We start from the raw sequence: 113,860 nt of genomic DNA on the forward strand, positions 1-113,860 counted from the left end.
GCTATTTCATAACATTCAGGAGATTTATTCATGGGTCGTAGTAAAGATGAAGCGAAAGGAGTTGCAATAGGATGTAACTACTCCCTAAAGCTTATGAAAGAAGCTGGGTTAATACCAGAAGCAATTACACGCTTAGAAGATGCGATAGATTATATTCACAGTAATCCAGTATCAGAGTATACATTTCAGCAAGTTGAAGCATTAATGAATGTTTCGTTTTATTTAGGCGCAGAAAGTGGAATGTTACGTGTTTTCGATAGAATCCGTGATCGTACATTTGTTGTAAGTAATAAATCATCAACTCCTAAAGTACTTAGAAATGACGCCACAACTACCACTCAATTTTCATTTACAGAAGATTATTCGGGTGTGAAGTTAAATTGCAGAATTCATATTCCTGATAACTGCTTTGACGACATAACAACTGACTACAGGCAGTGGAATAAATAGCTAACAAGTCGTTTAAAAAGGACAAAAAACAGTTGGCTTTTGCTCCTTCGTCGCTAATTTTAGCCAACTATTTTGTTGCCTCTTAACGAGGCGTTACATGTTCAATCAAACTATGGAGTAAATATGGCAACACAAGACAAAAGGACAGCTAGTAGCATCCAATTAGCTGGAGCACTGGTGATTGGATTACTGCTTGGCATGATATCTTTCTATCTACTTAAAGGCGTAGGTGATTACTCTAATTTATTAGCTGCTGTGATAGGTGCATCAATCGCTTTACTTGTTCCTATTTGGCAGACGTATGTTATTCAAAGGTCAAAGCTTGCGATTGAAGTGAATGGTATAAGCCGAAAGGTCTCGGATAAAGCAAAAGTTTCGTTAGATGAACATTCTGAACTTTCATATTTGCGAAAAATGAAGGAGGAGGATAACCCAAGGTTTATTATCATGGGTGGCGAACCAAAGAGAGCTTCGCAAGATAGATCTGTAACACTTGATGAGTTAGAGGAATTGCTTCAAAGGGCTAAACAAGAGCTAAAAGATTTTCCTGAGAAAATAGCCGATAGGAAAAATGATCTTGAAAAGGTTAATGCCTTTACAGCTGATACATTTTCAAAGCATGAATGTAATAAGCTTAATAGGCTTTTACGGCCAGAAATTGATTTCAATTCTGAAGATGTATCAGCAACCTTAGTTGAATTTAAAAGACACTTTGAAGACAAACTTTCAAATATCAAGGAAAAATATGATGAGCTTCAGTCATCTATTCCTGAAATAGACCGAAAAGTGACTCAGATAAAAGAAGACCTTATTGCAAATAAATCATATTTTGAAATTTCAGTTACGCTAATTAATTCAGGTCGCTTAAACACTTCAATCAAAAGGCCTGCTTTATTTCGAGTTTATATCGGAAGAGAAAACTATATAGATTTGAAGCTGACTCTTAGTGATTTTGAAACAAAATCCGAGATTGCACCAAACTCTACAGTAGTTGGAACCTTTTCATCCACCGATATTTCCCAGCTCCCTGAAGAGGATAGGAAACTCATAAATACTTACTGGGGGCAAAGTGTTCAATGTAAGTTATTCGTTGAAGATGTTCATGGTGAAGCAACTGCATCTAATTCGATAGCATTTTCAGAAGGCCTATATCAAAAGATAATATTTGATCGCTTAGCCGTTATTGCTACCAATCAAAACATGTAACAAGCGCGTCAATTGGGACTGGCTTTCCGCTGTCGCTGCAAACCAGCCCATTACGCGAACGTTAACTTTATAGAGCAATATGGATACTAGCCTCATAATTCAGAATGAAATATCTACGGACTCATCAAGCGTTCCGGTTGAGTGCTTCGTGCCGAAAGGTAATATGTCAGAAGAGGCATATGGGAATATTCGGTTTACAGCGAACAACCGAAGCCTTGAATATACCGATTGTATATTTGTGTTCTGGGAGATGCTTCTATCTCAAATTGATGATCTTGAAACAAATGGTTGTATTGAACTGTCAGGCTGGGAAGGCCCATCTTGCTTTCAACTTGAGTACAAGAAAAACCGACAATACATAGCTATTACTATTAACAAACAAGAGAGCCTTACAGTAACAAGAGAAGCATTTTATTCGGCTGTTATAACGGCTGGTTCAAGTTTTGTACAATCTACCCATCGTATTTGTCCAAGCTTCTCATATTCTGCTGTAAGCTTGGAACAATTAACCAAACAAAGTTAACAAGGCGCTCAAACGGACTTCGTAATCTTGTCACCTTTTGCGCAAAGAAACGCACAAAAGTCGCCAACATTATTACTCCTCCGTTTAGCTTAGCGTTATGTGTAATTAAAGTAGTAATTAATGGAAGATATTCATTCATATATGTTCACTGGTAGTATTGTTTACTACTTCGTAGCTTGTTTTTACGTTTATGCCATGCTGGTACGTATAGCTGTGCCTGTAAATATATTCTTAATTACTACTCCAGGTTACCTGTATTCTATTTCTAAAAACACGCTGCCAATTCTTAGGTTGGTTTCACTAAGCTCAATATTCGCGTTTGCACTAATCCTAATATCCATTGTGCTAGTAATCGGGAAGCTTAGTTAACGTGAAAATTAAAACACATAACCAGGCGTTCAATGCTCGGCCAACAAGTTGGCCTGGACAGTCACTGTTCCGGCCTTTTTGGTGTATGTCGCTACGCGCCAATTTACACCAAAAAGTCCTCCGCAGTGCCTGCCCATTAACGCGGCGTTATGTTCTCTAAATAAGCAAGAATGTAGGGGTAAAATGGACTACGTATGAGTTATTGTCAAATCTGGTGTTCGGGCAGTTTCAATTAAGCAGCTTCTTGATCGTTTTCCGCTACTTCAATCCCATCCCTGAACTTTACTCCCGTTATTACTTTCGCTAAGTAATTAAAGCCTCGGAGCTTTCTCCATTTCTTCTCTGCACACATGCCTAACTTATACATCATGTGCAGCATGCCATCTCGCGTCAGACAGCCTTTTGAACGCTTCGTTCGATGACGAATTGTGCCGAACGCCGACTCGATTGGGTTACTCGTGCGTAAACTTTGCCAATGCTGAGCCGGAAACCCGTAAAAGGCCAGCAATTCGTTATGGTCTTTCAGCAGGCATTCCACGACTTTCGGATACTTCGCTTCAAAAACAACAGACACCCAACGTAAGACGATTGGCCGATAGTATTTGGGTCTGTGTTTATATACAGTTGTGATGTTTCCCGCTCCCCAAGGCCAATCTCATGCCCAAGCCACGTAAAGCTCAAATCTCATTAGATGCAACGCCTTACTATCACTGTGTTTCACGCTGTGTTCGACGAGCTTTTCTATGCGGGCTGGATGAGCTAACAGGCAATAGTTACGAGCATCGACGGGGTTGGCTAGAGAACAAGCTACTCTCGCTTCCATCCATCTTTGCTATTGATATTGCGGCTTATGCCATCATGTCAAACCATTATCATGTGGTTCTCTATGTTGATGCAGAGCAAGCCAGAAACTGGTCAGATTATGAAGTGGCAGAGCGTTGGCACAAGCTGTTTCGCGGTTCGCCAGTTTCAGCAAAGTTTTTGCAATTTAAGGAATTAAATGAAGGTGAGAAGATTGTCCTTGATTTGTTGATTTCGCAATGGCGTGAGCGTTTGCAGGATATCAGCTGGTTTATGCGAGTTTTGAATGAGGCGGTTGCCAGAGAAGCGAATCGGGAGGATCAGTGCACGGGAAGGTTTTGGGAAGGGCGCTTTAAATCTCAAGCATTACTTGATGAAAAAGCACTATTGGCTTGTATGGCCTATGTCGATCTCAACCCGGTTCGAGCAAAATTGGCTCGAACACCGGAACATTCCGATCATACATCCGTGAAGAAACGCTATCAGAAAGCAGTAAAAACTGCAGACCCCTACCCTCCAGAGAAACAAGTCAAAAGCTTGTTATCTTTTACTGGCTACCCGAACAATGACCTAAAGAAAGGATTGCCTGTACCGCTCACTCATTATCTTGAATTAGTAGATTGGACGGGGCGTATAATCAGAGAAGATAAACGAGGTGCTGTTCCCAATACGCTACCGTCCATTCTGGATCGTTTGAATCTGGATCAACAGGAATGGATTAGCCTGTCCAAAGGCTTTGAAAAATCCTACAAAACCTTTGCAGGCACTGTCGATAAAATGAAGGCGGTTAGTCAGTTGCTCGGTTATCACCGACTGCGAACCTCCTGACTAATTTTTGAAGAAGTTTTTATACTCCGCACTCGCTGAGTCTTTGTGGTGTCTGTAATCTGCGTTTTTACGGAATTTTCTGGTTATTGGTTGTTTGTATTGCGATCTGTTACAAAGGGTTGATAGTTGTGTGGCGATAGACTGAGTCTTTTCTTAAAGTGGCTGTCTGGCTTCTGTGGTGGGAAGGTCGCTTTAAATCTCAAGCATTACTTGATGAAAAAGCACTATTGGCTTGTATGGCCTACGTAGATCTCAACCCGGTTCGAGCAAAAATGGCTCGAACACCGGAGCACTCCGATCATACCTCCGTGAAGAAACGCTATCAGAAAGCAATAAAAACAGCAGACTCAAACTCACCAGAACAACAAATCAAAGGCTTGTTAGTTTTTACCGGCTACCCAAACAATGAACAAAAGAAGGGGTTGCCTGTTCCGCTTACGCATTATCTTGAATTAGTAGATTGGACGGGGCGCATAATCAGAGAAGATAAACGAGGAGCTGTTTCCAATACACTACCGCCCATTCTGGGTCGCTTGAATCTGGATCAACAGGAATGGATTAGCATGTCCAAAGGCTTTGAGAAATCCTACAAAACCTTTGCTGGCACTGTCGAAAAAATGAAGGAAGCCAGTCAGTTGCTCGGTTATCACAGACTGCGAACCTCCTGATTAATTTTTGAAGAAGTTTTTATGCTTGGCACTTGCTGAGGTTTTTTTGTGTCTGTGATTTGCGTTTTTAAGGGACTTTCTGGTTATTGGTAGTTGGTATTGAGATTTGTTGCAAAGGGTTGATAGTTGTGAGGTGATAGACTGGGTGTTTTCTTAAAGTGGCTGTCTGATTATGCTTATTAGAAACAGCAGACTCAAACTCACCAGAACAACAAGTCAAAGGCTTGTTAGTTTTTACCGGCTACCCAAACAATGAACAAAAGAAGGGGCTGCCTGTTCCGCTTACGCATTATCTTGAATTAGTAGATTGGACGGGGCGCATAATGAGGGAAGATAAACGAGGTACTGTTTCCAATACGCTACCGCTCATTCTGGCGGCGTTGGTGAAGAGGGTGGCCATTGCAGAATTGATAACATATAATTCCACATATATTGTTTAAGGGTGGTGTATATGGGACAAGTCACAATATATTTAGAGGACTCAATTGAGCAAAAAATGACTGAAGCTGCTAAGTCAGCGCATTTATCTAAAAGTAAATGGATAGCTCAGGTTATTAGCGAGAAGGTAGCAACTGAATGGCCCCAATCTGTAGCTGATATGGCTGGCTCCTGGAATGACTTTCCAAATATTAATGAGCTTCGTCAAACAGAGGTTAATGACGTTGAACGAGAACAGTTTTAATGTATGTTCTCGATACCAATACTCTCATATACTTTTTTAAAGGTATGGGCAATGTGAATCAAAGGTTGTTATCTGTTTCACCAAAGGATATTGGCATTCCTTCAGTTGTCGTTTATGAGCTTGAATATGGAATAGCCAAATCAACCTCACCAAAAAAGCGACAAAAACAACTAGAGGAACTGATTTCTCTCGTCAATGTTTTACCGTTCAATGAGTTAGAGGCAAAGAAATCTGCGGACATTCGTGCAAAACTTGAAAAGCAGGGCACTCCTATTGGGCCTTATGACACTTTAATTGCCGGTACAGCTTTAGCTGTAAACGGTATACTTGTTACCAATAACACAAAAGAGTTTGAGAGAGTTAAACATCTTAAATTGGAAAATTGGTATAAATAACAAACACCTAACATCTATATGACCGGGGGTTGTCAAGGCGAAGAAACCTGAAAGTCCCTCCAAGGTTAGAGCTCGATTCTCAATAATCACTTCTTGCTCTCTTATTGGCACCACTACCGATTCTTTCATTACTGTTGTCAGTTCGTAAAAACTGCATACAAACATCTATCGAGGTTCTACTGAGAATGGTTTCTCAGCATGTGTCTATCCTCAAAAAGCCGTAAGGGGACAGCCTAGAAATCAATCGGTTACCCTTGCATCCGGCGCTTCAAGAGACGGGTTCGCTTTCCTTCATACTTTCAGTTATAAGTCACTCGTACGAGGGGCAGCTTCAAAGCGAAACAGGCGAACAACTTATTGTCTATTCAAGGCGGAGGTGGTTGGCGTATTGTCTATTAAGAGGCATCAAGTTCACGGCTTAGGTCAGAAACCTCATGTGGTATGGCTCACGCACTGCACCGACAGTTATACATAATAGCTCAATAAGTTGTCCTGAAATCATCCGTTAAAAAATACTTATCATCGAAGGCAGTATAATATCAACATGTTCCATATGTTGTACATTTGGTTGAACTTAGATATAGTTGATCAATTAATTATACATGTGGAGGGGTTATGAGAATCGTATCTTTTACTGAAGCGAGAAATGGTTTAAAAGGTGTTCTAGACTCTGTAGTTAACGACGCAGACACGACAGTTATAACACGTCGGGATTCAGAAGATGCGGTTGTTATGTCTTTGGATTATTACAATAGTTTGATGGAAACTGTTCACTTGTTAAGGTCTCCAGCAAATGCAGAGCATCTAAGTAAATCAATAGCTCAGTTCAAAAATGGCAATACTACTCAGAGAGATATAATTGATGAGTAGTAGATTACTTTGCTGGACTGATGAAGCTTGGAGTGATTATGTTTTTTGGCAGGGTCAAGATAAAAAAACATTAAAACGTATCAACAAACTTATTACAGATACAAAGCGTTCTCCATTCGAGGGGATAGGTAAGCCCGAGTCCCTTAAGGAAAACTTATCAGGTTTTTGGTCACGAAGAATTGATGATACAAATAGATTGGTTTATGCCGTCGAAGACAAAGCATTAACCATAATATCTTGCAGGTATCATTATTAAGTATGTATACCAAACCAGACTGTTAACCAATACAAATAGGTTACACGCAGCCGCGACTTAATCTGATTGAGCATGCCTTAGCATGGGTCTGAACTAATTCAGAGAACTCATGAGCGGAGGCCGCTCTGATGAAAGCCTTCTGTAGAATGATTGCCATCCTTAATGATTTAAATCTTTTTTAGGTACTGACTACTGGTGTAAGGAAAGGTCTTCAATGGTTAAAGAACGTTTCGATGATGCACACTCAAAAGATGACTCTGTGGATTTAAAGCAAATAACAGGTTGATAACGGATCACTAAATGTTAAAACGTATTTTTACTTTTCCCTTGTATTTTATGGCTTTCTTTACTGCTTTATTTGCGCTAGCTGCGTGTGACGATCTCAGTCAATCCGATCAAGATACCAAGGCTGAGTCACATAGTGATCCAAGCAGTGGCACTTCAGCATCTGAAAGCAATGAGTCCGTACCTCAACAAGAAGCCCCAACCTACCCTAAAGAGGCAACTTCAGCCTCTGCTTCAGAGCAGGCTGCCCCAAAACAAGCTACCCCAAAACGGACCATAGACTTAACACTTCCAGACGATTGGGATGCTGGCAACGAAACCATTGTTGAAATTCCTGATGACAACCTTTTGCCCAATTTATTTACCGACAAAAAGAAATCTAAAAAGGCGAGCCTTAACGGCAAAGTGTTAAACGATGAAGATAACAAAGATTACGTTGACTCCATTGAGGGCGCGGAAATCTCTGTTGAGATTGAATTGTAGTCGCTTAATCTCATGCCGAAACTACGAGTTATGACTATTCTCCAGCGTGCAGGGAGCCAAGAATATGAACGTTCCAACTAGCGATAAAGTAAATGAGTTCCTTTCTGATATACAGTCCATATCCTCTGAACAATTTGATAGGGTGATGTTGATAAGAGATATCTTCTTAAGAGCAAATGAAGAATTAGTTGAAGGCATTAAATATGGCGGTTTGGTCTTTAATGCATCAAATGCATTAGTTGGTGGCATTTATGTATACAAAGGGCATATCTCAGTTGAATTCAGTCATGGTGCCGACTTTATAGATCATGATTCTGTTTTGGAAGGTGGTGGCAAAAAGAGGCGGCACTTGAAGGTCTACGGTAACGAGGATATCGTTCAAAAAAATATCGAATATTTTGTGCATCAAGCGGCATCCGTCGCCTGAATACATCACGCGTTGAGCGCATGTGTTTTGGGTAATGCTAGATCAATGTAAGCTGATGGCCGTTTTATTTCCGCTCCTGCCGGATCAAGTTATCTAATGCGGGCACGAGTGTTTATCAACTCAGTCTTCTACACTTAAGCAATCAATCTCAGCGTTTAAACTTAAGAATATGGCCTTTAAAATTCTGATCTAAATAGTCGGTATGGTTTGGTTGTAGATAGCTGGAAGTGAAGCCGAATTCTGTCATTTTGGTGTTGAGTTTATTCTTTCTGCCTCGGCCTGGGTCCACAATGATGACTTCACATGTCGGTTTCGCATGTCTTTCGATGAATTGTGCCAGAAGATCAATATGGTTGTCTTCATACAAAAGGTCGCTGCCAATAATCAGATCAAAAAGCCCCAGTTTGTCGGTTAGATTCGCCCAGTCCACTTGCTCGAAGGCAATGGCGTTATCTCCGTTAAGCAGCGTATTTCGTTCCAGAAACGTTTCTACTTCAGGGTGATAATCAGTGGCGGTGATGTCCTGATGTTGCTTGTTTAAAAGTAAGCTGGAGAGCGCCATACCACAACCCACTTCCAAAATGCGCTTGGACTCTGTGTTGTAATCCGACATGTAGTGAGCAAGGACCATACTTGAGGGCCAGACTATGCCAAAAATTGGCCAGGAAGCAGAAGATATCCCTAATTTTTCAGCCACGCCTTTGGGGTCATGAAACTCTTGTCGATCACGTAAAGTACAAAGATGGATGTCTGTTTTTCCAAACTCAACGGTTTGATAGCAGAGGCGAAGATCAGTCATTTAGCTTTCCTATAGTTAGGCGCTGAGCCAGCTATCGAAGACAAATGACAAAACGAGAATGTCTGACCAGAGTATAGTACTGGGCTGTAAAGGCAAAGCATTAACGTGTTATTTATTCAATTAGCGCGAAATGAGTGGTTTTGGGGCTGTTTTTTGATTTGAATTAGCAATTGTTTTCGTCTTTGAAAAGGTGGTTCGTTCAGTTTGGCGTATTGCAGACGGTTTAGTTTATCGTGGGGGAAATACAAAGGCTGACATTTAAAGGTCGAAACCTAAATGATGAAATACAAAAATTAAAAGGTTCAGCGTTATATGTAACACCGCTTGCTGAACCATACTCTCAGTAATCTAATGCCCTGATGTGGGCTAGTACATCACGGCTGTGACACATCAGCTCCTACCTGTTCTCGAATACATCAAATTTTACATACGGTATCTAACGTCTTAATTTTTAAATGATAATCACTTGCGGTACTGCTGTTGATTTTATCAGTCGTTTGGCTGGTTGGGTCGTACCATACAGAAGATCGCTCCTTTTTAAGGGCTATATTTCAGTTTCAGTCCTTAACCGCAGTTGTTTCCGGCGTTATCTCTGGCGTTTTGGTTTCAAAACAACCGGAGTTCACTGGAAGAAAAGTCTCTGATCAAAAGTTAAGGCAAGTGCAACATTGAATCATTACTCAAGGATGTTTTTATGGCCTTTAACTCATTACAGACGAAGATAAGCTTTACGCTTCTTGCGCTTTTGGCGGTGATGTTGATCGTGGTTTCTGTCGTTGTTTCCTGGATGGAAAGTCGCACAATCATGGACCAAACCAAAGCTGAAATTGAGACTAAAGTTTCTGCATCCTTAAAGCTGTTAACCATCACGGACTCGATCATGAAGGAGCGTGTGGTTTCTTCCATGGCCTTGCTCAAACAACGAGGCATTTCATTTGGGGAGGCGCGCGTAGGGGATTCGGTACTGGTGAATGGTCGCCAAACCAAAGATTTGATTTTAGGCGGTCAGTCGCAAGCAAACCGATTTGATTTGGTGGATGGTGTTACCGATCTGATGGGGGGCACTGCAACTCTGTTTGTACGGGATGGCAGTAATTTCGTTCGTGTTTCGACCAACGTTATGAAGAAGGGAAAGCGTGCGATTGGCACTTTGCTGGCGCCGAATGGCAAAGTCATTAAGTTAATTCGACAAAAGAAACCCTACTACGGTCAGGTGGATATATTAGGCACGCCTTATGTAACGGGTTATGAGCCAATTTTGGCTGACAATGGGGAAGTTGTGGGGATTTGGTACGTAGGATATAAAGCAGACTTACAGGAACTGAAAGCCGCAGTAACGAACAGTAAGATTCTGGAGACCGGCTTTGTTGGCTTGGTTGATGACATGCAACGAGTTCGTTTTCATTCATCACAGAATGATGAACTTGTGAAAGCAGTTTTGGATGGCTCTAATGTTGGTTCTGATGCTGACTGGCAAATAACTCGGGTGGATTTCCCCGCTTGGGATTATCAAATCATTGCTGCCTATCCAAACAGTGATATTTCTGAGCTGATCACCCAAAAAGTCTCCATGATAATCATTGGCGCTGTGGTTATTTCTGCGTTGGTTATGTTTGCCTTGGGGTGGGCGATAAATAGCTTAGTGGTGGTTCCGATTCAATTGGCCATGAGTACCGCAGAACGTATCGCGCAAGGTAAATTAGATAATGAAATCAATTACTCGAATAATGACGAGGTTGGTCGGCTATTGCATTCTTTGAAGTCGATGCAGACTGCGTTACGCAGTTTCATTAGTCAGGTGACGACCGCTGGCGAACAACTCAGTTTTACTTCCGAAGAGCTTTCGACGGTGTCACAGCAGACTTTGGCGGGCGTTGCTGATCAGCGAACCAGAACCGACTCAGTAGCAACGGCCATGGATGAAATGACGGCAACCGTAAGTGAAGTTGCTCGTAACGCAAGTGAGGCCGCCGAAATTACGCAACAAACGGACGAACAAACAAAAGATGGCCTGAAAGTCGTTAATCAAACCATGCAAACGATCAATGCCTTAGCGGACGAAGTGAATCGTGCTACAGAAACGATTAATCAATTAGAGCAGTCCACTGAACATATTGGCACTGTGGTGGATGTGATACGGGGTATTGCAGAGCAAACTAATTTGCTTGCACTGAATGCCGCTATTGAAGCCGCCCGCGCAGGCGAACAAGGGAGAGGGTTTGCCGTGGTGGCCGACGAAGTAAGAACGTTGGCAACCCGAACGCATGAATCTACTCAGGAAATATCGACCATGATTGATTCGCTGTGCACAGGTGCCAGAGCCTCTGTGTCCATCATGCAGGCCAGCAGTGATCAGGCCGGGGAAAGTGTGACCAAAGCCAATGAAGCCCTGTCTGCTCTCAACCGAATTGCCGAAGCGGTATCTCATATGAAGGATATGAACAATCAAATCGCATCCGCAGCAGAAGAACAAAGCTCGGTGGCAGAAGAGGTCAGCAAGAATGTCTGGGAAATTAGAAGAGTGGCTGAAGAAACCAGCGATGGGGCTGGCTTGGCTTCGGGTGCGATGAACCGGCTGTCTGATCTTGCGGGTAACCTGGATGGCTTGCTCAGACAGTATCAAGGGCACAAGCAGCAAAGTGTATTTACTTTCAGTCATCTAGACGAACCCATAGGCCATGTTACTTCAAACGATGTTAGCCCGGTGAAAGCGGTTCAGAAGACGGAGGAGCCTGAGTTCGTTTAATGGGTTTATTGTCTGAGAGCTAAAATCTGGCAGAAACAGGGTTTGCGGATCATGCGTTATTGTCTAAATTCATATTGGGTTTTACAAAGTGATGAAGGTTAAAACGCAGCCGTTAAAAACGGCTGTTGTTTTTATGAATGCTGATGGGGATTTTTCACAGTCAAACAGTGTTGGCCGACGGTAATATGACAGCAAAATTTGAACCTTTGCCGGGTTCGCTGTTTACCCTGATTTCGCCATGATGGTCTTTGATGATGCTATAACATACTGAGAGTCCCAGTCCGGTGCCTTTCCCTACATCTTTCGTGGTATAAAACGGGTCGAATATTCGGCCTTTGAGCTCGTGAGGAATGCCTTCACCGTTGTCACAGACGGAGATAATGATCTGGCCATTCTCGTAAGAACAAGCGACATCAATGCGCTTGTCGGAGGTTTGTTCCAGTGCGTCCCTGGCGTTGCTCAGTAAGTTTGTCAGTACTTGCTCAATTTGAATCTCGTTACAAAGTACCGGAGGCAGCTCGGTCTCATAATGGACTTGAAGTGTAATGTTCCTGAGTCGTAGCGGCTCTCGAAACAAAGTTAAAACAGCGTCGATTAATTGGTTGACCTGGCAAGGTGTTTTTGGCAAATCTTCGGCATCGCGACCAAATAATTTGAGGTGATCTATGATGGCGGTTGCCCGTTGAACTTGCTTCATAATTTGTTGGAGAGCAGCCTCATGGTTTTCATGAGGGTTGACCTTATACTTTTCAATGGCTAATTCGGCCTGAAGGGAAATCACGCCTAACGGTTGATTTAGCTCGTGAGCAATTCCTGCCGCTAAACCGCCGATGGAGGCCAACTTTTCAGACTGAATAAGTTGGGCTTGTGTTTGCTCTAATGATTTGTTCAGTTCAATTAGCTGTTGGTTTCGCAAGTCGGCCATGGTTCGTGCTTCGGCCAACTCTTCATTTTTATTCAGTAGTTGTTGGTTGCTTTCGACCAGGTGATCCCGACTTTCCTGTAAACGCTTGGCGAGACTTTGAATGTCTTTGAGGTACAGTTCTTTTGGCTCTATGACCATGAGAAAATCGGGCAAGACATCGTGTGGCGAAAAATGAGACAGCTTGAGCCCGTATTTTTCAAATTCCCCCACGCTGTTGACGATAGGAGAGCCAACAAAAAACAAAAAGGCATCCTCATTCCCCAGAACCTGATAACGAAAACTCAGGCTTGTATGTTTGTGGCGCAGCAGGAAGGTTGTTTTGATAGAAAGGTGTATGTCTTGGATGGTTGGGTTCCGCTTAGGTCGCTCAATATCAAAGTGCTCTCTCAGAAAATCTCCTGCTTTGATGTCTGGATACAGGTCGTGAAGTGACCCGCCGACCTGCTTGATGAGCATGTGTTGGTCGTTACTAATGACGATATGGAAGGGAAAGGTTTTGGCGAAATCCAGAGGGTTCGGAGACAGCACTTGTCATCGTCCTATTGGTTGCTTGTGGAGTACTCGACCAAAAAAGTATCGTGATCGGTCAAGTCTTTTCTGTTTCTCAGAAGAGTCACCCTGCAATCTTCATTACACATTTTGGCAATGCCGCTGACCAGACCAATGACAAAATTGCTTAACCCTTCTCTTTGTGAAAAGTAATGAAGTTCAAGTGCTTCCAGATACTCTGAGTCGGGTTGGCGTGTATTGGGATGACGTGTATCAGAACACCAGAATGAAGGTGGTGTTAATTCAGGGAAGGCACTCACCAGCCGAGAGTGAAGGTTATCAAGGTTTTCCAACACTTCGCGAATGGTGTTCCCTGTTGCGCGAAGTAGAGCGCCATAATTACTGTTTAAGGCGAATTCAACCCAAAACTCACCTACATCCTGAAGCGTTTTTTCTATGTCTTGGTCAGTGGCCTTAGCCGCTTCTACCAGCAGCGAAACGGTGAGTTCGTCCGGGTATTGGCTCATGCTCAGGAAACTTTCTTCGGTTGCCTGTGAGTGTTGTAACACGGTTTCCCAAAGTGTGTTGCCGTAACGGGTGATTAGGTAGTCTTTGATCGCTCGGTTTACCATTCCATACATGGGGTTTGTTCCCTAAAAGCTTGCTATCAGGCCGCGTTACCTAAGAGGCTCTTGATGGTGTTGTCCAGTTCAATAAGAGATAAGGGTTTGGCAATGATGGCATCGACACCAATGGCATCAGCGCAGTCGAGGTAGTTATCACCGGCAAAACGCCCGCCACCGGAAATGGCGATCACTTTGCATGGAAAAGCATAATCATTGGTTTCGGTTTTAGTGGCGAGTTTCAAGATCAACTCCAAACCGTCTATTTCAGGCATGATGATGTCTGTAATGAGGACATCCGGTTGCTCTTGCTGAAAAAGCTCCAGCCCTTGTTTGCCGTCAAAAGCCGTGATTACATCGTGGCCTGAAAACTCCAGGCACTGCTTTAATGAACTGTTGAATTCGGGGTCGTCGTCCACTAAGAGGATTTTAGCCATGCCATTCTTTCCGTTTAAACTGACTTGCCGATTTAGAAGTGTTTTTGACGTATAAGATTAGTTCTAGACCAAAAGAGAAGTGCGATCAAGTAGTAAAGGATGAGTGGATTATGTGTGGTTGTTTAGTCTTGATCGAATGGGGTGGTTTTGTCGTTGCTGCTTTCTTCCAAAAACGCGATGAGTTTGTCTTCCTGTATCGGTCTGGAGATAAAATAACCTTGGCCGAGTTCGCAGGCCATTTCTCCCAGCAGGTTCATGGTTGCTTCGTCTTCAATGCCCTCAGCAACGACTCTCATTCCCAGGTTATGAGCGATAACTAGGGTTGTGCTGACAATCAATCGGTCGTCCCGGTCGTGGACCATATCCCGCACAAATGAGCGATCGATTTTCAGTTCATGTACGGGTAATTTTTTCAGGTATTCGAGTGATGAATAACCGGTGCCGAAGTCATCAATGGCCAGCTGAATTCCGAGTGCATGTAATTGATTGAGGGTGGCCAGGGTGAGTTCAATGTCTTCAATCATTGCAGATTCGACCATTTCCATCACTAATTTTTCTGGGGCGAGCTGATATCGGTCGAGTAAGGTTTTGACGTTATCGACAAAGTCATCTTCCAAGAGGTTTCGGACAGAAACATTCACTGCAATACTCAGTTGAAACCCCTTGTTTTCGAGTCGTTTTGTAAAAGCAATGCTGTGTTCAAGTACCCAATGGGTCAGGGCATGTATGACCATTGTTCGCTCGGCAAAGCTGATGAATTTATCAGGTCCCAAGAGACCATGCTTCGGGTGATTCCAGCGAATCAGAGCTTCCAGGCTGACCACTTTCCTATTGTGGAGTGAAATCTTTGGCTGATAAAAAAGCTCCAGCTGATCTTCTAATATGGCTGTGCCGAGTTCGGCCATCAGTGATAAACGTTGTGCGCTGTATTTATCAATGCTGTCTTCGTAAATCTGATATGCCCGGCCTGCCGCTTTGGCTGTTCTCATTGCTATCATACCTTTACGAAGCAAGGTTTCTGGGGTGTTGCCATGTTCTGGCCACTTTACCATGCCAATCTGACCACCCAATACCACAGCCATGTTATTGAATTCCACGGGTCGGTTTAAAAAGGCCTGGAGTTTTTGAAGCTGCGGTTCAATCATGGTTTCAGGCTCTAATTGAAACACCAGCCCAAAACAAACGCCTTCAATCAAAGCGACATGAAATCGTGTGTTGTGAGTTTGTTCAATACAGGATAGATTTTCCCAGTGAGAGACGAAAGCCTCAAGACCTCTGATGAAGTGGCATAATAATTCATCACCGGTATCGTGGCCTAGGGTGTGGTTGATCTCACTAAAATTGTTTAATTGAATGCAGGCCAAGGATAGGTGATGTTGAGAGGATTCTGCCTCTTTGATTTTGGCTTGAAGGTGAGTCGATAATAAAAAACGGTTTGGATAGCCTGTGAGTGGGTCATGCCATCCTTGATAAACCAGTTTGTCTTGGGTTGCCCGTGTTTCTTCCAATGCATCTATAGCGGTTTCACTGGCCTTTAGCGCACTTTCAATGGCTTCCAGTTTTGCTTTACGGTCCTGATTCATGCGGTCAGCCAACGCCACCGACAGCAAGATGGCTTCCAGTACGATACCAAACTGAGCGGCATAAATGGTTGTCCAAACCACAGGTAAGACACCAATGGTCATTAAGGATTTCAGAACCCCTCCAATACAAAGTAACAGCCAGGCGGAAAGAAAAAAGTAGGCGCGACGTTGTTTTCGATAACAGCCATAGAGGCCAAGTACGACAAACAGTAAGCACATCCCGAAGATGGTTGACATGGTGAGCTTGAGGCCCAGACCATATGCTCCCGAAAGGGTGGGAATGTTCGCCAGAACACTTACGCCAATCAGAACTAAGAGCAATTTGTTCCAGGGGGGAGAAAAGCTTTTAAGGTTTAAAAATTCCCGGGCAAACAAAATGGCGAGTAACGCGGTCGTATTCAGAAACAAAGAAACACTGACGTTGCTGAATGTCGGGGAGTCTGGCCAAAGTAATTTAAAGCCCAGTCCATCAATGGAAATCCACGCCAGAATAATAAAAAGCACATAACCTGAATAGTATAAATAACTGGTGTCTCTTACCCAGGTATAAATCAGGAAGTTGTAAAAGAGCATCACTAATAACGTGCCGTAGAAGATGCCTTGAAGAATGCGCTCCTGGCCTGTTGCCAGAGCAAAAGGCTCCGGTTGCCATAAGGTTAAGGGCATATGCAGGGAAGTGGATGTCTCGATGCGAAAGTATAGGGTGTGATTTTCTCCGGGGGTTAGGGTCACGGGAAATAAATACGAGGGATGCTCCATCGGTCGCTGAGCGAAGGGGTAGTTATCGCCGGTGATTATGGCTTGAGCCTGAGCGGAAGGGTAAAACTCGATGTGATCCAAGTAATAATGTTTTAGCTCAAGTAACCAAACGGTGCTTTCTGAGCCTTGATAATTCAACGGGATTTTAAACCAATACACTTGATTAACGACGCCGAAGTTTGTGTCTGGTGTTGGCATCAATTGAAAGCGACTATGGATGGCTGGTCGTTTTATTTCTTCAATGGAGAGCGGGCCATCGGTTTCAATGAGATATTGCACCGAGCCTCGTACATCAACATAAGGCTCTTTAGGATCAATGATCAGGTCGGCGGTTGTGTGACAGGGCAGTATCAACCAAACCATTAATGTTAAAAATGACCCAAAAGAAACCCGTGACATTCACCTGTCCAATGCTCGTTAAATTCTTTTAATGATAGGAGAAGTTTTGATTTCATCTACTGGTTTTGGGATGAAATCACAGGCTATTGAAATTTTTGGATCTAAGAGGTTTTGTTCGCTTGATCTAAATCGTGTGCAACTTCAAAGCGATTTCTTCCGTTGTGCTTGGCCTGGTATAGCGCTGAATCGGCTTGGTGGATCAGTGTTTCAATCGAATTTTTGTCAGAAGGAATCACCGATGCGATACCAATGCTGATGGTGAGGCTCTTAGCTACTTTGCTGGTACGGTGTTCAATTTTCGCTAACTCGATATTCTTTTGGATATTCTCAGCCACTTTTTGTGCTCCGTAGATATCTGCATCCGGTAAAATCAAAATAAACTCTTCTCCGCCGTATCGGGCAGCTATGTCCTTGGGGCGCCTTGTGTTGCCACTCAAAATATTTGCTACTTGTTTTAGGCAGTGATCACCCGCCGGATGACCATAGTGATCGTTGTATGCTTTAAAGTAATCAATATCGATCATAACAATGGAAAGGTACTGACCAGAGCGTTTTAGGTGGCTCCATTCGAGGCTGAGTTTGTTTTCAAAACATCGGCGATTTGCAATCCCGGTCAGTGGGTCGGTGACGGTCAGTTGTTCTAGCTTAATATTAGCTGCGTGTAACTCGGCGTCTGCTTTTAACAGTTTTTCATGATCGGATTTGATCCGAGAGTAGGCCTCTTTTAACTCTGAATTCCCACTTTCTATGATAGACAGCATGTGATTGAACTCTTTGGCAAGTAAGCCCACTTCATCTTGGCTGTTTATATCGGATCTTAGGGCATAGTCTTTATTTTTTGATATTTTAAGCATTTGCTTCGTTAAATCAGAAATAGGCCGCAAGACACTGGCTTTGATCACGAACCAAAAAATCACAAAGCTGAAAATTCCAATAATAAACAGCGTTGTTAACGCATAACGAATGCTGGTCAAGCCATTGAGAGTAATGTCTCTGGGGACTTGTGTACTGATGGTTAAGATCGGGCGATTGTTTGAGTAATAGTTTTTGGAGATCTCCAGTGATGTATCACTGATTTCATTGATCAGGTAACTATGTCGTTCGCTGGGCGCACCGGATATATCGCTGGTCTCAAGCGTTTTCAGTTTGAATTTTAGTTTGATTTGATTTTGAAATTTCTCAATCATGGCTTCGTCAATCAACATGCCCTGAACTATATAACCTCTGTAGGGGCCATTACCTTCGCTGTCTAAAATCGGTCTGATGGAGAATGCGATTGGGGTATTGTCATGAATAAAAATCCCTTTAGAAAACTGATCGTCCGAATGTGAGTTTAAGTCAATGCTGTCAATGTATGGTTTAAGGCTTTCGAGTGAGTCCGTGATGTACTCGTCTGAGCTGATTAACGGTTCTTCTTGAGTGAAGTCATAAACTTCACCCCATATCAATTCCCCTTCCTTGTTTAGAAAATAAACCAGGTTGATTTGGAGGTTTTCAAAGGTGCTGTACATTAAATTATTTTCAATATAACCGTCGTCTCTGCTCTCCACAAATTCATACGTATCGTCCCAGGCAGACCAGTCATAGTTGATTCGGTTGAGCTGGTTGATGGTTTCATTCAATAATTCTTCAACGCGATCTATGTTTGCTTTTGCGTGTTGTTCCTCGATGTTCGAAAAAGTAGGGAAGATAATTTCTTTTTGAATGTAATAATTTGCGCCGACGAACACGAATGCCAACAGCAGCATGATCAACAAGACTTTTTTCGTGATCGACATAAATTCCACTCTTTGAGCAAAATAGCCATTCTTTCTTGATGGTGTCCGGCGCACTTTCACAAGCGTTTTGTATTGAGTAAAACGCTTCTCATAGAGCACAGAGGCTATCTTTACAGTAGTTCAGCTTGTTTACTTTTCAAACGCAGGCTGTGGTTGAAGTGCTTAAGTGGTGTTTATCTGGCAGTAAGTTGCTGGTTTTAATTCGGATGGGTCTTGGATGAGCTTCCGGGAAAGACTTTTGCCTGATCATGTTGGGTGTTCGATCTGAAAGATTCGATCTGAAAGATTCGATCTGAAAGGCGCGGTCTGAAAGGCTCGGCTCGAAATGGTTGGCTCAATGAGTTTAGCGCGGCAACCATAAAACCATTGCAGCACAGAAGAACGTTAATAAAATCACAAACAACTTAAAATCAATGCCCATCCATTTACGTTGGTTGTCACGCTCTGGCTGGCAAGGTATACCGCACTGAGGGCACAGTTTGGCTGTCTTAACTAACTCGTTTTGGCAGTTTTGGCAGCGTCTTGTTTCACTCATACTGTGTCTCTCTCATATAGTCGCAGTACCCTTATCAAGAATGCTTAAATGGGTAGGGTTACTTCTTACGCTTTGTATTGAGAATATCCGAACTACCGTTCCATATACTGATACGAATCAATAGAAATAAAGTTGAGTGCATTAGTATGGCTTTAAATTAAGTTTTAAGACGGAGCCTCATTATGAGCGTAGAGATTGCGGTCAATAATTCAGAAGATGCACTCTATTATGAACCTCAGAACAACGAGGTTGAGCTATTTTCACATGCTTATAAACATCAGTTACCTGTGCTCATTAAAGGGCCGACCGGCTGTGGTAAAACACGTTTCATTGCCGCGATGGCAGAGAAGTTAAACAGACCTCTGTATACGGTGTCTTGTCATGATGACTTGACTGCTGCTGACTTAGTGGGGCGTCACTTGATTGGTCCTGAGGGGACATACTGGCAGGATGGCCCGCTCACCCGAGCGGTACGTGAAGGTGGCATTTGTTATCTGGACGAAGTGGTTGAAGCCCGTAAAGACACCACTGTGGTGCTTCACCCGTTGGCGGATGACCGACGTGTTCTACCTATTGAACGAACGGGTGAATACCTGGAAGCCGCACCCGGTTTCATGCTGGTGGTATCTTATAACCCTGGTTATCAAAGCCTGATTAAAGGGATGAAGCCCAGTACTCGTCAGCGTTTTGTCGCAATGAAGTTTGATTATCCGACACCGGAAGTGGAAACCCGAATTGTCATGAAGGAAAGTGGGGCGGATAAGTCGTTGGCAGAACAGCTCGTTCGTTTGGGCGGAGCACTGAGAAACTTAAAAGATCACGACTTAGAGGAAGCGGCGTCCACCCGGTTGCTTATCTATGCAGCGAAATTGGTCGTGGGTGGCATTGATGTAAGACAAGCCTGTTACGCCGCGATGGCGGAACCCCTTTCGGATGATGATGCTACTGTGGCCGCTTTGAAAAATGTGATTGATGCTTGTGTGATAACGGCTTGATTTGAAATCAAACCCTCGCTGCACATGGGGAAAGAAGAGAAACCGGAGAAAAGATCATACCGCCTGAGGTGGAGGGCAGTACTGGTCTTTCAACGTTTATTCTATTGTGCATCTTGATTGTATTGTCGTGAAAATCAGGCAAGATAAACAAGTCATTAACTTAAGTGAAACCTGTAAACCTCAATATGTCCAATCATCTTTCCATCCGTTTCTACAGTCGTAAACGCAGAGGTCATTCTCACGACTATCATCAGTTAGTGTTGCCGTTACGTGGTGTTATCAATATCGAAGTCGAAGGTTATGTTGGTAAGGTTGCACCAGGGGAGTGTGTGGTTATTAAAACGGGTGAGATCCATCATTTCACCGCTAATGAAGAAGCACGATTTGTGGTGGCGGATTTGGTGGAATTACCAAGTAATCTGGCACAGTCTGAGAGCTTGGTGTTTTCAATTACGCCGCCTTTGATCAGTTATCTTAATTTTATCGAGAAGCAGTTAGAGCATCAGGTTAATCCTGAGCTTGAACAGTCAATGTTTGAAACTTTTGTGCTTTTGCTGGCAGAGCAGGGGATGTTCAAACAGTTGGATCATCGAATTCGTGCTGTGTTGGAGTATGTGCTTGAACATCTTTCTGAGCGTTTGACGATTGATGATCTAGCCAAAATAGCCTGTTTAAGCCCGACTCAATTTAAAAAATTATTTAAAGTGCAGGTGGGCTTAAGCCCTATGCAGTTCATCACCGGGGAACGCATGGAGAAAGCCAAGGCCTTGTTGATGCATACCGATTACCCGATTCAGCTGGTAGCAGAGCAGGTGGGCTATTCTGATCTTTCTTCGTTTGGTCGACGTTTCACAGAGCACTTTGGTTTATCGCCCAGAGCGTTTTCCCGTTAGTAGGCTGCTTAGCTAATTGCGCCTTTTTAATCTATAAAAGCGTCCTATCTGCATAATATCAGATTGTACTGAGTATACACTTTTTCTTAGTCTTGATTCGATTAGAGGAAGTGCAATGTCATCTCGTTATGTGTCTCACAGTCATTTTGGGTGGCAAGGGATTGTCGCCATTATTATTGCGTGTTTCTTTTGGGGGACAACAGGCACAGCGGCGAGTTTTACACCCGATGTTAGCCCGTTAGCCACCGGCGCTTTCGCCATGGGTGGCGGTGGCGTTCTGCTTGTGGTGTATGCTATGAATAACTTAATTAATGACAAGGGACGGTTGCTGATTAATTATAAGCTGATGATGAGCGGTGGCTTTTCGGTGGCTTTGTACCCGCTGGCGTTTTACAGCTCCATGCGTTTATCAGGGGTTGCTGTTGGAACCGTGGTTTCTATTGCCAGTGCTCCTTTCTTTACGGTGTTATTGGAGTGTCTTATCAGCAAGAAGAGCCTTTCGAGACAGTGGGTGGTAAGTTTTACCTTAGGTGCTATTGGTATTGTTCTTCTTGCTCTGTCGAAAGACACTCATGATGCTTCAGATTCTCAGCATTGGGATCATTACTTTGGGATTGTACTCGGGCTGGTGGCCGGAGTGTCTTATGCCGTGTACTCCTGGTCTGCACGAGGAATGATTGAGCAGGGTATTGATTCGAAATCTGCTATGGCCTGTATGTTTGGATTAGCAGCTCTGGTTTTGTTGCCTTCGTTATTTATTACAGGGGAGAATCTGTTTGCCTCAAATATCAATTCAGTAGTGGCTGTGTATATGGCGGTGATTCCTATGTTTTTGGGCTACGTTCTGTTTGGGTATGGTTTAAAGTTTGTCGAAGCCAGCCAAGCAACACTTATTACTTTGTTGGAACCTGTAGTGGCAACCATAATGGCAGTCGTGATTGTGAGGGAAAGCATCAGCACTATGGGCTGGATTGGTATTGGGTTGATTTTGTGGTGCTTATGGATGCAGGTGCCGAAAGCTCGGTCTAAGAATAAGATCAGCCTAAGTGCTCAGCTCGAATCTCAAGCCATGAGCTAACCCGTTTTATAGTTAACCCGTTTTATAGCTAATCCGTTTTATAGTTTCCAATGGGTAGGATGGCGTGAGTATGGCTTTATCGAGTAACGTCCTGCCTGCAATGATTCCAGCACAGCTGACGTACTGCTCTATGCCTTGCTGGGCGATCACAAAACGCTATACGTCTGAATTCCTGCCGGGAAAAGACAATTGTGTAGGTATTGATAACAGACTAATATTATAGTGCTTAACATTGAATCCGCCCTTCTTGGTACACGACAATTCAAATGATCGATGCAGAGATATTGCAATTACCGAAGCAAAGTAATCGACATAACCACCAATTCCATCAGTTAATTGTGGGGGTCAGCGGCTCCACCGAGTTTGAAGTTGAAGGGAAAGGAAATACGGTCGACTCCTGGCGAGCCTGTGTCGTTCCCTCTACCTATAATCATTACTATTGCGGTGTTGAAGACAATCGAATATTGGTACTCAACCTGCCAATGGAAGACAATGGCTTCATCTCTTCTGAAATCGTAGAAACCTTGTTTAATCATGCGGGTTATCTCAAGCTGGATAGTCGGTTACAGCAGTTAATTTAGTACGCTGCAAGAGAGATTGAAGCTTATCCTGAAGACACTCAGCTTGCCGGGCATATTGCCGCCAGCTTTCTGCACGGCATTCACGGCCGCCTCAAAGAGCCTTCTCAAAATCACGCAACCCGGAAGTTGGACCTGGCTTGTTTAGATGCATTTATTGAGCAGCAACTCAGTTCCCGTATTAGCATTCACCAGCTTGCTCAACTTTCACACCTCAGCCCAAGCCATTTTCAGCGCGTATTCAGGGAGAATCTGAATACCTCTCCTCATCAATATGTGCTTCAGAAACGTTTAAGCAAAGCACAGAGACTTTTACAAGATAGCTCGATTACTTTATGCCAAATTGCTGAACTGTGTGGCTTTTCAAGCCAGGCAGCCATGAGTAACAGTTTTCGGAAATGCTTAAACGTAACGCCAGGTCAACTTCGGCGTCAGTAATTATTATGTCCATGTAACTATGTCCATGTAACTATGTCCATGTAAAAGACGCCCAAGTTCATGCATCTTTGAGTCGTTTTTACAAAAACATAATTGTTTTTTGTAATACAAAAGAAACCTCAGGCGTTAGATTAAAAAAATCTAACTCGAATATGAAGCTCTGTTACCACAGCAACAACAAACATAACGGAATTCATTATTCGTTCAAATTTAGACGAAGCCCTGTTAGTAGCGAATTCAGATAAATACAAAAACGCTGCCAGGCTTAAGTCGAGATAGGAGCTACTGATGTTCAACGTGACAGATACACTTAACCCACAGTTCACCCAACAGCCTGCTGCTGAGCTTAAAAACTATATTTCACCCAATTACTGTGTGGATGAAAACAGTTACCTTGAACAACTATTAACGCTCACAAAAACTGAAGACACTTCGCTGCAGTCAATCACTCAGGAGGCGACAAAATTAATTCAGCAGGTACGTGATCAAGACGGCTCCGTACATATGATTGACTCGCTGTTGCTGGAATACAGTCTGGATACTCAAGAAGGCATTCTGTTGATGTGCCTTGCTGAAGCATTAATGAGAATACCTGACGCCGAAACAGCAGAAGCATTAATCTGTGACAGGCTAGGCATCGCAGACTGGAAAAAACACCTTAAAAAAAGTGAATCAGTGCTGGTCAATGCCGCAACCTGGGGACTGATGCTCACAGGCAAAGTGGTTATTCTGGATAAAAAGATTGATGGATCACCCGCAAACGTTGTTAACCGTTTAGTAAAGCGCTTAGGCGAATCTGTGATTCGAAAAGCCATGAATCAAGCCATGGCCATTATGGGAAAACACTTTGTTTTAGGGCGAACCATTGAAGAAGCGTTTAAGAATGCCCGGAAGAATATCTCCAACGGATACACCTATTCTTTTGACATGCTGGGTGAGGCGGCACTCACTCGCGCCGATGCTGAAAAATACCTTCAAGATTACTTAATCGTCATCGCCTGTGTGGGAAAACATAATGCCAGCAGAGCAACTGATGTCGGCAGTGAAAACAGTCACCACGTTTTGCTGCCTTCGGTTTCCATTAAATTGTCGGCCTTGCATCCTCGTTATGAAGAAGGCCAGAGACATCGGGTGATGTCTGAACTGTACCAGAGTGTATTAACCCTTGTTCGGGAGGCACGAAAGTTGGGTGTGGGCATTACCATTGATGCTGAAGAGATGGACCGACTTGAGCTTTCTCTGGATTTATTTGAAAAGTTATTCAGGTCTGAAGAGGTCAGAGGCTGGGGGAACTTTGGTTTGGTGGTACAGGCATACTCAAAACGTGCTCTTCCTGTTCTGACCTGGCTTACGGCTCTGGCACGAGAACAAGGTGATCTTATACCGCTCAGGTTGGTGAAAGGCGCCTATTGGGACAGTGAAATTAAACTGTGTCAGCAGGCCGGCTTTTCTGAATATCCGGTGTTTACCAGAAAAGAAGCGACGGATGTGTCCTATCTGGCCTGCGCCCGTTTCTTGTTTAGTGATGCAGCAAAAGGCCGGATATACCCACAATTTGCGACTCATAATGCACACACCGTGGCTTGTATTAAAAACCTTGCAACGCACGGTGACTATGAGTTTCAGCGCTTGCACGGCATGGGGGATGCGCTGTACGACATCGTATTAAAAAGTAACTTTGGATCTAAAGAGCAGGGCATTGGATTTAAAGAGCAGAATATTGGATTTAAAGAAAGCAATAACGTTCGTATTTACGCGCCTGTAGGCGCTCACGTGGACCTTCTGCCTTATCTGGTTCGTCGCTTGCTGGAAAACGGCGCGAACTCTTCCTTCGTGCATCGTCTGGTGGATGCCAACACCCCAATATCAAGCTTGGTTCACCACCCTGTGGACGTGTTGCAACAGAAAACACCATTAAGAAACGATAAAATTCCTCTGCCTTCTGATATTTTTGGGGCCGAGCGAAAAAACTCTTCAGGTATTAATATCGACATCCGTAGCCAATGGCAACCATTCAGCGCCCAGATAAACACCTTTATGACCAGGCAATGGCGAGGCGGTGCGATTATTAATGGAGAGCTGGTTTCAGAAGGTAAATCGTTAGAGATCAGAAGTCCTTATCAACAAAGAACCCTTGTAGGTCAGGTTTGCTGGACGGATGAGATAGGTGTTAAGAAGGCAATCGACTCTGCTCACTCTGCGTTCGCACAATGGAACAGCACGTCGGTTGAGGCTCGGGCCCTTTGCCTGGAGAAGATGGCCGACCTGATGGAATCCAATACGCCAGAGCTAATTGCTTTATGCCACCTTGAAGCCGGTAAGATTATCCAAGACAGTATTGATGAGATACGGGAAGCGGTGGATTTTTGTCGTTACTACGCAACACAAGCCCGGACTCACTTTGCTGACGCTCTGGTCATGCCGGGGCCGACGGGTGAATCTAACGAGCTTTACCTTCAAGGTCGTGGCGTATTTGCGTGTATTAGCCCATGGAATTTTCCATTGGCGATATTTATCGGGCAAGTCGCTGCGGCGCTGGTGGCGGGTAATACGGTCATAGCCAAGCCCGCAGAACAGACCACTTTAATTGCCAGTCGTGCAGTAGAGCTATTGCATCAAGCCGGAATTCCCAAAGATGTTTTGCACTTATTGGCGGGTGAAGGCTCGGTGGTGGGGAATGCCATCACTCAAGATGAACGCATTGCAGGTGTCGCGTTTACCGGTTCGACTGATACCGCTTTGCGAATTAATCGCAGCCTTGCCAACCGTACAGGCGCAATTGCCCCGTTAATCGCTGAAACCGGTGGTCAGAATGCCATGATTGTGGATAGTACTGCCTTACCTGAGCAGGTCATTAAAGATGTTGTGCAGTCCGCATTCAAGAGTGCGGGCCAACGTTGTTCCGCTTTGCGAGTATTGTATCTGCAGGAAGACGTTGCGCCTCGTATGCTGGAACTGTTAAAGGGTGCGATGGCAGAGCTGACGTTGGGTGATCCGTCGTTACATGAAACTGACATTGGTCCTGTTATTGATACGAACGCTCAAAGCATGCTGCGTAATCACATCGAAAAAATGCGTCAAGACGCGACACTTATCTATGAGACAGCCATACCTGCAATATTTGGCAGTGAGTGTTTCATCGCTCCTGTTGCATTCAAGATTGATAGCATGGCACAGTTAGAAAGCGAAAACTTTGGCCCTGTTTTACACGTAGTAACTTACAAGGCAAGCGAGTTAGATCAAGTGATTGAAGAGATTAATAACTCGGGCTATGGCCTTACATTGGGCATTCACACTCGTAACGAAACAACTGCAAATTATATTGATCGCCACGTCAGGATTGGCAACGTCTACATTAACAGAAATCAAATAGGGGCTACTGTTGGCGTTCAGCCTTTTGGTGGCCAGGGTCTTTCCGGAACGGGGCCGAAAGCGGGGGGGCCTCGTTATTTATTCCGTTTCGCTACCGAGCGAACCAGAACAATTAACACCACAGCCGTAGGAGGCAACGCAACGCTTTTATCACTTGAAAGCGAACAAATCACCGATCATTAAAATAAATATAAAATTGAGAGAGGCTTCATATGGTAGAAAATTCGATGGTCGTTACGGCGACCTTTATTCTGTATCTCGTGATGATGATGGGAATTGGCTATATTGCCTTCCGAAGAACCGTCAATTCATCTGATTATTTTCTGGGCGGGCGTTCACTTGGTCCTTGGCCTGCCGCATTAAGTGCTGGCGCCTCTGATATGAGTGGCTGGCTACTGTTGGGCTTACCGGGTTACGCATTGGCTTCGGGGTTCGAAGCTTTCTGGCTTGCTGGTGGGCTATTGGCAGGGTTTTGGTTGAACTGGTTAGTGTTGGCCAAACGATTACGAGTTTATACCGTCATATCTAATGACTCGCTGACATTGCCAGAGTTTTTCGCCAATCGTTTTCGGGATAATAGCAAGTTACTGCAGCTTATTTCTGCATTTTTTATTCTGCTGTTTTTCCTCTTTTACACCAGTTCAGGTCTGGTTGCAGGAGGCAAGCTGTTCGAAACGGTGTTCGGGCTGGATTATTCTTGGGCGGTCATCATAGGCACGCTGTGTGTGATCTCTTACACCCTGTTCGGAGGCTTCTTAGCGGTTTCCTGGACTGATTTGGTTCAAGGCTTATTAATGGCGGCGGCGTTACTTATTGTACCTATCGTGGCAATGCAAAACGATGGCGGTTTCAGTGCTGTGTTTGATGGTATGGAGGCCAGCAATCCTCACCTTCTCAATATGTTCACCGATAACAAGGGGGAAGCCCTGTCTGTTATTTCTATCGTGTCATTAGTCGCATGGGGTCTGGGCTACTTTGGACAACCTCATATTTTGGCGCGTTTTGCGGCCATTCGTTCGAATAAAGACATCCCTACGGCACGTCGTATTGCAGTTATCTGGTCCGGTTTGAGTCAAATAGGCGCATTGTTTGTCGGTTTCGCAGGTTTGCTTTACGTAAACAGCGCAATGGGTGGCAACATTGATGATTCTGAAAAGATCTTTATGTTACTGGTTAATGCACTGTTCCACCCTGTGATTGCAGGTATTCTTCTCGCTGCTATTCTGGCTGCAGTAATGAGTACCGCAGACTCCCAGTTACTCGTGTCGTCCTCTGCACTAGCAGAAGATTTCTACAAAGCGATAGTTAATAAAAAAGCCACGCCAAAGCAGGTTGTGTTGGTCGGTCGTTTTGCCGTCGTATTCATATCACTTATTGCGCTGGCATTAGCATTAACCCCAGATAATACGGTGCTTGGCCTTGTGTCTTATGCATGGGCAGGGTTTGGTGCGGCCTTTGGTCCGGCATTATTATTAGCTCTTTACTGGAAACGAATGAACCGCAACGGGGCATTGGCTGGTATTTTAGTTGGGGGTATTACTGTTGTTGCATGGAAACAAGTAAGCGGTGGGATTTTTGATTTATATGAAATTGTTCCGGGCGTTGTGTTCAGTACGATTGCCATCATCATCACAACGCTTGTCAGCAAAGAGCCTAGTCCTGAGATGCTGCAAGAGTTCGAACAAATGGAGCAGGAAATTAATCATTAAGGCGTAACCCAGCTATCCATTTAAACGATGGATGTATATTGATTGGGGCCATTTTACTGAACAGTAAAGTGGCCCAACAGGTTTTTCAAGCGAACTACCGTTTCATATACTGATGCGAATCAATAGAAATTATGTTGAATGCCATTAGTATTTGAAATCAAACCCTCGCTGCACTTAGGGAAAGAAGAGAACCTGGTGAGATCATGACTAAATCTGTTCACGCTCAAAGTTGGTATTTGGCAAATTTATTGGCCTTACCGGGCATCTCTTTCATTGTGCTAACGGTTCTTTATTTCAAACACGTCCTGCCTTTTCAGGGGCAGATCCGGGATGCACTGGATGCCTCATTTGATGCAGCTGAGAGTGCCCAAGAGCGACAAAGATTAGAGAAAAACATTCCGCAGGACGATCGGGACATCGCCCATATCCGGGCGGCTTTCTGGTTGTCTGTATTCGGTGGTGGTTCGGTATTTGGTGGCAGCTGTTTATTGTTGTTATTGCAGGGGAACACCCCGAATGCATGGATGATGATCGTTCTTTATTTCACCGTCATCCATACTTCTTTTGTGTTATTGGGGATTCTTAATCTGGCGCGCGCCTTGGCGCAGAGGCTGCCATTCTTTAAGGTTTTTTAATCAACGCAGCGCATATCTTATGAACCAAAGGTGACACTAAAACCACGCTTGGGAAAGCGCAAGCAAATGCTATGGACCAAGAATGCAGCCAAACCATAACCGGGTTATCCGGTATGCCTTTGTGAATCAGCATCAAAATAAACGACATCAAACCAGACATGAAAAGTGCCATGAAAAACGGGAAGTAGTACTTTTCTATTTTTTTCCGCATAACGATGCTCTCAAAGCTGTGTTGAATTTAATATAGTGTCAATTAGGTTGACGCATATTAGATTGATACTTACATCTCTGTCAACTAGCATTGACAGTCATGGAAACCATCGACATTCAAGATAATTTAAAAAGTTACCTTCTGGAACGGTATGAGTGGTACGAGGCTCAGCTGCTCGACGGCGTTCGCGCTGCGGGTTATTCCTCTTTAACGCCCGCACAGGCTCGTGTGTTTGGTCGGTTGAAGGGGCAATCCAGAAACATTTCTGATTTAGCGAAACTACTGCAAGTCAGTCGTCAAGCGGCTCAAAAAACCGTCGCCGGTTTGGTTGAAATGGGGCTGCTGGAGTTGACGCCTTGCCCTGAAAATAAAAGCGCCAAAGTGGTGAGCATTACCAAGCAAGGTCATCAATTGCGGCAAGTTGCCGCCGAAGAAATGACGAAAATTGAATCCAGAATTGCGAAGAAAATCGGCCAGGAAGCGTTCGACAATCTTAAACAATGTATGCGAGTTTCATGGGATTAATTTGTATGTGTCATGAGACTGGTTTGTAGGATGAAACCGTCTTGTTCGTTTCAAATAAGCTGCCTATTGTGTAAAGAGCATGGATATGAACAACAAGAATGAATCCGTGATATTGCTGCATGGTTTGGCGCGCCGGAAGACTTCGTTTTTAATCATGGAGAAAGCGCTGACAGACGCCGGATATCACACAGTGAATTTCGGTTACCCTTCTCGAAAATCTTCCATTTCGACGTTGGCTGAAGATGCCATCAATTCTGCATTAAAAAGCATTCCGGACGGTAATCAAGTGCATTTTGTGACCCACTCCATGGGCGGCATTCTGGTTCGCCAATATCTGAGCCAATTTGCAATTCCAATGTTAGGGCGCGTGGTGATGTTAGGGCCGCCTAACCAGGGCAGTGAAGTGGTGGATGCGTTGCGAAATGTTCCTGGTTTTAAATGGTTCAATGGCCCGGCCGGATTGCAGTTGGGTACCGACAAGCTCTCGCTACTTAATAAGCTTGGGCCTGCAAATTTTGATGTGGGTGTCATTGCCGGAACCCGCAGTGTCAATTTAATGCTTTCAAGGCTGCTGCCGTTTCCGAACGATGGCAAGGTGTCGGTTGAGAGCACTAAGTTAGAAGGCATGAAAGATCATCTTTGTTTACCGGTGACGCATACATTTATGATGATGAATCCTCGTGTTATTAAGCGAGTACTTACTTATTTGAAGTTTGGTCACTTTTAATTCTTTGCTATGTTTCTCCTCGGCTGAACTTTCATGGCTGGGTTGCTGCTTCTCTAAATTATTTCCCGCCACTCAGTATTGCCTCAGATCAGTATTTTAATTCTTAGTGTTTTTGTAAGGTTATTTCCTGCAGCCCTGTGTTTTCGGGCTTTGTATCGATTTTTGAGACTATTTTGTTTGTTTGGTTGATGTGAGTCATCTTAGGCTCAGATGTCGATTAAATGTGGCTTTCAGGCGCTTTATACTTTTCATCAATGTTTGTTTTGCAATCTTGGTCGTTCTGCATGGGTTTGCAGTGAAAAGTGTGTTGAGGTGTCTTATGAGAAAAGTGGGTATTTCCCGCAGTTTATTCGTGATCGGGTGTCTTTCGATTTCTTTGATGGCGCACTCTCAAACGCCTGTAGCTGAGCGTCAGCAAGAACTCATTCATTTAGTGAAACAGGATTGCGGCTCTTGCCATGGCATGACATTGAAAGGAGGGCTGGGACCTGCGTTAACTCAACAAGCGCTTGCTGATAAGCCCAAACAATTTTTGATCGATACCATTCTTTATGGCCGAGAAGCATTGGCCATGCCGCCCTGGCAGGGAATCCTAACAAAAGATGAAGTGATCTGGATGGTAGATCAACTTACGCAAGGTTCCGATGCCTTGAACCAGCCCCAGTTGCACGTTCAAACCAAAGCTCAAGATGAGGTAGGCCAATGACATCATGGTGTAAACAAACATGGCGCAAAGAAACAAGCAGTAATCATCGTACTTTCAATAGGTTAAATGCTTTCGGCACTTTGTTGATTTCAAGTGTGTTTGCTTTTGGTTTATCGGGTTGCTCAACCAATACGTTGCAAGATCAGAACGTTAACTCTCAGATGAGCGAACCAATGCCCACGGGGGATCTTGGCGTCATCATCGAACGGGCGACGGGCACAGTTCAAATCGTGAATACCACAACCGAAACCACCCTGGCTAAGATTGATCAACTGGGAGATTTGTCTCATGCCTCCATTGTTTATTCCCGAGACGAACGTTATGCCTACGTTTTCGGGCGGGATGGCGGTTTAACCAAAGTGGATCTGTTGAAGCAGGAAATCTCGAACCGAGTCATACAGTCGGGGAACAGCATCGGTGGTGCCATTTCACAGGACGGCCGCTATGTGGCGGTATCCAATTACAAGCCCGGTGGTGTCAAGATTTTTAATAGCGAAACGCTTGAGTTGGTGGTTGATTTACCGGCCCTTGGGCGAGATGGCCAAACTTCAAAAACGGTTGGGCTCGTGGACGCACCGGGTCAGAAATTTGTATTCAGTTTATTTGATTCAGCAGAAATCTGGGTGGTGGATTTGGCCAGTGGCCAACCGAAAGTCACCAAGTTTTATGACGTAGGCTCTAAGCCATACGACGCTTTGATTAGCCCGAATGGTCGTTACTATATTGCCGGTCTGTATGGTGAGGACGGCATGGCGCTGTTGGACTTATGGTATTTGGATAAAGGTGTTAAAAGAATTTTGCCAGATTATGGCAAAGGTGAGCAGAGACTCCCTGTATATAAAATGCCACATCTTGAAGGTTGGGCGGTCGCAGGTAATCGGGCATTCGTGCCGGCGGTAGGCCGCCATGAAGTTCTAGTTGTGGATATGAATACCTGGAAGCAGGTGGGTTCAATCCCGGTCTATGGTCAGCCCATTTTTGTGATGGCGCGTCCGGATGGCCGTCATGTCTGGGTGAATTTTGCGTTCCCTAAAAACAATACCTTACAGGTGATTGATACAGAAACTTTGCAGGTGATCCACGAGAAACAACCAGGCAAAGCCGTGCTTCATATGGAATTTAATCCGAGAGGCGAGAAGGTTTGGGCATCTGTTCGGGATGAAAACAAAGTCTGTATCTACGACACGTCCACGTTTGAACAACAGAAATGTTTGCCCGCTGATAGTCCCAGCGGCATTTTCTTTACCAATCGCGCGCACGTCATTGGTTTGTAGCGGGAAGGCGGAGAAACATGAATACGAATGTGACTATGACTATGACTATGAGCAGTCTTGACCAGCAGCTTATCAATGAATACCAAAAAGGGTTGCCGGTAACGTCCCGGCCCTATCTGGACATGGCAAAACGGCTGAATGTTACGGAAAAAGAAGTGATTGAATCGCTGGATCGCTTGAGCAAGGCCGGCGTACTGTCTCGGGTTGGCCCTGTGTTTAACCATAAAAAAGCAGGCGCTTCGGTCTTGGCTGCGATGGCCGTACCGGAAGATCAGATGCAAGCCATTGCCGAAGTGGTGAATGCGTTTGATGGAGTGAATCACAACTACGCCCGGGAACATGAATTTAATCTATGGTTTGTGGTAACAGCACCGGATCATGCCCAGCTGGACATCACCATTTCTGAAATTGAACAGGAAAGTGGGTATCCGGTGATGTCGTTACCTATGGTGAAAAGTTACTACATTGATTTGGGTTTCAAAATTAACTGGGATAACTGAGCCAGGTTTTGAGGTGAACATGAACGTTCGAACTACAGCAGTACGTTTTAAGCAAACAGCGTTGAAAAACAGAACCTTATCTGAAGATTCCGGTGTTTTATTCAGAGATTCAAGTGTATTGGATGAACTGAATCAGCAACGGTTAAGGCAGGCCATTCAGGATGGTTTACCTCTAACTGCTCAGCCTTACAAAACCCTCGCGATTGCTTTGGGTGTTCAAGAAGATCAGGTCATGAACACCATTCAGCTCTGGTCTGATACCGGTTTGATTAAACGAATGGGGTTGGTGGTAAAGCATCATTCGTTGGGCTATCGGGCAAATGCGATGGTGGTTTGGGATGTTCCTCAGGATCAAATTGATCGTGTGGGTGAAATTCTCAGCCAGTGCGATGTTGTTACCTTGTGCTATCAAAGGCCTCGACGCTTGCCTGAGTGGCGTTACAACCTCTTTAGTATGATCCATGGCAAGAACAGGGCGCTTGTTTTAGAACAATTGGCCGATTTAGTTGCGGAGAATCAATTAGACGCCTTCCCAAGAGAGGTACTCTTCAGTTACCGCTTGTTTAAGCAATGTGGTGGACATTATTCGAAACGATCTTCGCTCAGACCCGGCAACAATATGATTGAAGGTCAACAGAATTTATCAATGGTTAAAAATAACGCACAGGTCGCGTATGGATAACTTTTATGGATAGATTGGATCGACAATTAATCAATCATTTGCAAGATGGTTTTCCGTTGGAAGCTCGTCCATTTTTAAAAGTGGCTGAAGAATTGAATCAAGCGGGGTTTGAGCCGGGTGTTGAGGTCACTGAACAACAGGTGATGGACCGGGTTCAAACGCTTTTAGACGAAGGTTATCTGAGTCGGTTCGGCCCCATGTTTCAGGCTGAGCGAATGGGCGGTGGTTTAACATTGGCGGCGATGAAAGTGACTCCTGAAGATTACGAACGGGTGACAGAACAAGTCAATGCATTTCCTGAAGTGGCCCATAACTATCAACGTGAGCATGAACTGAATATGTGGTTTGTACTGGCCACAGAAACACCGGAAGGTGTTGAAGAAACCATTAAGAAAATGGAAGAGATCACAGGTTACCACGTGTTTAACATGCCAAAGCAGGAGGAGTTTTATGTCGGATTGCGTTTTGAACTCTAGCGACTCTGTTAAGGGTGTTCCACACGAAGGTGCTCGGGACGAATGTGCTCGGGACGAATGTGCTCAGCAAGAATACCTTTTAACGCCTTTGGATCGGGCTTTGGTGGTTGCTACTCAGGAAGGGTTGCCCGTGACGGCCCGGCCTTATCAAACCGTTGGCGAACAATTGGGCATTTCTGAAGATGAAGTGATTTTTCGTTTGGAAAATATGAAAGATCAGGGCGTCATTCGGCGTATTGCCGTAGTGCCAAACCATTACAAAATTGGTTTTCGTGCCAACGGCATGACGGTTTGGGACATTGCGGATGAACATATTCAGGCATTGGGCAAAATGGTCGGTGAATTACCTTATGTAAGCCATTGTTATCAACGCCCCCGTCATTTGCCCTATTGGTCTTACAACTTGTTTGCCATGGTGCATGGAACGGAACGAAGCCAGGTTGAAGAAAGGGCAGAGCAAGTAAAACAGATGCTCGGTGACGCCTGTCGTGGCAATGAGATTTTGTACAGCTCGAAAATATTAAAAAAGACCGGTTTGCGAATTGCGTCCGGGTCTAAATAATTCAGAAAAGCCGTCCGTTTTAGGTTTTTCTCACGTGATTGAATTCGATTGAGGAACGCAAGATGTTTCGAATTACACAATACATGAAAACACTTCATCAACCTCAACCTGTGGGGCCGGCAAGACAACCACCAGGGCCGGTCGTGATTTGGAATCTGATCCGCCGTTGTAATTTGACTTGTAAACACTGCTATTCCATTTCAGCGGATATCGACTTTAAGGGCGAGCTGTCGACCCAAGAAGTTTACGACACTATGGATAACCTGAAGGCATTTAAAGTGCCGGTGTTGATTCTTTCAGGTGGCGAGCCGTTGTTGCGCCCGGATATCTTTGATATTTCCAAGCGTGCGAAAGCCATGGGCTTTTACGTTGGCTTATCCAGTAACGGCACTTTGATTACGGAAGAAAACATCGAACAAATTGCCGAGGTTGGTTACGACTATGTGGGTGTCAGTTTGGATGGCATTCGTGAAACACACGATGAATTTCGTCAGAAGAAGGGTGCGTTTGATGAATCCATGAAGGGCATCAAGCTTTGCCAGGATCGAGGCATTAAGGTGGGCATTCGCTTTACGCTGACTCAGGACAACTCTCATGAGCTGCCTATGATGTTGGATCTGATGGACGAATACGATCTGGATAAATTTTATCTTTCTCATCTTAACTACGCAGGTCGAGGCAATCGAAACCGGAAACGTGATGTTTTCCATCAAATGACACGCGATGCCTTGGATATGATTTTTGACCGTTGCTGGAGTGAGCTGCAGCAAGGCATACATCGAGAGTACGTCACTGGAAATAATGACGCCGATGGCCCGTATTTATTGCAGTGGGCTGAAAAACATGTGCCTGAAGAAGTGCCTGCGCTTCGTCAGCGTTTGGATAACTGGGGCGGAAACTCTTCCGGGGTGAATATTTCTAATATTGACAACCTGGGGAATGTCCACCCGGATACCTTCTGGTGGGATTACACCTTAGGTAATGTGCGTGAAAAGTCATTTTCTGAAATTTGGCGAAACCCTAATGACCCACTGATGGATGGTTTCAGACAAAGTCCGAGACCGGTTAAAGGACGTTGTGCCGAGTGCAAATACTTATCAGTTTGTGGTGGTAATACCCGAGTGCGGGCTTATCAGTTGACGGGCGATGCCTGGGCTGAAGACCCGGCGTGTTATTTGTCCAACGAAGAAATTGGTGTGGTGATGGATGAAGGCGACCGAATTGAATTGCCGAATCAGCACCCAGAAGTGAAATTTCACGAACAGCAAAGAGCGATAAAAGCGGTCAATCTGACTTAGGTCGTAAAATCATCAAAGCATTCAGCAGGCCACAGAGTATTTGTGTGTGGTGTTTGTGTGTGGAATTGCCAAAGAAATAGAGCTCAAAAGAGCCGATGAGGAGTACACCATGGTTGTGATGAACACCATCGAGTTAGCAAAGAACAAAGAAGAAACAAAAACTACGCTGAGAGGTTTGCCTGAGACCTTGATTCAGAAAGCGCCCAAATTACGTAAAGGCCAAGTGGCACTGGTCGGTGCCGGTCCCGGTGATCCGGGGTTATTAACGTTAAATGCTTTGTTATTGATTCAGCAGGCTGAAGTCGTGGTGTGCGATCGTTTGGTATCCCCTGAAATTATGGCGTTACGCCCTGAAAGCGCAGAGCTAATCAATGCAGGGAAAAGTTGCAAAGAGCACGTAATGACTCAGGATGAAACGAATGAAGTCCTGGTCCAACAAGCGCTGAAAGGTAAGCGGGTAGTTCGATTAAAAGGTGGTGATCCCTACATTTTTGGTCGCGGAGGCGAAGAAGTTGAGTTCTTGATGGCGCATCAGATTGAAAGCATTGTTGTGCCGGGCATTACTGCAGCTTCGGGGTGTTCTGCGTATGCGGGCTTCCCTCTGACCCACAGAGATTTTGCACAGTCCGTGACGTTTGTGACTGGCCACAGAATGAAAGACGGAACATTGGATTTGGACTGGAAAGCCTTCGCGTGTGAGGATCGTACTGTTGTTTTCTATATGGGATTGGCGAACGCTCAATTGATTTCAGACAACCTTCAGGCACAAGGCCGAGCAGCAGAAACGCCGGTGGCTTTGATTGAGCGGGGGACGACCCCGAAACAGCGTGTGGTGCTGACCAATCTTGCCGAGTTACCTAACACGATTCAAAAAGAAGGGCTGAAGCCACCCACCATGATGGTCGTCGGCGAAGTTGTGACGCTGGCAGAGAAGAATCGGCTGTTGGCGCAGAATTTGGTAAATCAGGCGCGACAAACCGGATAGTAAGTGATTTTGCACAGACTACAGAAGTAGGTGTTTATGAGTAAACCTTTGTTTTCAATATTGTTGTGTGGCCTTTCATTCGCTTTAACCGCCAATGCGGTAGCTGGAACGGAGGTCGTATCCAAGCAGACCAAAGACTTATACAAAGAGCATTGCAGCAGTTGCCATGGCGCAGAACGACTGGGGGGTATGGGGCCGGCTTTGCTACCGGAAAACCTGTCTCGTTTGCGTAAATACAAAGCCATCACCGTGATTGAAAATGGCCGGGCAGCGACTCAAATGCCTGCCTTTAAAACGGTGTTGTCGAAGGATCAAAGAACCGCTCTGGCCGAGTTCATCTATACCAAACCGGATGCCATTCCTCGCTGGGAGAAATCAGACATATTGGCAAGCCAGATAATTAATCACCAACCCGGTTCTTTGCCTGCTAAACCGAAGTTTGAAGCGGACTTAATGAACTTATTTTTGGTGGTTGAGTTGGGCGATCATCACGTTACTTTATTGAATGGTGACACTTTCGAGCCAATTCACCGGTTTAAAAGCCGTTTTGCGCTTCATGGGGGCCCTAAGTATTCGCCGGACGGTCGCTTTGTGTATTTCGCATCACGAGATGGCTGGATTACCAAATACGACATCTACAATTTAGAAGTGGTGGCCGAGGTTCGGGCTGGCATTAATACCCGCAACTTAGCGGTGTCATCCGACGGTAAGTCGGTGATGGTGGCCAACTATCTACCGAATAACCTGGTGTTATTTGATGCTGAAAGTCTGGACTTATTGAAAGTGTATCCGGTTAAAAACAGCGAGGGAAAAACCTCTCGGGTCAGTGCGGTATACAATGCGCCGCCACGCAATACCTTTATCGCAGCGTTGAAAGACTTAAAAGAAGTTTGGGAAATTCCGTATCCATCGACGGATAAAAACCAATCTGCTACTGAACGTGCTCCGAAAGTACGCCCGATTGTGGTGAATGATTATCTGGATGACTTTTTCTTTGATCCGGATTACAAGCTTTTGATTGGTGCATCGCGAGACGCTGCCGGTGGTCAGGTGGTGGATTTGGATTTGGGCAAGGTGACGTCTTCCATTCCATTACCAGGAATGCCGCACTTGGGTTCCGGTATCACCTGGGATTATCAAGGTAAACAAGTACTGGCAACGCCAAACCTGAAAGAAGGCAAAGTCTCTGTCATCGACATGAGCACCTGGGAAGTGATCAAAGACATCAAAACTGAAGGGCCGGGCTTTTTCATGCGCAGTCATGAACAATCGCCTTATGCCTGGGTGGATGTGTTCTTTGGCCCCAATAAAGAAGCGGTACATGTGATCGACAAAAAGACGCTGGAAATCGTCAAAACCCTTCGACCTGCACCGGGTAAAACCGCTGCTCATGTAGAATTTACCAAAGACGGCTCGAAAGTGTTACTCAGTATCTGGGACATGGACGGCGAAGTGATTGTTTACGATGCCAATACCCTGGAAGAAGAAAAACGCCTACCTATGGTCAAACCTTCCGGCAAATACAACGTCTGGAATAAGACGCAGTATGAGCGTGGGACGAGTCACTAAGGTGCCATTTTTAGTTAACTAAAGCTCAGCTAACACAAGCCGAGTGTTCGAAAGGACACTCGGCTTTTTTTAGTTTCTAACCCAATGAAGAAAATATGGCCTCTTGATTCATCAATGCATCCATAGGACTTTGAACGGCATTACCTCCGCGATTTAATACATGAGTATAAATTTGAGTGGTTTTAACATCCGAATGGCGTCGTGGACTTGAGTCATAAATTGTGATGACATAAGACAACCATACTGTTAAATACAGTTATTTTGATCTCTTACATAGACATAGAGAATACGGAAATATTCTGTACTTTATTGCGGAATACTTCCTCATCAGATCTTGTCGATTGACTAACTTATTGATTTAGGATGGAATTGATAAATTATTAATGAAACGACGCCTTAGTGGTGTCAGAGATTACGGAGTTGTTCCGTATTTGAAACACGGAATAATTCCGTAGATTAACTGTTATAAGCCCGAGTGAATAATGAGCACAATTGAAAAACTAGCTGGTAAGCTCATTTCTGCAATTCAAAAAGAATGGGGCAATGAAACTGGCGAACTGTGTGCTGAAGAAAGTGAAGACGTTATGTATAGGGCTCATGACATTCTTCAGGCATGCAAAAGTAATGAGCTAACAAAACTGTTAAAAGGCACATCAGTTACTATTTACCTCGGTAAAGATTGGGTAGAAAATCACCCATCGGTAAAACCGTTTATCAAAAGAATTGAAAATGAAATATTGGCAAGCTTATAACAAGAACATGTTTAGGATAGCTTTGCTACGCGGCTTCGCCGCTCCACAAAACTACCTAAAATGTAGGCGTTAGCTGCCATCTAAAAATTAAAGTTTGGCATTATAAAATTACTTTAAACAAGGAAGACGAATGGAAAGCAAAATAAAAATTAAAATGGGCCCAATTGAAATTGAATACGAAGGCAGTGAAGGCTTCTTAAAAGAAGAACTTCCAGCATTATTGTCAGCAGTTTCTGATTTATATAGGGAAAGTGGTGTAGTCGAAAACCAGCCAATTCAAGAACAAACAGCTAGTACAGGAGTCGTGGAGTCAAAGCCCGAGGGAAATGGAGCAACTTTCCAAGGAACAACAGGTTCTTTGGCTGCAACATTAGGAGTCAAATCTGGTACTGATTTAATAATGGCTGCGGCTGGTCGCTTAACTCTATCACTTGGCCAAGGAACATTTACCCGTTCTCAAATAATTACAGAAATGAAATCTGCAACCGCGTACCACAAGAAAACCTATGTAAACAATTTGACTAAATACCTCAATCAATTAGTAAAAGACCAAAAGCTAATGGAAACTGCGAAAGATACATACGCATTAAGTGCATCAGCTAAATCTAATATGGAATCTAGAATTGCTTAATAATGATGCTGTAAAGCAATATATTTCTGATCCCGAAATAAATCAGAAAGACAAAGTTTTACTTTGTCTTTCTGTTGATGTTTCGACCCCAAAACCAGTAAAAAGCATAACCAAAGTTGGTATTGAGTGTGGCTATTCAGGAATTAAAAAGCTAAATGTCTCTTCAATCCTATCTAGGCAAAAGGGTCTTGTCGTCAGAAGTCCAAATGGATGGGAGTTGACAGAAAAAGGTAAAGCTCACATTAAAAGTATTATTGGCGGTCCTGTAGCTGTACTTTCGAGTACTTTAAGAGCTAATTTGTCAAAAATAACGAACATCGAAACCAGATCTTTTGTTGAGGAAGCTGTTCAGTGTTTTGAAGCTCATTATTATAGAGCTGCAGTTGTACTGTCATGGGTAGGGGCAGTGTCTGTTCTTTATAATCATGTACTAAATCATCATAAGCAATCCTTTAATTCTTTTGCAGCAAAGAAAAACCCTAAGTGGAAGCCCGCAAATACAACGGATGATCTTACGCGAATGAAGGAGGCCGATTTTTTAGAAGTTTGTGAATCAGCATCAATCATTGGTAAAAGTGTAAAACAGGAGCTTCAAACAGCCCTTACTTTTAGAAATGGTTGTGGCCACCCGAACAGTTTAAAACTAGGTGAACATCGTGTTTCAGCGCATATTGAGAGTCTAATTTTAAATGTATATTCACAGTACTAGGCAGCTAACAAGTCGTTTAAAAGGACAAAAAACAGTTGGCTTTTGCTCCTTCGTCGCTAATTTTAGCCAACTATTTTATTGCCTCTTAACGAGACGTTATGTGTAAGGTATCTATGGTGCACTTTGAAAATAAAGGGTTAACTCCCCTAAAACCACTTTATATAAAATTCTTACATAAAGGACTTGTAGCGTACTCTTCAAAAAAACAGGTTTTTGATGGCACTATAAAAGAAAAATATGCTCATGATATTTGTGCAAGGATTCATGAAATTGATAATGCATTCGAGAGCTTATCGTTAAGTATTGAATATTTAGAGAAAACAGAGTTTCATGATTCAGCGTTCAATTTCTCGGTTCATCATTCTTTTCATGTAGAAAATTTTTTATTACGTTTAACAAGCGTTGTCGATCGTTGTTATAAAGTTGCGGGAACTTCAATTTTATTGAAAAAGAAAACGATTGAAAGTACGCATGGCAATAGTCAGATTTTAAAAGAGCTCAAACAATATTCAGTAAATGCTGTTCAAGCAATTAAAGATGTAAATAAAGTGGTTAAGCCTTTACGAAAAATGAGAAATAAAGTTGCTCATGAAGCTGGGTACTCTAATCGAAACCTGAATTGTTTAAGTATGATTGTTAATATTGAAGATCCTAGTCTTTTAAAACAATTTGACAACATCATGACAATCGATCAGCTTAAGGAAGTAATTATCCGAGATACGCTCGACTTATTGAAGCCAACGATTGAAAAAATGAATGTCAACGTAGAGTTATTGATCCAAAGTTTATCGCATATTTATCAAGACGTAGTAGAAATTGAGAGTGTACAGTAATACACATAACAAGTGCGTCATGTGGGAATTTTATTCGCTGGCGGTTCCCGCCAAAACGCTCATAAAATCCCCATACGCAAGCGTTATGTGTCAATACGATGAAGAGTGGCAAGCAAAAAAAGGCAGAGATTAAAAAATCGCGCTTAGCAAGAATAGGGAAGCGAGATACAACAGTTGATCCATACAAGTATCCCATCCCTGAATGGGCTATCCCTGTGGATAGGTCAGCTATTGTGTATCATTCAATGTACTTGGATATTCCACTTTTCTATATCGATAAAGAATTTCAATGTAAGGATTGCGGAAGTTCGGAGGTATGGACTGCAAAGCAGCAAAAATGGTGGTATGAGATAGCAAAGGGCTATTTTGAGACAACTGCTATCCGTTGCCGGTCTTGTCGGGATAGGCGCAAGAAAATGAGAGTCGAGAAAAAGCGGCATATGGAAGAAATGGCCAAAAAGGTCCCTCATCCAAATTCCGCGTTCTTCAAAAACACATAACTAATACAGATAGGTTGCGCGCAGCCGCAACTTAATCTGATTGTTGTACGAGCCCGCAGCCTATTTAAGTAATTATCGGTTTGAGGTTTTCTTGTTTGTGAGTGTCGGGCTGAAGGTCACTTTTTTCAGCGCGAATGAAGCTGCAGTCCCTTGACTGGTTTTTTATTTCTTTGGTTTTTATTCTGTTTTTTCTCTGTTTAGGTGTATTTATCCTGCGCTTTTGCTCCCTTTAGCTGATCGTTCGAAGCCTGGGCGTTTGTCTTACTTTGACGAACGGGATGACCGTCATCGGATGCCCGCAACAGGGACACAGCCGTTCGGTGTTCTTTCTTTGTACGGTAGCTTCGGGCAGTTCTACTTTAAGAATGAGTTGCAGTCGTTTGAGCGTTCGCCGGGCATTGCCATGCAAGAACCCATAATCTCTTGTTCGTCGGAAGCCTTTCGGCAGAACGTGTTGCAAGACCCGCCATAAGAACGGAACCGCAGGTTCGGTGATGGTTTCCCATTGTTGGTTTGTGCTGTTTTTGTACCGGAAGGTGATTTGGCCGTTCTCATGCATGAGGATGTTTTTCTCACTGATCACGCCTCGATATAAATACCGTGCGAGATAGGTGAGGGCCGCTTCACCTTTGCCGACGGATTGGCACTGAACAACCCAGTCTTTGGGTGTGTGGTTCGGAAGGGTGTAACCGTGTTGTTTCATGGTGTCGATGAACTTGGCCCGAAAGACTTTGGCCAGAGCTTTGCCGTTGAACAGCTATTTACCGTGCTTCTGTTGCCATCGGTATTTATCTTTGCTGAGCCCACCATTGGGCACGATGAAGTGAATGTGTGGGTGGAACTCTAAACGACGCGAGTGGGTGTGAAGTACGCCAGTGAGCCCCAGATCTCCTTGTAGTTGTTTATCTCGGTGGCCGAAGCTCATCAGGGTGTCAACGGCACGTTCAAACAGAGCTTGATAGGCCCAGCGTTGATGGTACCAGACGAAGCCGCGAAGCTGAGACGGCAAGGTAAAGGTCACCATGTAATACTCGACTGGTAACAGTTTTTGACGTTGCCGTTCCAGCCAGAGATTATTGGTTTGGTGCTGGCAGGAAGGGCAACTTCGGTGACCGCACGAGTGATACACGTGTTGATCCTGATGGCACTCCTGACATTGGAATACCATCTCTCGGGGTGCCCAGCACCGCAGGCAGGGGAATGACAGTCTATAATGTTCTGTAATGCCCAATGATGGCGATCTTCCATCGGGCATTGACTCCTTAGATCGGGTTGGTATTGGCGCAGTAACTGCGCCAGACCAATCACTTTTCCTCCTGATCATGATTCTTCCAGTGGATGTGAAAGCCATCAATGAGTGCATTGATCATTAGTGCGCTGTTTTGTTGGGCTTCCTCTGTCATTTTGGTGTAGCGTGCGGTGGTAATTGGGCTGGCGTGGCCGAGTAAGGTCTGGATGGAGCGCAGGTTGACGCCGTTCTCCAATAGGTGCGTTGCAAAGCTGTGGCGTAAGGTATGCACGTGGACGTTCTTTGAGATACCGCATTCTTTGGCGATTAGCTTTATGGCTTTTTGCACGCCGCCGCGATCCATGCTCATGGCTTTGCCTTCTCGGACGAAGGGCGGTTTCCCGCCGGGAAAGAGCAGCTCGGGATGACGGTGGGTTTTCCAATAGAGACGTAAGGCCTTGAGGGTCGCCAGCGGCAGTGGTACGAAGCGATCTTTGTTGCCTTTGGTGAAGCGGATATGGACGCGCATCAGATGGCTGTCGATGTCCGCAACCTTGAGATTAAGGGTTTCCGCCAGACGTAAGCCCATGCTGTACGAAGTGAGATAAAACACCTGGTAACTCAGTTTGTGAGTTTGATTGATGACCCGACAGACTTCATCCTGAGAGAGCACATCTTGCAAGGGCTGGACTTTGGGTGGTTTGACGATGTTGATCCATTGCCAGGGGCGACCAAGCACATGCTTGTAGAAGAACTGGATGGCATTGCGGGCGACTTTCACCATGCTCCAGGAGCGACGGTCAACCAGATCCAGAAAATAGGTTTTAAGCTGTTCAGCGGTCAGCTGATCAGGATAGCAATCAAAGTAATCTCCGACCTGACGTAAACAGCGGGAATACATGTTAATGGTTTTAGGGCTTTTGCCTTGTAGGGTAAGTTCGTTAAGATAGCGTTGATAGAGAGAATTGAAACGGGTCTGATCTTGAATGTTCATGTTGAAACTCCTTACATCACCTTCGGGATTGAAGGATCTAAGAAGTACAGTTGATCAGGTCTTCTGCCGCGAAGCGGCTTCGTTCAAAAATCAGCGACAGCCAGCGCTGGGCGTTAAATGCCTAAGGTAGCTAAATGGCAAAATTAACCAAATCTGTTTCTGGCGGTATACTCAGTCCACGTGAAGAATGGTCATTGGTTAATGGTATTGCAGTTACAGCTGCTCTTGAAAATGAGGAGTGTTGCCTGTTCGTTACTGATAAAAACGGTAAAGACTACGCCAAAATAGTTTCAAAACTATTAGAAGTTAATGGTATTCATCATAACCTAAGTGGAACTATCGATTCTTTTTGTATAGAACTGCCTCTGTCAAGTAAAGAGAAGGTTATCAATTTAATCGAGAAATCGTGCTGAAATAAGCATTTAACCAGGCCAAGCAGCATCAGCCCTTCGGGCTTGGACCTCGCTACGCTCGGCTGCTGTTGGCAACGTTAACTTCCGAAGATACATCGAGAATGTTCATGGATATAGAATTACAAAAAGAGAGATTTGAAGCTTTTAGAAATGAAAGAATGCCTGTGCTTCATGAATTTTCACAAAATCTCGGTTTTCAAAATCCTCATGAAATTCTCATTAATCCAATGGCTTTTCTCGAGCCACTAAGTAATTGGCTCTCAGATCAAGATATTTCAGAAGAATCTAGGAACTGGATTATTGTTCGTATTGGCTACTTTATCGGAGAGTTATTCGCAGTGAAGCATGATGGCTGCTGGAGTGTATGTGAAGCCAAAAGCTCGCGATATTATGGTCACTACGTTGTTGGAGAGTTTTCATCATTTAGTAACCCAAATGCTCTCTTTGCACCAATGGAAGTAGCATTTGAATTGGCAAATCAACCACAAGGTCGCTCATTATCAGGCATTGTCGCAGAGATAGAGAGTGCGCTAAATGGGCTGTAAGAAGTTAACAAGTAGCTGCAACCGACCGTCAAAAGTGTCACTTAAATTGCTGGCGCAATTACGCGCCACTTTTGCCGGCGGCTGAGCCAGGCGTTACGTTTAAGGAGATAGACATCAATTATCAGGGGTTCAAGGATAATATCGATTACAGTGGCATCGATTTACTCCAAATGCCTAAACTAAAATGGCTTTGGCTTAATGAGTTTTTTGATGGGCCGCTCCAAGGTATAGTCGAAGTTGAGGGAAAGTTAGGTATTTGTTGTTTTGTCGAGGAATCCGATAACGAGTCCGAGCAAGGTTGGTATCGAAAATTTGTGGTACTCGAGCTATCTGATGAACAGATCAAGGCAGAGCAATATTGGCACAACGAATTCGTAAAATACGTTGGAGACCATTTTAAATGCAATCCAGATTCTTCGCGAATAACGGTTGGGGCTCAAAAGCCTAAATCAGAATGGGACAAATTTTATGTTCCGTATAAAGAAAAATATCAACCCAATTTTGAAAGTAATAAAGTGTTGGGCTGGACAAAAATATAAACGTAACAAGTGGGTCAAATTGAAACCTACTGCGTAGCTTCAATTTACCCAGGCGTTATGGTATTTAAAACTGAGGAGTAAAATGAAACACCTACTATTGGTCACATTATCTATAACACTAGCGAGTTGTTCTGCATTCAAACCAAAGAAAGAATATGAGTTCGTACTTGAATCTGGAGAACTAGCTTCACCTCAACAAGTTTCCGAAGTAAAAGCGATCTGCGAATACGATAAAAAAATCGAAGAAGCTAAAAACAATATGGGTACCGCCATCTCGGTTGGTCGCTATGAATCAGGTTATGGTCCGAAAACATCGGACAAGTATGTTAAAGAAGCAAGTCGTTTAATGTATGAGGCTCGTGAATGTTTATTAGCAAATGGTTTGTCTACCCGCGAAAAGAAAAAACCATAACAAGGCCAAGCAACATCAGCCCTTGCAGGGCTTGGACAGCCTTGCAACCGCGCTTTTTGTGCATGGCTTCGCCATTGTTGCACAAAAATCACAACTACAAGTCTGCCGTTGTTGGCAGCGTCTATGTTCAAGGAAGGCCATGAGTAACTTGTCTATCGAAGTAGAAGGCAAAAAATACGAGATCAAAGCCACTGAAAAATCTAATTCGTGGGGCAATGGGTTAAAACTAGCTATATATAGTTCAAACAAAGAGCTTATAAATTCAATAAGCTATATGTGCCACCCAGAGTTCGAAAACTATGAAGTTTTCCAGCAAAAATCGTTTTCTGAGTTGCAAGCAATTGCTATGTCTAAGTTAGCAACAGATATGGCTACAAATAAATATAAACAAGCATGCTCCAATGGTTTAGAGTTGGTGCTTCCAATAAACAAAAATTAAAAACATAACATCTATATGACCGGGGGTTGTCAAGGCGCAGAAACCTGAAGGCCCCTCCAAGGTCAGAGCTCGATTCTCAAAAATCTGATCCTGCTCTCTTATTGGCACAGCTGCCGATTCTTTCATTCTTGTTGTCAGTTCGTAAGAACTGTCGGGGTGCCGAACCATCACAAACATCTATTGAGGCTCTACTGAGGGTTCCCCCAGTTTGTGACTTTCCTCAAAACTGCATTGAGGTGACACCCTAGAAATCAATCGGTTACCCTCGCATCCGGCGCTTCAAGAGTCGGGCTCGCGTTACTTCATGCGTCCAGTTATAAGTCACTCGGACGAGGGGCTGTTCCAAAGCGAAACAGGCGGACAACTTACTGTCTATTCAAGGCGGAGGTGGTTGGCGTATTGTCCATTGAGAGGCATCAAGCTCCAGGCTTAGGTCTATCTCATGTCGTTCAAATCTACGGTTCCGACAACATCAGATTGATATATTCTTTAAACGCTTTCAGCTTCTTGGTCTGCCACTGCGTTTTCTTTGAAAGAAGGTAGAGGCGTTTTCTGGGAAGGTTACGCTCAGATAACACAGAGACAAATCGTCCTTCATTCAGCTCTTTTTGTATAGAAATATCCAGTAGCATACCGATCCCAAGATTCCCGTTAATTAGCTGATAGACACCTTCGACATCGTTTGTTGTGTGAGATACGGATTGGTCAAAGTCGAACTTCTCTTTGTTTAAGAATGCTTTCAGTTCACCCGCCGGATTTAATGACGACATAAGAATAAACTTTGCGTTGCCAAGAGAAACAAAGCTTTCTGGCATACCGACACGTTCAATGTAGGCTGGTGTTGCACAGGCAACGAGTTGAGTCTCGATCAACGGCATAGCCACCATGGTACTGCTGTCGTTGAGTCGGCCGAGGCGGAAAGCAAAGTCGATGTCTTTATCGTATAGGTCTTCCAGCTCATCGCTGAATTGAATATCAAATTTGATGCGGGGATGCTTACTGGTAAAGCTGGATAAAATATCAATGATCTTTGAGCGGCATAAGGCTTTGGAAAGGGTGATGGCAATCGTGCCGCTTATACTTTCTTGCTCAGAAAGTAATGCTTCTTCTGCATGATCTATGGATGAAAGAATCTCTTTGCACTTGGGGTAAAACTGCTTGCCGGATTCTGTAATGTCTAATCGTTTATGAGATCGGTGGAAGAGTTGGACCTGCAAACTTTCTTCCAGCTGAACAAGTTGCTTGCTGAGCGCAGGCACTGATAGGTTCAGTAACGCGGCTGCTTTGGTGATGCTTCCTTGTTCAACGACGGCGATAAATGTTTGATATTGATCCAGCTTTGACATGATAACTCTAAGTTTGTTTTGGTTTCTCTTTAGTTAATCTATGGATTTAAATAGTTCAATTTATCTTAATTAATCTTGCCCATATAGTCATCTTTGTTCTGTTTCAACACACTAATTAGGGATCAAAAATGATTGAACTGGCAAAAGTAAGTACTACGATTTTTGCACCTGTCGCCGTTGTATTCGACTATGTCACTAATATGGAGAATTATGGGGAGTGGTTTCCTGGAGTAATGGCTATAAGATCAGGTAATAACTTACCTCATGCAACGGTTGGGAAAACTTACCTTGAAACCTTGCAGTTACCTGGCGGAGAGCATGAACTTTCTATAGATGTTGTCCAGAGTGAAGCTCCGCGTCTCTTCCTCACTCAAGGCGATTTAGAAGGTATCTTGCCTCAAATGACTATGAGATTCTCTGAAGAACAAGAAGGGGCTTGCACATTTGATTTGCAATACCACAGTCGAGATTCGAGTCTTTCGGAAGAATCTGAAATCATAACTGCGTTAAGAAAAGACCTAGCAGAACGGGCAGTCGTGGCCTTGGTGAATCTCAAAAATAAATTCTAAACATTGATTGGTTGAGAATGATAGTTCTCAGAGCTTGCTTGTTCTGAGACCTATTAAGTAAAGAATCTTTTTTGTTTAGATTCCTCTCACCCAAACGTCTTGACTATGTTGTTTTAGTCCATCGATAACACTCTGATGAATGAAGACCAGCCTAAAGTCTTCTAAGAGTGTATGTTCGTCTTTCATGGGTGATACCTACATCTTTGGTGCGCGCATGGACGACGGTCTACTTTGTTTAGTCGCTTATTTCCGTGTTTTCGCGTTTACCAGGAATTGTGAGTGTCATTTCGTCAGAGTTTCTTAAGGGGATGATTCGTTTTTTGATCTAACACAACTCCTTGGTTTCAAAACACTGTAGTCTGTTTATTGATTGAGTCTTTTCTTGTCTTCATTTCTTGTATTTGTTCCCGTTCTGATTGTTTTCTATACAATTCGCATTCTTAAAAAACTCCTTTAAAACCAACCTCCTATCACGATTTTAAATATCCGACTGTATTACTCGGGTTTATTGATCTGAGTCAGTAACAAAAATAGTGGTCAGCGTATCTTGTGCCTGTACAACAACTTTAATAGTCGAGGAGAAATGCCATGGCTGAACGCTTTACTAAAAGCATGGCTAGAAACATGTATATGGGGGGAAGTTTATTCTTCATTCTCATATTCATTGGCCTAACGTTGGATACCGTGCGGCAATTGCCAGAACGGGATAATCGAGAAAACCTAACGGAGTCGGTCGCTCACGGTAAAAAACTGTGGGAAGACAACAACTGTGTAGGCTGTCATTCCCTTATGGGTGAAGGTGCGTATTTTGCGCCGGAGCTTGGTAACGTGTTTTATCGCCGTGGTGGTGAAGAAAGCTTTAAGGTTTTCTTCAAGTCATGGATGAATGCTCAACCGTTGGGTATTGAAGGCCGACGTGCCATGCCTCAGTTCAATTTGAACGATGAGGATCTGGAAGCCTTGGCTGACTTCCTGGAATACGCAGCCAAGATAAATACAAATGACTGGCCACCAAATATTGAAGGATAAGGAGCGCACTATGAAATATGAATCTCAAGCTGTCGCTAAGCCGTACTTTATCTTCGCCCTGATTCTTTTTGCAGGCCAGATACTCTTCGGTTTGATTTTAGGAACCCAATACGTGATCGGCGATTTCCTTTTCCCGGAAATTCCATTCAACGTAGCACGTATGGTTCATACCAACTTACTCATTGTCTGGCTGTTGTTCGGCTTTATGGGTGCAGCGTATTACCTGATTCCTGAAGAAGCGGAAACAGAATTACACAGCCCTAAATTAGCGTTAATTTTGTTCTGGGTATTTGCAGCGGCTGGTACGCTGACAGTACTGGGTTATCTGTTGGTGCCTTATGCCACTTTGGCTGAAATCACTGGCAATGACTTCCTACCAACTATGGGACGAGAGTTCCTGGAAATGCCAACATTAACCAAAGTCGGTGTGGTGGTAGTTGCACTGGGCTTCTTGTTCAACATTGGTATGACGATCCTGAAAGGCCGTAAAACTGTAATTAACCTGGTGTTGATTACCGGTCTGATCGGTTTGGCATTGATGTTCTTGTTCTCTTTCTATAACCCTGAAAACTTAGCGCTGGATAAGTTCTTCTGGTGGTATGTGGTTCACCTATGGGTAGAAGGTGTTTGGGAATTGATCATGGCATCTATCCTGGCGTTCGTACTGATTAAAGTGACTGGTGTAGACCGTGAAGTGATTGAAAAGTGGTTGTATGTGATCATCGCTATGGCGCTTATCACAGGTATCTTAGGTACGGGTCACCACTTCTTCTGGATTGGTCCACCTGAGTACTGGTTATGGTTAGGTTCTGTGTTCTCTGCTCTAGAGCCAATTCCATTCTTCATGATGACATTGTTTGCTTTCAACATGGTTAACCGCCGTCGTCGTGAGCATCCAAACCGTGCAGCAACACTTTGGGCTCTGGGTTGTGCAGTGATGGCGTTCCTTGGTGCAGGTGTATGGGGCTTCCTACACACATTGGCTCCAGTGAACTACTACACGCACGGTTCTCAAATTACAGCAGCACACGGACACATGGCTTTCTATGGCGCATATGTAATGATCGTGATTACGTTGATCTCTTATGCAATGCCAGCGCTTCGTGGTCGTCCTAACGGTAACAGTAATAAAGCGCAAGTGGCTGAGATGTGGAGCTTCTGGTTGATGACTATCTCTATGGTCTTCATCACATTGTTCCTAACTGGTGCGGGTATCCTACAAGTTTGGATTCAGCGTCTGCCAGAGTCTGGTGAAGCCTTGAACTTCATGGCAACACAAGACAAGTTAGCACTGTTCTACTGGTTGCGTTTGGGCTCTGGTGTGATCTTCATGGTGGGCTTGGTTATTTACCTTTGGAGCTTCTTCATCGGCGGGGATGACCCAGCAATGGAAGCCATTGAAAATCAGTAACACATCAATATGAGTAAACGGAGTAAATGAACGAGTAACGCATAGAACTGAATTTATTGTGAAGCTCGTTCATTGAAACGCTAAGCCAGAGTCAGGTTGCAAATCATGCTATCTACTCTGGCTTATTTGCTTCTACTGGCCGGATTGTTTCTGAATGGCTGATTATCTCAAGTGATTGGCTGGTTAAGAAAAAAGGAACATTGAGTGCTGTTCCTGAATGATTATTAAAATAACGGAGGGGGCAAACATGTCCAATCGACTCCAAAGATACAGACTCGTAGTTAGAACATCTTTTTTTGCGCTGTTTTTGTTGGCGCCTGTCTTAAATATTTTTCGCTTTGACCTGACGACCACCAATTTCATTTTCTTTGGTCAGGTGTTGTCGTTTGAAATTACGGCCGAATGGTTGAAGAGCAGTGATGCCATCGATACCGGGTTGCGAATACTGACGCGTTTTATCATTCCGATCATCGTGATTGTGGCGACCGGGCTGTTTATTTTCTGGAAGTGGGGGCGCATTTATTGCGGTTGGTTGTGTCCGCATTTTTCTGTGGTGGAACTGGTAAATGGCTTGATGCTAAAGCGTACCGGACGGGTAACCATTTGGGAGCCTAACAAAACCGAGCAGCCATCCTCCTGGCTGGATTGGATGCTGATTGTCGGTGTTTCCGTCGTGATCGCCTTTTTATGGGCACTGGGCTTGCTCTCTTATTTATTACCACCAATTCCCTTATATACCGACTTATTTACGGGGGAATTAACTCGGAACCCAACCATATTCTTAGTGGCTGCGACGACGGTGTTTACCATTGATTTTGTGTTGGCTCGTCATCTGTTTTGTAAGTACGGTTGTGCCTTGGGTGTTTGGCAGAGTTTGTTTTGGATGATGAACAGCAAATCCATGCTGGTGGAGTTTGACCGTGATCGCGCCAAGTTATGTCAAAGCTGTGATAAAGATTGTGAAACGGCATGCCCAATGCGTTTGCCGGTTCGAAGCTTCAAACGTGCAAAATTTACATGTACTCAATGTGCTCAATGCATCAGTGCTTGTCAGGAAGTTCAGAAAGAAAACCCGGACGGCGCTTTATTGGGTTGGAATGCCGGAGAGAAAACAAGACACAGCTCCTTGATACCAATCAAAACTCTGCCGACTGAAAAAGGGCAGAATGAATCCAATAAAGATTCAACTGCGCAATCCAAAAAGCCGTAGTTCAGAATCAAGTCGTTTGCATTCCGGAGGAATTGTCTGTGGAAGAGTACGTTGGTTTTAAATGGCATCAATACATTACCGGAAAGGCCTCTACAGACTTCTCCAAAGCTGCTGTTCACCTGAAAGATTGTGGCTACCAACTCGGGGTGATGTTTCGTGCGCTAGGCGGGGATTCAGGCTTGCGAATTGAAGCGGCAACCCCTCGGGATTACTACATGCGACGTTCGCTTTTGCAAAAACTGGCTGGTACGCATCAGCAGGTAGAACTCACCTGGCGGGATCAGGAAACACTGCGCTTGCCGGAACATTTGGCGATTTTTCCAACGGAAGATTTGAATCAGAAACTGTACCTTTGGCTGTCTGCCTTGGCTGCTCAGCAATCTCATGTATTCCGGAACTGGTTTATTGATAATCAAACGCTGACCTTGGAGGTTTTAAATAAATACCCTGGCATGCGAGCTGTGTATCAGGCATTAGTCGAGGCTTTTATACCATTAAGGCCTGCCATTGAGGATCTGGATGCAGCGGCAGCAACGCAGGAATTAGCCATTCAGCAAGCGTTACGTGATCCGGGCAGTATTGATGATTTACCTGCTGCGGAGTATGCCCCGCCACCGGTGTACTTGTGGATGTATCCGGCAAACATGAGTGCTTGTTCAGGAAGCATGAACTCTCCTGCAGAAGACAGCGATGAGGGTTCTGTATCCAGTGGCAAAAAGAAACAGGGTAAGCGTAAGAAGGGCGAACGTGTCGATTCTTACGACAAAAACACGGGTGTGATGGTGTTTCGGCTTGAAAATCTGTTTAGTTTCAGTGAGTTTGTCCCGGTTGACAGAGCAGGGGATGATACCGACGAAGAAGATGCCGCCAGCGTGGCAGAAGATCTGGATGTGATTTCCGTCTCCCGAGATCGCAAAGCGGCTTCTTCAAGCATTAAATTTGATTTGGACCTACCGTCTACCGAGCACGATGATTTACGTTTAGGCGATGGTATTTTATTGCCTGAATGGGATTACCGAACGCAAAGCTATCAACAGGATCATTGTTGTCTGCAAACCATGTTGGGTGAGCCAGATGATTCTATTACTGGCCAATTACCAGAACATCTGCGCGCTGATGCAGCAAAACTTCGCAGACAGTTTTCCGGTTTAAAGCCCGTCCGTCAATGGCTTAACCGTCAGCAAGACGGCGATGAGCTGGATCTGGATAACTGGATGCATCACGTTGCAGACCAAAAAGCGGGCGTATCTAATGGTGAACAGGGTTTTTACCGCACCTTTAACAATCAGGTACGTGACTTATCCTGTCTGATTTTGGCAGATTTATCGCTATCGACCGATACCTGGATTAACAACGATCAACGGGTTATTGATGTTATTCAGGACAGCTTGCAGTTGTTATGCGAAGCCTTGGCCGCAACGGGCGATCGATTCTCTGTGTATGGCTTTTCTTCGCGGAAACGAGATCACGTACGATTTAACCTGATTAAGAATTTTAATGAGCGTTATCACGATCAGGTACGAGGACGGATTCAACACTTAAAGCCGGGCTATTACACTCGAATGGGCACTGCGATCAGACAATCGACCAAAATCCTGGCCAATGAGAAAAGCCATCAACGGGTACTGTTGATCGTCACGGACGGCAAACCCAATGATTTGGATTTATACGAAGGCCGTTACGGGGTGGAAGATACCCGGATGGCCATCATTGAAGCCAAGCAAGCCGGACTGCAACCGTTCTGCGTGACCATTGACGACGAAGCCGATGAGTATTTACCCCATTTATTTGGTAAAAATGGCTTTGTGGTGATTAAAGACCCGGCTCAGCTGCCGAGAGAATTACCTAAGTTGTATGTGAATTTGACGAGGTGAGAAATTCTGCGCTACGAAAGCGTTAATACTAATACAGTTAATATACTTAACGCTTTCGCACATACCGACTCTTAACCAATGCATTCAACAACACTTTTGTTTCTAAGTGCTCAAACGCTTGAGCTTCATTTAACTTACTAAATAACGGTGTCCCGCCCCCTAAAATCACAGGCACACGAGTCAAAATCATTTCATCAATTAAGTCTTCTTTCAAAAAGCCTTGAATGGTTAATCCGCCATCAATGTATAGATTCTCAAAACCATGTTTGTTCAGCCCTGAAACCACATGAGACATGGCTCCTTTCAGGGGTGAGTAACCCATTAATTGCGCCTTATCTTTGTATTCTTCAGGAATTTCGTCCAGAGAATTACTGAGCACAAATACCGGTTTGCTATAGGGCCATTCACAATCCATAGCGCAGACGGTTTCAAAGGTATTTTTACCCATAACCAAAGCGTCAATGCGGTTCATGAAATCATTAAAACCGAAGTCGTCATTGTCGGGGTTTGGGGTTGCAAACAACCAGTCCAGACTGCCATTTTTGTCGGTAATGTAGCCGTCCAGGCTGGTCGCGATGTAGATGATGTTGCTCACTTGTTTGCTCCATCTGTTTCAATTCAGTTGGTTAAGTTGGAAATATAGCGGGAATATCTGTGGAACTGAACTCGATTTCATTATTATTTGAATTTATCTGCATTGGCTGAAAGCGTGTCTAAGCGTTAGTCAATATAATGCTTTGTTTAAACAACAAGTCGGGAAAACCATCTGGCAATATTTATTGGAACTCCGAATGGAAAAGGCCCGAGCGTTGCTTACTTATTCGATATCCCTGTGACGCGGGTTGCAAAGAAGGTCGGCTATAAGGATTTGTCTGAAATGATCAAATGCCAAGGGTTTATTTAGGTGTAGGAATGTGCTCAAGAATTTCTTGCTGCAGTTCTTCTGGCGTGTTTCTTAGCTTTTCAATGAAGTCCCTTGGAACTTCGGTTTTAGCATCGTATTTTTCCGCCCAGTCCATCATTGCCAGCATCATAGGCATAAGTTCGATACCTTTCTGCGTGAGCGTATAGATGAACCTAGATCCTTTATTTGGGTCTTTCGATTTGTTGAGGATCCCGTTGCTTTCCAGATCCGCAAGACGATTGGCCAAAATGTTTGTGGATATGCCTTCACCTGCGTCCATGAACTCATGGTAATACTGACGACCTTTAAACATTAGATCCCGAATAATCAGAAAGCTCCATTTATCCCCGAATTGGCTCATGCCAAAGCGGACGGGGCAACCTGACCAAGTTTTTGAAGTTTTATCTACCATGGGCGGATAGTAACCCAGTTAAAAACCACTTTCAAAAGATTGAAAACACCTTTTAATAAATTAACTTGTAAAAAGAAAGTGAAATAACTATTGTTAATTTAACTTGCAAAAAGCAAGTAAATTAATGAAGCCACTTTCAGAAGGAAAAGAAAGATGAAGTTGTACGTCATAGCAGGTTCACCTAATTCAAGAAAAGTATTAGCGGTCGTTAAACATCTCGGAATTGAGGTGGACATTGAATATCTTGATCTGTTTGAAGGGGATCACAAGCAACCGGCTTATACCGCGCTGAATCCAAATGGGATGGTGCCTACATTGGTGGATGGTAATCTGAAACTATGGGAATCAAACGCAATTATGCAGTACCTGGCTGATAAGTCAGAAGATGATGCTTTGTTTCCTGAAGATTTAACTCGTCGGGCAGATGTTGTTCGTTGGCAGTTGTGGGAGTTGGCGCACTTTAATCAAGCCTTTGGTACCTTGGCCTTCGAATCCGTTGCGAAACCCAATTTTATGGGTCAGGAAGGCAACGAAGCCGTTATAGCCTGGGCTAAGGATAACCTCAACCGATTTGCCTCCATTCTGAATCAATATATGGAAGGACGTGATTACTTAGTGGGGAATGAAATAACCATCGCCGACTACTCAATGATTCATGTCGAGTTCTTCAAAGAAATGGTGCCTTTCGATTGGTCTCCTTTTCCGCATTTAAACGCATATTTTGAACGCATGCGTAAGTCCACTCATTGGGTTGCAACTGCTCCGGCCTCTCCTGATCTTATAGGTCGCAAGCCAGAGAGTTGCTAGATATTTAGGGTGTAACAACGGATAACTATGCTGACACAGAGGGTGGCCAATTTACTTAAATTGGTTATCCCGTCTTTTCAATCAATAAAACCATCCTTTCAGCAAGTTGAGTTACGCGTAGGTACGATTATTGAAGCTGTGGACTTTCCTGAAGCGCGAAATCCGGCGTTTAAACTTAAAGTGGATTTTGGCGATGAGATTGGCATTCGAAAATCAAGTGCTCAGAATACGGATCTGTACACCAAAGAGGATCTGGAAGGTAAGCAAGTACTTGCTGTTGTGAACTTCCCTCCGAAACAAATAGGACCAATGAGCTCGAATGTTTGGTCACTGGTTTATACCGAGAAGATGGTTCTGTGGTACTGGCGGTGCCAGACGGGAGCGTTGAAAACGGTGCCAAGCTGGGGTAGCAATAGAGTCTGACTTTGAGGGTTGGTACTGCAAGCCAACCCGGTTTGCCGAGACACTAAAGTGCTATTTTGTTCCGTTCCGTGTTCACGAACGTATTTGAAGAGCCTAATTGCTTGTTTGCGTTTTGCAGGCCGGAGTTAAATGGCAGGCTTGCTATGGGCTTTACGTTTTTTTCGGCTTTGCTTTTGGCATCCCGTACCTGATGCCACTGATGAACTCTCGACTCTATTTTAGAGCCTCGGATGATGGTCACGTTGCCACAGTCCAAACGAATGCTGCCTTTGCGCGTGGATACAGGAGAGTAATTGGGCATGTCATCCAAACCAAGAACGTCGCAAATTTGTTTTTTTGCCCGACAGATTTTGACATTAAACTGAGTTTCGTTATCGCCGATCATGTCCCTGAGCGTTTCCCTCTCTGCCCAACCCAGGTTAATTGGATCGATTTCCATGTTTCGTTGTACAAGGTGGTCGTATTGGCTCGTATACTCTTGTGCCATAAGTAATAACACGTAGTGGTGAACACGTTCACCCAAGTCGAAACAGCGGTTGTTGTACTTGATTGTCAGGCAGACGTGCCAGCTGTCGGCACTGACGGTAAAAATCATTTCCATTTTAGAAAGATCTTCCGCACGGTCAGGCATTTTTTGTTCGGCTTTTATGTCAGGCTTTACATTTGAAACCGTTGCTTTAGCTGGATTGAAGGTCGAGACATTGGGTGCCGCAACAGGTACGGAAGAATCCAAAGTGGTGTGTGAGGTAATGGGATGTATTTCTGAATTAATAAATTGCAACTTTTGTTTCGTATACTGAACGTTTAAAGGCGCTTGGTAGTCACTGTAATGGTTAAGCAATGAGAATAACGACGGACTGCTTTTGGATGAAGGCTCAAGACCGATGGTCGTGTGTATATAGGAAACACCGGCGTCGATTGCCGCAATGCTTTTTGACAATGCCTGGTCGATGTAGGAAGCACAGGCGAATTCAAACTTGGTGTGTGTGTTTGCGTTGTAGTTTATTTCTTTGTAGATGACTTTAAATAAGTTCTTAATGCCTATTTCGTTCAGAAGATCTTTTTTATCGTATATTGAGATTCTACTGGCATTGTGAGATATAAAAAACTGGATTATATCCGCTAGCATAGTCACAGGCGTTGTATAGAAATTGGTTAAAATGATTCGGAAGTTTAGCTGGTATTCTTTTATTTCAGTGATCAGCTTTTTTATTTTAACCAGGCTGATGTGGTTTATGTCTTTACTGATGTCGAAATTTATATTTACTCCCTTGAGGTTTAAATCCATTAATTGATCTAACTGATTGACGTTGTCTAAATCCAGGGTAAGGTAAAGTTTATTATTCTCAGACGTCGACTGATCAATATGTTGGCTCAATTGCTCATTGATAATGACACCATCAAAGTCGATCTGCTTCGAATACAAAAGGTGCGCCTGCAGTCGAGAGTAAAGGTCTTTTTGCTCTGTGTCCGGTGTGTTTTGTTCCGTGAAAGTAGAGTCAACAAATCCTTTGAAGCTATCCGGGAAGATAGGTTTGTTCCAATTGATAGTAGCCATTTTTTAGTCCCTTTGAGCATTGTCCGTATATCGATCTGCTTTATAGTTAGTATGATCTGAGACCAGGATACGTCGTTAGATAGAGTATCAAGCTTTGAATATTTGGAGTTAAAGGCAGCAACAAGCACTGCCCTTGAATTCAGACTTCAATCATTAAATAACATCGCTTTGGTTGAACTTAATGATTTCTGTCAACTCCTTTGCGACAAACTGTTTGGTGTGCTGTTGTTCAAAATGATCTTTAAACGCCTGCTCATTTTCGAAGCGTTCCCAAAGCAAAAATGTGGATTCTTTTTCACTGTCTTGGTGTGCCTGGAAAATAGTACAGCCTGGCTCAGTCACTGAGGCCTTGCATAATTTATTTAATTCCGTTTTAGCCTCTTCAAGCCGATTATTGTCTTTAACACGTAATTCGGCTGTGATGTAATACCCATTATTGAACATACTGATCTCCTTGATCTTGCCATATTTTTTTGGGGTTAATAAATTTAATACTCTAGTACTGATTGTTGTATCAATAAGTCATTGAGTTTATGAATGCGCAAACTTCACTGGATTGCTTTTAGTTAAGCGCTGAGAAAGAAAAGCGGTTCCAAGTGCCCAGGCTAAATTAATACAAACAGCGACAGTAATTAACTGAACCGTAAATATTGAAAAAGGAATGCCTTTAATAGGTGCAACCACGGCTATAAATGCAATGGTAGGTAATAAAGTAGCCATTAATATTAGCCAATAGGCTTTGATGGAAGGAAACTGGTTGGCTGCAAGTCTATAAAAAATGCCCCAGATCCCCCCCCAAAAGGCAAGTGAAAGTACCGCAGGGATACCAAAGGGTTGCGTGGCATCCAGCGAGTAGGGTGCGAAGCCAACTAATCCTAAACTCCAAAACACAGTGAGTGCGATTTGATGAAATGTCAGCGTACTTATGAAACCTGGCAGAAACCCAGAAGTAAGTAGAGTATTGAGTACAGAGTTATTGTTGGATTCCATTACTTATAGTCCTTTAGTGTGTTTTGTATAAGGATAAATGTACTAACCCTGCAGGAGGAATAGACACTTTCGGAAAACGGTTTTTACAATTTGACGAAACCCTGATTCAACGTGGGCAAAATTGAATGCGGTACATCGGGAATTTGAAGGGCTTAATGGTTATGAAATAAGGGGAATACCATGGAGTGGGACGCAATACGCTATTTTTTGGCAGTAGCAAGACGAGGAGGGTTAACAGCCGCGACTCGTGAGATGGGAGTCAGTATTTCCACGGTAAGTCGCAATTTAAACCAGCTGGAAGACACCATTGGTGTGCCTTTGTTTATCAGGCATCCGACCGGATATACGCTGACAGAGCATGGGGAGTCTTTGTATAAGAAGGCAGAAGAAGCGGAAGACGCTATTTTAGGTTTTGAGTCCTTAGCCATAGGTCAACACAAAAATACATCGGGCGTCGTTCGAGTAGCCACAGCAGAAAATATAGCAACAAACTTTATCATTCCGGCACTGCCAGATTTTTATCGGCAGTATCCGTCCATAACATTGGATTTAGTAACCAGTATTCCTTCCATTAACATGGCAAAACGCGAAGCGGATGTTGCATTGCGTCTTACCCGACCTGAACATGGTAATGTTTTGGTTCGTAAACTGGGTACGCAGCAATGGGCATTTTATCGCAGTAAAAAACTGACGTGGTTAGAAGATGGGCCGTTAAATCAAGAAAATGCAGGTCGATACCCATTCATCTTTTGGACTGAAAGTTTGGGGGATTTGCCGGTTCCCAAATGGCTGCATCATGAGATAAAACCCGCATCTGTACCTATTCATTGCAGCAGTCTGTATTCTAATTTTTGTGCAGCTAAAGCCGGGGTGGGTATCGCTCTTTTGCCTTGTTTTATGGGCGATGCAGACGCAGATCTGGCGTACATTCCTTACGAGGGCGAGCTGACTGCTCAGGATATTTGGTTGGCAGTAAACCGGGATGTGAGATCCTCGGCGCGGGTGTCCGTTGTGGTTGATTTTCTGGCTCAGTTAGTCGAAGACAACCGTATAAAGTTTGAAGGTGTAAATTTTTGCCAAAATACGGCTGTGGCTTCTTAATAAGTTTTAATAAACGCGTTTTCATGCCCAAGCACCTATGGTGTATTTGGGCATGAAACGGCGTTATCCGGAATTACTTCTTAGGGTTCTTAATGATGTCCCATTCTCTGTTGAAGTTTCTTCCTACGGTTACGTTAACGTAGTGGTCGAAGTTAAACAGATACAAAGGCTCTCCTTTGTAAGTCAGCTGTAATTTCTCCTGAAAAGGTACAGCGACCAAGCCAAATGGTTCAGAGGCTTCTGTCAGGTCAACAACAGCCGGCGTCCAGGTGTCTAAACAAGGGCCTTCACAACTGCTGATGGCTGGATTCACGTAAAGCGGTCTTTGGTGAAGAACAAGATACTTCGTTTTTTTGTTGATTTTACGTAGCTTGGTCAGGCCATCGTGTAATGCATTTTTATCGCGGATGATGAACCACATGCCTAAACCACCCCCTTCAAACAAGTGACCGTTAAAGTCGCCTGGCTCCAGGTCGTGAATGAACGTGTAAAGTGGCCAGTTATCGTATGTCACTTGTCTTACGCCATCGTCACGCACGTGGATACCAAAAGGCGCAGGCAGCTCTTCAAATTCACCGGCTTCGAGTGGAGGCCAGAAAGTATTACATACGTCATAACAGGTTGAACGACCTGTCCCTTCATCATCGGCAAATGTGTAAAGGGTGTAGCCTTCGGTGTTGGTGACGAGCGACAGTTTATCGTGACGCTTATAAACTTCTACCCCAACACTTGCCACATCATTCGGCAAGTTTTGATTGGTTAGTTTTCCTCCAGCCTGAGCCGTGCTGGAGAAAATTGAAAAACTGGTTGCAGCGATAAGTGCAGAAATTAAAAAATGCTTCATAGTTTTATCCATAAAAGAAAGTAGGTTGTATTTGTTATTTCACGATCAATTTTTTCATTGGACTGGTGCAGCGTTTGTTTTAGTCTCTCCGTTAGTTAAGTTCTCCTCGGTTAAATGAATTTAAATAGTTAAATTGATTAAGGTAAGAAGCTCGTTAGCACACTTCCAGCAGTAACGCGCTCCAGGTAAAACCGCTTCCGGCACTGATAACCAGCACTTTCTCGCCTGAACTCAATGCATTGGTTTTATGCAAATGAGAGAGGGAGATGAAGGCATCGGCAGACCCTACGTGACCTATGGTTGAACCCAACGACCAAAGTGTTTTGGACAGAGGAACATCCAGTGCCGGAAGGTAGTTGTTTTCCAGTATTTTTTGACCAAGATTGGGCAGAATGACTTTGGATACATCTTTCATAGTGAGCTGATGTTGTTCCAGACATTGTTGAGTCACCTGCTTTACAGCGGACAATGAGGTATTGGACAGTTGTTCAATACCAAACTGATTTAAATAGTTTTTCTTCGTGACTTTAATGTTGTAAGGAATCGTGCTGTCTTCCGACGCATCGTTATAGTGTTCCGGAAGACGATGCAGACCGTTTAATTCGCCGTGGCATTCAGTGACCAGGCTCAGAATTTCATAGTCACCACTGTCCTTGGAAACGATGGCGCCTGCGCCCCCATCGCCATATAAAATCCCGTAGTCAGCACTCCAGCGATTAAATGCACTTCCCTCAAAAGAATCCACGGACATGGTCAGGGCAGAGTCTGCATCCGGGTTTGTTTTTAAGTAGCTGATGATTAATTCCAAGGCGATCAGTTGAGAGTTACAGCCTTGCTGAATACCGCAAGTCAGCGCCTTGGTGGCGTTGGTCTTCTCCTGAATGTAAGAAGCCGGTTGCCAAAAGGCGCCGTAGCCTGCTCTGTGTATCGAGGAGAAGGTGATCATCGACAGTGCACTGAGATCCACGCCACTGGACAAAGTTAATTGGTCAATGATGCGCTGGATTAATGACAAAGAGTCTTCTTCTCGTAACAGGGACACACTTTTGTACTGGGTGTTGTCCCATTCTTGTGCTTCATATACGCCCTTATCCGCTTCCTGTTGAACGGAATGACAAGAAGGTGAAACGAAGTGCTCGCAGTTACGAATAAACAATCTTTGACTACTCATAGTATTTCCTTGCAACATGTTTTTTCATGGCGTGGGGTTAATGTCCGCTTCTGTTGAAGCGGGTTCACTTAGTGTGCTATTTGTTTATAAATTAAAACTTAAAGCTGATTGGTCAGAGATGTCAGCATGAACTCCAGCAATACTTCTTTTTCGGCATCGGTCATCTTGATGCCAGGGCCTGAGTTATCTCCACCAAGGCCACCTTTGTGAAAGATCATTTCAGAGACACTGGCGAAACGGGCATCGTTGTGCTCGGTTTCAATGAATAGATCATCAAACTGTTGAGTCAGACCGAAGTAATTATCAGCGTAGTTATAGAGGCTTTCTCTTGGGGCACGATAGTGCTCCAGTACATCGTCCAGTGTTTGAAATGCGCCGTCATGCATGTAAGGTGCGGTCAAAGCGATGTTGCGCAGCATTGGTGTTTTGAATCGGTAATCGCGGTTTTCTTCGAGATAACCTAAGCCCCGGTCGTCCTTGTTTTCATCTTTACCCGGACCGATTTGTGGGGTCAGAATGTTATGGAATTCCACATCAGAAAGAAGGGCTCCGCCGTGACAAGACACGCAATTCGCGCGTGTTACGTCTGAAAAGACAATCATGCCGCGCTTTTCGTTGTTTGAAAGTGAGTTAAGATCGCCTTTCAGGTATTGATCATAGCGGGTGTTTGTAGCTGCAAATTTGTATGTCTGGTATTCGGCAATAGCCCGGCCAACGTGGCCAATATTGAATTTCTTCAGCTCAAGCCCTGGGTAAGCATCCTGAATTGGCTGCCAATAATCCGCGTTGTTCGAGATGCGTTTGGCAATAAGCTTCCATATGCGCTTGTGCTTTTTATCTTTTAAGTTGGCGAGCTTGTTTTCGCCTTGTTGGCCCCGCATTTCATGACGATCCAGCATGGGAAACAACGCTTGATAGGCCACCAGGTTATCATCCAAAGCCTCTACGATTTTTTTGGCTGCGCCGGATTTTCTTTTATTCAAAAATTTGGAAGGGGTGATAATCTCGCTGCCGTCATCACTGCGACGGACTGCTCCGTCAGTAAATAATTTGTCGTAAAGTGGGTTGGATACGTTGAACAAGGCCGGTGAATTACGAGCAATAAAATGGCCTTCATCCAGTGTTCTTTCAACCCCTAACCCGGAGCCCCCTTCGCCAATAGGCAAAGACAGTTGATCAATGGTAAAGCGGTCAGGTAAATGACAGGTGGCGCAGGCGATATTTTCGTTACCAGACAATTGCACATCGTTAAAGAGCATGTCACCAAGCTCAAATAACGCAGGGTTCATTTCGTTTTGATCGGGGGCTTCCAGAGGTGTTAACCCAAGTTCACTGATGTAATTGGAAAGTACGCTGTCCAGTTCAGTGTCCGGGATGGTAAAAACGTAGTCGTCAACATTGCCTTCATTTGCGAAACTGCTGTTTGCATTAAATGCAGTTAATAAGACCAATCCGCAAACAAAACTATTTTTTTTCATGGTTTTAAGCATGGCTATTCCTTCATCTATGCTAATAAAAAAGATTCTCAAATCGTTTTAGTTATAATTAATTTTGTAGTTTTTAAATTTCGTTCATTTTTTAGCAGGTTAATGACAAGCGCTTTACAAAGACATTACGTTGTATTTCGTAATATGTTGTAATGGTTAAAAATTCAGGTGGGGAAATGCCCCACCTTGAAGCGTTCTATGCCGCTTGAATTAAATTCCAGCCAAAGACATCACAAATTTCTGTCGATTCTTTTGTCGGGTTAATCATGGCTGCTTGACCCACCGTTTTTAACATCGGTATGTCTGAAACATCATCGCCATACGCATAACAAAGCGATGGGTCTTGTTGAAGGTCAGAGAGTAAACGTTTGATGTACTTTGCTTTTCCTTGACCAATGGAAGGCTCTGACACTAATCGGCCAGTGTAATGACCTTCGATTTTTTCCAAAGGTGCGGAAATAACGCCGTCGACATTCAATTCCTTTGCAAGAGGGAGTAATAATGGTAAGGCGGAGCCTGACACCAAAATTACGCCATGCCCTGCATCTTTATGCCGATTTAAAATATCTACCACAGGCTCAATAAAGAAGTTGGGTGTCTTCCGGGCTTTTAAATACCATTGATGACTTAATTCATTGATACGATTAACCGAAATGCCTTGAAATATCGAATAATAGAACTCGTTAATGTTTTCTCTGGGTTGTTTTGTTTCTATCATTCGATTCAGTTCAGATCGGTATTCTTCCGATTTCTGAAATAACTCCGGATCTTCTGACCAGAGATATTCAAGAAATGAAAACATGCTTTTAATCGTAATCAATGTATTATCGACATCGAAAAAGGCATACGCCGGATGATTCGGTTGATTATGCAGCCACTTCATTGTCTTCCATCCTTTTTAGTCCTTCTGTTACTGCCGCACTTGCCAGATCCGCTTCTTTTTTCTGAAGGAATTTATTGTCGTAAGTGGTAAATTTGGTCCTGACTGTGGCGCACAGTTCGCCGTTTTGAATGACTGACATTTCAATATCAAAATAAAGAGAACCGCCTTTTTTCTCTTTACTATCTTTAACCTGATAAAGAATGGTGGCAGGCAAGGGGAATAAAAAGCGGTGATACTCGGTATCCAGGTTATTGATTACAAAGTAGCTTGAGCCTTTCATGTCGCCCAGGAAATACTCCTCAGTTACGGCCAGGAAGGTTTGTCTTGCCGCTTCCGTAAGCACCATGCCCTGTACGTGATAACCCGTAACGTGATCGCCCATTTCGTCACAATTTTCATCCAGTAACATGTCTACTTCGAAGAGAGATTCTGACAGTTTTTTGGGGAAGCCCAGCATTGAGTTGCGCTCTTGATGCTTATGAGATAACTCACGACCTGATTTGATTAATGGGTTGAACTCGAACAAAAACTGTTTGGCTTGCTGTTCTGCTTTGTGAAGCAAGTTTCGAGTTGTTTCCTCAGAAAGCCCCTGGCCAAGATAAAAGCGGAAGTTATTTTCAACAGCCTGATCATCTAGCATACTCTCGAGTTCAGAGGCAGTAATGACATTATTTATTTGAGAAAAGTTTTGAAATTTATCGCCAACAACAAAAAATCGATTGATACTCATGGTGAACGTTCCTTATTTCGTTGATTGATTAGCCACGGACAAGGTAACGATTAAAAAGAAACGAGTGTATTTCGTAGTATTGCGTAATATGACAACGGGATGGGATCAATTACAGTGCATTATTTGATCAGTTTTGATATTAATGGTCTATTTGGCAGCTTAAATGAAGTTATTATTAAAACGGGATTAACTTTTAGATAAAAGTGCCATGTAATGGAACGAATTTATTACAAATGTGTAAACTATGAATATAAAAACATCCCCTGAACGTACTATTCTGGATTGCATTAAAACGTGCTCAAACCCATTTGACTCTTCGGAAGCTAACACCTTACAGCGAACGTTGAATGCAATCACGGTTGTTCTAGAGAGTACTTCTAAATTAGACGTTGTGGCTGTACTGGAAAATGAAGAATTAAGGTTAGAAAAACTGCTGGAAGAAGGCGCTGGCTCTATGGTCGGTTACGAGATGCAGTTGGCCGATAAAGATGCTCTATGGAATTGCCGTGCGGCGATAAAATATGTGAAAGAAAACTGAATGATCTCACCCAATGGGTACTTCATTGAGTGAGATGTTCTATGCATGGCTTTATCTGTATCTGGCTTTGAACGTTATTGAATTCCTTTTTCAATCAAGTGCTTGCTGTACAGTTTGTCTGTACCGTTGATGTGGTTCAGTAGCCAGTTGGTTAAGAATTGGCTGACTTCATTGAGTGACTCATGGCCCTCGCGTTTGTATTTTTCTACAAAGCTCTCTACCTGAAGAATCATGGATTCATGCTGTTTTTTGTGGTTTTCAAAATCCGGATAACCGGATTGTTTCATAAAGCCTTCTTCGCGCTCAAAATGAAAACGGGTATAAGCAACCAACTCTTCCAATGCTTGGCGTTCAAACTCGGCGTCTGTGTAGTAATCGTAAGCGGTTTGAAACTGATTTAATAAGTAGATTAGCTTTTTGTGATCATTATCTAACACTTCAATTCCTACACTGTATTCGTCTTTCCAAACGATTTCGGAGTTTGCATTGAACTTCTTATAGGCAACAGGAATCAATATTAAGGCAATGATTAATATCCAGGGAATGGGGTTATTTAAGCCAATTAAAAACCCAAGACCAATGGCTACAATAATCAGGCCGATGGCGGCAGCGAAGATGAGAGCATTAAATCGTTTGGTCATACTAAACCCACTCTTTATTTAGTCAGTTTTAAATGCCGTTCCATAAAAAGAACGATATTTAATCAAAAATTTATTTCATCGAAATTTGAATACGTCTTCATAATTTCAGGCATTAAAAGCACAAATGGCATTAAGGCCGATGCTCCAAGTTTTACATAAAACCAGTCCTTAAACTCAGCTAATGGTTTGATCATTGAGGCAGATCAAAAAGTAGTTGATTCTTTTACTCGGCTATTCGGTTATTGATCGAAGTCATGATTTTTCTTTTCGTTTTTATCCATAGTGTGTTCAAAGCGATACGGATGCACAGAAACGTTCAGTGTTGCTTTCATCAGTGTGCCGGATCTTTCGAACGCCGAAAGTCAAAAAGGTTTGAAGGAATAAGACACGTTGAAAACAGAGAAACATCAGCAGACTGATATGGACTGGTATTGATCGAAACCTGAAACGATCGCAACCCGGAAGTATAGAAAAGGTCTGTGGTGTGTACCTTGATAGCACTGGGGATAATGTCCTATGAAAAAACTCAAGTTTGGATTGTCTGCAATTGGTCTAGCGGTTGGTATGGCTGCGACAGGTTTATCATTGCCTGCGTTCGCAGGTGGCCCAACTATGTCCGAGAAGGATTTTGAAGAAACGAACCTAAAGTACTTCCAGCGTTGTGCGGGTTGTCATGGGGTACTGCGAAAGGGGGCGACGGGTAAGAATCTTGAGCCGAAGAACATGCTGAAGAAAGGTCAGGCGCGTTTAGAGAAGATTATCTCTTACGGGACTGAAGGTGGTATGAACAACTTTGATGATATCTTTAGTAAAGATGAAATCTCCAAGTTGGCTACCTATATTCAGATGGAACCACCGGTGCCACCTGAAATGTCCTTGGATCAAATGAAAGCGCTAACTAAGCAGTTTGTTCCTCTTAAAGACTATCCAACCAAACCTCTGCATGGTCGTAATTGGGAAAACTTCTTTGTTGTGATCGAGCGTGACGCAGGTAAAGCAGCCATCATTGATGGCGATACCAAAGAAGTGATTGACCATATTGACACTGGTTATGCGGTACACGTAATTAAAGGTACTGAGCACCATAAAAAAGATCATGCAAAAGATGTAGGTCGTTTCTGGTACACCATTGGTCGTGACGGCAAGGTGAACAAAATCGACTTATGGCAGAAGCCAGGCAAAATGTTGGTTGCTGAAACTCAGATGGCATACGATGCGCGTGACATCGCGGTTTCCGGTGACGGTAAATACGTGATTGCCGGTGGTTACTGGCCAGCACACTTCGTGATCATGGATGCAGAAACGCTTGAACCGCTAAAAGTTGTTTCAACACGTGGTTACAACACCAAAGGTGAGTACATCAATGAAGCGCGTGTAGCGGCTATCTATACTGCGCCAAATGAGTCTGCATTCATCGTAGCTGTTAAAGAGACAGGAAAGATGTTGCAGGTTGATTACACAGACCTTGATAACTTGACAATCACTGCAATTGAATCCGCAGAATTCCTGCATGATGGATTCTTCGACCCAACCGGTCGTTACTTCCAGATCGCTGCTAATGCTTCAAATAAGATGGTTGTTGTTGATACGAAAGACGCCAAACTTGAGAAGATGATTGATGTTGACAAGCTTCCTCACCCAGGCCCTGGTGCAAACTGGATTGATGAGAAGTGTGGCCCTGTGGGTGGTACAACGCACTTGGGTGTAGGTCTGGTATCTGTGTGGGGTAACGATCCGATCAATCACCCTGATCAGGCGTGGAAGCTTTGTTACGAAGTTGAAACGGATGGTGCCGGTGTATTCATCCGTACGCATGAGAAGTCTGACTACGTATGGGCGGATCAGTTGAAACATCCTGAGCCTGAAGTTCAGCAGTCTGTTCAAGTCTTCGATAAGAAAACACGTGAAATCGTTAAGACGATTCGTGTGACGGAAGAAGAAGGTAAGGCTGCACTTCACATGGAGTTCAACCAGGATGGTACTGAAGTTTGGGTATCAGTCTGGAACCGTGCAGACGCGAAGAACCCAACGGGTGAAATCGTTGTATACGATGCGAAGACTCTAAAAGAGAAGAAACGCATTAAGGGCTTAACCACTCCAACTGGTAAGTTCAACGTGTTCAACCGTGCGAACCACAAAACTTAATTTAAGTTTAACGTTCGCTTAGAGCGAGGTGAGGGTGACCCCTTTACCTCACTCACTGAGTGCGGCCGGAAGTGTGTTTCGGTCGCTCTCTGCTAGTCACTTAAGGGCACCTTCATTCATTTAAGTAACGACATTTTCCCGCCGTCTTGTGAATGAACCATAACAACGCCCAATTTGGATTCACCCTGGTTAGATAGCTCAACATGAGGCTGAAGAAACTATGGCTGATAAAATCGTACATAAACCGGGTTTCTTAAATCGTCGACTCATACTCGGTACTACAATTGCCGGTGCAGTTGTATTTTTTATTGTCGGCATCATCTTCTGGGGCGGTTTCAATACGGCCATGGAAGCCACTAATACCCTCGAATTCTGCGTTGGTTGCCACGAAATGGAAGCCAATGTGTACCAAGAGTATACGCCCACCATTCACTACTCTAACCGTACAGGTGTTCGAGCTGGTTGTCCCGATTGCCACGTACCAAGGCCCTGGATTCATAAGATGGTGCGTAAAATACAGGCCTCGAAAGAAGTCTTCTCTTGGTTAACGGGCAAAATCGATACTAAAGAAGAGTTTGAAGAACATCGCTTTACAATGGCGAAGAGTGTTTGGAAAGCCATGAAAGAAACGGATTCACGTGAATGCCGTAACTGTCATAACTTCGAGTCCATGAATCCGGAACATCAAAAACCTCGGGCACGTAAACAGCACTTAAATGCCTTTAAAGAAGGTCAGACATGCATTGATTGCCACAAGGGCATTGCTCATAACGACGTTCGTCATATGTTGAGTGATGAAGAGCTGGAAGAAATTGAAAAGCCAAATCCCGATTACATACGTGAGATTCCACAAATGTACAAAGACGGTCTGGCCCGTGTGGAAGCGAAAGAAGCGGAAGAAGCGGAGCAAGAGCGCATTGCTAAGGCTGAGCTGAAAGCCAAGCAGCAGAAACAAGTGGAAGGTGCCGTTGCTGAAGCCTTGGAAGCTTATAAAGCAGAGCAGGCACTCTTAGCTGAAACCAAAGCCGCTGCTACTGCGGGTGCTAAAGGTGAGAAAGCCGCTAAACCAGTGGTTAAGAAAGCAGCAAAAGCCAGCGGTATTAAGGTGAACTGGTCTAAAGCTGATTCTCGCGATATTACCATCTTCTATCCTGGTCAAGCGTCCATCGAGTGGATTTTGAATGGCCGTGATCACGGTGGTGCGAGACCATTTACGAAAGGCGGTGATCGTTGTGTAACTTGTCATGACAAAGAAACAGCCGACATGGGCGCCAAGATTGTCAGTGGTGAAAAAGCGGAAGCAACGCCAATCCCTGGTAAGCGTGGCAGTATCCCTGTCACAGTTGACGCAACGTATGATAATGAAAACCTCTATATGCGCTTTAGCTGGGCAGAAGGAGAGCATGCTCCTGTACCGTTCGCAGACGGAGGCAAGCTTGATCCTGAAAACCCAATGAAACTGGCCATTATGTTTGCTACAGACGAAGTTGAGTTTGCAGATCGTGCGGGTTGTTGGGGCACATGCCACCACGACGCGAAAAATATGCCTGACGCACCGGATGCCGACACATTGGCAACCAGCGAGTTCGCTAAGCAAATCAACATTGGTGATGGCGTGACTAAGTACCTAAAAGAAAGCCGTACCAAGCTTGAAGTAAAAGGCCGTCGTGGTAAGAAGCGTGGCGGTTGGGACAAGTTGAAATCTGCTGATGAAATCGCAGCTGACACCAATGCGGGTAAGTTCATGGATCTGATCCGCTACAAATCTGGCAAAGGCGAAGTGGAAGACGGCCATATCATGGAGCAACGTACCATGCATGGCGGTCAGATCTCTGAGTTTGATGCAAAACTTAAGAATGGCACTTGGACGGTTGTTATGAAACGCAAATTAAAGTCTGACAAAGCGGGTGATATTACCTTGGAGAAAGGCAAGACTTATAACTTTGGTTTCGCTATCCATGATGATTACTCCAACTCTCGATTCCACCATGTATCTCTAGGCTACAAGTTGGGCATCGATAACGGAGACGGAGACATCAATGCCGCTAAGCAATGAATAAAGCACGATAACTAGGAAGCAAAAAACTAAAATTTACGTTAAAACCTCAGGCATTCTGCAAAGAATGCCTTTTTTCATTTTAAATATCAGTGTCTTAGCTACAATCTAACTTTTAAAATAAAGGACGTATGTATGAAAGCTCTCAGCACCAGCCTACTTAGCGTCGTCATTTTGCTTAGCTCGGCAATGGCAGAAGCCAAAACCGTTGAAGTGGAGATTAAGAAGTTTAAGTTTACTCCGCAACACATCACCATCAACCAAGGCGATACGGTAGTGTGGATTAACAAAGAAAAACGCCAATATCACAGCGTGTGGTTTAAGAGCATAGACACAGAAGAACCGGATTACTTCTTCCCGGATGAGACCTATCAAAAGACGTTTAATGACGTGGGGTCGTTTGATTATGAATGTGGTCCGCATCCTGAGATGACGGGGTCAGTGACTGTGGAGTAGAGAGATACAAACAGTCCACAATTAAAATGCGATGTAATGAAAAGCAGTTAGGCGAGGTTCATCTTGATTGGTTACTTGTAAATAATTTCTAAAAGAGGTCGTTACTCGTTCAACCTGCCTATAAGTCTCTGTTACACTTCGCCTTTTATATTGTTATCTGTGAGCTATCAAAATGAGTGTCGACCAACCACAAACACCGAATAATCTTGCATCCTACTGCTGGTCTATCGCCGATTTACTACGAGGTGATTTTAAGCAAAGTCAATATGGTCGAATTATCCTGCCGTTTACCTTGTTACGTAGACTGGAAGGCGTACTGGAAGAAAGTAAAGAACAAGTGCTTGCTGAATACGACCGAATACAGGAAATGGGGGTGCAAGAAAATGCCCATGATATGTTTCTTTTACGAGCCACTAAAACCAAAAATAACCCTGATGGCTTAAGCTTTTATAACACATCGAAGATGGATCTTTCGACATTAGGGGCCGCCGATATTAAGGCCAATCTCGATAGCTATATCAAAGCTTTTTCTAAAGACGCACGCGAAATATTCGAATACTTTAATTTCTCCGAATTTGTGGGTCAGTTAAACGATGCGGGTTTGCTGTTTAAAGTAGTAAAAAAAGTAAGAACCACCGATTTGAGGCCTAAATCACCGTCTCATCCAAACGGTATCAGTAATCATGATATGGGCTTGGCTTTTGAAGAGTTGATCCGCCGTTTTGCTGAAAGCTCTAATGAAACCGCCGGAGAGCATTTTACCCCGCGCGATATAGTACGCCTTACCACCTCATTAGTGTTTATGGAAGATGACGACGTTCTCACTAAATCCGGCGTCATTCGAACGATATATGATCCTACGGCTGGCACAGGCGGCTTTCTTTCCTCTGGTATGGAATATGTCTACGAGCATAATCGTAAGGCCGTGATGCGTGCTTATGGGCAAGAGCTCAATCCCGAGAGTTATGCCATCTGTAAAGCGGACATGCTCATTAAAGGCCAGGAAGTAGATAACATTAAGTTGGGCAATACTCTCAGTAATGACCAACTTAATACCGTTAAATTCGATTACATGTTATCCAATCCACCGTTTGGTGTGGATTGGAAAAAGATAGAAGGTGACATCAAAGATGAGCATATCCTGAAAGGTTTTGCGGGGCGCTTTGGCCCAGGTTTACCTCGTGTCAGTGATGGCTCGCTATTATTTTTAATGCACTTGCTGAAAAAATTGCGAGACCCTAGTGATGGCGGTGGGCGCATAGGTATTATTCTTAATGGTTCGCCTCTGTTTACGGGGGGCGCGGGTTCGGGGGAATCCGAAATTCGTCGCTATATATTAGAGGCCGACTTGCTAGAAAGCATCGTCGCCTTGCCTACGGATATGTTCTACAACACAGGAATCGCCACCTACGTTTGGATTTTGTCGAACAAAAAAACTGAAGAACGCAAAGGCAAAGTCCAGCTGATTAATGCCGTAAATTTAAGCGGGAAAATGCGTAAGTCCCTCGGCAGTAAACGTAATGAACTGAGCAATAAAGACATAGCGATCATTACTAAGACCTTTGGTGCGTTTGAAACGATGGAACCTACAACGCTTGATAAATTAGATTTAGATAAACCCGCTGAGCAGAAATCCAATCGAGGTCGACAATCTGCGATGGCTAAAACTGAAGCGCCTAAAACCTTCGCCAGTAAAATATTCGATACCCATGAATTTGGCTACCGCCGCATCACCATCGAGCGCCCTTTACGAGAAAGTTATCAATTCAGTGATGAACGTATCTCTGAACTGCGTTTTGCGCCAAAACCTTTAAATGCACCCATGAAGTGGGTGTATGAAACCTATGGGCAAGAGTGGACTGATGAAACGCCTGCGGCGTATAAAGAGCATTGTGACGCGCCTGCGGCCCAACAAGGTAAAGAATACGGTGTTTTGGATGACTATGAAGACGACATCCGTAAACATGTGAAAAAACATTTCAGCGATTTAAAAGAAGCCAAAATCAAAGAGCTGTTAGACCGAAAAACCTGGGAAGCACAAAAGATATGCTTTTTAAAAGCTAAGCAGCTGCAGGCTGATATAGGCACTGAACAGTGCGACGATATGAATGGCTATGAGTTAACCATTAAACGAGCTTGCAAAGCCGAAGGCATCAGTTTAGAAGCCAAAGAGAAAAAACAAATCACAGCTGCTGTCAGCTGGAAAAACCCCGAAGCGAAAAAAGTCATTAAGAAAGTTCACAAAAACACGCAACCAAACCCGCTCTATGGTTTGTTTGAAGTCGAGGTGAACGGCAAACAACAAGTAATAGAATACAAACCTGATGGCGATCTACGTGATAACGAAAATGTCGATTTAGACCCAAGCCAAACCGTGAATGACCTGAACGAAGCTTATTTCAAAAAAGAAGTGCAGCCCCATGTGCCCGATGCCTGGATTGATGCCAACAAATGCGACGTTCAAGATGGTGAAATCGGCATTGTTGGCTATGAAATTCCCTTTAATCGTCATTTTTATGAATACCAGCCGCCCAGGGATTTGGTAGATATTGACGCGGATTTGGATGCGGTGAGTGCTGAGATTATGAAGCTGTTGCAAGAGGTGCATTTGTGAAGGTGCTTGAAAGCAGGTATGACACTTATCAATACAGTGACTACTTTAAAACTGATTTGCCTGGGCATTGGGCAGAGAAGCGTTTAGCATATTTGGCTGACCAAAGGAGAATGGCATTCGTTGATGGGCCATTTGGATCTGATTTAAAAACTGACGATTATAAAGATAGTGGTGTACCGTTAATTCAACTGAATAATATCCGTGACAGCAAACACCTCTTGCAAAACATAAAATTTATTACTCAGAAAAAGAAGGAACAGCTGAATAGGCATTTGGCACTTCCCTGTGATCTAGTAATAGCTAAAATGGCCGAGCCTGTTGCTAGATGTGCAGTTGTTAGCGACCAATATCCAGAATATGTAATCGTCGCAGATTGTGTCAAGTTAACACCCAATCTCAATTTAGTTGATTTGAATTACCTTGTTTGGGCAATTAACTGTGATTATGTGAAGGTTAATGCTGAGTTAGTTTCGACAGGAACGACAAGAATAAGAATAAATCTAGGTGAACTAAAAAAACTTAAAGTACCGTTTCCTCCATATAGTGAACAAGAAAAAATCGCCAACTTCCTTGACCACGAAACCGCCAAAATCGACACCCTAATCGAAAAACAACAACAGCTAATCAAACTGCTAAAAGAAAAACGCCAGGCCGTGATCAGTCATGCCGTCACCAAAGGCCTTAATCCCAACGCCCCCATGCGCGACTCCGGTGTTGAGTGGTTAGGTGAAGTGCCGGAGCATTGGGTGGTGAGTAAGTTTGGCTATATATCTCAAGTTGTTCGTGGTGGCTCGCCAAGGCCCGCAGGCGATCCGACGCTTTTTAATGGTGATTACTCGCCTTGGGTTACCGTTGCTGAAATCACAAAAGATGATGAGATTTATTTAACAGAGACTGAAACCTTTTTAACGGAAAAAGGTAGTGATCAATGTCGAGTGTTTAAGTCTGGGACATTATTACTATCAAACAGTGGTGCAACATTAGGTGTGCCTTCGATCTTAAAGATTGACGCTAACGCAAATGATGGAGTGGTTGGATTCGAAAATTTAGAGCTCAATCATGAGTTTGCTTATTATTATCTTTCAAGTCTTACAGATGACTTGAGAGAGAGAATTAAGCAAGGCTCAGGCCAGCCAAATTTAAATACAGATATTGTTAAAGCTTTAGCAGTTCCAGTTCCTTCGGAAGATGAAGTTGAAGCAATTGTTGGTTCCATAAGAAAAACTCGTGAACATTATAAAAAACTGGAAGACAAAGCTGTTGCTGGCATTGAGTTATTACAAGAACGACGCACAGCCTTAATCTCCGCAGCCGTCACCGGTAAAATAGACGTTCGAAATTGGGTTGCTCCTGAATCTATTGATAGGGTAAATAACAAGGACGTAGCATGAACAATCAGGCCATGGATGCGGCATTAGTTACAGACATCAAACAGCTCATTCAAAGTGCTAAGCAGCGGGCTGCATCGGCGGTGAACGCTGAAATTACCATGCTGTATTGGCTGGTGGGCAGCCGAATTTCTAAGTACCTGTTGCAAGGCGAACGCGCTGAGTATGGCAGGCAAGTCATTACTGAACTTTCAAAGCAGCTGACAGAGGCCTTTGGCCGAGGCTGGAGTCAAAAACAATTACATCACTGCCTGCGTTTTGCAGAGACATTTCCTGATGAACAAATTGTCTCTGCAGTGCGGAGACAATTAAGTTGGACGCACCTAAAGAGCCTGATTTACATTGATGAAGCGCTAAAACGCGAGTTTTATATTCGCATGGCCATTGAGGAACGTTGGTCTACGCGTACTTTGTCAGAGCGTATTGGCTCCCTGTTATTTGAACGTACTGCCATATCTAAAAAACCGGAAGAAACGCTGGTGACCGAGCTGGAAATGCTGAGAGAAAAAGGCGAAGTCAATCAAGATTTGGTTTTGAAAGACCCTTACGTACTCGATTTTCTGGATCTCAATGACCGTTATTTAGAAAAGGGATTAGAAGATGCCATCTTACGTGAGCTTGAGCAATTTTTATTGGAACTGGGTACCGGCTTTACCTTTGTTGCTCGGCAAAAGCGAATACAAATCGACGATGACGACTTTTACATTGACCTGCTGTTTTACAATCGAAAATTAAAGCGTCTGGTGGCCATCGATTTAAAAGTGGGCCGCTTTAAAGCGGAATATAAAGGGCAAATGGAATTATACCTTCGCTGGCTTGCAAAACATGAGCAAGAAGAAGGTGAACAACCTCCGCTGGGAATCATTCTTTGCGCGGGTAAAAAACAAGAACAAATTGAATTGCTTGAATTGGACCAATCAGGCATTCATGTGGCGGAGTATATAACAGCGTTGCCGCCCATGGATGTTTTTGAACAACGGCTGCACCAAGCAATTAATAATGCAAAGCAACGATTAGAACATACCTCAACTCAGAACAAGGACGTGCCTGATCATGAGCAGTAAGGCAAACGAAGCAGCGTTTCAAAACGACATCATTAAACAATTGGTTGCAAACGGTTGGTTGCTGGGCGACCCCAAAGGCTATAACCGTGAACTGGCCTTGTATTCAGAAGATCTTTTAGGTTTTATAAAAGAGACGCAAGAAGAAGAGTGGCAGAAGTACTGCAAACTTTACCCTAGTGACCCCGAAGATAAGTTTCTAGCTCGCGTGGTATCGCAGCTCAATAAAGTTAAACCTGATGCCGTAAATAGGGAAATGCGAACCTTCGGTACATTGGGCGTTCTGCGTAATGAATTACGTGACCGTGGCACGCGTTTTAGCTTATGCCAATTTAAACCCGAACACGATTTAAATCCAGACACTTTGAAACGTTATAAAGCAAATCGTTTAAGAGTGGTCCCCGAGTTGGTGTACAGCCCTTGGTGCAGTGATAGCGAGGCCTCAGAAGAAATCTCTGCGACAAGTAAGACGGCTGCGGTTAAAAGTAAAAAGTGGCGCATTGATTTAGTTTTGTTTGTGAATGGCTTACCCATTGCAACTTTGGAATTAAAGTCTGAGTTTAAACAGGCCGTACACAATGCAATAAAACAGTATAAAACAACCCGTTTTGCCATTGACCCTGAGACCAAAAAGCCGGAGCCGTTGTTAACCTTTAAACGAGGTGCGTTGGTGCACTTTGCGGTCAGTCAGTACGAAGTGTATATGACCACCCGTTTAGAAGGGGATAAAACCTTCTTTTTGCCGTTTAACAAAGGTACGAAAGAGGGTGGAGCAGGTAATGATGTACCAGAAGACATAAACAAGTACGCCACCGATTATTTATGGAATGAGGTTTTACTGCCAGACAACCTGTTGAATATTCTTGCCCGGTTTGTTCATCTGCAAATTGAAGAAAAAGAAGACTGGGAAGGGCGCAAATCCAAGAAAGAGACGTTGATTTTCCCACGGTATCATCAGTGGGATGTGGTCAGTAAACTGGTTGATACGGTTCGTAGTGAAGGCCCAGGCCAGAAGTATTTAATTCAGCACAGTGCTGGTTCGGGTAAATCCAATTCCATTGCCTGGTCAGCTCATCAACTGTCGGCGGTTTATACTGCGGCGGGCAATAAGCTGTTTGATTCGGTGATTGTGGTAACCGATCGAACGGTATTGGACGATCAGTTGCAGGAAACCATTTCTCAATTTACCTCTGTAGACGGTGTGGTTGGTCGCATCAATCGTAATGAGGGTACAGGTTCTAAATCTGAAAAGCTGGCCAGTGCTTTGGAAGGCTCACAGCCGATAATAATTGTAACGATTCAGACCTTCCCTCACGTCTTAAAAGCCATTGAAAACAGTGTTGTTTTAAAAGAACGCAATTACGTTGTCATTGCGGATGAAGCCCACAGTTCCCAAACAGGCAGTACGGCTCGACAGCTAAAAGAAGTCTTAATGGTAGAAGGGAAAGATGACGATGACGCGCTTTCTTCGGACGATATCTTGGATGCTGCGGTAGCATCACGACGTAAAGCAAAAAATGTAAGCTATCTGGCGTTTACCGCCACCCCAAAAGACAAAACGTTGCAATTGTTCGGGCGATTGCCAAAACCTCTGGAACAACCGAATAAAACAGATAACAAACCGTATGCGTGGCATGTGTACAGTATGCGCCAGGCCATTGAAGAAGGCTTTATTCTGGATGTATTGAAGAACTACACCAATTATAAAGTGGCTTACAATCTTGCGATGAAGTTCGCTGGCGGTGATGAAGAGGTAGAAAGTAAAAGGACTAAGGTCAAGCTGAATGAATGGGTGCGATTGCACGATTACAACATCAGCCAGAAAGTAAAAGTCATCGTAGAGCACTTCAAACATAATGTAATGGGCTTGCTTGGTGGACAGGCGAAAGCAATGGTTGTTACCAGCTCTCGTAAAGAGGCGGTGCGCTATAAATTAGGTTTTGATAAGTACATTGCTGAAAAGGGTTATCAAAAAATTCAAGCTATGGTGGCGTTTTCTGGTGAATTGGAATTTACAGAAAAAGACCCGATTGCTGACGAAGATAAATCCTCGTTACTTGATAAAAAGTTTACTGAAACGAATATGAATCCCGGCCTGAAAGGCCGCGATATGCGTGAAGCGTTTGACAGCGATGACTATCAGGTAATGATCGTTGCCAATAAGTTTCAAACGGGCTTTGATCAGCCCAAACTTTGTGCCATGTACGTAGATAAAAAACTGGGTGGTGTGGAATGTGTGCAAACGCTTTCCCGTTTGAACAGAACTTTCCCAAGTAAAAAAGAGAGTGGCACTTTTGTTCTGGATTTTTTCAATGAACCGGAAGAAATTTTAAAAGCGTTTGAACCTTATTATCAGACAACGGAGCTTGCTGATGTTTCAGACCCCAATTTGATTTTTGACCTGTCTGATAAATTGCGCGCCTCCGGTATTTTTTATGATCATGAAGTTGATCAGTTCTGCGAAGCTTTTTTGCTAAAGAGTAAAAGTAACGCTGCTATTGCCAATATTTGCAAGCCGGCAGTAGAGCGTTGGAATGTTCGTTATAAATCCGCCGCAGAGGCTTACGTTCAAGCCAAAGACATGTTTGAACGCACTAAGCGCACGGATGATCCGGTATTGATTGCAAATGCTGAAAACAGCTTTAAAGAATGCAAACAAGAAAAAGATGCGCTTGAGATTTTTAGAAAGGATTTGGGTACTTTTGTTCGTTTTTACGAATTTATGTCTCAAATCGTGGATTACAATGATAAAGAATTAGAGAAACTGAGTCTTTATGCTCGTTGCTTACGGCCCATGCTGCGGGAAGTAATCACAGAAGACGATGAAATTGATCTCAATAATGTTGTACTTAGCCATTATCGTTTGTCAAAGATTCGACAACAAGACATTAAATTACAAGTCGAAGCTGAAAATGTTGCACTAGAGCCAGGGGATTCATTGGGTACGGCCAAGCCACAAAATCCTAAAGAAGAGTTTTTGTCTCAAATCATTGCTCGTTTGAATGAGTTGTTCATCACAGATGAACTGACTGATGATGATATGGTGAATTACGCATATACAGTCAGAGATAAGGTAAGAGAGAACTCCGTAGTTATGGAGCAGCTGGCCAATAATAGTGCCGAGCAGGCTAAACTAGGGGATTTCCCCAGAGCATTGAATGATGCGATTATGGCCAGTGGTGACGCGCATCAAAATCAGATGATGCAGTTGCTGACTGATTCAGGTAGAGCAGCTAAGTTTGAAAAATTAATGTTTGAATTGTTAGTTGATGAGCGTGCTGCTGCTTTAACAGAGCCTGACTTTTCTTATGACTTGCCCGGTAGATCACTTGCTTATTACTCCGGTAATGCTCATGAGAGCGCAAGTTACGGAGTAATGGATAATTTGGCTAATGGGTATAAAATCAATGATGAAAGTAAGGTTATTTCTTTCGGTTCTATGACTCTTACCATTTCAGAACTTGACGAGTTGGTTGATACTGACGAATATTTCCCTAATATCAGCCGTCATGTATCAGACTACTTAAGGTTAATAACGTCAACAGCACTAAAAGGTGAACCCAGTTTTGGTTTAAGTTTTGAAGCTAAAAGCATTCGACGTGGTTCAGTCATTATTGACTATGAAATTGTATTGAATGTTGCTCAGTTCAGTGCGATTACTTTAGGTGGTTTTGCTTTATACCCAAAGGCTGCTGATGCGGTAGATAGAATTCAAAAAGACATCAAACGAGATGCATCTAAGTGGGCTGAAAAAGTCGATGGTATTCTGACTCACTTAAAAACATCAAAAATAAAGAGTTCAGATCTAAAATTGTTAACCAATGAGGAGCTTGATCAAGAATTGATTAAACAAGGTTTGATTAAGTTGAAAGACAATATCGAAGAGATCGATCAGGATAGACCCTAAAAGAGATGGTAAGTACTTGCTCCAAAATAGGGGTGCATCGGCTTCGTTATTTATGTTCTCCTAAATGGTGAAGTTTCTTTTTTATTGAAGTTAATATTTTGATATGAAGAGCTTTTTACATAGCACTGAAGAGTGAGAAAGACCTTAAGGCGCTACAAATCATGAGATATTCCATTTTACTATTCATCCTTATATCAAATCTTGCTCATGCGGGAGTCGATCTGGTGAAAGTCGATAAATCCGAAAGTAAGATGTTTTTGCTTGATGGGGAGTTTGTCGTTAAGGAGTACCATGTCGCCTTTGGGGCAAACCCTAAAGGTCATAAGAAGCAAGAAGGTGACGAGAAAACGCCGGAAGGTACTTATACTCTCGATTACAAAAAAGAAGATTCATCTTTTTATCGAGCAATGCATATTAATTACCCAAATGAAATTGATAAAGCTAATGCGAAAAAGCTAGGTGTATCGCCTGGTGGTTTTATAATGATTCATGGCCAACGTAATAACTTAGGGTGGCTTTCTGTAATTACGCAAAGATTCAATTGGACGAATGGATGTATAGCGTTAACTAATCGTGAAATGGATGAGTTCATGAAATTGGTAAATGTTGGTACTGAAATTCAAATTTACTGGTAAGTAAACTCTTATACACGCAGAAGTTCATAGATTAAGCTGTTGTGTATAGGTAATTTCAACGGTGTTGGATCTGAGAGCTTAAAACAAAAAGGTTAATATGGTTTGAATATTCTTTTATTACTTGGGATCGGCTTGCTCTTATTGACCTTCTGGGAATATACAAGAGAGGAGACAGATACGATACTTATATTAGAATGGTGGGCATGGTTTGATGTGAGTCGAGCTTCATTTCCATTACTTTACTGGACAATCCTTGTTACTCAGGCTCTCGCTAGTGTTGTTATGATGGTTTATGGTCTCTCTTGAGTGTAATGGACATCATCGCCAATAGGCTGCGTAAAACTGTAAATGATTAACTATTTTATGCCAGAAAATAGAGTTCTAAGTGTTGGAAATTTTTAGATGGTTGAATTTAAGTTTCAGTGGTATAGCTTTCTATGCTTATTGATCTTTGCTATTGGTTTTTTGTTTTTACCTTTCAATAAAAAACTCAAAGAACATAAAAGATTTAGTTTGGTTTATTTTACTGCTTTATTTTTGATCGTTTTTTCGTATGTGATGTGGGAGAGCTTTGATCGGTACAAAAGAATAAGCAGTTTGGTACAGAACTCGATAAAGCTAGATTCAGGGGTACTTCAATCTTTTTCGGAATACAATACTGGGTATTCTTTTATACTTAATGATGCATATTATAAAGTTTCGAAGCATGATGAATACTCTGTGCCAGAAGAAAAGATCGATACTTTAAGAAAAGGGGATTCGATTAGAATCAAGTATATTGAAATTATAAAAGGTTCTTATTCTCCTGAAAAAGTTATATTAGAAGTAGATTTACTACTATAGCCTAGGCTTATAAAAGGTCGCTGATGGGACTGCTAATCATTATATGTACTGGGAAGATTTTAAATGGCATTTTTCGCCAGGTAAATCCTGAACTCAGGCTTTAATATGGAAATTGATCAAATAATACAAAAATTTGAAAGCCGAGATAAACATCAAATTCTTGATGCGGTTTGGTTGCTACTGGACTGTACTGATCGAGACTTTATGTTTGAATTACTTCCTCATCTTCCGCAATTTCATAAAAAAGTAAAGGCAGTTGACTTAGGCGGTGTGTTTTACCAAAACTCAAAACATTTCGATTTGGCGATGGCGTATGTTAAACATGTTTGTGATGGGGGGTGTCATTGCTTCATCTATAAAAGTACTTCATTATTTAACCCTATCCCCCAAGAGAAGAAAGGGCATTTAACGATACTGAGTACTTCAGATAATATTGAATTGTATCAGGTGAATTTTGAAGTTGAATGTTCATATTGCAATAAAAGATTTGGTGTAACAGAAGTACACGGGGGGCATGTGCCTTGGTATCAGTGGTGTGCTGCTTAATAGTTGTTATTTGCGAGTGAATATCTGTGAGCCGCCAGCCAATCCCTGGCCAGCCAACTTAGAACAATCTCCATTCGGCTTTAGATCGTAGGATTTTTTAATCATCTCTTGCGATAAGTTGATCAAAGTGATTTCTATCTTTTCATCGATGTGATCGAAAAAATAGGGAGGTCATATCAGTTTTTTTATTTATGGCCTTCAGAATGGTTAGAACCTTGCTTTATTGAAGCTAAATTCTTGGTGAAAATAGGTTTTTCAAACGGACAATTATTTCGATAGAAATAACTGTCCGTTTGAACACGCTATGTAATATTTATGAATACTTTCGTATTAAAACAATGAGAACAGAAGTGCTAAAAAAGAGTACAAAATTGGCCATGAAAAAAAAGAACGAGAGAATAAATATTCGTTGAGCATTTTTGGGAACATTCTCTCTCTTTTCCTGCATATTCATTCGGCCTGCATGCCATTTACTAAGAAATACCGTCGCATAATGAAGGCTTCCTTGCCCCGCAAGATAAATATTCAGTGAATAAAGCCGACGTCCACCTTCAAGTATGTCTTCAATCAATGGTAACCATTTTGATTTTAGATAAAAAACAATTCCTACCCAGGAGAATATTCCCAAACACGCTAATATCCAGGTAAAGGTAGTGATATAAACGACGATTTCATTATTCATTTAACTGTATTACTCTTGTTAAAATGTCGACTTAACTTCATAAAGCACTTCACCTACTTCATTTCCGGCCATTCCGCCAAGGGTTCCTCCTGCGTAGCCACCTGCAGCTCCAGCAACTAAAGCACACCAAAATGCGCTAGTTCCAGCAGAAGGTACACCAAATGCTAAAGAACAGACAGCCCATGAGGTAACTGCACCGCCGCCGATACCTCCTCCGATGCTACCAAATGCCTTGCCTGTTTCTGTGTATTTTGACTTTGAACAAGTTGAGTCATTTCCTACTGTACAGGCCTTTTGTATATTAGCTAATCCACTTGTAAAAGTGAGTGCTATACCTAAGTGTCCGACTCGTTTTAAATTACGAGCCATTTTGGCGACGGTCTCATAGTTGGCTGTGAAGTTTGGAATGGATTGAGCTGGGCCGCCTTGTTTATTCCATTGATGCACTATGCTTTTGGTGCTTAATCCTAAATTATTTCGAATATCACCCGGTAATAGGTTTCCACCGAGTTTGGGTTGAGCAAAGCGTAATAGTGCATTATTTAAACTGATAAAGTGCATTTTTCTAGCTTGAAAAAAAGCTTGGTTGTTTAAGTTTCCGTGGGTGTTATAACTTGTAACATAAGATCTTTCAATGTTCTTGAGAATAGCTTTAACCTGTTTTACATGTGATTGCCAAGAGGTGTTACTTACACCAAGAAGAAGCCCGCTATAGCTTGCTGCGTTGTTAAGGAAATCATATCGTTTAGCTAAGATTTCTCTTTCTGATGCGGCTAGTTGCATTAACGTTCGATCAACTTTCTCTGCGACCTGTAAGAACTTTTGTTCTTCAATAGAACACTCCCCTGTATTAGCAGGTGAAATCAATACTATTTGTCCTGGCTGGACTAGCCCGTTTTTAATGTGTTGGTTGACTTGTTTAAAGTGAGAGTAAACGATGGGGCTTGGGTTGTTGTATAAGATCATAATCAATTGATCTACTGGCATTACTTTTTCCACAATGTGGATAGCATAATTACTAGGCATGCTTGCGGATGTATTCATTTTTCCTTCCTTAGAAATATGGTTACAAAAAGATGATATTAAATTATAAGTTGTGTTTTGAAATTGGTGAGGGGAAGCAATTCCATAGTTAATAGATATTTAGGTAGATTTATACTCGGGAATTATAAGTGAATTAACAGCGCAGTTATGTGAAATGTATCAAGGGGACTGAAGCCAATCTTTTTTCTATTATCAATTACAGTGAGTCGCCAGCCAATCCCTGGCTGGTCAACTCACAGTAATTCTTTTCAGTTTTAGATGTAATAAAGCACCAAGTAAACAGCCAGTAACACTGCAACCCAAACCACCATGGTCTCTGTTGGCCACAGTCTTGCGAAGTAACCTTTTGGTTGTCCTTCTTCGGCATCGGTATATTGAAAGTAAACAGCATAGTTATGCTGACGATGATTGGCTGGAACCTGACACGAATGAGGGCGCTGCAGGGGTAATCCGCCTTGATGGCGATGGCGAGGAAGTTTTGTCTCCAGGCGCCATCGGAGAGAAAAATGCTCTTTAATCGTCGATTTAGGCCGAAAACTCCAATTTCAAATGATCATTGAATTCATAACTCAGAAAAATCAACAGCCTGCTAGATGAACGGTGTTTGAAGGGCGTTTGTCATCTTCGGGCAGCATCAGAGATCTCTTTTGAAAATAATGTAAAAAAGACGTCGACCCCGCTTTTGTGGGACTGATTTCATCACAACTTTGAATTTGGGGACTGACGTCAAGAACAAGTGTATCTATGCAACCAGTCCTGCCTTGCTTGACTTCATGGGGATGAAGTTTGGTAAGGACTCGATTCGATTTAACCATTCCACGACATGTGGGTAGGGTTCAAGAGAAACACTGCCTTCCGGTGCGTGAGCAATATAGGTATAGAGGGAAATATCGGCAATAGTGGCATTGTTACCCACTGCATAGGCCGAATTGGCGAAGTGCTTATTTAGCTTTTCTAGTAAGGCCTGAGCCTTGGAGATCGCTTGTTCATGGTCAATATTGCGACCAAACACAGTGACCAGACGTGCGGCTGCCGGACCATGCGCCACTTCATTTTGGGCGATGGAAAGAAATCGTTGTATCTCCGCTCTGGTCGCAGGTTCCTTCGGATACCATTCTTCCTTTGTGTCAAACTTCTCGGCTAAATAAATCAAGATGGCATTCGAGTCTGAAATGACTGTGTCACCGTTTTGAAGTACTGGAACCTGTCCTAATAAGTTGAGTTTTAAGAAGTCTTCATTTTTTTGTTCGCCATTAAGCAAATCGACATTGATAATCTCAGCGTCAATATTCAGGAACGAAAGAAATAACTGCGCTCGATGGCTATGACCTGATAATGGGAAGCTGTAAAGTTTCAGTGTATGGCTGTTCATGTCTATCATCCTTTATTTAATCTTGTGTACTTAATTCAGTTAATGGAGTGTTGCTTAATTTTCTTTTTCGATTTCATTCGCTTGAGCAAACCGTTCGGTAACGGGGCGACCTGCGATCCCCCAGTTTTGTGTCGCCACTTCCTCGATAATGACCCAGTTTGATTCAGGATCTTTATTAAGGACTTCTTGCAACATCTCGTTGGTTCGTTGCATTAGCGCGTTTTTCTGCACTTGCGTAACCGGCTTACCGGTCAATTTAATGGTGACAACGGGCATTTAGATGGTCTCCTGTTTGGCCATTTGACTCTCCAGACTGTACGAATACCGCTAGGTTTTTGACGTTTTCACGTGGCTTGTCTGTATCGTCTCATTTATGACTTGATTTGTTATGAACCGTTATTTTCAAAGTCGTCCGTTAATCGTGACGACTTTGTTCGATGGCAGCGATGAATACGTGCTAATTACTGCGGCCAGCAACATAACCACCGTCAACATTGACGACCGTTCCTGTTTGGAAGCTGGCGTCTGCTAAATAAAGGGTGGCGCGTGTCGTGTCAGCAACTTCCCCGACACGATTAAGTAGGCTCATTCCCGCGTGACTATCCACGTTGTCGCCTTGCAGGGGCGTTCGGATAATTCCCGGAGCAAGAGTATTGACGCGAATCTGATAGGGTGCCAATTCCGAGGCCAACGCAGTAGTTAACGCGTGCACGCCCCCTTTGCTCGCCAATGCGGCAGAGGCTCGGAAGGGCGTGAAGCTTGACTCCACTAGCACCGTACCGACATTGATGATGGAACCTTCATTTTGTTTGATCATTTGGCGTACCGCCGCTTGGGTGGTCAAGTATGTTCCTTTCAGGTTGACGTTAAAGAAATGTTCCAAGTCATCGACGGTACTTTCAATAAAGGGTTTTGGGTAAAATTGACCTGCATTGTTCACTAACACGTCAACTCGGCCAAAGTGTTCAAGTGCCATCTCTACCATTTTCTCACCAGTGCTGGAGTCCGAAATATCTCCCGCTACTGCAATGACGTTTTCACCACCGTTCAAAGATTCTTTGGCATGTTGTAATTTGATGTCATCACGGCCATTGATCACGACGTTATCGCCTCGTGCGATGAACGCTTTTGCCATATCAATGCCCATTCCACCGTAAGCCCCTGTGATAAGAACGGTTTTTTGTTGTTGTAACATATCTGTAACCTCCATGATTTTTTTCTAAGTTATTGCAGGCCCGCTGAACGTGTTATGGCTCATGTCCTGCCAACGGTAAGAAAGATTAATGACTTCAATGAATAAATAATAATATTCATTAATGATCAACATGATAAATATGGTTTATCGTGTTGGTTTGCCAGTAGCGTTCTTGCCTTACTCAATACAAACTGGCTTTGGTAATACGATAGTGGTTTAAGGAAGGCGTATGGGCTAGAATCGTCCGAAATTTGACGCTAATCGTTTTAAGTTTATGGATAAACTTTCGGCAGTACTTAATCAGTTTTCGATAACGACAGGGGTTTTCTACTCTGGGAAGCTTTGTGGGACTTCCAGCTTTGACTCGACAAAAGAACAAGAAGGGCACTTGCACTTCCTGGAAAGTGGGAGCATGCGAGTAACGACACCCAGCGGGAAATTGTTAAACATTACGGAGCCTTCCGTTCTTTTCTATCCCAAACCTTCGGTTCATGAGTTACGCGCTGAACAAGGCGATGACGCCAACGTCGTCTGCGCCACAATTCGTTATGGCACGGGATCAAACAATCCCCTGGCAAACGCTTTACCGCCATTTGTCGCGATAACATTATCTGATGATGTTGCTCTTAAAAATACCGCACAATGGTTATTTGAAGAGGCGTTACAGAAGCGACAAGGCCGAGAGGCCATCATGAATCGATTAACAGAGATCTTTCTAATCACCTTATTACGTCATGCGATGGATTCTGATCTGGTCGATCAAGGGTTGTTAACCGGCTTGGCGCACCCTCAGTTAGCTAAGGTAATTACAGCTTTGCATGCCAGACCTTCGGAGAATTGGACATTGCAGGAAATGGCGAGTTTGGCGACCATGTCGCGATCTAAATTTATTGAAACCTTTAAAGAGAAAGTGGGGTACTCGCCGGGTGATTATTTGCTTGAATGGCGCGTTGGGGTGGCGCAAACACTATTAAAAAAAGGGAAACCCGTTGGCTGGGTTGCCAATGAAGTCGGGTATGAAAATGCCTCGGCTTTAGCTCGTGTGTTTCGTAAGAAGACCGGACAATCCCCAAGAGAGTGGCTGACCTTGAATCAAGTGGCGGAGTAGGTTTCGCTTAGCCGATCCCAAATAGCGGCAGCCACCTTTCCAACAGGTTTGTCAGTACGACGAATGAGATACTGTTGAGAATGACGAACATCGAATTCATCCACATAAACTTGAACGAGTTCGCCAGCATCGAGTTCGTTTTCTATAGTATGTTTCGGCATACCGCCCCAGCCCATACCCGCCATAATAATATCCTTTTTAGCCGCAAAATCGGTAACATACCAACGTCTGTTTTGTGGCATCAAATCGAGGGACTGCTTGTTTCGAGATTGACTGCTATCGGTGACGATTACCTGAACATGGGGCTTAACGTCATTGATTGATAGCATACCGGCTCTCTGAGCTAAAGGGTGAGTATGGTGCGCAACAGGAATAATCTTGACCCCTTTATAAGGTTTTGCTTCCATCTGATCGGGCTCAATACCCGTTTGAGTGGTAATGACCAAATCAGAGCGTTCATCAAATAACCGCTCGATTGCGCCTCCCATTTGTTCTGTGGTCAAACGAATTTGCGTCGCAGGATATTCCTGTTCGATAAGCTTGAGCGTCTCAAGTACCGGCGGAAGCGGACAAACGGCATTGATGGAGACTGTGACTAACGGCTCTTCATAATTCGACAATCGTTTCGCGAAGCTGGCAAGTTCCTGGGTTTGTTGTATCACAGCCAGTGACTTCTCATAGAATACTCTTCCTGAGTCAGTAAGCTTTGGTCGGTAGCTATCTCTAGAAAAGAGTGATATTCCGATCTCTTCTTCCAGATTCTTAATCATCGTGCTAATTGCGGGTTGTGATTTAAAAAGCTTCTCTGCCGCTGAGCGAAAGGTCCCTTCGTTGACGACCGCATGCAGTACCCGGAGTTGTTCGTAAGTCATTGTTTAGCCTTTGATCATAACTTGAATGATAAATTTTAATTATTATTTAGTAAGAATAATAATATTATCTAATTAACTTGTTCAAGCTTATCGTTTCTCGTAAGCAATAAAACAAAGAAGCGAGAAACCGATGATTGACTTATATTCCTGGAACACCTCAAATGGCCGAAAAATATCCATTATGCTTGAAGAACTGGGCTTGCCTTACCAATATCATCCTATTGATATCAATGCCGGCGAGCAGTTTAGTGAATCGTTCCTGGCCATCAACCCAAACGGAAAAATTCCAGCAATCGTTGATCGCAACGGCCCGGATGGCCAACCCATTACGCTATTTGAGTCCGGTGCGATCTTGCTTTACTTGGCGGAAAAGGCAGGGAGTGAACTCAGCCCTAATGATCCGGGGAAACGTCACCAGGTCATGCAATGGTTAATGTTTCAAATGGGCGGTGTCGGGCCAAGTTTTGGTCAGGCCTTGCATTTTTATAAGTATGCTCAAGAGCGTGTGGACTATGGGATTCAGCGTTACATGAGGGAAGTTCATAGGCTTTGTGGTGTCATGGATGATCGACTGAAAAACAGAGAGTATTTTGTTGATCACTATTCAATAGCGGACATCAGCATCTTCCCTTGGTTAGCACGCTGGGAGTGGTTAGATCTGGATTGGAAACTATATCCCAACTTATCTCGTTGGTTTCAGTTAGTATCGCAACGTGAGGCAGTGAAACGAGGATTAGAGGTGCTTGCTTAAGTTTAGTAGCGTTTGTGATTGTGGTGGTCAAGGTAATTCTGAATGAGCTGCCAGCCAATCCCTGGCTGGTCAACTCACAGCAACTCTTTTCAGCTTTAAATGTAATAAAGCACCAAGTAAACAGCCAGTAACACCGCAACCCAAACCACCATGGTCTCTGTTGGCCACAGTCTTGCGAAGTAACCTTTTGGTTGTCCTTCTTCGGCATCGTAAGTGTTTTGGATCATTCGCTTAATCGAGGTGATTAAGGAATTCTCCACTTTTACATACGTTCCGTGTATAGAGCACGCAACTCGCTTGATGAAGGTTGGCGCAAGCTTACGATAGAACCAATCAGCGTCCAAGTTTGTGGATGGCAACTCTGGTGGATACAGCTTTTGTAAGTTCAACCAAACGAACGCCAGAGCAGAGAAGAACAGCAATTGTAACTGAGTAAGTACATGAGTTACGTCGTATGGTGAGTAGTTATGCTCCCAAGGCAATAATGCATAGACGGTTTGAGCAGGGAAGCTGCCCAATACCACACAAGCCACCGCGCCGAGGGTCATAGCAATCAACATGTTCTTTGGCGGCTCGGTAGTACGGATGCCTGAATCATGAGCAAAGAATGCGAAGTATGGAATCTTGATGCCTGCATGGTGGAATACACCGGCTGCTGCAAACAGCAATAGTAACCAAACGACGTCATAACCTTCGGCAACTGCTGCGGCCATGATCATAGACTTGGATACGAATCCGCTGAACAGAGGGAAGGCCGAGATAGAGGCAGCGCCCACAATACAGAGGATAGTCGTCTTTGGCATGCTCTTATAGAGGCCGCCTAATTCAGAACCGTTAATCTTACCTGTCATATGCAGTACCGCGCCCATGGTCATCATTAACAGGCCTTTAAAGATTACGTCGTTGAAGGCGTGTGCAACTGCACCATTCAACGCCATTGCCGTACCGATGCCAATACCAACGATCATGAACCCAATCTGGTTAATTAGGCTGTAAGCCAATACACGGCGCAGGTCATTCTCGATTACCGCGAAGAAGATAGGGAAACACGCCATGGTCACACCGATCCAAACGAGAATTTCTTCGCCCGGATAAGCTCGTGCAAATGCATATACAGCCACTTTAGTGGTGAATGAGGCCAGGAAGATGGTGCCGGAGGGTGTTGACTCCGGGTAAGAATCGGTTAGCCAGTTGTGTACAAACGGGAAAGCACACTTGATGCCGAAGGCAGCGAAGATTAACCATGCTCCGATTTGCGCAATGCCATCGTGTTCCAGACCAATCTGAGTAAACAGCAAGCTGTCATTCACTTTGGCAAAGATTAATAAACCGGCAAGTAAAAGAACGCCTGACAGAACCTGAATAATTAAATAACGTACACCCGAAGCATAAGCTCGATCAGTACGGCGTGCCCAGATCAGGAATACAGAGGTAAGGGCAAGAAGTTCCCAGAAGATAAACAGGGTAAGAAGGTCGCCAGCGAATACCGCACCCACCGCACTGGCTGCATAGGCCAATCCGGCAACGTGTTGGACGGTATCCTTAACATGCAGGGCATAGATAATGGCGATTAAAGCGGCCAAGTGGAAAAGATAGCCAAACATCAGGCTTAGCTTATCGATTTTCACCGGTTCGAGGGCATAGCCCATGAACTCCATAGACCAGAACACACCGTGTTCAAGGCTCATTAAGTTGAGTGCGCCGACAATCGGTGCAGCGATCATAATGATATTGCGTAACCAGCCACGTAAGAAAATCGCAGCCAATGCCCCCAGTAACAGGGGAAGGAAAGGAATCACATTACTTATCATAGTAATCCTCCTCTCGCATCAAAAATGTGCGCATCCATTTAGCAATGAATACCAAAAGAGAACAGCCTACAAATCCGTATATGGCATAAAACGCAGGGATATTTTCCCAGCTGTGATAAATGTGTCTGTGTACAATAAAGTCTGCTACGACCAGCAGCGCACAGACCACGTAGAAGACTTTTAACATCTTACTGATGTTTTCCGGCTTGTCGAAGAAGCCTTGAGGTTCATGCTGTTCAGCCATTTAGCCTTCTCCATTTAAATGGGTTGAGACACCCGGGATCAGATTGATTAAATCGATCAGGGGCTGAGGATAGAAAAATAGTGCAAGACATCCGGTGGAGGTTATTCCAATCGCAATCAGCATTGGAAGAGGGGCTTCTTTGGTGTCTGACCAGGACCAGGGTTTAGAGTTCTCTTTCTCTCCCTCGTTCTGGCTATTAAAGAAAGCTTTGACCGGGATTGGTAACAGGTAAGCAATGTTGAGTAAGGAGCTGATCATTAATACTGCAACGATGATCAGTTTATCTGCGTCCAGCGCACCTATGGTGAGATACCACTTACTCCATGTACCGGCCATGGGTGGTAAACCAATAATACTGATGGCACCTATAGCAAATGCAGCCATGGTGATCGGCATTTGTCGGCCAAGGCCAACCATATCGCTGATGTTCTTTTTATGGCTGGCTACCATGATGGCTCCGGCACAGAAGAACAGAGTAATCTTACCTACCGCATGGGTGGCAATATGAAGAGCTGAACCTGCCGCCGCAATGGAAGACGCAAGCAAGGCACCGACAACAATATAACTCAGCTGACTGACGGTAGAATAAGCCAGTCGGGCCTTGAGGTTATCTTTTGTCATCGCTATGCAGGATGACAGTAAGATAGTTGCGGCGCCGATGTATAACATGATGTCGGTTGTGGCGAGTTCTTTAAGGTTGTCTATACCAAAGATATAGATAACGACTTTTAAAATACTGAAAACACCTGCTTTAACAACGGCAACGGCATGCAAAAGGGCGCTGACCGGTGTGGGTGCGACCATAGCTGCAGGTAGCCAGCGATGAAACGGCATGATCGCGGCTTTACCTATTCCGTAACAGAAAAGAACAAGCAGTACACTCAGTACGGCTTTATTGTCTGTGTCTGAAAAGATGCCTCCCGCACGAAAATCAAGGGTACCCGTTAAGGTATAAGTGCCTAACACAGCAAAGAGCAGAAATGCGATTGATGTGCTGAGCAGAATACCAAGATAGGTTCTGCCGCCCTGTTTAGCTGCATCGTTACCAGCATGGGTAACAAGCGGGTAAGTTGAAAGCGTCAGAACTTCATAGAAGATAAACAGTGTGAGTAAGTTTCCTGAGAAACAGATCGCCATAACGGAACTGATCGCCAAAGCAAAGCAGCAGAAAAAGCGAGTTTGGTTCTCTTCGTTATGTCCTCGCATGTAGCCAATGGCGTAGATACTGGTAATAATCCACAGGAAGCTGGCCACCAGAGCAAAGAGAACGCCTAAGGGTTCAACGACAAAGTTAAGTCCGATGCCGGGGAAAATATCAATAACGTTTAACCTGAGCTCGGTGCCCTGAAATGTGTAATCAGTGATCGCAAGAACGATACTGAATAACACTACGGCGGTAGTCAGGGTGACGGTTTCCCTCAGATTTGGAATCTTACCCGTTGCAATAACGAGCAGGGCGCCAATGAAAGGAACCAAGATGGATAATGTGATTAATTGTGAGGGTTCCACACCTTGCCAGAGATTCATGGAGACACCTCCTGCGTATTATTGATTTGAATTTGATCAGTCTGGAATAACCATTCGGATGCACTGCTTGCCGCTTCCGTGGTGAGGCTCGTGTCGACGCCAAAATAGATGTTTGCCACAACCAGAATCCACATAGGAAGCAGCATCAACCAAGGGGCTTCCTTGATGTTCTTTGTATCTTGGTCGTCGGCAGGTTGTTGAAAGTAAGCTGCTTCAAGTACCCGGCCAATATACACAACTGCTAATAGCGACCCAGCCAAGACCAGTGCAGCAATCAACCAGTGATTTTGTTCCAGCGCGGCTGTTACTAAATACCATTTGCTGACGAAACCAACCGTGAGCGGAACGCCAATGATACTCAGTCCCGCGATGGTGAAGGCCGCCATCGTGAATGGCATTTGTTTGCCAAGTCCTCTGAAGGCTTTGATGTCGACCGACCCGACTCGATAAAACACTGCACCTACTGCCATAAACAGGGCGCCTTTCATAAGGGCATGGTTGAAGATGTGAATTAAACCTGCCATTAGGCCCGTCACACTGATCAGGCTCACGCCCAGCACCATATAACCAATTTGTGCCACACTACTGTAGGCAAGCAATGTCTTTACATTGCTTTGAACTGTGGCCATGTAGGAGCATTTGAAGATGGCAACAATTGCCAGCACCATAAGAATGATGTCCATGCCCATTTCATAAAAGACGTGTTCTATTCCGAATATCGTGAAGATGAAACGAATCATCACGTAAACAGCAACTTTGGTGGCCGTACTGGCTAAAAATGCGGTAACAGCCGAGGGGGCATGGGTATAAGCAGGAGGGAGCCACATGTGCAGCGGGAACAATGCCAGTTTGATACTGACACCGACCATGATAAAGGCCAGGCCTGTGTTGATCGTTCGGCTGCTGTCGTAGAAGTGAATCCGGTTTGCCAGGTCCAGCATGTTGAGCGTACCGGTTTTCATGTAAAGCAAACCAACACCGATGAGAATGAAGGTAGCACCGATCGTCCCCATCACCAGATAGCGGAATGCGGCTGTCAGACAACGTCGGTCTGATGCCAGGCTGACCAAGGTATAGGTTGCTAACGAAGAAATTTCCAAGAAAACAAACAGGTTAAAAGCATCGCCCGTGATAAGAATACCGGAAAGACCGGCCAGGCATAACAAGTGCGCTGTATAGAACAGGGTGTGTTTTGATTCCTCGATTTCTTTTTCTATGCTGTCTTTGGAGTAGAGCAGCACCAGAGTTGAAATGGCCGACACCGCTAACAAAACAAAGGCATTGGCGGCATCGACACGCAGTTCAATGCCCCACGGAGCGGGCCAGCCGCCCACGGCATAACTCAATACACCGTCGGATAAAGTGGTCGCTAGTAACTGCCAGGAAATGTAACAAGCCCAGCCACTGATAAACGTTGCGAATCCCCAGGAAAGTAATGAACGACCCAGCATAAGTGTGATGGGCGCTGCGATCAGGGGCAGAATGATTGGAAGTACTGCCAAGTGCTGTTCAAGCATTATATCGTGTCATCCTTGTTTTCAAATTCGTTTTCCTCAACGGTGCCATACGCTCTTTTTATTCGAACAATCAGTGACAGGCCGACCGCTGTTGTCGCTACACCGACCACAATCGCAGTGAGAATCAAAACATGAGGCAGCGGGTTTGAATATTGGGTGATGCCCTCTGCGACAATAGGGGCGGTGCCACCACTGACTTTGCCCATTGAAATGTAAAGTATGAACACAGACGTTTGGAAGATGTTGAGTCCAACGATCTTTTTAACAAGATTGTTGGCGGAGATAACAATGTAAAAGCCGGTCATCATCAAAAATACGACGATCCAGTAGTTGTAGTAGTCGAAAATAAAGTTCACTGGTTATTTGACCTCTCTACCTGGCTGCCAAAGGCGTAGAAAATACTGAGCATGACGGCAAATACGGTAATGCCTACGCCGAGTTCAATTATGATGATTCCATAGTGCTGGCCGGCGACGGGATCAACAGCGAGTTTGTTGTAATCCAGAAATTGACCACCCTTAGACATGCTATACAGGCCGACGCTGGCATACAGTAACACCCCAAAAGCCGACATGAATTGTAAAAACTTTGGCCCAACCACTTTGAATGACTGAGGTAAACCGAACACCAGGGCATATAAAATAAAAGCGGCTGCGGCAATTACACCGGCCTGGAAGCCTCCGCCGGGGCCAAAATCGCCGTGAAATTGTACGTACAATGCAAACAGCAAAATAAGCGGTATGAGTATTTTGGCAACAACACGCAGAACATGGTGGGCCTGGAAGCCAACATCTGCTCCGCCGATTTCTTCTCGTCGTCTTACGCCCAGAAGGGCCAGAACACCAATGGCTGCGGAAAATACCACAACGGTTTCACCGAGCGTATCGAAGCCCCGGTAGCTCGCCAGCACGGAAGTCACCATATTCGGCAGGCCAACTTCTTTCGGCGATTCTTCAATGTAGCGTGGTGCGACGTGCTCATGAATTGGGTTGTTCGGGTCACCAAACGGAGGCATGTCCAGCGTACCGTAAATCAACGCTGCACCGGTAACGGTGACTACCAATAGCGGAAGAACGGTGGATCGCTTGTTTTCTTTTTCGGTTCGGCCTGTAAGTGCGAGGGTAACTAACATCAGCACAGTGGAAATACCGGCTCCAACAGAGGCCTCAGTGAAGGCAACGTCTACGGCATCGAGGTTGACGAAAATTAACGCCGACAGGAAGCTGTAGATACCAAACAGCATTACGACTGCAAATAAATCTTTGAGGAAGATAACTCTTAACGCAGTGAGCGCCAGCATTGCCAGTAGAACCAGATCAATAAACTCCGCCATCAGTGCGTTTGCTCCTGTTTGTCTTTTTTGGTTTCAGCCATGGTAAGTAACCCGCCATGCCGCGCTGATTTGGCCAGGGCATGTGAGGCAGTAGGGCTGGTAAGCATCAAAAACAGCAGAATGAAGATCAGCTTTGCTGTATTGAGATCGAAAGAGGTTTGTAACAGCAGGCCACCAATGATTAACATGGCTGCTATGGAGTCGGTGACACTGGCGGCATGAACCCGGGTGAAAAAATCTGGGAATTTAAAAAGCCCGATTGCGCCACTTAGACCGAAGAAAATACCTGCAAGAAGCAGTGCGCTACTAATGATGTCTATTAAAAACATATCGATCCGTGAAGGTTATGTTAGTTGTTATTCTGTAGGCGTCGTGTACTCGAAAAACCTAAGTACTGCTACCATTCCAATAAAGTTAATCAGTGCGTAAACGATGGCAATGTCCAGAAATTCTGGTCGCCCCATCAGAAAGCCGACGGCCGCGATGAACAGAACGGTCTTGGTTCCGAACATGTTGACGCCGAGAATTCGATCGTAAACGGTTGGTGCTTTGAAAGCCCTGCAAAGAGCCAGCGACATCACAACCAAAATTGCGATGCAAACTGCTGCTAAAATTGCCGTCATTTTTTATCGCTCCAGAGACTTATGATTTTGCGTTCCATATCTCCTTGCTCCAGTTGGTCGATGGAAGCTTTTTCCAAGGCATGGACAGTTACTTCGCCATCTTTTAGATCAACGCTAAGCGTACCGGGAGTCAGAGTGATTGAGTTTGCGTACAGGACGTGAGCTTTAGGAGTGACGTTTTTGATGGAGACTTTTGCCAGAGAAGGAGAAAGTTTGTCGGGAGAGCCCCAAATTAACTTAGTAACATGAATGCTTGAGCTGACTACCTGCCCTGCAAGCCACGCCAGATACCGAAACATTTGGAAGCCTGAGCTTACGTGCTTTGGCTCTTGATCGACTGCGTCCATTCGTTTCAAAACCACTAGAACGACAGCGATTGAAACTGCGCCAAAACTTAGCAGTAACGGTTGAATGTATCCTGAAAGTAATACCCAGAATACAGTGAGTAACGCTGCCCATTTGACGATATGCATAAAGAACTATCACCTAACTGTTTGGTTTAGCTTAGTTTAGTTTTGTGGAAGTATAGTAAAAAAATGATAATTATTTCCAGAGAAATTTGAATCTGGCTCGTTTTTTGATGTGTTGCCTGATGGTGTGATTCGACTTGTCGGGTAAGTTAATCCCTTCTTCTGATCAGGAAAATGAGTTGGAATTTTGGAAAATTTGGGATTGAGAAACCCCCAGCTTAAGCGCAGGGGGGATTTATGTATTTCTAAATCAATTGATGTTTAGTTGTTGTTTTTTAAGCTCGCCAGAATCGCTAATACAAACCAAATTTTTATTATCAGTAATAATGGCATCTAAAGCTGAACTTCCTGCGCATTTCTGCGAGGATGTTGGCTCAGCGGAGGGTAGTGAATAGGTGTTAATGGTTTCACCTATCGTAACAAGTTGATTATTTAAACAACGCGTAAATGACACATTTGGTGCCTTTATTACATTGATGATTTTTCCTGTCGAAACGTCCCTGATGGCATACTTCCAGTTGTCCGTGTTGTTATTTGTTTGATGGAAGGTGTCTTCTACTAAATAATCTGAACACAAAATTGGAGCTCCTCCCCATAGACCTTCTTTGGTCCAGGGCTTGGAGCCTTTTCTTGAGCATTGTGCAGCCTGATCTGCGTTTTTGTTTTTACAGACAATGGATGCTGTTGCGTCAATAGTGATCACTGCGGCTTGTTGGTGGAATGTGTTTCCTGTTGCGATCACTCCTTTGTCGGTGAGTTGGTATTCATCCCCCATAAACCCAATAAAACGAATAGTGTTTTGTTGAGTTGAAAGTGTAGTTATAGAATCCGGTAACTTTGACCAGCGATTTAGTTCATCACCTGAAAAAGAGAGCTTAATTAATTCTTCTGTTATTTCGTCGTTTTCAAGAACTTCTGTTATGAGCAGTAGACCGTCAGTTAATAGTAAAATTTGTTGAAGTGAATACACATCAAGCTTTTTACTGTTAAGTAACCTAAGGTCTTCATCCAGCCAGATTATGTTTCCATTGCGTTCCCAGGCAAGGTAGTGCTCCGGTTCAGAGGAGGGTAATAATTCAATGTTGCTCACTTTTAAAGCAGAAGATGGTTGCTCCAAATGGCTACAGCCAAGAGTCAGAAGCATAATTATTAAGAATAAATTCTTCACTTGATTGATCCTGTGAATCTTTCCGTATATTTATGTACTGTAAAGAGGGTTCCTCTTTTAAATGCACCTATAGAAAATAGTTTATCGCGATCAGTAGGCTTTAAATGTATGCATCCATGGGAAGGGTAAAGTCGTACAGGTAATTTTTGTGCGTATTCAGCTTCGTTATCAGGAGTGGTGTGAAACATTTCTCCTGAAAGGGTTTCCCTGCCGTCTAACTTTCCATTGTTGTTTAAATCTTTGAAATAACGAATCGCTACTGGGCCAAAATCATTGAAAATCCAGGTTTTTGGCACTTTGGGGGATACATCTTTTCCATATAAACTTTCATGTTGTTTAATAACATCTTGTCGTTCAATTCCATGGTCTTTTAACAATGAGGCCCACTTCCCATTTCTTAACTTATACCAAAATCAGGAGTCGCTGGTGGTTTGGCTGGTTTATCCATTAATAGGGTGCCCCATTTAATAGCAGACCAAGCCCAGGTAGGAGTACGGTAAGCATGAGCTTTATCTATTATGAACGTACCAGCAGTAGTTGGTTGCTCTGCCATTCTGGGGTCATCACCTAGACTTGAAGGCCCACCCATTGCGTCAAAACGATAAGGGATATGCCCAGCTTTATTTTTTACGACGATTAAATCTTGACCAGGGAAAAGTGTAATTCCATTTACATTGCCTTTTTTGTAATGGTAGCGCGTTGCTCAGAATAAAGTGCGAAAGGCTATAGGGTTTGCGAGTTGGGTTAGCGAACACTAAAAAATCTATTAAGCTCTTGTGTACTAGGATGATTCTATTATCGGATTAGTACACACAATAGGGATGTTACAAGACGTTACTATTTGCTGCAGTGACTTAGTTTGCATCTAAGGGGGCAGGGCAATACTTGTATTAATATAAGCTGAATTTCTTACTTTAGGTGCTAATGTATTTTACCCAATCTCTTTTGTTAACCAATCACTGAAGTATTTCACGGCGCTTATGTCTTTTCGTTCTGGATTTTTTCGCAACCAGTAGCTGTATCCTGCAAATACAGGTTGCGACTTATCTTGAATGATCCAGCCGTGTGACAGTGCAGTTGCACTAAGTACGTTGCTGAGCAACCCATAGCCTTGACCTGTCATGATGGCTTGCAGGACGAAGTATTCTTGTTCGAAGGTTTTTATCGTGAATTGTTCAGGGTCAATGGCACTTTGCCAATCTATGTTTTTGAGTAAGCCGTTTTCCGGCCAGTGAGTGACAAACAGAGCGGGTTTTTCATTGTTTGGTGGCTGGTATTGTTGGCTGTGATATATGGCCATTTCTTCAGTGCAAAGGTATGTCTCGTCGGGCGCGTTTTCGTCTAAACCATAACGTAAAGCGAGATCAATGTGTTTTTCACGATTTAAATTGATCAGACTATCGCTAGCGCATATTTTTAACGTGCTGTTTGGAAACAGACTATTTATTTGGGCGCTTTTGGGGGTTAGCCAAAGCGCGGCAAAAGAATTACAGCAGGAAATTGAAATATCGTTTTTGTTCTGATGAAGTTCGTTCAACGTGTGATCCAGCGCTTTGAAGGCATTATCGCAAGTCTCTGCGAGTTTGATGCCTGCAGGCGTAAGGCTAATTGCGCGGGTATGACGCTCGAATAATTGCACTCTGAGCTGAGACTCCAATGCTTTGATCTGGTGAGATACCGCCGTAGGGGTGATGTTGAGTGCTTTTGCGGCGTCTTTAAAACTAAGGAAATCGGCGGCAATGGTGAAGGTTTTTAAATAGTTTAAGGAAGATATTTGATCTAACATGATGTGCTCTATGGATAACTATAAATAATTTATAGGTTTATAAAACTCAATTGTCGCGGTCGTAGCTTATAAGCAATATAGCGCTTGAGCAGACAATGGAGTTAAAAATGAAAACCATCTTATATATCAGTAGTAGTGCCAGGCAGTTTACCCCGGAACAAGTTGACCATCAATCCATCAGTCGGGCGCTGGGGGAGGCATTTATTCAAGAATTTAAAGTGCACTACAGTCAAACAGAAGTTATCTATAGGGATTTGTCGGTCACTCCTCCATCCTTTATTTCGACGGATTTTTTGGCAGCATCTTTTGGTGATGATTCAAAGGGTGAGCAACAAGCGGTATTGGCTGAGTCAGACGCTTTAATTCAAGAGGTGATTGACGCCGATGTGATTGTGTTGTCCAGCCCTATGTACAACTATGGGATGCCTGCAGTCTTGAAAGCCTGGTTTGATCAGGTCATTCGAATTAATAAAACCTTTACCTTTGATTTAGCAAGAGGCGACAAGCCTTTAAGCCCGATTTTAAGTGGCAAACAACTGGTGTTGCTGGCTTCTTGGGGTGAGTTCGATTTTAAAAAAGGCGACTCTCAGTATTTTATGAATCACCTGACCAGCCATATTGAGCAATTGGCACCTTATCTTGGGGCTGAACGCTTTTTTGAAGTCGCATCGGAATATCAAGAGTTCAACGACAAGCGGCATCTTGAATCTAAAGCGCAAGCTTTTGTTGAAGCGAAAGTCCTTGCCAGGGAGCTTGCTTTAACTTAGGGAGAACAGAACTCTCATTCAAATCGTCAGAGCCGACAGTGGGGCGCATTTCTTAAAAACCAGAAAGGCCTCACTTCGAAGGGCTTAACCAGTTTTAAGCATGGCTGGTGGCTTCTGTTTTCTTAAACAGGTCGGAAGCACGATCAAACTCAGCTTGATAGTGGGTTTGCTGCCATTGGTCTATCAGGGTTTGGTTCTGATGATCCCACGGATGAAAGTCTTTACGGAAAAAGTCCAGATATGGCTTTCGCAAACTTCTCAGTAAGCCTTTTTGGCCAAACATAAAGGATGAATAACCTTTCACGTCTTGCCAGCTGGGTTTGATGTTTGACCATCTCAATAAACGGAAAGTGTATTTGGTGATGCGCCATGAAAATAATAGGGATGCTTCTACCAGGGCTTTTCTGAGCAGTTTGCGGTCTCCATCACAGGTCATAAATAAATCAAACGCGACCGCTTTGTGTTCTATTTCCTCCACAGTATGCCATAACATGAGGTGTTTTATGGTGTCGTTCATACCGTCTAATGTACGGGTGTCTCTTAAGAAATAATCTGACATTATGGCGGTTAGGTGCTCGAAACAAACAGTGTACGCCAAGCGGTGTCGATCCGTTTTGCCGTTGATGGTCCACTGGAGATCTTTTTCAAAATCACTTTCCAAACGAACTGCGTCAAATCCCAGTTCTTTTAATGCCTGGTTGAAGCGCTTGTGCTGAAAGCTATGATGACCTTCCTGGCCAATGAAACCTTTAATTTGTTTTTTTAGTTCGGCATCGTCTGTTTGATCTCGAAAACGGCGAACCGATTCAATGAACTCGCCTTCACCTGCCGGGAAGGTTGCCGAGAGCGCAGCGATGAATGCAGATTTGATCGGATTATCATCAAAAAAATATTTATCTGTGAGTTGTTCAAACGGAAAGTTCATTCGACGTGGTTGGATATCAATGTCTGAAGGGGTGGTTATATTTGATGTGTGACTCATTTCTTCCCTCGCTGTAATTTCTGTATTTTTGTGTTTTTTAATTTTGGGTTATTGAAATATGTCAAATTGATCGTCTTTTAAACAGGTGATAAGGTATCAACTTTATGGTGATTTGAGCTCAAAGTGATGTTGAATGAATCAGAGACTATGAACCTGGCGTCCGGGGACTATTTAGCAGTAGTGCGTGACTTTGCGATGAGTAAAGGCATTACTCCTCAGGCATTATTGTATGAAAGCCAGTTCACCATAGAACAATTAATTAACCCACCGCCGATGATTAACAACATGATGGTCAATCGTGTTGGGTTTAATTTATACAGTAATTTGCCAAACCCTGACTGTGACGTGGTGGAATTTGGGTTGGCTATGCCTTTGGCCACGCACGGATCACTGGGGTTAGCTGTTCACAGTGCGCCTGATATCCGGTCGGCGTACGATGTAGTGGTTTCGTATTTTAATACTCGGGTGAATTCATTGAGTATTGCCCTTGAGCGAAAAGGGTCGAATCATATTCTCAGTATTTATCTCAAACAAGGGGTTGTCACGGATGACCCGAGAGTGCTGTTTTTCTTTGATTTTGCGACCTTAATCAGCATCGCCAGCATTACACAAACCTATCTGAATGCGGATGACTTAAAGACAAAATTACGCATCAATGTGAACCAAAAAGAACCGATGGGATTTCCTCATCATTTATTGCCTGGCGCAGTGGAAGTCATGTTTGACCAGGAAAGCCTTGAACTTTGCATACCTGAGGAGTGGATGGGCCAACCACTGGCTTCTGGTAATGAGGTGTTTGCCCAAGCCGCTATGGACAAATGCCAGTCGGAGCTACTGAAACTCAGCCCAAAAGACACCGTCACCAAAGTCAGAGATTTGGTTCAGAATTCGTTGTGTGACCTTATGTCTCTGTCGCAGGTAGCCAATGAGCTGCACATGTCACCTGCAACTCTGAAACGAAGATTAAAAGCCCGAGGTGTTACCTACCAAAGCATTAAAGATGAAGAGCGTTTTAAGCGAGCGAAGGCACTAATTCAACAGTGCGATTTATCCATGGAGGAAATATCAGACCAACTGGGGTTTGTGGATGCCTCGAACTTTACCAAGGCTTTTAAGGGCTGGTCGGGTGTCACGCCGAAGCAGTTTCAGTCAGGCCAATAGTTGCGTCCAAACGTCGTAATGAAGACGCAAAGCAAGCGTTTTTGGATTTGGAATCCGGAACGTATCCAGAAAACTCTTAAAAGACTTTTATTTTGAAAGAAAGCCCATAAAACGTTTATACAGCAGCTCTAAACTTCCTGACCTATAGTTAAATCTTCTTAATTGCTCGCTCTGTTAGGAGGTTGTATGTTTTTCCTTCGATTTATTTTAATCGTTCTCTTCACCGGAACCGTTTCTGCGTAAACGTCAGTAGAGATTTTTGGTGACGATTCTTATCCTCCATACTCCTATACCGAAAGTGGTCGTTTGACCGGTATTTACACGGTTATTTTGGAGCGAATTTTTCAGAATATGCCTGATTATAAAGTGAAGTTAACGCCCGTGCCTTGGAAACGGGGGTTGAAAATGGCGAAGCAAGGCAAATTGCTAGCACTTTATCCCCCTTATGCTCGCCCGGTTGAACGCCCTTATATGGATTACGACATGGCTATTTTGGATGAAGAACTGGCTGTCTTTTGCAGAAATGAAGTGCTCACAAAGCCGAGGCCGAACTGGCCGGAAGATTACTATGGACTGGACATCGGCAATAATGCTGGTTTCTTAGCGGGTGGAGATGCGTTTTGGGCTGCCGTAAAAGACAAAAAAATCAGCGTTCAGGAAACCAAAGGGACGCCCCGGAATTTATTAAAACTGATCGCCGGGCGAGTGGATTGTTATATGAACGATTCCCTGTCGATTCGGTGGGAACTCAAGAAGTTGCAAAGTGAAGGCAAATACGACGGAAGTAGCCTTTCTAAGGGCGCGGTTATCAGTAAAGAGCAAGGGTTTCTTGGCTTTTCCAAGGTGTCCAATGACTTTCCATATAAGAAAGATTTCAAATCAAAATATCTTCAAATTCTTAAAGAACTCAAGGCCAGCGGGGAAATTGATCGCATTGTAGATAAATATTTACAGTAATTTTTATAGGGGTGGTTTTATTTGTACATACCTTGCTGTGGCTGTAATCGGTTGTAATTTTCATCTGTTGAGTCTGCTCTATTCTAAGTGTTGGCTCAACTTTGAATACTCTGAGTTTCATTGGAAATTACGATAAGGAATGGAGATATGACCAGTCAGCAAGAGATTAATAAATCAAATTTAGAAACCATTAAATACCGCTTGGCCTATACCGAAAAACAACGGAAGTGCACCAATATTTGGCTGGGTGAAATTTTGAAAGAATTGGAATCGGTTCCTGAAGCATTGGAATGGCAGCCATCGGTAAAAAAGATGGCTGAGTTGATTGAAACCGACGGTGTTGTGCGCATGTATGTGACTCAAATGTTGGAAGAGTCTCATGGTAAAACCCGTTTCGATCAGGAAAGTAAGCTGAATAAAATCACTTCTATTGATCAACTGCTTAATGCGGTCAATTACATCATCACGAGAGCGCCTATTTTTGTTTACGACCCGCAAGACCCAGATGTGACCGGTGCCTATACATTCCCGATGTCTTCATTGTTTACTGAAATGATGGCCACCGACGCCGGTGAGAGTGCTTTTCGAAACGCAGCATTTAATGATGCGCTTACCGGGGTATTGCAGGCTTGGTGTGATTATTTGGACTCTGATTCATCTACCTCGGTGCTGAATGAAGGCAAGAATGGTTGGCTATCACCGGAAGGTCAGAAATACACGGATTTGCAAAACTTCGTAACGGACCCAAGCAAGCCTCATTTGGGTTTTACGTCTTATAATGATTTTTTTCATCGTGAAATTAAGCCGGAGCTGCGTCCTGTTGCCGCACCTGAAGATACTAAAGTGATTGTTTCACCGAACGATGGCTCGGTGTATCAGATCGTGAATAACATTCAGCAGTCGACTGACTTTTGGGCGAAAGGTCAGACGTATTCTTTGATCAATATTCTGAATAATGATCGCGAATTTGTCGAATACTTCGATGGCGGTGATATGGTCCAAACCTTTTTGAGCGGGAATGACTATCATCGTTTTCACTCACCGATTGATGGTACTGTGGTGAAGGCTGAGGTAGTGCAGGGCCTCACATTCAGCCAGCGGAGCAGCGAGCGTGAGCCGGGCGCTGGTACGGAGTCTTTGGGTTACGACGCAGCGGTAAATACCCGAGGCTTACTGTACATTCAAAGTGACGATAAAACGATTGGTACCGTTTGCGTTATTCCGATCGGCATTACTGAAATCTCTTCGGTTCGTTATGGTGACCATATCAAGGAAGGTTATCGAGTTAAGAAAGGTGAAGAGGTGGGGTATTTCAGCTACGGAGGTTCAACACTGTGTCTGTTGTTTGCTCCGGGCGCGGTTAAGAATTTTGTGGTTCAGCCGGATTCAAGAGTGAAGGGCGAGCAAACCGGATCTGTTGTACGGGTAAATGCTCAAATAGCGACGGCAAACGGCAGTTAGTCAATACAACGGCCAATGGAAAGTGACAAAGCCTGTCTGTTATCAAGTGATGATTGGGTAATGACTATGTGATCATTGCTTGTCTGCCGGTTTGTTGAGTTACATCGAGTAAGTTAACAAACCGGCTTCTATTGCCTCGGGAACCCAGTTGAGCGCTTGTCCTAAGACGGTCTGTGGGTGTTTGCGAAGTTGATTTGATGTTCTTAGTGCTGCTTGTTCAATGGATACGGTTTCAGCGCAGCTCTGTAAAAGTGTGTACTGCCAAGGTGACAATTCTTTGATTATTAATTGATAATTCAGCCGTGTGATTGCTACATAACTGGTTTTTTCTGCTGGCAGCTTGTAGGTCTGTTCGGACGTAAGCTTTTCAATGAGTGGAAGAATCGGGTAATCCAGCTCGAGCGTTCTTAAACAAGGTGGCGTTTGAATTTTGGTCTGTGCCGGTAGACCCGTCAGGAAGAAATAACTCGCATTGGCGGGTGAATCTGCTGCCATTTGTTCCATGCCTGGGGCTAACAGAACTTCAGTAATGGCCCGTTCATATTTTGCAATTTGCGCGGGCAGGTCAAATAAGGCTTTTTGTTCTGCCGAGATATTGTTGTTGGTGTCATTTGACGTACTGAACGCAGGCTTGGTTTCGTCCAGAAACTGTTCGAAGCGCTCGCCTAAGTAACACAAGCTCCAGTATTTAGATGGTGCAGAGACAATGAATGCCTTGGCAAACATTTCGAACAGTTCTTCGCCCATGAATTTTGCCAATAACGAATACTCAGAGGTTAGGCAGTCGACTAACCGGAGCACATAACCCGCCGCATATATATCCATTCTTCTATGGGCAGAAAGCTGCGGAGATGTTTTTACGATGTTCTCGAATTGAAGCCCGTTTAATTCGGTTGCAGTGTGTATCTTTTGTGGTAAATCGCCACGCACCGTGAGTACGGCTTTCATCCAGGCTTGCGTTTGATTTAAGGGTGGGTGATTCATCTTTGGGGTCTCTAAATCACGATGGGGGTTGAGATGGTTTGTTGGTGGCTGACCGTTACTACCGCCTCATCCGGCACATTGCCTGCCAAAGTCGCTTTGGCTTTGTTCAGCTCGGCAACCAACTCCGGGTAGGGCGGAATGTTCGCATCCCATTCCAGTAAAGTGGATACGCCTTGGGTTAACATTTGTGCCTGTTGGTATAAACGCCAGACAGGAGAAGGTACAGGTTGGTCGTGGGTGTCGATTAAGCAGTCACCGCAATGGGTCGGACCGGCAAGGTGCATTTGTATAATGTGGTCATGAGGTAAATCATTGATGTATTGCTCCGCTGAAAAACCATGGTTGAAAGCGGAGACGTATACGTTGTTAACGTCCAGCAATATTCCGCATTGAGTGTTTGCGACAAGCTCGTTAAAGAACTCGGGTTCCGAAAGATGGGAGTATTCATACTCCAAGTAGGTTGAGGGGTTTTCCAGTACCAATGGCCGTTCCAGAATATCCTGAACTTGGTTTACTCTTGAAATAACGTGGTTAAGGCTTTCATCGGTGAGGGGTAAAGGCAGTAAGTCGTGGCTGTTAATGCCTGCAAAGCCTGTCCAACATAAGTGATCGGAAATCCATTCCGGCTTTATGAATTCAGCCAGTTCTTTTAACTTTCTCAGGTATTCCGAATTTAATGGGTCGGTGCTGCCGATGTTCATAGAAACACCGTGCATGACGATCGGCCGTTTTGCTCTCAGTTGTGCCAAAACGTGCCGACCATAACCGTAATTATCGATGAAGTTTTCACTGATGATTTCAAACCAGTCCACCATTGGGTCGTCATTGTTCATCAGGTAGGGGAAGTGTTGGCTTCGAAGGCCAACGCCAAACCCCAGGTTTGTTTTGGGGAGGGCGCTTAAGCCAGCGCTTGGCTGGCTTTTAGTTCCCAATTCATCCTTTTTATTATTAGGCAATTCCATCATCCTTTTTAGCCGTTGTTTGGCCTGTTAAGCAGTTACTTAGGTTGAAGGTGGCAAGGCAACACGGATGTCGGTGGCTTTGGGCGCTTCAGGAAGCACTACCTTATCGCCTTTTAATTTACTTAAGCCCTTAGCGTTGCAGTAGGCCTGCCATGCAATATCGTAAACGGGGTCGCCTTTTTTATATGGCATGGTTTTGGTTTTCGTTTTAGTGTCCGGATTTAAGTAATCGGTTGGCGAAAACGAAAAGTTGGGTTCATCTTCAAATTTGAACAACTGCATTTCGTAGCAGTCATCATCTTCGCTTTGTTCCGGGTACAATTGAGAGGCTGAGATGGGAACCGCACACCCTCCCAGGTTGTTGCATTTGTTATCGGCAGGAGCGCTTTTAACCCCTTTTGAAACGCTGCCGCCGCAGCTGCCGCCCGGTGTTGTGCTATGAACAAAGCCACAGCCACCTTGGGCTTTGCAGTCGTTAGACCCTTTACAGCTATGATAGGTAGTAACGGCGGCGCAACTGTCTGAATTGTCGCCTGGCATGTAATTCATGCCCTGACAAGCATGATATAAAATCTGGTCGGAGGGTGGTTTTATGCCTTCGATGAGATTAGGTACTTCACCGGTGACGGCCCAGCAAATTGAGACTCGGTCACCTGAACCGGCCATCGCCGGAGAAGGAAATTCACCGTTGGGGTCACTCCAGTATTTATCTAGGGTGGTGGTTAAACCTTTGATGGTCCCTACTGCACCTTGACTGAATGTAGTATGTGCTTTGGTTCGCTCCCCATCTCTGCCAAGGTTATTAAGCGCTGTTGCCACTTCTTCTGCAGATGGGATCTTATATTTTGTATTGCCTTTTTCCGGTTGTAAATCCGTTGCCTTCCAAGGTTCAGTAATGCCATTTTCCCGGTTGGATTTGTGCCAATCCTTCCAGGTCTGGTATTGATTTTTTCCTTCTGTACATCTGTGATCAATGATTAATTTCCCCACCTCGGCGAAGGTCTCATAGTGATCCAGGTTTTTCGCTTGAATGCGAGCAAACGCCTGGCCCGAAATTCCGTTTTTGATTTGATTCCCTTGGTCGTTGTACGCCGGATAATCTTTGATTAACGCATCCATATCAGGCTGGTACTTTTCTTCAACGTTATTTGCAGCCCGAGAGAAATCCGAGCGGAACTGCTGTGCCCATGGCTCGTTTGCCCAGCGGTTTAAGATATTTGGAACCACTTCCTTGCCTTCGCCCTGATCCGTAATGGCATCGATCATATTGATAAACTTAAGTTTGGTTCTGGTCAGTGTTTCATTAAAGGTGGTGTCAATGCCGGGGTACTGAGGGTCTTGATTGTCCGTTTTTTGATTAAACTGGTCTCGTTGAGGGGCTAAGCGCAGAAGCGTTCCCATCAAACTTGTGCCATCCGTGTATTCGATTTCCAAGTAATCCCAGTAACTGCTGTACATGTGGCCGATGGAGCCGAACAAAGGCAGGTCAGCTTCTGACATGGTTTCCCGGAACCAGTTAAAGGGTGCCTGTTCGAAATATTTCGGTAGCCCGTCCTCCTGATCCTGCAGTAATTCAGGTCTCAGGATTTCTTTGGCCCGTTCTTCGGTTTCTTCAATGGAAAGAAACAACGCGACCTGATCTTCATTAAGCTCATTTAATTCAACTTTGACGTCCTTCAGCTTAACTTCGTATCCTTCATATTCGACTTTGGCGTCGTCTCTGCAGTCTTTGAAATCCAAGATGTGTGGAATGGTGGTGTTGCCTTTTTGGTAGCAATGCCAGCCATAGGTAGGGGTTTGTAAGGCCGTACTTGTGAAACTCGGCGTTACCCCTAGACGATTCGCCATGTTAGCGGCCAGTTGCAGGTGGAGCATTTCTTCAATAAAAACACTGTAAACATGATTGAACACCTTTTCATTGGTGGTCAGAGGTAGATCTGGCTGTTTGCAGCCGGGTTGAAACACCGCTCCTGTCGGGGCTGAGCCTGGCCACCAACGGCCCTCATAAAAGTCTGAACCCTTCGAGTTAATCTGGTGCAGTCCTTTGACTGAATAGAGTGAGACCATGTACAGCGGAATGGTAAACAACTCCACATTTATGGCTGCCTGGGCAATGGCTTTGATGCACTTCAGGTCGGCCAGTTTATAAGACGGATCACGTTCTTTGATGTCTTTCAGTCGATCATTACTGACGGTTAAACTGGTCCGGGACTTGTCGACAATGAGGTGTTCCTGCTTCATTTTTATATTCTCCTAATCTGCTCATCAAGGCCGTTTAACTCGCTGTATTTATTGATTTTTTATAAGAGTTAAGCGGTTGTGCTGTTGTTTCATTTCAGACACATTTCAGACAATAAAGGCTAGTTCAGATCTTCTAGGAAAAAAATTACAGGGAATTACATTGAGTCGGACTGAATGAAATCCTCGAGCATTCATAACAGGCGGTTTTGAAGCTGCCAAACGCCAAACCCTATCAGGGCTGCTCCTGCGGTTTGGTTAATGCGGAGCATTGTAGTGTCGCTGATTTTATCCTGTAGGCGAGCAACACAGAGGGCCAAAACCAGCCACCACGCAGCGGAACCGATAAAAACACCCACTACGATGGTGGAGGATGACAGGGCATCTAAGGTGGTCTTTGCGCTTAACGCAGAAAATACAGCAATGATTTGCTTGGTGGTGGTATTTATCGAATTAAGCAAAATAAAATCATGCTATGGCTTTCAAGCGAGAAAATTCCTTATCCCAATGGTTTGTCGTGGCACGATGGGAAGTTATACGTTGCTAGCTGGGGGAAAGGCATGAATGCTGATTTCACAACACAAACATTGGGTGGCATTTACCATATCGATGAGGAAAACCCTGAGGCCGGCCTAACAGAGACTGTCTCCGCTTTAGGCAATCTAGATGGGATAGCCTGGATAGATGATCGGCTTTACGTCAGTGACTGGATCACAGGTGTTCTGTATAAGATTGATCACGGTGTTCGAGAGCCTGTCTTAACATTGGCACCGGGTTTGGCGGACATTGGCTCAGAGGGAAGGCTGCTATTTACACCTATGATGCATCAGGGCGAAGTGACTGCCTGGCGGTTATGAGCAGCGAATTCAGTTTGTCGTTAAGAGCAATACCGGATGGCCTGGGTCATTCGGGCCTTTTTGTCTCTGGGTTGATTTAAATTTGTTTTCTTTCAGTAAAGCTTCCTTCGCATTAAAACCAAAGAGTTGCTACTCTGTCGGGAATCAAAATGTACAAGGGAGAGTGTGAATGTTAAGACGAACTAAAATTGTGGCGACGTTGGGCCCGGCGACTGATTCTGAAGAATCTCTGGAAGCAATTATTAACGCTGGGGTTGATGTTGTTCGTTTAAACTTTTCTCATGGAGAGAGTGAGGACCACATTCAACGTGCCGAACGTGTTCGTTCTATTGCGAGCAAGCTGGGTCGTTTTGTCGCGGTTTTGGCGGATCTTCAAGGCCCCAAAATTCGAATTGCCCGATTCGCCAATGATAAAATCAAATTAAATGTGGGCGATAATTTTGCGCTTGATACTCGCCTGGGTGTTTCTGAAGGAAATCAGGACGCCGTAAACATTGATCATGAAGCGGTTATTCGAGATACCCACGAAGGTGATATTTTATTATTGGACGATGGCCGCATTGAGTTGTTGGTAAAATCCAATGACGGCGTTCGAATCGATTGCGAAGTTCTGATCGGTGGCGTACTTTCGAACAATAAAGGCATTAATAAAAAGGGCGGTGGGTTATCAGCTAAGGCATTAACGGACAAAGATAAAGCAGACATTAAGATAGCCGCAAAATTTGATGCTGACTATGTGGCTGTCTCTTTCCCCAGGGATGCCGAAGACATGAATGAAGCAAGAGCTTTGCTAAAAGAAGCAGGTTCGAATGCAGGGCTGATTGCTAAAATTGAACGCGCTGAGTTAGTGGCAGATAACGAGATGCTGGATGAAGTTATCCGAGTGTCTAACGGCGTTATGGTCGCTCGTGGTGATTTGGCGGTTGAGGTGGGAGATGCTGAGCTGGTGGCGATTCAAAAACACATCATCGCGCGTGCCCGAGCATTAAACCGGGTTGTTATTACCGCCACTCAGATGATGGAGTCCATGATTACCAGCCCTATGCCGACGCGGGCCGAAGTCTCTGATGTGGCGAACGCTGTCATTGATGGCACCGACGCTGTGATGTTGTCTGCGGAAACCGCTGTGGGTGAATATCCGGTTGAAGTGATTGAAGCCATGGATCGTATATGCACCGGCGCGGAGCGAAGCCCAACGACGCAATTGTCCCAGCACCGAATTCATGAGTCTTTTGAAGAAATCGACGAAAGTATTGCGCTGTCGGCCATGTATGCGGCGAACCACTTGCAGGGTGTTAAAGCCATCATCAGTATGACGGAAAAGGGCAAGACTCCACTGTTGATGTCCCGAATTCGATCTAAAATCCCTATTTTTTCATTCTCAGCACACGTTCAAACACAACGCCGCGTGGCTCTGTACCGAGGCGTTCAGACCATTCCTTTTGTGGCCGCAGACGTTGAAAATGGTTTAGTGAATCAATTTGCGGTGAATACCTTGTTGGAAAAAGGCATCGTGGAAGAGGGGGACTTGGTCATCTTGACGAAGGGCGATTACATTAAGGCGCAAGGTGGCACTAATACTATGAAAATTCTAAGAGTGGGCGATAAAATCCATTAGAAATGGTGATTGTTTATTACAAAAAAGCCGATCATTTGATCGGCTTTTTTGCGTAATCTGCTTATCTTTCGACAATTACGAACGGCTGGTTACTTCTAATAAGTGGTAACCGAATTGGGTTTTAACCGGGCCTAAGACTTTGTTCAGTTCGCCACTGAAAACCACTTCATCAAATTCTTTTACCATCTGGCCCGGGCCGAATTCACCCAGTGCGCCGCCAGCTTTGCCGGATGGGCAAGTTGAAAACTCTTTTGCTACTTCAGCGAAGTCTGTACCGCCTTCGATTTTTGCTTTCAGTTCGTTACATTTTTCTTCTGTGTCTACCAGAATGTGTCTTGCTGTGGCACGGGACATTAACTTTCTCCATATCTTAATTTGATTAACTAACCCTTTATGGGGACATAATTTTAATTTTCAATACTAGATCAGTGGGACACAGATGTCAGATAGGGTAGAATTCCGCCCAATCCGTAAACGTATTGTTCAATAGAATATTAATTTTCTACAAGGATGCAGAGAATGTTATATGACAGAAGTCCCACCACAGCAGGTTTTTTCTCGATAATTTATCCCGGCTTGGGGCAGCTCTATGCTGGCTCTCTTTCGAAGGGCATTGGGTGTTTGGGGTTCATTTTACTGACTATGTTGGCGCTGGGCAGTTTAGGGGTGCTTTCGACATTTTGGGGTTGTTTGATACTCGTTTCGGCCATTATTGCTGTTTATATTTATTCGATCGTTGATGCCGTCAGCTTGGCGAAAAAGTCAGGGCCAAATTATCAACCAGCAAGGTTCAATTCCTGGTACGGTTACCTTGGTTTTATTGCCGCAACGCAAGCGGTATTTTTTGCAGTGGGAATGAAGTCCGACACGCTTTTGGGCTACAGTTTGGTGGAAATGAGTTCAGACTCGATGAGACCTCAAGCTGAGTATCAAGATCTAGTTTTGGTTGATACTCGTGATTTTAGCCTTGAAGTTGGTAAACCTGTTGCTTTTCTGATGCCTAATACCGCTTTTAAGAAGGATATCAAGCGTGTTGCGGGTTTGCCTGGAGATCGCATTTCAATTATTTATGGCAAAGTTTACCGGAACGGTCAGCATGAAGGGCTGCTGGACGTAGAAGCTCAATACCGGCAACGTGAGTTATCTGAAAGTATGAATGAAAAAATCGTTCCTCAAGGCCATGTCTTTGTTTTGGGGGATGACAGGGATAACTCAAATGACAGCCGTTTTTGGGGTCACTTACCCTTTGAAAATATCTTGGGTGCCCCGACCGAAATTCTGGTCTCTGCCAATTTGTCGCAACTTGGCCATTCGTTGCAATAAAGATTATAAGCTCAATGGTTGATAGGGCCTGTATCAGGCATTGGGCTTCCATCCGCTTTTTCTCTTCCATAATACTTGACCTGCTTAACAAAAATTGAATTCAGTTTTGCTACATGGATGGCGACTGGGTATGTTACTCCTCTGTTTTTTAATAACTTTCTTTTTCAGGTTATGACAATAAGGATGTGTCATGGATATTATTATCAACCAATCCGTTCTCTCTCAGGTTGAACAACTCAAACGACTTTCAAATCGTGCGATTGGCAAAGACTTTAAAGATCAGGCTGAGCTTGCAATTCAAATGACGTTAGCCAGTGGTGCTGTGTATAACCGACTTCAGCGAACCTTCTCGGTACAAGTCACCAAGCAAGATCAAAAACGAGTGGCGGCCGGTCGAATAACCACCGAAAATGTGGAGTTTTCCCGAAAGTCCGGTGGCGGTTCGTCATTGCAAAATTTAGAAAGGGCCTTGCAGGTTGGCAGAGGGTTGCCGAGTAATGTACCTAAAACGGTCAATGAAGTTGCTGTTGCATCGACTCAACCTCAGGCGGTTAATATGCTTTCGTTACTGCACCCTATGCTAAAAGGCGATGTCACAAAAAATGATAATGGCATCCAGCGGGCTGCCAATGTTTTAGGTTTAGCGGCAACCACGGCAGGCTTTGTGGCCACATCGGGAGCTGCAGGAGCGGCGGTAAACTGGATAGGGCGCATAGCTACTTACTCTGGGTTCAGTATGTCTCTCATTAAACCGGATGCACCCGATAAAGCATTTCATCAGTTAACAAATTACATTGCTTGCTTAAGTGCGTGGTGTAAAAAGTCGTGTCAGTTGATTGATAACGCTGATCCGAATGGACAGTGGAGTTTTCGGGATGTGCCTTCAAGTATGGCGTAACCCCTTTTAATTTGTGAAAGCGATAAAGCCCGACGATGAACCAAAA

General features: G+C 43.9%; 116 protein-coding genes and 2 pseudogenes. 71 read left to right on the forward strand and 47 right to left on the reverse strand.

Annotated features, from left to right (window positions below; all coding sequences use genetic code 11):
- Positions 1-30 precede the first annotated feature (30 nt).
- The 3 genes from ABD744_RS03850 (at position 31) to ABD744_RS03860 (ending at position 2,179) form a co-directional block, all read left to right on the forward strand.
- On the forward strand, positions 31-450 hold the full coding sequence (locus ABD744_RS03850) for a hypothetical protein (RefSeq protein ID WP_344795631.1): 420 nt from the start codon (positions 31-33) through the stop codon (positions 448-450).
- A gap of 123 nt (positions 451-573) precedes the next feature.
- A complete protein-coding gene (locus tag ABD744_RS03855) occupies positions 574-1,656 on the forward strand; it encodes a hypothetical protein (RefSeq protein ID WP_344795633.1) in 1,083 nt (360 codons plus the stop codon).
- Between the two features lie 163 nt (positions 1,657-1,819).
- The gene (locus ABD744_RS03860) at positions 1,820-2,179 is read left to right on the forward strand and encodes a hypothetical protein (RefSeq protein WP_344795635.1); all 360 of its coding nucleotides are present in this window, start codon (positions 1,820-1,822) and stop codon (positions 2,177-2,179) included.
- A 601-nt stretch (positions 2,180-2,780) separates the two neighbouring features.
- Here the strand turns inward: ABD744_RS03860 and ABD744_RS03865 are convergent.
- Positions 2,781-3,110: pseudogene (locus tag ABD744_RS03865) on the reverse strand (transposase); the annotation flags it as partial.
- A 95-nt stretch (positions 3,111-3,205) separates the two neighbouring features.
- On the opposite strand from ABD744_RS03865, the gene ABD744_RS03870 reads away from it, so the two are divergent.
- The 8 genes from ABD744_RS03870 (at position 3,206) to ABD744_RS03905 (ending at position 8,243) form a co-directional block, all read left to right on the forward strand.
- On the forward strand, positions 3,206-4,177 hold the full coding sequence (locus ABD744_RS03870) for a hypothetical protein (RefSeq protein WP_344795636.1): 972 nt from the start codon (positions 3,206-3,208) through the stop codon (positions 4,175-4,177).
- A gap of 158 nt (positions 4,178-4,335) precedes the next feature.
- Positions 4,336-4,845: a hypothetical protein gene (locus ABD744_RS03875; RefSeq protein WP_344795637.1), complete on the forward strand. Its 510-nt coding sequence runs from the start codon at positions 4,336-4,338 to the stop codon at positions 4,843-4,845.
- Between the two features lie 451 nt (positions 4,846-5,296).
- A complete protein-coding gene (locus ABD744_RS03880; RefSeq protein WP_344795639.1) occupies positions 5,297-5,527 on the forward strand; it encodes a CopG family transcriptional regulator in 231 nt (76 codons plus the stop codon).
- Positions 5,527-5,922 (forward strand): type II toxin-antitoxin system tRNA(fMet)-specific endonuclease VapC, encoded by a 396-nt coding sequence (gene vapC, locus ABD744_RS03885; protein WP_344795641.1) that lies wholly within the window; start codon positions 5,527-5,529, stop codon positions 5,920-5,922. Before ABD744_RS03880 ends, vapC begins: the two co-directional genes overlap by 1 nt.
- Before the next feature lie 615 nt (positions 5,923-6,537).
- Positions 6,538-6,792 carry a type II toxin-antitoxin system Phd/YefM family antitoxin gene (locus ABD744_RS03890; RefSeq protein ID WP_344795643.1) on the forward strand — a complete coding sequence of 85 codons (255 nt, stop codon included), beginning with the start codon at positions 6,538-6,540 and terminating at the stop codon, positions 6,790-6,792.
- On the forward strand, positions 6,785-7,048 hold the full coding sequence (locus ABD744_RS03895) for a Txe/YoeB family addiction module toxin (RefSeq protein ID WP_344795645.1): 264 nt from the start codon (positions 6,785-6,787) through the stop codon (positions 7,046-7,048). The genes ABD744_RS03890 and ABD744_RS03895 overlap by 8 nt, the downstream gene beginning before the upstream one ends.
- Positions 7,049-7,348: 300 nt before the next feature.
- A complete protein-coding gene (locus ABD744_RS03900; protein ID WP_344795647.1) occupies positions 7,349-7,816 on the forward strand; it encodes a hypothetical protein in 468 nt (155 codons plus the stop codon).
- Positions 7,817-7,880: 64 nt separating this feature from the next.
- Positions 7,881-8,243: a DUF1801 domain-containing protein gene (locus tag ABD744_RS03905; RefSeq protein ID WP_344795648.1), complete on the forward strand. Its 363-nt coding sequence runs from the start codon at positions 7,881-7,883 to the stop codon at positions 8,241-8,243.
- 148 nt (positions 8,244-8,391) lie between these two features.
- On the opposite strand, the gene ABD744_RS03910 is transcribed toward ABD744_RS03905, so the two are convergent.
- Positions 8,392-9,042, reverse strand: coding sequence for a class I SAM-dependent methyltransferase (locus ABD744_RS03910; RefSeq protein WP_344795649.1), 651 nt, complete (start codon positions 9,040-9,042; stop codon positions 8,392-8,394).
- 694 nt (positions 9,043-9,736) lie between these two features.
- On the opposite strand from ABD744_RS03910, the gene ABD744_RS03915 reads away from it, so the two are divergent.
- Positions 9,737-11,788, forward strand: a complete 2,052-nt coding sequence (locus ABD744_RS03915; RefSeq protein WP_344795651.1) for a methyl-accepting chemotaxis protein — start codon at positions 9,737-9,739, stop codon at positions 11,786-11,788.
- 160 nt (positions 11,789-11,948) lie between these two features.
- Here the strand turns inward: ABD744_RS03915 and ABD744_RS03920 are convergent, their stop codons facing one another.
- The 6 genes from ABD744_RS03920 to ABD744_RS03945 all read right to left on the reverse strand — a co-directional run bounded on the left by ABD744_RS03920 (position 11,949) and on the right by ABD744_RS03945 (position 19,316).
- On the reverse strand, positions 11,949-13,241 hold the full coding sequence (locus ABD744_RS03920) for an ATP-binding protein (protein ID WP_344795653.1): 1,293 nt from the start codon (positions 13,239-13,241) through the stop codon (positions 11,949-11,951).
- 11 nt (positions 13,242-13,252) lie between these two features.
- A complete protein-coding gene (locus tag ABD744_RS03925) occupies positions 13,253-13,843 on the reverse strand; it encodes a heme NO-binding domain-containing protein (RefSeq protein WP_344795655.1) in 591 nt (196 codons plus the stop codon).
- Between the two features lie 26 nt (positions 13,844-13,869).
- The gene (locus tag ABD744_RS03930) at positions 13,870-14,262 is read right to left on the reverse strand and encodes a response regulator transcription factor (protein ID WP_344795657.1); all 393 of its coding nucleotides are present in this window, start codon (positions 14,260-14,262) and stop codon (positions 13,870-13,872) included.
- Between the two features lie 122 nt (positions 14,263-14,384).
- Entirely contained in the window at positions 14,385-17,003 is a 2,619-nt protein-coding gene (locus ABD744_RS03935) for an EAL domain-containing protein (RefSeq protein WP_344795659.1), read from the reverse strand.
- Positions 17,004-17,104: 101 nt separating this feature from the next.
- The gene (locus tag ABD744_RS03940; RefSeq protein WP_344795661.1) at positions 17,105-18,781 is read right to left on the reverse strand and encodes a sensor domain-containing diguanylate cyclase; all 1,677 of its coding nucleotides are present in this window, start codon (positions 18,779-18,781) and stop codon (positions 17,105-17,107) included.
- A 343-nt stretch (positions 18,782-19,124) separates the two neighbouring features.
- Positions 19,125-19,316 carry a zinc-ribbon domain-containing protein gene (locus ABD744_RS03945; protein ID WP_344795663.1) on the reverse strand — a complete coding sequence of 64 codons (192 nt, stop codon included), beginning with the start codon at positions 19,314-19,316 and terminating at the stop codon, positions 19,125-19,127.
- Between the two features lie 182 nt (positions 19,317-19,498).
- On the opposite strand from ABD744_RS03945, the gene ABD744_RS03950 reads away from it, so the two are divergent.
- From ABD744_RS03950 to ABD744_RS03980, 8 genes are all read left to right on the forward strand, one after another.
- Positions 19,499-20,311, forward strand: a complete 813-nt coding sequence (locus ABD744_RS03950; RefSeq protein WP_344795665.1) for a CbbQ/NirQ/NorQ/GpvN family protein — start codon at positions 19,499-19,501, stop codon at positions 20,309-20,311.
- Positions 20,312-20,496: 185 nt separating this feature from the next.
- On the forward strand, positions 20,497-21,204 hold the full coding sequence (locus ABD744_RS03955; RefSeq protein WP_344795667.1) for an AraC family transcriptional regulator: 708 nt from the start codon (positions 20,497-20,499) through the stop codon (positions 21,202-21,204).
- A 115-nt stretch (positions 21,205-21,319) separates the two neighbouring features.
- On the forward strand, positions 21,320-22,282 hold the full coding sequence (locus ABD744_RS03960; protein WP_344795669.1) for a DMT family transporter: 963 nt from the start codon (positions 21,320-21,322) through the stop codon (positions 22,280-22,282).
- A 266-nt stretch (positions 22,283-22,548) separates the two neighbouring features.
- A complete protein-coding gene (locus ABD744_RS03965) occupies positions 22,549-22,863 on the forward strand; it encodes a cupin domain-containing protein (RefSeq protein WP_344795672.1) in 315 nt (104 codons plus the stop codon).
- 126 nt (positions 22,864-22,989) lie between these two features.
- A complete protein-coding gene (locus tag ABD744_RS23150) occupies positions 22,990-23,298 on the forward strand; it encodes a helix-turn-helix domain-containing protein (RefSeq protein ID WP_425562116.1) in 309 nt (102 codons plus the stop codon).
- 288 nt (positions 23,299-23,586) lie between these two features.
- Positions 23,587-26,853 (forward strand): bifunctional proline dehydrogenase/L-glutamate gamma-semialdehyde dehydrogenase PutA, encoded by a 3,267-nt coding sequence (putA, locus tag ABD744_RS03970; RefSeq protein WP_344795674.1) that lies wholly within the window; start codon positions 23,587-23,589, stop codon positions 26,851-26,853.
- Between the two features lie 29 nt (positions 26,854-26,882).
- Positions 26,883-28,379 carry a sodium/proline symporter PutP gene (gene putP, locus ABD744_RS03975; protein WP_344795676.1) on the forward strand — a complete coding sequence of 499 codons (1,497 nt, stop codon included), beginning with the start codon at positions 26,883-26,885 and terminating at the stop codon, positions 28,377-28,379.
- 203 nt (positions 28,380-28,582) lie between these two features.
- A complete protein-coding gene (locus ABD744_RS03980) occupies positions 28,583-29,014 on the forward strand; it encodes a hypothetical protein (protein WP_344795678.1) in 432 nt (143 codons plus the stop codon).
- Here the strand turns inward: ABD744_RS03980 and ABD744_RS03985 are convergent.
- Positions 29,001-29,225: a DUF2798 domain-containing protein gene (locus tag ABD744_RS03985; RefSeq protein WP_344795680.1), complete on the reverse strand. Its 225-nt coding sequence runs from the start codon at positions 29,223-29,225 to the stop codon at positions 29,001-29,003. The genes ABD744_RS03980 and ABD744_RS03985 overlap by 14 nt on opposite strands.
- A gap of 99 nt (positions 29,226-29,324) precedes the next feature.
- Here ABD744_RS03985 and ABD744_RS03990 point away from each other — a divergent pair, with 99 nt between their 5' ends.
- The 16 genes from ABD744_RS03990 to ABD744_RS04065 all read left to right on the forward strand — a co-directional run bounded on the left by ABD744_RS03990 (position 29,325) and on the right by ABD744_RS04065 (position 41,954).
- Positions 29,325-29,750, forward strand: a complete 426-nt coding sequence (locus tag ABD744_RS03990) for a MarR family winged helix-turn-helix transcriptional regulator (RefSeq protein ID WP_344795682.1) — start codon at positions 29,325-29,327, stop codon at positions 29,748-29,750.
- An 85-nt stretch (positions 29,751-29,835) separates the two neighbouring features.
- Entirely contained in the window at positions 29,836-30,477 is a 642-nt protein-coding gene (locus ABD744_RS03995) for an esterase/lipase family protein (RefSeq protein ID WP_344795684.1), read from the forward strand.
- A gap of 319 nt (positions 30,478-30,796) precedes the next feature.
- Positions 30,797-31,183: a c-type cytochrome gene (locus tag ABD744_RS04000; RefSeq protein ID WP_344795686.1), complete on the forward strand. Its 387-nt coding sequence runs from the start codon at positions 30,797-30,799 to the stop codon at positions 31,181-31,183.
- Entirely contained in the window at positions 31,180-32,457 is a 1,278-nt protein-coding gene (locus ABD744_RS04005) for a cytochrome D1 domain-containing protein (protein WP_344795688.1), read from the forward strand. The genes ABD744_RS04000 and ABD744_RS04005 overlap by 4 nt, the downstream gene beginning before the upstream one ends.
- 17 nt (positions 32,458-32,474) lie before the next feature.
- Positions 32,475-32,957, forward strand: coding sequence for an Lrp/AsnC family transcriptional regulator (locus ABD744_RS04010; RefSeq protein ID WP_344795690.1), 483 nt, complete (start codon positions 32,475-32,477; stop codon positions 32,955-32,957).
- A gap of 19 nt (positions 32,958-32,976) precedes the next feature.
- Positions 32,977-33,639 carry a siroheme decarboxylase subunit beta gene (ahbB, locus tag ABD744_RS04015; protein ID WP_344795692.1) on the forward strand — a complete coding sequence of 221 codons (663 nt, stop codon included), beginning with the start codon at positions 32,977-32,979 and terminating at the stop codon, positions 33,637-33,639.
- A gap of 5 nt (positions 33,640-33,644) precedes the next feature.
- Positions 33,645-34,115 (forward strand): Lrp/AsnC family transcriptional regulator, encoded by a 471-nt coding sequence (locus ABD744_RS04020; protein ID WP_344795693.1) that lies wholly within the window; start codon positions 33,645-33,647, stop codon positions 34,113-34,115.
- Positions 34,090-34,677: a siroheme decarboxylase subunit beta gene (gene ahbB, locus ABD744_RS04025; protein WP_344795694.1), complete on the forward strand. Its 588-nt coding sequence runs from the start codon at positions 34,090-34,092 to the stop codon at positions 34,675-34,677. Before ABD744_RS04020 ends, ahbB (ABD744_RS04025) begins: the two co-directional genes overlap by 26 nt.
- Positions 34,678-34,739: 62 nt before the next feature.
- Complete coding sequence (gene nirJ, locus ABD744_RS04030; protein ID WP_344795696.1) at positions 34,740-35,975, forward strand: heme d1 biosynthesis radical SAM protein NirJ; 1,236 nt, start codon at positions 34,740-34,742, stop codon at positions 35,973-35,975.
- A gap of 109 nt (positions 35,976-36,084) precedes the next feature.
- Entirely contained in the window at positions 36,085-36,960 is an 876-nt protein-coding gene (cobA, locus tag ABD744_RS04035) for a uroporphyrinogen-III C-methyltransferase (RefSeq protein ID WP_344795698.1), read from the forward strand.
- Between the two features lie 36 nt (positions 36,961-36,996).
- Positions 36,997-38,529: a cytochrome D1 domain-containing protein gene (locus ABD744_RS04040; protein ID WP_344795701.1), complete on the forward strand. Its 1,533-nt coding sequence runs from the start codon at positions 36,997-36,999 to the stop codon at positions 38,527-38,529.
- Between the two features lie 482 nt (positions 38,530-39,011).
- Complete coding sequence (locus ABD744_RS04045; RefSeq protein WP_344795703.1) at positions 39,012-39,281, forward strand: hypothetical protein; 270 nt, start codon at positions 39,012-39,014, stop codon at positions 39,279-39,281.
- A 130-nt stretch (positions 39,282-39,411) separates the two neighbouring features.
- Positions 39,412-39,912 (forward strand): hypothetical protein, encoded by a 501-nt coding sequence (locus ABD744_RS04050; protein ID WP_344795705.1) that lies wholly within the window; start codon positions 39,412-39,414, stop codon positions 39,910-39,912.
- Positions 39,905-40,621: a helix-turn-helix domain-containing protein gene (locus ABD744_RS04055; RefSeq protein ID WP_344795707.1), complete on the forward strand. Its 717-nt coding sequence runs from the start codon at positions 39,905-39,907 to the stop codon at positions 40,619-40,621. The genes ABD744_RS04050 and ABD744_RS04055 overlap by 8 nt, the downstream gene beginning before the upstream one ends.
- A gap of 98 nt (positions 40,622-40,719) precedes the next feature.
- A complete protein-coding gene (locus ABD744_RS04060; protein WP_344795709.1) occupies positions 40,720-41,454 on the forward strand; it encodes a Cthe_2314 family HEPN domain-containing protein in 735 nt (244 codons plus the stop codon).
- Positions 41,455-41,552: 98 nt separating this feature from the next.
- The gene (locus ABD744_RS04065) at positions 41,553-41,954 is read left to right on the forward strand and encodes a zinc-ribbon domain-containing protein (protein ID WP_344795711.1); all 402 of its coding nucleotides are present in this window, start codon (positions 41,553-41,555) and stop codon (positions 41,952-41,954) included.
- A gap of 229 nt (positions 41,955-42,183) precedes the next feature.
- On the opposite strand, the pseudogene ABD744_RS04070 reads toward ABD744_RS04065, so the two are convergent.
- Both ABD744_RS04070 and ABD744_RS04075 read right to left on the reverse strand, forming a co-directional pair.
- Positions 42,184-43,262: pseudogene (locus ABD744_RS04070) on the reverse strand (IS91 family transposase).
- The gene (locus tag ABD744_RS04075) at positions 43,259-44,176 is read right to left on the reverse strand and encodes a tyrosine-type recombinase/integrase (protein WP_344795713.1); all 918 of its coding nucleotides are present in this window, start codon (positions 44,174-44,176) and stop codon (positions 43,259-43,261) included. The pseudogene ABD744_RS04070 and the gene ABD744_RS04075 overlap by 4 nt, the downstream one beginning before the upstream one ends.
- A gap of 134 nt (positions 44,177-44,310) precedes the next feature.
- Between ABD744_RS04075 and ABD744_RS04080 the strand changes: the two genes are divergently transcribed.
- The 5 genes from ABD744_RS04080 to ABD744_RS04100 all read left to right on the forward strand — a co-directional run bounded on the left by ABD744_RS04080 (position 44,311) and on the right by ABD744_RS04100 (position 46,524).
- A complete protein-coding gene (locus ABD744_RS04080; protein WP_344795715.1) occupies positions 44,311-44,589 on the forward strand; it encodes a hypothetical protein in 279 nt (92 codons plus the stop codon).
- Positions 44,590-44,696: 107 nt separating this feature from the next.
- On the forward strand, positions 44,697-45,134 hold the full coding sequence (locus tag ABD744_RS04085) for a hypothetical protein (protein WP_344795717.1): 438 nt from the start codon (positions 44,697-44,699) through the stop codon (positions 45,132-45,134).
- Between the two features lie 71 nt (positions 45,135-45,205).
- A complete protein-coding gene (locus ABD744_RS04090; protein ID WP_344795719.1) occupies positions 45,206-45,673 on the forward strand; it encodes a hypothetical protein in 468 nt (155 codons plus the stop codon).
- Between the two features lie 82 nt (positions 45,674-45,755).
- Positions 45,756-46,085 carry a hypothetical protein gene (locus ABD744_RS04095; protein ID WP_344795721.1) on the forward strand — a complete coding sequence of 110 codons (330 nt, stop codon included), beginning with the start codon at positions 45,756-45,758 and terminating at the stop codon, positions 46,083-46,085.
- 139 nt (positions 46,086-46,224) lie between these two features.
- On the forward strand, positions 46,225-46,524 hold the full coding sequence (locus ABD744_RS04100; RefSeq protein ID WP_344795723.1) for a hypothetical protein: 300 nt from the start codon (positions 46,225-46,227) through the stop codon (positions 46,522-46,524).
- Between the two features lie 455 nt (positions 46,525-46,979).
- Here ABD744_RS04100 and ABD744_RS04105 read toward each other — a convergent pair whose 3' ends face one another.
- Positions 46,980-47,870 (reverse strand): LysR family transcriptional regulator, encoded by an 891-nt coding sequence (locus ABD744_RS04105; RefSeq protein WP_344795725.1) that lies wholly within the window; start codon positions 47,868-47,870, stop codon positions 46,980-46,982.
- Between the two features lie 128 nt (positions 47,871-47,998).
- Here ABD744_RS04105 and ABD744_RS04110 point away from each other — a divergent pair, with 128 nt between their 5' ends.
- The 5 genes from ABD744_RS04110 (at position 47,999) to ABD744_RS04130 (ending at position 53,963) form a co-directional block, all read left to right on the forward strand.
- Positions 47,999-48,439, forward strand: coding sequence for an SRPBCC family protein (locus ABD744_RS04110; RefSeq protein ID WP_344795727.1), 441 nt, complete (start codon positions 47,999-48,001; stop codon positions 48,437-48,439).
- A gap of 588 nt (positions 48,440-49,027) precedes the next feature.
- Positions 49,028-49,468 carry a c-type cytochrome gene (locus ABD744_RS04115; protein ID WP_344795729.1) on the forward strand — a complete coding sequence of 147 codons (441 nt, stop codon included), beginning with the start codon at positions 49,028-49,030 and terminating at the stop codon, positions 49,466-49,468.
- A 10-nt stretch (positions 49,469-49,478) separates the two neighbouring features.
- Positions 49,479-50,879, forward strand: a complete 1,401-nt coding sequence (locus ABD744_RS04120) for a cbb3-type cytochrome c oxidase subunit I (protein WP_344795731.1) — start codon at positions 49,479-49,481, stop codon at positions 50,877-50,879.
- 247 nt (positions 50,880-51,126) lie between these two features.
- Complete coding sequence (locus ABD744_RS04125) at positions 51,127-52,089, forward strand: 4Fe-4S binding protein (RefSeq protein WP_344795733.1); 963 nt, start codon at positions 51,127-51,129, stop codon at positions 52,087-52,089.
- Positions 52,090-52,127: 38 nt separating this feature from the next.
- The gene (locus tag ABD744_RS04130) at positions 52,128-53,963 is read left to right on the forward strand and encodes a nitric oxide reductase activation protein NorD (protein ID WP_344795735.1); all 1,836 of its coding nucleotides are present in this window, start codon (positions 52,128-52,130) and stop codon (positions 53,961-53,963) included.
- Positions 53,964-54,009: 46 nt separating this feature from the next.
- Here the strand turns inward: ABD744_RS04130 and ABD744_RS04135 are convergent, their stop codons facing one another.
- Both ABD744_RS04135 and ABD744_RS04140 read right to left on the reverse strand, forming a co-directional pair.
- Positions 54,010-54,558 (reverse strand): dihydrofolate reductase family protein, encoded by a 549-nt coding sequence (locus ABD744_RS04135; RefSeq protein ID WP_344795737.1) that lies wholly within the window; start codon positions 54,556-54,558, stop codon positions 54,010-54,012.
- Positions 54,559-54,859: 301 nt separating this feature from the next.
- Entirely contained in the window at positions 54,860-55,279 is a 420-nt protein-coding gene (locus ABD744_RS04140) for a winged helix-turn-helix transcriptional regulator (protein WP_344795739.1), read from the reverse strand.
- A gap of 153 nt (positions 55,280-55,432) precedes the next feature.
- Between ABD744_RS04140 and ABD744_RS04145 the strand changes: the two genes are divergently transcribed.
- Together ABD744_RS04145 and ABD744_RS04150 are read left to right on the forward strand one after the other, a co-directional pair.
- Complete coding sequence (locus ABD744_RS04145) at positions 55,433-56,086, forward strand: glutathione S-transferase family protein (RefSeq protein ID WP_344795741.1); 654 nt, start codon at positions 55,433-55,435, stop codon at positions 56,084-56,086.
- Between the two features lie 27 nt (positions 56,087-56,113).
- Positions 56,114-56,509, forward strand: a complete 396-nt coding sequence (locus ABD744_RS04150) for a tRNA-binding protein (RefSeq protein WP_344795743.1) — start codon at positions 56,114-56,116, stop codon at positions 56,507-56,509.
- 43 nt (positions 56,510-56,552) lie between these two features.
- Here the strand turns inward: ABD744_RS04150 and ABD744_RS04155 are convergent, their stop codons facing one another.
- The 3 genes from ABD744_RS04155 to ABD744_RS04165 form a co-directional block, all read right to left on the reverse strand.
- On the reverse strand, positions 56,553-58,067 hold the full coding sequence (locus tag ABD744_RS04155; protein WP_344795745.1) for a hypothetical protein: 1,515 nt from the start codon (positions 58,065-58,067) through the stop codon (positions 56,553-56,555).
- 153 nt (positions 58,068-58,220) lie between these two features.
- Positions 58,221-58,511, reverse strand: coding sequence for a putative quinol monooxygenase (locus tag ABD744_RS04160; RefSeq protein WP_344795748.1), 291 nt, complete (start codon positions 58,509-58,511; stop codon positions 58,221-58,223).
- An 87-nt stretch (positions 58,512-58,598) separates the two neighbouring features.
- Complete coding sequence (locus ABD744_RS04165) at positions 58,599-59,057, reverse strand: hypothetical protein (RefSeq protein WP_344795750.1); 459 nt, start codon at positions 59,055-59,057, stop codon at positions 58,599-58,601.
- 180 nt (positions 59,058-59,237) lie between these two features.
- Between ABD744_RS04165 and ABD744_RS04170 the strand changes: the two genes are divergently transcribed.
- Positions 59,238-60,158 (forward strand): LysR family transcriptional regulator, encoded by a 921-nt coding sequence (locus tag ABD744_RS04170; RefSeq protein WP_344795752.1) that lies wholly within the window; start codon positions 59,238-59,240, stop codon positions 60,156-60,158.
- A 73-nt stretch (positions 60,159-60,231) separates the two neighbouring features.
- On the opposite strand, the gene ABD744_RS04175 is transcribed toward ABD744_RS04170, so the two are convergent.
- The 5 genes from ABD744_RS04175 to ABD744_RS04195 all read right to left on the reverse strand — a co-directional run bounded on the left by ABD744_RS04175 (position 60,232) and on the right by ABD744_RS04195 (position 65,273).
- Positions 60,232-61,002, reverse strand: coding sequence for a COG4315 family predicted lipoprotein (locus ABD744_RS04175; protein ID WP_344795754.1), 771 nt, complete (start codon positions 61,000-61,002; stop codon positions 60,232-60,234).
- Positions 61,003-61,156: 154 nt separating this feature from the next.
- Entirely contained in the window at positions 61,157-62,173 is a 1,017-nt protein-coding gene (locus ABD744_RS04180) for a 3-oxoacyl-[acyl-carrier-protein] synthase III C-terminal domain-containing protein (protein WP_344795756.1), read from the reverse strand.
- Positions 62,174-62,271: 98 nt separating this feature from the next.
- The gene (locus ABD744_RS04185; RefSeq protein WP_344795758.1) at positions 62,272-63,663 is read right to left on the reverse strand and encodes a cytochrome-c peroxidase; all 1,392 of its coding nucleotides are present in this window, start codon (positions 63,661-63,663) and stop codon (positions 62,272-62,274) included.
- Between the two features lie 193 nt (positions 63,664-63,856).
- The gene (locus ABD744_RS04190) at positions 63,857-64,543 is read right to left on the reverse strand and encodes an HAD family hydrolase (RefSeq protein ID WP_344795760.1); all 687 of its coding nucleotides are present in this window, start codon (positions 64,541-64,543) and stop codon (positions 63,857-63,859) included.
- Positions 64,527-65,273, reverse strand: coding sequence for an AfsA-related hotdog domain-containing protein (locus ABD744_RS04195; RefSeq protein WP_344795762.1), 747 nt, complete (start codon positions 65,271-65,273; stop codon positions 64,527-64,529). The genes ABD744_RS04190 and ABD744_RS04195 overlap by 17 nt, the downstream gene beginning before the upstream one ends.
- 244 nt (positions 65,274-65,517) lie before the next feature.
- On the opposite strand from ABD744_RS04195, the gene ABD744_RS04200 reads away from it, so the two are divergent.
- A complete protein-coding gene (locus ABD744_RS04200) occupies positions 65,518-65,811 on the forward strand; it encodes a hypothetical protein (RefSeq protein ID WP_344795764.1) in 294 nt (97 codons plus the stop codon).
- Positions 65,812-65,885: 74 nt separating this feature from the next.
- On the opposite strand, the gene ABD744_RS04205 is transcribed toward ABD744_RS04200, so the two are convergent.
- Positions 65,886-66,452: a bacteriohemerythrin gene (locus ABD744_RS04205; protein WP_344795766.1), complete on the reverse strand. Its 567-nt coding sequence runs from the start codon at positions 66,450-66,452 to the stop codon at positions 65,886-65,888.
- Positions 66,453-66,968: 516 nt separating this feature from the next.
- Here ABD744_RS04205 and ABD744_RS04210 point away from each other — a divergent pair.
- From ABD744_RS04210 to ABD744_RS04255, 10 genes are all read left to right on the forward strand, one after another.
- Positions 66,969-68,597, forward strand: coding sequence for a cytochrome D1 domain-containing protein (locus ABD744_RS04210; RefSeq protein WP_344795768.1), 1,629 nt, complete (start codon positions 66,969-66,971; stop codon positions 68,595-68,597).
- Between the two features lie 220 nt (positions 68,598-68,817).
- Positions 68,818-70,653, forward strand: a complete 1,836-nt coding sequence (locus ABD744_RS04215; RefSeq protein WP_344795771.1) for a NapC/NirT family cytochrome c — start codon at positions 68,818-68,820, stop codon at positions 70,651-70,653.
- Between the two features lie 135 nt (positions 70,654-70,788).
- Positions 70,789-71,109: a plastocyanin/azurin family copper-binding protein gene (locus ABD744_RS04220; RefSeq protein ID WP_344795773.1), complete on the forward strand. Its 321-nt coding sequence runs from the start codon at positions 70,789-70,791 to the stop codon at positions 71,107-71,109.
- Between the two features lie 172 nt (positions 71,110-71,281).
- Positions 71,282-73,723, forward strand: coding sequence for a type I restriction-modification system subunit M (locus tag ABD744_RS04225; RefSeq protein ID WP_344795775.1), 2,442 nt, complete (start codon positions 71,282-71,284; stop codon positions 73,721-73,723).
- Positions 73,720-75,114: a restriction endonuclease subunit S gene (locus tag ABD744_RS04230; protein ID WP_344795777.1), complete on the forward strand. Its 1,395-nt coding sequence runs from the start codon at positions 73,720-73,722 to the stop codon at positions 75,112-75,114. The genes ABD744_RS04225 and ABD744_RS04230 overlap by 4 nt, the downstream gene beginning before the upstream one ends.
- Positions 75,111-76,175, forward strand: coding sequence for a PDDEXK nuclease domain-containing protein (locus ABD744_RS04235; protein ID WP_344795779.1), 1,065 nt, complete (start codon positions 75,111-75,113; stop codon positions 76,173-76,175). Before ABD744_RS04230 ends, ABD744_RS04235 begins: the two co-directional genes overlap by 4 nt.
- A complete protein-coding gene (locus ABD744_RS04240; RefSeq protein WP_344795781.1) occupies positions 76,165-80,079 on the forward strand; it encodes a type I restriction endonuclease subunit R in 3,915 nt (1,304 codons plus the stop codon). The genes ABD744_RS04235 and ABD744_RS04240 overlap by 11 nt, the downstream gene beginning before the upstream one ends.
- Positions 80,080-80,303: 224 nt before the next feature.
- A complete protein-coding gene (locus ABD744_RS04245) occupies positions 80,304-80,714 on the forward strand; it encodes a L,D-transpeptidase family protein (protein ID WP_344795783.1) in 411 nt (136 codons plus the stop codon).
- 402 nt (positions 80,715-81,116) lie between these two features.
- The gene (locus tag ABD744_RS04250) at positions 81,117-81,557 is read left to right on the forward strand and encodes a hypothetical protein (RefSeq protein ID WP_344795785.1); all 441 of its coding nucleotides are present in this window, start codon (positions 81,117-81,119) and stop codon (positions 81,555-81,557) included.
- Between the two features lie 105 nt (positions 81,558-81,662).
- Positions 81,663-82,103 (forward strand): hypothetical protein, encoded by a 441-nt coding sequence (locus ABD744_RS04255; protein ID WP_344795787.1) that lies wholly within the window; start codon positions 81,663-81,665, stop codon positions 82,101-82,103.
- Positions 82,104-82,416: 313 nt separating this feature from the next.
- On the opposite strand, the gene ABD744_RS04260 is transcribed toward ABD744_RS04255, so the two are convergent.
- Both ABD744_RS04260 and ABD744_RS04265 read right to left on the reverse strand, forming a co-directional pair.
- A complete protein-coding gene (locus ABD744_RS04260) occupies positions 82,417-82,785 on the reverse strand; it encodes a hypothetical protein (protein WP_344795789.1) in 369 nt (122 codons plus the stop codon).
- An 18-nt stretch (positions 82,786-82,803) separates the two neighbouring features.
- Entirely contained in the window at positions 82,804-83,829 is a 1,026-nt protein-coding gene (locus ABD744_RS04265) for a hypothetical protein (RefSeq protein WP_344795791.1), read from the reverse strand.
- 331 nt (positions 83,830-84,160) lie between these two features.
- Here ABD744_RS04265 and ABD744_RS04270 point away from each other — a divergent pair, with 331 nt between their 5' ends.
- Complete coding sequence (locus ABD744_RS04270; RefSeq protein WP_344795793.1) at positions 84,161-84,346, forward strand: hypothetical protein; 186 nt, start codon at positions 84,161-84,163, stop codon at positions 84,344-84,346.
- A 225-nt stretch (positions 84,347-84,571) separates the two neighbouring features.
- Here the strand turns inward: ABD744_RS04270 and ABD744_RS04275 are convergent, their stop codons facing one another.
- The 3 genes from ABD744_RS04275 to ABD744_RS04285 form a co-directional block, all read right to left on the reverse strand.
- The gene (locus ABD744_RS04275) at positions 84,572-85,201 is read right to left on the reverse strand and encodes a glutathione S-transferase family protein (RefSeq protein ID WP_344795795.1); all 630 of its coding nucleotides are present in this window, start codon (positions 85,199-85,201) and stop codon (positions 84,572-84,574) included.
- Between the two features lie 54 nt (positions 85,202-85,255).
- Entirely contained in the window at positions 85,256-85,477 is a 222-nt protein-coding gene (locus tag ABD744_RS04280) for a tautomerase family protein (RefSeq protein ID WP_344795797.1), read from the reverse strand.
- A gap of 181 nt (positions 85,478-85,658) precedes the next feature.
- Entirely contained in the window at positions 85,659-86,396 is a 738-nt protein-coding gene (locus ABD744_RS04285; RefSeq protein ID WP_344795799.1) for an SDR family NAD(P)-dependent oxidoreductase, read from the reverse strand.
- A 274-nt stretch (positions 86,397-86,670) separates the two neighbouring features.
- Here ABD744_RS04285 and ABD744_RS04290 point away from each other — a divergent pair, with 274 nt between their 5' ends.
- Positions 86,671-87,504 carry an AraC family transcriptional regulator gene (locus tag ABD744_RS04290; protein WP_344795801.1) on the forward strand — a complete coding sequence of 278 codons (834 nt, stop codon included), beginning with the start codon at positions 86,671-86,673 and terminating at the stop codon, positions 87,502-87,504.
- Here ABD744_RS04290 and ABD744_RS04295 read toward each other — a convergent pair.
- The gene (locus ABD744_RS04295; protein WP_344795803.1) at positions 87,489-88,376 is read right to left on the reverse strand and encodes a LysR family transcriptional regulator; all 888 of its coding nucleotides are present in this window, start codon (positions 88,374-88,376) and stop codon (positions 87,489-87,491) included. The genes ABD744_RS04290 and ABD744_RS04295 overlap by 16 nt on opposite strands.
- 130 nt (positions 88,377-88,506) lie before the next feature.
- On the opposite strand from ABD744_RS04295, the gene ABD744_RS04300 reads away from it, so the two are divergent.
- Positions 88,507-89,127, forward strand: coding sequence for a glutathione S-transferase family protein (locus ABD744_RS04300; RefSeq protein ID WP_344795805.1), 621 nt, complete (start codon positions 88,507-88,509; stop codon positions 89,125-89,127).
- Between the two features lie 95 nt (positions 89,128-89,222).
- Here ABD744_RS04300 and ABD744_RS04305 read toward each other — a convergent pair whose 3' ends face one another.
- The 12 genes from ABD744_RS04305 to ABD744_RS04360 all read right to left on the reverse strand — a co-directional run bounded on the left by ABD744_RS04305 (position 89,223) and on the right by ABD744_RS04360 (position 99,606).
- Positions 89,223-90,938, reverse strand: a complete 1,716-nt coding sequence (locus ABD744_RS04305; RefSeq protein WP_344795807.1) for a Na(+)/H(+) antiporter subunit D — start codon at positions 90,936-90,938, stop codon at positions 89,223-89,225.
- Positions 90,928-91,182 (reverse strand): hypothetical protein, encoded by a 255-nt coding sequence (locus tag ABD744_RS04310; RefSeq protein WP_344795810.1) that lies wholly within the window; start codon positions 91,180-91,182, stop codon positions 90,928-90,930. The genes ABD744_RS04305 and ABD744_RS04310 overlap by 11 nt, the downstream gene beginning before the upstream one ends.
- Positions 91,183-92,709, reverse strand: coding sequence for a monovalent cation/H+ antiporter subunit D family protein (locus ABD744_RS04315; RefSeq protein ID WP_344795812.1), 1,527 nt, complete (start codon positions 92,707-92,709; stop codon positions 91,183-91,185). It lies immediately after the preceding gene.
- Entirely contained in the window at positions 92,706-94,226 is a 1,521-nt protein-coding gene (locus ABD744_RS04320) for a monovalent cation/H+ antiporter subunit D family protein (protein WP_344795814.1), read from the reverse strand. The genes ABD744_RS04315 and ABD744_RS04320 overlap by 4 nt, the downstream gene beginning before the upstream one ends.
- On the reverse strand, positions 94,226-94,582 hold the full coding sequence (locus ABD744_RS04325) for a cation:proton antiporter subunit C (protein WP_344795816.1): 357 nt from the start codon (positions 94,580-94,582) through the stop codon (positions 94,226-94,228). Before ABD744_RS04325 ends, ABD744_RS04320 begins: the two co-directional genes overlap by 1 nt.
- Positions 94,579-95,559: a DUF4040 domain-containing protein gene (locus ABD744_RS04330; RefSeq protein ID WP_344795818.1), complete on the reverse strand. Its 981-nt coding sequence runs from the start codon at positions 95,557-95,559 to the stop codon at positions 94,579-94,581. The genes ABD744_RS04325 and ABD744_RS04330 overlap by 4 nt, the downstream gene beginning before the upstream one ends.
- Complete coding sequence (gene mnhG / locus ABD744_RS04335) at positions 95,559-95,888, reverse strand: monovalent cation/H(+) antiporter subunit G (protein WP_344795820.1); 330 nt, start codon at positions 95,886-95,888, stop codon at positions 95,559-95,561. Before mnhG ends, ABD744_RS04330 begins: the two co-directional genes overlap by 1 nt.
- Positions 95,889-95,915: 27 nt before the next feature.
- Positions 95,916-96,182 (reverse strand): MrpF/PhaF family protein, encoded by a 267-nt coding sequence (locus ABD744_RS04340; RefSeq protein WP_344795822.1) that lies wholly within the window; start codon positions 96,180-96,182, stop codon positions 95,916-95,918.
- Positions 96,179-96,655 carry a Na+/H+ antiporter subunit E gene (locus ABD744_RS04345; RefSeq protein WP_344795824.1) on the reverse strand — a complete coding sequence of 159 codons (477 nt, stop codon included), beginning with the start codon at positions 96,653-96,655 and terminating at the stop codon, positions 96,179-96,181. Before ABD744_RS04345 ends, ABD744_RS04340 begins: the two co-directional genes overlap by 4 nt.
- A 247-nt stretch (positions 96,656-96,902) precedes the next feature.
- The gene (locus ABD744_RS04350) at positions 96,903-97,820 is read right to left on the reverse strand and encodes a hypothetical protein (RefSeq protein ID WP_344795826.1); all 918 of its coding nucleotides are present in this window, start codon (positions 97,818-97,820) and stop codon (positions 96,903-96,905) included.
- On the reverse strand, positions 97,817-98,197 hold the full coding sequence (locus ABD744_RS04355; RefSeq protein WP_344795828.1) for a L,D-transpeptidase: 381 nt from the start codon (positions 98,195-98,197) through the stop codon (positions 97,817-97,819). The genes ABD744_RS04350 and ABD744_RS04355 overlap by 4 nt, the downstream gene beginning before the upstream one ends.
- 554 nt (positions 98,198-98,751) lie before the next feature.
- Complete coding sequence (locus ABD744_RS04360) at positions 98,752-99,606, reverse strand: LysR family transcriptional regulator (protein WP_344795830.1); 855 nt, start codon at positions 99,604-99,606, stop codon at positions 98,752-98,754.
- 107 nt (positions 99,607-99,713) lie between these two features.
- Here ABD744_RS04360 and ABD744_RS04365 point away from each other — a divergent pair, with 107 nt between their 5' ends.
- Positions 99,714-100,373 (forward strand): FMN-dependent NADH-azoreductase, encoded by a 660-nt coding sequence (locus tag ABD744_RS04365; protein WP_344795832.1) that lies wholly within the window; start codon positions 99,714-99,716, stop codon positions 100,371-100,373.
- Positions 100,374-100,467: 94 nt separating this feature from the next.
- Here ABD744_RS04365 and ABD744_RS04370 read toward each other — a convergent pair whose 3' ends face one another.
- The gene (locus tag ABD744_RS04370; protein ID WP_344795834.1) at positions 100,468-101,355 is read right to left on the reverse strand and encodes a metal-dependent hydrolase; all 888 of its coding nucleotides are present in this window, start codon (positions 101,353-101,355) and stop codon (positions 100,468-100,470) included.
- Positions 101,356-101,481: 126 nt separating this feature from the next.
- Between ABD744_RS04370 and ABD744_RS04375 the strand changes: the two genes are divergently transcribed.
- From ABD744_RS04375 to ABD744_RS04385, 3 genes are all read left to right on the forward strand, one after another.
- On the forward strand, positions 101,482-102,516 hold the full coding sequence (locus tag ABD744_RS04375; protein WP_344795836.1) for an AraC family transcriptional regulator: 1,035 nt from the start codon (positions 101,482-101,484) through the stop codon (positions 102,514-102,516).
- A 351-nt stretch (positions 102,517-102,867) separates the two neighbouring features.
- A complete protein-coding gene (locus ABD744_RS04380) occupies positions 102,868-103,473 on the forward strand; it encodes a substrate-binding periplasmic protein (RefSeq protein ID WP_425562119.1) in 606 nt (201 codons plus the stop codon).
- A gap of 147 nt (positions 103,474-103,620) precedes the next feature.
- On the forward strand, positions 103,621-104,934 hold the full coding sequence (locus tag ABD744_RS04385; protein ID WP_344795838.1) for a phosphatidylserine decarboxylase family protein: 1,314 nt from the start codon (positions 103,621-103,623) through the stop codon (positions 104,932-104,934).
- 99 nt (positions 104,935-105,033) lie between these two features.
- Here the strand turns inward: ABD744_RS04385 and ABD744_RS04390 are convergent, their stop codons facing one another.
- From ABD744_RS04390 to ABD744_RS04405, 4 genes are all read right to left on the reverse strand, one after another.
- On the reverse strand, positions 105,034-105,918 hold the full coding sequence (locus tag ABD744_RS04390) for an HvfC/BufC family peptide modification chaperone (protein WP_344795840.1): 885 nt from the start codon (positions 105,916-105,918) through the stop codon (positions 105,034-105,036).
- Positions 105,919-105,929: 11 nt separating this feature from the next.
- Positions 105,930-106,874 (reverse strand): MNIO family bufferin maturase, encoded by a 945-nt coding sequence (gene bufB, locus ABD744_RS04395; protein WP_344795842.1) that lies wholly within the window; start codon positions 106,872-106,874, stop codon positions 105,930-105,932.
- A gap of 45 nt (positions 106,875-106,919) precedes the next feature.
- On the reverse strand, positions 106,920-109,121 hold the full coding sequence (locus ABD744_RS04400; protein ID WP_344795844.1) for a ferritin-like domain-containing protein: 2,202 nt from the start codon (positions 109,119-109,121) through the stop codon (positions 106,920-106,922).
- Positions 109,122-109,312: 191 nt separating this feature from the next.
- Complete coding sequence (locus tag ABD744_RS04405; RefSeq protein ID WP_344795846.1) at positions 109,313-109,579, reverse strand: LysE family transporter; 267 nt, start codon at positions 109,577-109,579, stop codon at positions 109,313-109,315.
- A 99-nt stretch (positions 109,580-109,678) separates the two neighbouring features.
- Between ABD744_RS04405 and ABD744_RS04410 the strand changes: the two genes are divergently transcribed.
- Entirely contained in the window at positions 109,679-109,975 is a 297-nt protein-coding gene (locus ABD744_RS04410) for a hypothetical protein (RefSeq protein WP_344795848.1), read from the forward strand.
- Positions 109,976-110,144: 169 nt separating this feature from the next.
- On the forward strand, positions 110,145-111,593 hold the full coding sequence (gene pyk / locus ABD744_RS04415; RefSeq protein WP_344795850.1) for a pyruvate kinase: 1,449 nt from the start codon (positions 110,145-110,147) through the stop codon (positions 111,591-111,593).
- A 75-nt stretch (positions 111,594-111,668) separates the two neighbouring features.
- Here pyk and ABD744_RS04420 read toward each other — a convergent pair whose 3' ends face one another.
- On the reverse strand, positions 111,669-111,947 hold the full coding sequence (locus ABD744_RS04420; RefSeq protein WP_344795852.1) for a peptidylprolyl isomerase: 279 nt from the start codon (positions 111,945-111,947) through the stop codon (positions 111,669-111,671).
- Positions 111,948-112,112: 165 nt separating this feature from the next.
- Here ABD744_RS04420 and lepB point away from each other — a divergent pair, with 165 nt between their 5' ends.
- Both lepB and ABD744_RS04430 read left to right on the forward strand, forming a co-directional pair.
- On the forward strand, positions 112,113-112,916 hold the full coding sequence (gene lepB, locus ABD744_RS04425) for a signal peptidase I (protein ID WP_344795854.1): 804 nt from the start codon (positions 112,113-112,115) through the stop codon (positions 112,914-112,916).
- A 190-nt stretch (positions 112,917-113,106) separates the two neighbouring features.
- A complete protein-coding gene (locus ABD744_RS04430; protein ID WP_344795856.1) occupies positions 113,107-113,814 on the forward strand; it encodes a hypothetical protein in 708 nt (235 codons plus the stop codon).
- Positions 113,815-113,860 lie beyond the last annotated feature (46 nt).

It is taken from the genome of Litoribacillus peritrichatus, assembly GCF_039537985.1.
GTDB lineage: Bacteria > Pseudomonadota > Gammaproteobacteria > Pseudomonadales > Litoribrevibacteraceae > Litoribacillus > Litoribacillus peritrichatus.

What these genes read in the sequence shown, in the direction of transcription:
- ABD744_RS03850 (WP_344795631.1), top strand. Translation starts at nt 31, where the DNA reads ATGGGTCGTAGTAAAGATGAAGCGAAAGGAGTTGCAATAGGATGTAAC.
- ABD744_RS03855 (WP_344795633.1), top strand. Translation starts at nt 574, where the DNA reads ATGGCAACACAAGACAAAAGGACAGCTAGTAGCATCCAATTAGCTGGA.
- ABD744_RS03860 (WP_344795635.1), top strand. Translation starts at nt 1,820, where the DNA reads ATGTCAGAAGAGGCATATGGGAATATTCGGTTTACAGCGAACAACCGA.
- ABD744_RS03870 (WP_344795636.1), top strand. Translation starts at nt 3,206, where the DNA reads ATGCCCAAGCCACGTAAAGCTCAAATCTCATTAGATGCAACGCCTTAC.
- ABD744_RS03880 (WP_344795639.1), top strand. Translation starts at nt 5,297, where the DNA reads ATGGGACAAGTCACAATATATTTAGAGGACTCAATTGAGCAAAAAATG.
- vapC (WP_344795641.1), top strand. Translation starts at nt 5,527, where the DNA reads ATGTATGTTCTCGATACCAATACTCTCATATACTTTTTTAAAGGTATG.
- ABD744_RS03890 (WP_344795643.1), top strand. Translation starts at nt 6,538, where the DNA reads ATGAGAATCGTATCTTTTACTGAAGCGAGAAATGGTTTAAAAGGTGTT.
- ABD744_RS03895 (WP_344795645.1), top strand. Translation starts at nt 6,785, where the DNA reads ATGAGTAGTAGATTACTTTGCTGGACTGATGAAGCTTGGAGTGATTAT.
- ABD744_RS03900 (WP_344795647.1), top strand. Translation starts at nt 7,349, where the DNA reads ATGTTAAAACGTATTTTTACTTTTCCCTTGTATTTTATGGCTTTCTTT.
- ABD744_RS03905 (WP_344795648.1), top strand. Translation starts at nt 7,881, where the DNA reads ATGAACGTTCCAACTAGCGATAAAGTAAATGAGTTCCTTTCTGATATA.
- ABD744_RS03910 (WP_344795649.1), bottom strand. Translation starts at nt 9,042, where the DNA reads ATGACTGATCTTCGCCTCTGCTATCAAACCGTTGAGTTTGGAAAAACA.
- ABD744_RS03915 (WP_344795651.1), top strand. Translation starts at nt 9,737, where the DNA reads ATGGCCTTTAACTCATTACAGACGAAGATAAGCTTTACGCTTCTTGCG.
- ABD744_RS03925 (WP_344795655.1), bottom strand. Translation starts at nt 13,843, where the DNA reads ATGTATGGAATGGTAAACCGAGCGATCAAAGACTACCTAATCACCCGT.
- ABD744_RS03930 (WP_344795657.1), bottom strand. Translation starts at nt 14,262, where the DNA reads ATGGCTAAAATCCTCTTAGTGGACGACGACCCCGAATTCAACAGTTCA.
- ABD744_RS03935 (WP_344795659.1), bottom strand. Translation starts at nt 17,003, where the DNA reads ATGTCACGGGTTTCTTTTGGGTCATTTTTAACATTAATGGTTTGGTTG.
- ABD744_RS03940 (WP_344795661.1), bottom strand. Translation starts at nt 18,781, where the DNA reads ATGTCGATCACGAAAAAAGTCTTGTTGATCATGCTGCTGTTGGCATTC.
- ABD744_RS03945 (WP_344795663.1), bottom strand. Translation starts at nt 19,316, where the DNA reads ATGAGTGAAACAAGACGCTGCCAAAACTGCCAAAACGAGTTAGTTAAG.
- ABD744_RS03950 (WP_344795665.1), top strand. Translation starts at nt 19,499, where the DNA reads ATGAGCGTAGAGATTGCGGTCAATAATTCAGAAGATGCACTCTATTAT.
- ABD744_RS03955 (WP_344795667.1), top strand. Translation starts at nt 20,497, where the DNA reads ATGTCCAATCATCTTTCCATCCGTTTCTACAGTCGTAAACGCAGAGGT.
- ABD744_RS03960 (WP_344795669.1), top strand. Translation starts at nt 21,320, where the DNA reads ATGTCATCTCGTTATGTGTCTCACAGTCATTTTGGGTGGCAAGGGATT.
- ABD744_RS03965 (WP_344795672.1), top strand. Translation starts at nt 22,549, where the DNA reads ATGATCGATGCAGAGATATTGCAATTACCGAAGCAAAGTAATCGACAT.
- putA (WP_344795674.1), top strand. Translation starts at nt 23,587, where the DNA reads ATGTTCAACGTGACAGATACACTTAACCCACAGTTCACCCAACAGCCT.
- putP (WP_344795676.1), top strand. Translation starts at nt 26,883, where the DNA reads ATGGTAGAAAATTCGATGGTCGTTACGGCGACCTTTATTCTGTATCTC.
- ABD744_RS03980 (WP_344795678.1), top strand. Translation starts at nt 28,583, where the DNA reads ATGACTAAATCTGTTCACGCTCAAAGTTGGTATTTGGCAAATTTATTG.
- ABD744_RS03985 (WP_344795680.1), bottom strand. Translation starts at nt 29,225, where the DNA reads ATGCGGAAAAAAATAGAAAAGTACTACTTCCCGTTTTTCATGGCACTT.
- ABD744_RS03990 (WP_344795682.1), top strand. Translation starts at nt 29,325, where the DNA reads ATGGAAACCATCGACATTCAAGATAATTTAAAAAGTTACCTTCTGGAA.
- ABD744_RS03995 (WP_344795684.1), top strand. Translation starts at nt 29,836, where the DNA reads ATGAACAACAAGAATGAATCCGTGATATTGCTGCATGGTTTGGCGCGC.
- ABD744_RS04000 (WP_344795686.1), top strand. Translation starts at nt 30,797, where the DNA reads ATGAGAAAAGTGGGTATTTCCCGCAGTTTATTCGTGATCGGGTGTCTT.
- ABD744_RS04005 (WP_344795688.1), top strand. Translation starts at nt 31,180, where the DNA reads ATGACATCATGGTGTAAACAAACATGGCGCAAAGAAACAAGCAGTAAT.
- ABD744_RS04010 (WP_344795690.1), top strand. Translation starts at nt 32,475, where the DNA reads ATGAATACGAATGTGACTATGACTATGACTATGAGCAGTCTTGACCAG.
- ahbB (WP_344795692.1), top strand. Translation starts at nt 32,977, where the DNA reads ATGAACGTTCGAACTACAGCAGTACGTTTTAAGCAAACAGCGTTGAAA.
- ABD744_RS04020 (WP_344795693.1), top strand. Translation starts at nt 33,645, where the DNA reads ATGGATAGATTGGATCGACAATTAATCAATCATTTGCAAGATGGTTTT.
- ahbB (WP_344795694.1), top strand. Translation starts at nt 34,090, where the DNA reads ATGTCGGATTGCGTTTTGAACTCTAGCGACTCTGTTAAGGGTGTTCCA.
- nirJ (WP_344795696.1), top strand. Translation starts at nt 34,740, where the DNA reads ATGTTTCGAATTACACAATACATGAAAACACTTCATCAACCTCAACCT.
- cobA (WP_344795698.1), top strand. Translation starts at nt 36,085, where the DNA reads ATGGTTGTGATGAACACCATCGAGTTAGCAAAGAACAAAGAAGAAACA.
- ABD744_RS04040 (WP_344795701.1), top strand. Translation starts at nt 36,997, where the DNA reads ATGAGTAAACCTTTGTTTTCAATATTGTTGTGTGGCCTTTCATTCGCT.
- ABD744_RS04045 (WP_344795703.1), top strand. Translation starts at nt 39,012, where the DNA reads ATGAGCACAATTGAAAAACTAGCTGGTAAGCTCATTTCTGCAATTCAA.
- ABD744_RS04050 (WP_344795705.1), top strand. Translation starts at nt 39,412, where the DNA reads ATGGAAAGCAAAATAAAAATTAAAATGGGCCCAATTGAAATTGAATAC.
- ABD744_RS04060 (WP_344795709.1), top strand. Translation starts at nt 40,720, where the DNA reads ATGTGTAAGGTATCTATGGTGCACTTTGAAAATAAAGGGTTAACTCCC.
- ABD744_RS04065 (WP_344795711.1), top strand. Translation starts at nt 41,553, where the DNA reads ATGAAGAGTGGCAAGCAAAAAAAGGCAGAGATTAAAAAATCGCGCTTA.
- ABD744_RS04075 (WP_344795713.1), bottom strand. Translation starts at nt 44,176, where the DNA reads ATGAACATTCAAGATCAGACCCGTTTCAATTCTCTCTATCAACGCTAT.
- ABD744_RS04080 (WP_344795715.1), top strand. Translation starts at nt 44,311, where the DNA reads ATGGCAAAATTAACCAAATCTGTTTCTGGCGGTATACTCAGTCCACGT.
- ABD744_RS04085 (WP_344795717.1), top strand. Translation starts at nt 44,697, where the DNA reads ATGGATATAGAATTACAAAAAGAGAGATTTGAAGCTTTTAGAAATGAA.
- ABD744_RS04095 (WP_344795721.1), top strand. Translation starts at nt 45,756, where the DNA reads ATGAAACACCTACTATTGGTCACATTATCTATAACACTAGCGAGTTGT.
- ABD744_RS04100 (WP_344795723.1), top strand. Translation starts at nt 46,225, where the DNA reads ATGAGTAACTTGTCTATCGAAGTAGAAGGCAAAAAATACGAGATCAAA.
- ABD744_RS04105 (WP_344795725.1), bottom strand. Translation starts at nt 47,870, where the DNA reads ATGTCAAAGCTGGATCAATATCAAACATTTATCGCCGTCGTTGAACAA.
- ABD744_RS04110 (WP_344795727.1), top strand. Translation starts at nt 47,999, where the DNA reads ATGATTGAACTGGCAAAAGTAAGTACTACGATTTTTGCACCTGTCGCC.
- ABD744_RS04115 (WP_344795729.1), top strand. Translation starts at nt 49,028, where the DNA reads ATGGCTGAACGCTTTACTAAAAGCATGGCTAGAAACATGTATATGGGG.
- ABD744_RS04120 (WP_344795731.1), top strand. Translation starts at nt 49,479, where the DNA reads ATGAAATATGAATCTCAAGCTGTCGCTAAGCCGTACTTTATCTTCGCC.
- ABD744_RS04125 (WP_344795733.1), top strand. Translation starts at nt 51,127, where the DNA reads ATGTCCAATCGACTCCAAAGATACAGACTCGTAGTTAGAACATCTTTT.
- ABD744_RS04140 (WP_344795739.1), bottom strand. Translation starts at nt 55,279, where the DNA reads ATGGTAGATAAAACTTCAAAAACTTGGTCAGGTTGCCCCGTCCGCTTT.
- ABD744_RS04145 (WP_344795741.1), top strand. Translation starts at nt 55,433, where the DNA reads ATGAAGTTGTACGTCATAGCAGGTTCACCTAATTCAAGAAAAGTATTA.
- ABD744_RS04150 (WP_344795743.1), top strand. Translation starts at nt 56,114, where the DNA reads ATGCTGACACAGAGGGTGGCCAATTTACTTAAATTGGTTATCCCGTCT.
- ABD744_RS04155 (WP_344795745.1), bottom strand. Translation starts at nt 58,067, where the DNA reads ATGGCTACTATCAATTGGAACAAACCTATCTTCCCGGATAGCTTCAAA.
- ABD744_RS04160 (WP_344795748.1), bottom strand. Translation starts at nt 58,511, where the DNA reads ATGTTCAATAATGGGTATTACATCACAGCCGAATTACGTGTTAAAGAC.
- ABD744_RS04165 (WP_344795750.1), bottom strand. Translation starts at nt 59,057, where the DNA reads ATGGAATCCAACAATAACTCTGTACTCAATACTCTACTTACTTCTGGG.
- ABD744_RS04170 (WP_344795752.1), top strand. Translation starts at nt 59,238, where the DNA reads ATGGAGTGGGACGCAATACGCTATTTTTTGGCAGTAGCAAGACGAGGA.
- ABD744_RS04175 (WP_344795754.1), bottom strand. Translation starts at nt 61,002, where the DNA reads ATGAAGCATTTTTTAATTTCTGCACTTATCGCTGCAACCAGTTTTTCA.
- ABD744_RS04180 (WP_344795756.1), bottom strand. Translation starts at nt 62,173, where the DNA reads ATGAGTAGTCAAAGATTGTTTATTCGTAACTGCGAGCACTTCGTTTCA.
- ABD744_RS04185 (WP_344795758.1), bottom strand. Translation starts at nt 63,663, where the DNA reads ATGCTTAAAACCATGAAAAAAAATAGTTTTGTTTGCGGATTGGTCTTA.
- ABD744_RS04190 (WP_344795760.1), bottom strand. Translation starts at nt 64,543, where the DNA reads ATGAAGTGGCTGCATAATCAACCGAATCATCCGGCGTATGCCTTTTTC.
- ABD744_RS04195 (WP_344795762.1), bottom strand. Translation starts at nt 65,273, where the DNA reads ATGAGTATCAATCGATTTTTTGTTGTTGGCGATAAATTTCAAAACTTT.
- ABD744_RS04200 (WP_344795764.1), top strand. Translation starts at nt 65,518, where the DNA reads ATGAATATAAAAACATCCCCTGAACGTACTATTCTGGATTGCATTAAA.
- ABD744_RS04205 (WP_344795766.1), bottom strand. Translation starts at nt 66,452, where the DNA reads ATGACCAAACGATTTAATGCTCTCATCTTCGCTGCCGCCATCGGCCTG.
- ABD744_RS04210 (WP_344795768.1), top strand. Translation starts at nt 66,969, where the DNA reads ATGAAAAAACTCAAGTTTGGATTGTCTGCAATTGGTCTAGCGGTTGGT.
- ABD744_RS04215 (WP_344795771.1), top strand. Translation starts at nt 68,818, where the DNA reads ATGGCTGATAAAATCGTACATAAACCGGGTTTCTTAAATCGTCGACTC.
- ABD744_RS04220 (WP_344795773.1), top strand. Translation starts at nt 70,789, where the DNA reads ATGAAAGCTCTCAGCACCAGCCTACTTAGCGTCGTCATTTTGCTTAGC.
- ABD744_RS04225 (WP_344795775.1), top strand. Translation starts at nt 71,282, where the DNA reads ATGAGTGTCGACCAACCACAAACACCGAATAATCTTGCATCCTACTGC.
- ABD744_RS04235 (WP_344795779.1), top strand. Translation starts at nt 75,111, where the DNA reads ATGAACAATCAGGCCATGGATGCGGCATTAGTTACAGACATCAAACAG.
- ABD744_RS04240 (WP_344795781.1), top strand. Translation starts at nt 76,165, where the DNA reads ATGAGCAGTAAGGCAAACGAAGCAGCGTTTCAAAACGACATCATTAAA.
- ABD744_RS04250 (WP_344795785.1), top strand. Translation starts at nt 81,117, where the DNA reads ATGGTTGAATTTAAGTTTCAGTGGTATAGCTTTCTATGCTTATTGATC.
- ABD744_RS04255 (WP_344795787.1), top strand. Translation starts at nt 81,663, where the DNA reads ATGGAAATTGATCAAATAATACAAAAATTTGAAAGCCGAGATAAACAT.
- ABD744_RS04260 (WP_344795789.1), bottom strand. Translation starts at nt 82,785, where the DNA reads ATGAATAATGAAATCGTCGTTTATATCACTACCTTTACCTGGATATTA.
- ABD744_RS04265 (WP_344795791.1), bottom strand. Translation starts at nt 83,829, where the DNA reads ATGAATACATCCGCAAGCATGCCTAGTAATTATGCTATCCACATTGTG.
- ABD744_RS04275 (WP_344795795.1), bottom strand. Translation starts at nt 85,201, where the DNA reads ATGAACAGCCATACACTGAAACTTTACAGCTTCCCATTATCAGGTCAT.
- ABD744_RS04280 (WP_344795797.1), bottom strand. Translation starts at nt 85,477, where the DNA reads ATGCCCGTTGTCACCATTAAATTGACCGGTAAGCCGGTTACGCAAGTG.
- ABD744_RS04285 (WP_344795799.1), bottom strand. Translation starts at nt 86,396, where the DNA reads ATGTTACAACAACAAAAAACCGTTCTTATCACAGGGGCTTACGGTGGA.
- ABD744_RS04290 (WP_344795801.1), top strand. Translation starts at nt 86,671, where the DNA reads ATGGATAAACTTTCGGCAGTACTTAATCAGTTTTCGATAACGACAGGG.
- ABD744_RS04295 (WP_344795803.1), bottom strand. Translation starts at nt 88,376, where the DNA reads ATGACTTACGAACAACTCCGGGTACTGCATGCGGTCGTCAACGAAGGG.
- ABD744_RS04300 (WP_344795805.1), top strand. Translation starts at nt 88,507, where the DNA reads ATGATTGACTTATATTCCTGGAACACCTCAAATGGCCGAAAAATATCC.
- ABD744_RS04305 (WP_344795807.1), bottom strand. Translation starts at nt 90,938, where the DNA reads ATGATAAGTAATGTGATTCCTTTCCTTCCCCTGTTACTGGGGGCATTG.
- ABD744_RS04310 (WP_344795810.1), bottom strand. Translation starts at nt 91,182, where the DNA reads ATGGCTGAACAGCATGAACCTCAAGGCTTCTTCGACAAGCCGGAAAAC.
- ABD744_RS04315 (WP_344795812.1), bottom strand. Translation starts at nt 92,709, where the DNA reads ATGAATCTCTGGCAAGGTGTGGAACCCTCACAATTAATCACATTATCC.
- ABD744_RS04320 (WP_344795814.1), bottom strand. Translation starts at nt 94,226, where the DNA reads ATGCTTGAACAGCACTTGGCAGTACTTCCAATCATTCTGCCCCTGATC.
- ABD744_RS04330 (WP_344795818.1), bottom strand. Translation starts at nt 95,559, where the DNA reads ATGGCGGAGTTTATTGATCTGGTTCTACTGGCAATGCTGGCGCTCACT.
- mnhG (WP_344795820.1), bottom strand. Translation starts at nt 95,888, where the DNA reads ATGTTTTTAATAGACATCATTAGTAGCGCACTGCTTCTTGCAGGTATT.
- ABD744_RS04340 (WP_344795822.1), bottom strand. Translation starts at nt 96,182, where the DNA reads ATGACGGCAATTTTAGCAGCAGTTTGCATCGCAATTTTGGTTGTGATG.
- ABD744_RS04345 (WP_344795824.1), bottom strand. Translation starts at nt 96,655, where the DNA reads ATGCATATCGTCAAATGGGCAGCGTTACTCACTGTATTCTGGGTATTA.
- ABD744_RS04360 (WP_344795830.1), bottom strand. Translation starts at nt 99,606, where the DNA reads ATGTTAGATCAAATATCTTCCTTAAACTATTTAAAAACCTTCACCATT.
- ABD744_RS04365 (WP_344795832.1), top strand. Translation starts at nt 99,714, where the DNA reads ATGAAAACCATCTTATATATCAGTAGTAGTGCCAGGCAGTTTACCCCG.
- ABD744_RS04370 (WP_344795834.1), bottom strand. Translation starts at nt 101,355, where the DNA reads ATGAGTCACACATCAAATATAACCACCCCTTCAGACATTGATATCCAA.
- ABD744_RS04375 (WP_344795836.1), top strand. Translation starts at nt 101,482, where the DNA reads ATGTTGAATGAATCAGAGACTATGAACCTGGCGTCCGGGGACTATTTA.
- ABD744_RS04380 (WP_425562119.1), top strand. Translation starts at nt 102,868, where the DNA reads ATGCCTGATTATAAAGTGAAGTTAACGCCCGTGCCTTGGAAACGGGGG.
- ABD744_RS04385 (WP_344795838.1), top strand. Translation starts at nt 103,621, where the DNA reads ATGACCAGTCAGCAAGAGATTAATAAATCAAATTTAGAAACCATTAAA.
- ABD744_RS04390 (WP_344795840.1), bottom strand. Translation starts at nt 105,918, where the DNA reads ATGAATCACCCACCCTTAAATCAAACGCAAGCCTGGATGAAAGCCGTA.
- ABD744_RS04400 (WP_344795844.1), bottom strand. Translation starts at nt 109,121, where the DNA reads ATGAAGCAGGAACACCTCATTGTCGACAAGTCCCGGACCAGTTTAACC.
- ABD744_RS04410 (WP_344795848.1), top strand. Translation starts at nt 109,679, where the DNA reads ATGAATGCTGATTTCACAACACAAACATTGGGTGGCATTTACCATATC.
- pyk (WP_344795850.1), top strand. Translation starts at nt 110,145, where the DNA reads ATGTTAAGACGAACTAAAATTGTGGCGACGTTGGGCCCGGCGACTGAT.
- ABD744_RS04420 (WP_344795852.1), bottom strand. Translation starts at nt 111,947, where the DNA reads ATGTCCCGTGCCACAGCAAGACACATTCTGGTAGACACAGAAGAAAAA.
- lepB (WP_344795854.1), top strand. Translation starts at nt 112,113, where the DNA reads ATGTTATATGACAGAAGTCCCACCACAGCAGGTTTTTTCTCGATAATT.
- ABD744_RS04430 (WP_344795856.1), top strand. Translation starts at nt 113,107, where the DNA reads ATGGATATTATTATCAACCAATCCGTTCTCTCTCAGGTTGAACAACTC.